The organism is Oleomonas cavernae, from assembly GCF_003590945.1.
GTDB lineage: Bacteria > Pseudomonadota > Alphaproteobacteria > Zavarziniales > Zavarziniaceae > Zavarzinia > Zavarzinia cavernae.
The window spans coordinates 2,684,507-2,795,389 of sequence record NZ_QYUK01000011.1 but is presented as its reverse complement, the minus strand read 5'-3'; the positions used below and the strand labels follow the sequence as shown (position 1 = coordinate 2,795,389).

The 110,883-nt window shown below is 67.6% G+C and carries 107 protein-coding genes, 1 tRNA gene and 10 pseudogenes (2 of these 118 only partly in view); 58 read left to right on the top strand and 60 right to left on the bottom strand.

Features of this window, described 5'->3' with window-relative positions:
- The 3 genes from D3874_RS17270 to D3874_RS17265 form a co-directional block, all read right to left on the bottom strand.
- On the bottom strand, nt 1-1,085 hold the 5' portion of the coding sequence (locus D3874_RS17270) for an ABC transporter permease (RefSeq protein ID WP_233559983.1). 718 nt of this gene lie to the left of the window's left edge; only the first 1,085 of its 1,803 coding nucleotides appear in the window; its start codon is at nt 1,083-1,085; the stop codon falls past the left edge of the window.
- Nucleotides 1,085-1,657 carry an ABC transporter permease gene (locus tag D3874_RS30515; protein ID WP_233559982.1) on the bottom strand — a complete coding sequence of 191 codons (573 nt, stop codon included), beginning with the start codon at nt 1,655-1,657 and terminating at the stop codon, nt 1,085-1,087. The genes D3874_RS17270 and D3874_RS30515 overlap by 1 nt, the downstream gene beginning before the upstream one ends.
- A gap of 151 nt (nt 1,658-1,808) precedes the next feature.
- Nucleotides 1,809-2,495, bottom strand: coding sequence for an ABC transporter ATP-binding protein (locus D3874_RS17265; RefSeq protein WP_456306421.1), 687 nt, complete (start codon nt 2,493-2,495; stop codon nt 1,809-1,811).
- A gap of 14 nt (nt 2,496-2,509) precedes the next feature.
- Here D3874_RS17265 and D3874_RS17260 point away from each other — a divergent pair, with 14 nt between their 5' ends.
- Nucleotides 2,510-3,157 carry an arylesterase gene (locus D3874_RS17260; protein WP_233559981.1) on the top strand — a complete coding sequence of 216 codons (648 nt, stop codon included), beginning with the start codon at nt 2,510-2,512 and terminating at the stop codon, nt 3,155-3,157.
- A 36-nt stretch (nt 3,158-3,193) separates the two neighbouring features.
- Nucleotides 3,194-4,234, top strand: a complete 1,041-nt coding sequence (locus D3874_RS17255; protein WP_119779174.1) for an NADP(H)-dependent aldo-keto reductase — start codon at nt 3,194-3,196, stop codon at nt 4,232-4,234.
- A gap of 59 nt (nt 4,235-4,293) precedes the next feature.
- Here the strand turns inward: D3874_RS17255 and D3874_RS17250 are convergent, their stop codons facing one another.
- On the bottom strand, nt 4,294-5,439 hold the full coding sequence (locus D3874_RS17250) for an IS4 family transposase (protein WP_119775687.1): 1,146 nt from the start codon (nt 5,437-5,439) through the stop codon (nt 4,294-4,296).
- 150 nt (nt 5,440-5,589) lie between these two features.
- Between D3874_RS17250 and D3874_RS30510 the strand changes: the two genes are divergently transcribed.
- Together D3874_RS30510 and thpR are read left to right on the top strand one after the other, a co-directional pair.
- Complete coding sequence (locus D3874_RS30510) at nt 5,590-5,874, top strand: 2'-5' RNA ligase family protein (RefSeq protein WP_233560321.1); 285 nt, start codon at nt 5,590-5,592, stop codon at nt 5,872-5,874.
- Nucleotides 5,769-6,131 (top strand): RNA 2',3'-cyclic phosphodiesterase, encoded by a 363-nt coding sequence (gene thpR / locus D3874_RS17245; protein WP_233560238.1) that lies wholly within the window; start codon nt 5,769-5,771, stop codon nt 6,129-6,131. Before D3874_RS30510 ends, thpR begins: the two co-directional genes overlap by 106 nt.
- Here the strand turns inward: thpR and D3874_RS17240 are convergent.
- Nucleotides 6,128-7,372: an NADH:flavin oxidoreductase/NADH oxidase family protein gene (locus tag D3874_RS17240; protein ID WP_119779172.1), complete on the bottom strand. Its 1,245-nt coding sequence runs from the start codon at nt 7,370-7,372 to the stop codon at nt 6,128-6,130. The genes thpR and D3874_RS17240 overlap by 4 nt on opposite strands.
- A 117-nt stretch (nt 7,373-7,489) precedes the next feature.
- On the opposite strand from D3874_RS17240, the gene D3874_RS17235 reads away from it, so the two are divergent.
- Nucleotides 7,490-8,089, top strand: a complete 600-nt coding sequence (locus tag D3874_RS17235) for a TetR/AcrR family transcriptional regulator (protein ID WP_119779171.1) — start codon at nt 7,490-7,492, stop codon at nt 8,087-8,089.
- Here D3874_RS17235 and D3874_RS17230 read toward each other — a convergent pair whose 3' ends face one another.
- Nucleotides 8,090-9,406, bottom strand: coding sequence for a PQQ-dependent sugar dehydrogenase (locus tag D3874_RS17230; RefSeq protein WP_119779170.1), 1,317 nt, complete (start codon nt 9,404-9,406; stop codon nt 8,090-8,092).
- 112 nt (nt 9,407-9,518) lie between these two features.
- On the opposite strand from D3874_RS17230, the gene D3874_RS17225 reads away from it, so the two are divergent.
- Both D3874_RS17225 and D3874_RS17220 read left to right on the top strand, forming a co-directional pair.
- Nucleotides 9,519-10,223 (top strand): NAD-dependent deacylase, encoded by a 705-nt coding sequence (locus D3874_RS17225; protein WP_233559980.1) that lies wholly within the window; start codon nt 9,519-9,521, stop codon nt 10,221-10,223.
- Entirely contained in the window at nt 10,220-11,170 is a 951-nt protein-coding gene (locus D3874_RS17220) for a 2-hydroxyacid dehydrogenase (protein ID WP_119779169.1), read from the top strand. Before D3874_RS17225 ends, D3874_RS17220 begins: the two co-directional genes overlap by 4 nt.
- Here the strand turns inward: D3874_RS17220 and D3874_RS17215 are convergent.
- Nucleotides 11,164-11,577 (bottom strand): metallopeptidase family protein, encoded by a 414-nt coding sequence (locus D3874_RS17215; RefSeq protein ID WP_119779168.1) that lies wholly within the window; start codon nt 11,575-11,577, stop codon nt 11,164-11,166. The two genes, D3874_RS17220 and D3874_RS17215, sit on opposite strands and share 7 nt — an antisense overlap.
- A 79-nt stretch (nt 11,578-11,656) precedes the next feature.
- Between D3874_RS17215 and D3874_RS17210 the strand changes: the two genes are divergently transcribed.
- On the top strand, nt 11,657-11,977 hold the full coding sequence (locus D3874_RS17210) for a 4a-hydroxytetrahydrobiopterin dehydratase (RefSeq protein WP_274380624.1): 321 nt from the start codon (nt 11,657-11,659) through the stop codon (nt 11,975-11,977).
- A 108-nt stretch (nt 11,978-12,085) separates the two neighbouring features.
- Nucleotides 12,086-12,844, top strand: a complete 759-nt coding sequence (locus tag D3874_RS17205) for a class I SAM-dependent methyltransferase (protein ID WP_233560235.1) — start codon at nt 12,086-12,088, stop codon at nt 12,842-12,844.
- Here the strand turns inward: D3874_RS17205 and D3874_RS17200 are convergent.
- Nucleotides 12,819-13,415 (bottom strand): TetR/AcrR family transcriptional regulator, encoded by a 597-nt coding sequence (locus D3874_RS17200; RefSeq protein WP_119779165.1) that lies wholly within the window; start codon nt 13,413-13,415, stop codon nt 12,819-12,821. The genes D3874_RS17205 and D3874_RS17200 overlap by 26 nt on opposite strands.
- A 128-nt stretch (nt 13,416-13,543) precedes the next feature.
- Here D3874_RS17200 and D3874_RS17195 point away from each other — a divergent pair, with 128 nt between their 5' ends.
- On the top strand, nt 13,544-14,875 hold the full coding sequence (locus D3874_RS17195; RefSeq protein ID WP_119779164.1) for an oxygenase MpaB family protein: 1,332 nt from the start codon (nt 13,544-13,546) through the stop codon (nt 14,873-14,875).
- Here the strand turns inward: D3874_RS17195 and D3874_RS17190 are convergent.
- On the bottom strand, nt 14,872-16,068 hold the full coding sequence (locus tag D3874_RS17190) for an MFS transporter (RefSeq protein WP_119779163.1): 1,197 nt from the start codon (nt 16,066-16,068) through the stop codon (nt 14,872-14,874). The genes D3874_RS17195 and D3874_RS17190 overlap by 4 nt on opposite strands.
- Before the next feature lie 162 nt (nt 16,069-16,230).
- The gene (locus tag D3874_RS17185) at nt 16,231-17,250 is read right to left on the bottom strand and encodes an AraC family transcriptional regulator (RefSeq protein ID WP_119779162.1); all 1,020 of its coding nucleotides are present in this window, start codon (nt 17,248-17,250) and stop codon (nt 16,231-16,233) included.
- 135 nt (nt 17,251-17,385) lie between these two features.
- On the opposite strand from D3874_RS17185, the gene D3874_RS17180 reads away from it, so the two are divergent.
- Nucleotides 17,386-18,879 carry a flavin-containing monooxygenase gene (locus D3874_RS17180; protein ID WP_119779161.1) on the top strand — a complete coding sequence of 498 codons (1,494 nt, stop codon included), beginning with the start codon at nt 17,386-17,388 and terminating at the stop codon, nt 18,877-18,879.
- A gap of 144 nt (nt 18,880-19,023) precedes the next feature.
- On the opposite strand, the gene D3874_RS17175 is transcribed toward D3874_RS17180, so the two are convergent.
- The 7 genes from D3874_RS17175 to D3874_RS17150 all read right to left on the bottom strand — a co-directional run bounded on the left by D3874_RS17175 (nt 19,024) and on the right by D3874_RS17150 (nt 25,070).
- Nucleotides 19,024-19,971 carry a DMT family transporter gene (locus D3874_RS17175; protein ID WP_119779160.1) on the bottom strand — a complete coding sequence of 316 codons (948 nt, stop codon included), beginning with the start codon at nt 19,969-19,971 and terminating at the stop codon, nt 19,024-19,026.
- A 207-nt stretch (nt 19,972-20,178) separates the two neighbouring features.
- A complete protein-coding gene (locus D3874_RS17170) occupies nt 20,179-21,120 on the bottom strand; it encodes an alpha/beta fold hydrolase (protein ID WP_119779159.1) in 942 nt (313 codons plus the stop codon).
- Nucleotides 21,121-21,169: 49 nt separating this feature from the next.
- Complete coding sequence (locus D3874_RS17165) at nt 21,170-22,312, bottom strand: alpha-hydroxy acid oxidase (protein WP_119779158.1); 1,143 nt, start codon at nt 22,310-22,312, stop codon at nt 21,170-21,172.
- A gap of 162 nt (nt 22,313-22,474) precedes the next feature.
- Nucleotides 22,475-23,452 carry an NADPH:quinone oxidoreductase family protein gene (locus D3874_RS17160; RefSeq protein ID WP_233559979.1) on the bottom strand — a complete coding sequence of 326 codons (978 nt, stop codon included), beginning with the start codon at nt 23,450-23,452 and terminating at the stop codon, nt 22,475-22,477.
- A gap of 61 nt (nt 23,453-23,513) precedes the next feature.
- Nucleotides 23,514-23,843, bottom strand: coding sequence for an asparaginase (locus D3874_RS31255; RefSeq protein ID WP_199699111.1), 330 nt, complete (start codon nt 23,841-23,843; stop codon nt 23,514-23,516).
- Nucleotides 23,789-24,523: an asparaginase gene (locus D3874_RS17155; RefSeq protein WP_199699110.1), complete on the bottom strand. Its 735-nt coding sequence runs from the start codon at nt 24,521-24,523 to the stop codon at nt 23,789-23,791. Before D3874_RS17155 ends, D3874_RS31255 begins: the two co-directional genes overlap by 55 nt.
- 1 nt (nt 24,524) lies before the next feature.
- Nucleotides 24,525-25,070, bottom strand: a complete 546-nt coding sequence (locus D3874_RS17150; RefSeq protein ID WP_119779156.1) for an SH3 domain-containing protein — start codon at nt 25,068-25,070, stop codon at nt 24,525-24,527.
- A 196-nt stretch (nt 25,071-25,266) separates the two neighbouring features.
- Between D3874_RS17150 and D3874_RS17145 the strand changes: the two genes are divergently transcribed.
- The 4 genes from D3874_RS17145 to D3874_RS32055 all read left to right on the top strand — a co-directional run bounded on the left by D3874_RS17145 (nt 25,267) and on the right by D3874_RS32055 (nt 27,397).
- A complete protein-coding gene (locus D3874_RS17145; protein ID WP_119779155.1) occupies nt 25,267-26,253 on the top strand; it encodes a 2-hydroxyacid dehydrogenase in 987 nt (328 codons plus the stop codon).
- A 150-nt stretch (nt 26,254-26,403) separates the two neighbouring features.
- A complete protein-coding gene (locus D3874_RS17140; RefSeq protein ID WP_119779154.1) occupies nt 26,404-26,814 on the top strand; it encodes an SRPBCC family protein in 411 nt (136 codons plus the stop codon).
- Nucleotides 26,815-26,867: 53 nt separating this feature from the next.
- Nucleotides 26,868-27,170: a hypothetical protein gene (locus D3874_RS29405; RefSeq protein ID WP_199699109.1), complete on the top strand. Its 303-nt coding sequence runs from the start codon at nt 26,868-26,870 to the stop codon at nt 27,168-27,170.
- Entirely contained in the window at nt 27,098-27,397 is a 300-nt protein-coding gene (locus tag D3874_RS32055) for a dihydrofolate reductase family protein (RefSeq protein WP_408899991.1), read from the top strand. The genes D3874_RS29405 and D3874_RS32055 overlap by 73 nt, the downstream gene beginning before the upstream one ends.
- A 35-nt stretch (nt 27,398-27,432) precedes the next feature.
- On the opposite strand, the gene D3874_RS17130 is transcribed toward D3874_RS32055, so the two are convergent.
- The 4 genes from D3874_RS17130 to D3874_RS17115 form a co-directional block, all read right to left on the bottom strand.
- On the bottom strand, nt 27,433-27,825 hold the full coding sequence (locus D3874_RS17130) for a c-type cytochrome (RefSeq protein ID WP_233559978.1): 393 nt from the start codon (nt 27,823-27,825) through the stop codon (nt 27,433-27,435).
- A 59-nt stretch (nt 27,826-27,884) separates the two neighbouring features.
- Nucleotides 27,885-28,265 carry a ferritin-like domain-containing protein gene (locus tag D3874_RS30505; RefSeq protein ID WP_274380623.1) on the bottom strand — a complete coding sequence of 127 codons (381 nt, stop codon included), beginning with the start codon at nt 28,263-28,265 and terminating at the stop codon, nt 27,885-27,887.
- A 309-nt stretch (nt 28,266-28,574) separates the two neighbouring features.
- Nucleotides 28,575-29,231, bottom strand: a complete 657-nt coding sequence (locus D3874_RS17120) for a ChrR family anti-sigma-E factor (protein WP_158596080.1) — start codon at nt 29,229-29,231, stop codon at nt 28,575-28,577.
- On the bottom strand, nt 29,228-29,803 hold the full coding sequence (locus D3874_RS17115) for a sigma-70 family RNA polymerase sigma factor (protein ID WP_199699107.1): 576 nt from the start codon (nt 29,801-29,803) through the stop codon (nt 29,228-29,230). Before D3874_RS17115 ends, D3874_RS17120 begins: the two co-directional genes overlap by 4 nt.
- A gap of 214 nt (nt 29,804-30,017) precedes the next feature.
- On the opposite strand from D3874_RS17115, the gene D3874_RS17110 reads away from it, so the two are divergent.
- The 6 genes and pseudogenes from D3874_RS17110 (at nt 30,018) to D3874_RS17085 (ending at nt 33,704) form a co-directional block, all read left to right on the top strand.
- A complete protein-coding gene (locus tag D3874_RS17110; RefSeq protein ID WP_119779150.1) occupies nt 30,018-30,449 on the top strand; it encodes an invasion associated locus B family protein in 432 nt (143 codons plus the stop codon).
- A gap of 27 nt (nt 30,450-30,476) precedes the next feature.
- Nucleotides 30,477-31,642 (top strand): annotated as a pseudogene (gene rlmN, locus D3874_RS17105) (23S rRNA (adenine(2503)-C(2))-methyltransferase RlmN); the annotation flags it as partial.
- Between the two features lie 25 nt (nt 31,643-31,667).
- Nucleotides 31,668-31,898 carry a hypothetical protein gene (locus D3874_RS17100; protein ID WP_119779149.1) on the top strand — a complete coding sequence of 77 codons (231 nt, stop codon included), beginning with the start codon at nt 31,668-31,670 and terminating at the stop codon, nt 31,896-31,898.
- A gap of 74 nt (nt 31,899-31,972) precedes the next feature.
- Nucleotides 31,973-32,359, top strand: coding sequence for a type II toxin-antitoxin system RelE/ParE family toxin (locus tag D3874_RS17095; RefSeq protein ID WP_119782338.1), 387 nt, complete (start codon nt 31,973-31,975; stop codon nt 32,357-32,359).
- Entirely contained in the window at nt 32,337-32,672 is a 336-nt protein-coding gene (locus D3874_RS17090; protein ID WP_119779148.1) for a helix-turn-helix domain-containing protein, read from the top strand. Before D3874_RS17095 ends, D3874_RS17090 begins: the two co-directional genes overlap by 23 nt.
- Nucleotides 32,673-32,987: 315 nt before the next feature.
- A complete protein-coding gene (locus D3874_RS17085) occupies nt 32,988-33,704 on the top strand; it encodes a DUF2726 domain-containing protein (RefSeq protein WP_158596079.1) in 717 nt (238 codons plus the stop codon).
- 97 nt (nt 33,705-33,801) lie between these two features.
- Here D3874_RS17085 and D3874_RS17080 read toward each other — a convergent pair whose 3' ends face one another.
- Nucleotides 33,802-35,298 (bottom strand): amidase, encoded by a 1,497-nt coding sequence (locus D3874_RS17080; protein ID WP_119779146.1) that lies wholly within the window; start codon nt 35,296-35,298, stop codon nt 33,802-33,804.
- 62 nt (nt 35,299-35,360) lie between these two features.
- Entirely contained in the window at nt 35,361-35,864 is a 504-nt protein-coding gene (locus D3874_RS17075) for a winged helix-turn-helix transcriptional regulator (RefSeq protein WP_119779145.1), read from the bottom strand.
- A 150-nt stretch (nt 35,865-36,014) separates the two neighbouring features.
- Here D3874_RS17075 and D3874_RS17070 point away from each other — a divergent pair, with 150 nt between their 5' ends.
- The 3 genes from D3874_RS17070 (at nt 36,015) to D3874_RS17060 (ending at nt 39,068) form a co-directional block, all read left to right on the top strand.
- Nucleotides 36,015-36,932 (top strand): thioesterase family protein, encoded by a 918-nt coding sequence (locus D3874_RS17070; RefSeq protein WP_119779144.1) that lies wholly within the window; start codon nt 36,015-36,017, stop codon nt 36,930-36,932.
- 82 nt (nt 36,933-37,014) lie between these two features.
- Entirely contained in the window at nt 37,015-38,229 is a 1,215-nt protein-coding gene (locus tag D3874_RS17065; RefSeq protein ID WP_119779143.1) for an argininosuccinate synthase, read from the top strand.
- A gap of 26 nt (nt 38,230-38,255) precedes the next feature.
- Entirely contained in the window at nt 38,256-39,068 is an 813-nt protein-coding gene (locus D3874_RS17060) for a class I SAM-dependent methyltransferase (protein ID WP_147385702.1), read from the top strand.
- 6 nt (nt 39,069-39,074) lie between these two features.
- Here the strand turns inward: D3874_RS17060 and vapC are convergent, their stop codons facing one another.
- The 4 genes from vapC to D3874_RS17040 form a co-directional block, all read right to left on the bottom strand.
- Entirely contained in the window at nt 39,075-39,476 is a 402-nt protein-coding gene (vapC, locus tag D3874_RS17055; RefSeq protein ID WP_274380622.1) for a type II toxin-antitoxin system tRNA(fMet)-specific endonuclease VapC, read from the bottom strand.
- A 2-nt stretch (nt 39,477-39,478) separates the two neighbouring features.
- Nucleotides 39,479-39,709 (bottom strand): antitoxin, encoded by a 231-nt coding sequence (locus D3874_RS17050; RefSeq protein WP_119779141.1) that lies wholly within the window; start codon nt 39,707-39,709, stop codon nt 39,479-39,481.
- Nucleotides 39,710-39,769: 60 nt separating this feature from the next.
- Nucleotides 39,770-40,432: a LysE family translocator gene (locus D3874_RS17045; protein ID WP_119779140.1), complete on the bottom strand. Its 663-nt coding sequence runs from the start codon at nt 40,430-40,432 to the stop codon at nt 39,770-39,772.
- Between the two features lie 70 nt (nt 40,433-40,502).
- The gene (locus D3874_RS17040; RefSeq protein ID WP_158596078.1) at nt 40,503-43,274 is read right to left on the bottom strand and encodes a methyl-accepting chemotaxis protein; all 2,772 of its coding nucleotides are present in this window, start codon (nt 43,272-43,274) and stop codon (nt 40,503-40,505) included.
- Nucleotides 43,275-43,436: 162 nt separating this feature from the next.
- Here D3874_RS17040 and D3874_RS17035 point away from each other — a divergent pair, with 162 nt between their 5' ends.
- Nucleotides 43,437-44,021 (top strand): hypothetical protein, encoded by a 585-nt coding sequence (locus D3874_RS17035; protein WP_199699106.1) that lies wholly within the window; start codon nt 43,437-43,439, stop codon nt 44,019-44,021.
- Between the two features lie 8 nt (nt 44,022-44,029).
- Here D3874_RS17035 and folD read toward each other — a convergent pair.
- The 3 genes and pseudogenes from folD to D3874_RS17020 all read right to left on the bottom strand — a co-directional run bounded on the left by folD (nt 44,030) and on the right by D3874_RS17020 (nt 45,543).
- A pseudogene (gene folD, locus D3874_RS17030) lies at nt 44,030-44,907 on the bottom strand (bifunctional methylenetetrahydrofolate dehydrogenase/methenyltetrahydrofolate cyclohydrolase FolD).
- Nucleotides 44,904-45,257, bottom strand: coding sequence for a DUF167 domain-containing protein (locus tag D3874_RS17025; protein ID WP_119779138.1), 354 nt, complete (start codon nt 45,255-45,257; stop codon nt 44,904-44,906). Before D3874_RS17025 ends, folD begins: the two are co-directional and overlap by 4 nt.
- 1 nt (nt 45,258) lies before the next feature.
- Nucleotides 45,259-45,543, bottom strand: coding sequence for a YggT family protein (locus D3874_RS17020; RefSeq protein ID WP_119779137.1), 285 nt, complete (start codon nt 45,541-45,543; stop codon nt 45,259-45,261).
- Nucleotides 45,544-45,658: 115 nt separating this feature from the next.
- On the opposite strand from D3874_RS17020, the gene D3874_RS17015 reads away from it, so the two are divergent.
- Nucleotides 45,659-45,734: transfer RNA gene (locus D3874_RS17015), tRNA-Ala, on the top strand.
- Nucleotides 45,735-45,877: 143 nt separating this feature from the next.
- Nucleotides 45,878-46,606, top strand: coding sequence for a fatty acid desaturase CarF family protein (locus D3874_RS17010; protein WP_119779136.1), 729 nt, complete (start codon nt 45,878-45,880; stop codon nt 46,604-46,606).
- Between the two features lie 14 nt (nt 46,607-46,620).
- Here D3874_RS17010 and D3874_RS17005 read toward each other — a convergent pair whose 3' ends face one another.
- Nucleotides 46,621-47,079: an OmpA family protein gene (locus tag D3874_RS17005; protein ID WP_147385701.1), complete on the bottom strand. Its 459-nt coding sequence runs from the start codon at nt 47,077-47,079 to the stop codon at nt 46,621-46,623.
- A gap of 101 nt (nt 47,080-47,180) precedes the next feature.
- Here D3874_RS17005 and D3874_RS17000 point away from each other — a divergent pair, with 101 nt between their 5' ends.
- The 7 genes from D3874_RS17000 to D3874_RS16970 all read left to right on the top strand — a co-directional run bounded on the left by D3874_RS17000 (nt 47,181) and on the right by D3874_RS16970 (nt 54,882).
- Nucleotides 47,181-47,606 (top strand): cupin domain-containing protein, encoded by a 426-nt coding sequence (locus tag D3874_RS17000; RefSeq protein WP_119779134.1) that lies wholly within the window; start codon nt 47,181-47,183, stop codon nt 47,604-47,606.
- A 137-nt stretch (nt 47,607-47,743) separates the two neighbouring features.
- The gene (locus D3874_RS16995) at nt 47,744-48,805 is read left to right on the top strand and encodes a hypothetical protein (protein WP_119779133.1); all 1,062 of its coding nucleotides are present in this window, start codon (nt 47,744-47,746) and stop codon (nt 48,803-48,805) included.
- Nucleotides 48,700-49,875 carry a 4Fe-4S binding protein gene (locus D3874_RS16990; protein WP_119779132.1) on the top strand — a complete coding sequence of 392 codons (1,176 nt, stop codon included), beginning with the start codon at nt 48,700-48,702 and terminating at the stop codon, nt 49,873-49,875. Before D3874_RS16995 ends, D3874_RS16990 begins: the two co-directional genes overlap by 106 nt.
- The gene (locus D3874_RS16985; RefSeq protein ID WP_119779131.1) at nt 49,872-50,891 is read left to right on the top strand and encodes an FAD:protein FMN transferase; all 1,020 of its coding nucleotides are present in this window, start codon (nt 49,872-49,874) and stop codon (nt 50,889-50,891) included. Before D3874_RS16990 ends, D3874_RS16985 begins: the two co-directional genes overlap by 4 nt.
- A 98-nt stretch (nt 50,892-50,989) precedes the next feature.
- Nucleotides 50,990-52,369 (top strand): tetratricopeptide repeat protein, encoded by a 1,380-nt coding sequence (locus D3874_RS16980; protein ID WP_119779130.1) that lies wholly within the window; start codon nt 50,990-50,992, stop codon nt 52,367-52,369.
- Between the two features lie 84 nt (nt 52,370-52,453).
- Nucleotides 52,454-54,259, top strand: coding sequence for an N-acyl-D-amino-acid deacylase family protein (locus D3874_RS16975; RefSeq protein ID WP_119779129.1), 1,806 nt, complete (start codon nt 52,454-52,456; stop codon nt 54,257-54,259).
- Nucleotides 54,256-54,882 (top strand): TetR/AcrR family transcriptional regulator, encoded by a 627-nt coding sequence (locus tag D3874_RS16970; RefSeq protein ID WP_158596077.1) that lies wholly within the window; start codon nt 54,256-54,258, stop codon nt 54,880-54,882. Before D3874_RS16975 ends, D3874_RS16970 begins: the two co-directional genes overlap by 4 nt.
- Nucleotides 54,883-54,994: 112 nt before the next feature.
- Here the strand turns inward: D3874_RS16970 and D3874_RS16965 are convergent, their stop codons facing one another.
- The 7 genes from D3874_RS16965 to D3874_RS30500 all read right to left on the bottom strand — a co-directional run bounded on the left by D3874_RS16965 (nt 54,995) and on the right by D3874_RS30500 (nt 58,818).
- A complete protein-coding gene (locus D3874_RS16965; protein WP_158596076.1) occupies nt 54,995-55,462 on the bottom strand; it encodes a PRC-barrel domain-containing protein in 468 nt (155 codons plus the stop codon).
- A gap of 340 nt (nt 55,463-55,802) precedes the next feature.
- Nucleotides 55,803-56,231, bottom strand: coding sequence for a hypothetical protein (locus D3874_RS16960; RefSeq protein WP_119779126.1), 429 nt, complete (start codon nt 56,229-56,231; stop codon nt 55,803-55,805).
- Nucleotides 56,232-56,414: 183 nt separating this feature from the next.
- Nucleotides 56,415-56,870, bottom strand: a complete 456-nt coding sequence (locus tag D3874_RS16955) for a hypothetical protein (protein ID WP_119779125.1) — start codon at nt 56,868-56,870, stop codon at nt 56,415-56,417.
- 141 nt (nt 56,871-57,011) lie between these two features.
- Nucleotides 57,012-57,644 carry a hypothetical protein gene (locus D3874_RS16950; RefSeq protein ID WP_119779124.1) on the bottom strand — a complete coding sequence of 211 codons (633 nt, stop codon included), beginning with the start codon at nt 57,642-57,644 and terminating at the stop codon, nt 57,012-57,014.
- A 10-nt stretch (nt 57,645-57,654) separates the two neighbouring features.
- Nucleotides 57,655-58,290, bottom strand: coding sequence for a hypothetical protein (locus D3874_RS16945; RefSeq protein ID WP_119779123.1), 636 nt, complete (start codon nt 58,288-58,290; stop codon nt 57,655-57,657).
- A 103-nt stretch (nt 58,291-58,393) separates the two neighbouring features.
- Complete coding sequence (locus D3874_RS16940) at nt 58,394-58,681, bottom strand: HigA family addiction module antitoxin (protein ID WP_119779122.1); 288 nt, start codon at nt 58,679-58,681, stop codon at nt 58,394-58,396.
- 14 nt (nt 58,682-58,695) lie between these two features.
- Entirely contained in the window at nt 58,696-58,818 is a 123-nt protein-coding gene (locus tag D3874_RS30500) for a type II toxin-antitoxin system RelE/ParE family toxin (protein ID WP_274380621.1), read from the bottom strand.
- Nucleotides 58,819-59,030: 212 nt separating this feature from the next.
- Between D3874_RS30500 and ffh the strand changes: the two genes are divergently transcribed.
- The 8 genes and pseudogenes from ffh (at nt 59,031) to leuB (ending at nt 65,979) form a co-directional block, all read left to right on the top strand.
- Entirely contained in the window at nt 59,031-60,452 is a 1,422-nt protein-coding gene (gene ffh / locus D3874_RS16930; RefSeq protein ID WP_119779120.1) for a signal recognition particle protein, read from the top strand.
- A gap of 51 nt (nt 60,453-60,503) precedes the next feature.
- Nucleotides 60,504-60,859 (top strand): annotated as a pseudogene (gene rpsP / locus D3874_RS16925) (30S ribosomal protein S16).
- Nucleotides 60,860-60,892: 33 nt separating this feature from the next.
- A complete protein-coding gene (gene rimM / locus D3874_RS16920; RefSeq protein ID WP_119779119.1) occupies nt 60,893-61,492 on the top strand; it encodes a ribosome maturation factor RimM in 600 nt (199 codons plus the stop codon).
- A pseudogene (trmD, locus tag D3874_RS16915) lies at nt 61,489-62,207 on the top strand (tRNA (guanosine(37)-N1)-methyltransferase TrmD). Before rimM ends, trmD begins: the two are co-directional and overlap by 4 nt.
- 22 nt (nt 62,208-62,229) lie before the next feature.
- Nucleotides 62,230-62,612 (top strand): annotated as a pseudogene (gene rplS, locus D3874_RS16910) (50S ribosomal protein L19).
- A gap of 95 nt (nt 62,613-62,707) precedes the next feature.
- Nucleotides 62,708-64,116: pseudogene (leuC, locus tag D3874_RS16905) on the top strand (3-isopropylmalate dehydratase large subunit).
- Between the two features lie 12 nt (nt 64,117-64,128).
- Nucleotides 64,129-64,739 (top strand): annotated as a pseudogene (leuD, locus tag D3874_RS16900) (3-isopropylmalate dehydratase small subunit).
- Nucleotides 64,740-64,866: 127 nt separating this feature from the next.
- Nucleotides 64,867-65,979 (top strand): 3-isopropylmalate dehydrogenase, encoded by a 1,113-nt coding sequence (gene leuB, locus D3874_RS16895; protein WP_119779118.1) that lies wholly within the window; start codon nt 64,867-64,869, stop codon nt 65,977-65,979.
- A gap of 51 nt (nt 65,980-66,030) precedes the next feature.
- On the opposite strand, the gene D3874_RS16890 is transcribed toward leuB, so the two are convergent.
- Nucleotides 66,031-67,797: a methyl-accepting chemotaxis protein gene (locus D3874_RS16890; RefSeq protein ID WP_119779117.1), complete on the bottom strand. Its 1,767-nt coding sequence runs from the start codon at nt 67,795-67,797 to the stop codon at nt 66,031-66,033.
- Between the two features lie 362 nt (nt 67,798-68,159).
- Between D3874_RS16890 and D3874_RS16885 the strand changes: the two genes are divergently transcribed.
- From D3874_RS16885 to D3874_RS16855, 7 genes are all read left to right on the top strand, one after another.
- Nucleotides 68,160-69,077 carry an ABC transporter permease subunit gene (locus D3874_RS16885; RefSeq protein WP_119779116.1) on the top strand — a complete coding sequence of 306 codons (918 nt, stop codon included), beginning with the start codon at nt 68,160-68,162 and terminating at the stop codon, nt 69,075-69,077.
- A 2-nt stretch (nt 69,078-69,079) separates the two neighbouring features.
- The gene (gene livM, locus D3874_RS16880; RefSeq protein ID WP_119779115.1) at nt 69,080-70,546 is read left to right on the top strand and encodes a high-affinity branched-chain amino acid ABC transporter permease LivM; all 1,467 of its coding nucleotides are present in this window, start codon (nt 69,080-69,082) and stop codon (nt 70,544-70,546) included.
- Nucleotides 70,543-71,364, top strand: coding sequence for an ABC transporter ATP-binding protein (locus tag D3874_RS16875; RefSeq protein ID WP_119779114.1), 822 nt, complete (start codon nt 70,543-70,545; stop codon nt 71,362-71,364). The genes livM and D3874_RS16875 overlap by 4 nt, the downstream gene beginning before the upstream one ends.
- The gene (locus D3874_RS16870; RefSeq protein WP_456306420.1) at nt 71,361-72,089 is read left to right on the top strand and encodes an ABC transporter ATP-binding protein; all 729 of its coding nucleotides are present in this window, start codon (nt 71,361-71,363) and stop codon (nt 72,087-72,089) included. The genes D3874_RS16875 and D3874_RS16870 overlap by 4 nt, the downstream gene beginning before the upstream one ends.
- On the top strand, nt 72,089-72,436 hold the full coding sequence (locus D3874_RS16865) for a DUF6867 family protein (protein WP_119779113.1): 348 nt from the start codon (nt 72,089-72,091) through the stop codon (nt 72,434-72,436). The genes D3874_RS16870 and D3874_RS16865 overlap by 1 nt, the downstream gene beginning before the upstream one ends.
- A 136-nt stretch (nt 72,437-72,572) precedes the next feature.
- Complete coding sequence (locus D3874_RS16860) at nt 72,573-73,691, top strand: branched-chain amino acid ABC transporter substrate-binding protein (protein WP_119779112.1); 1,119 nt, start codon at nt 72,573-72,575, stop codon at nt 73,689-73,691.
- Nucleotides 73,692-73,850: 159 nt separating this feature from the next.
- The gene (locus D3874_RS16855) at nt 73,851-75,059 is read left to right on the top strand and encodes a branched-chain amino acid ABC transporter substrate-binding protein (RefSeq protein WP_119779111.1); all 1,209 of its coding nucleotides are present in this window, start codon (nt 73,851-73,853) and stop codon (nt 75,057-75,059) included.
- On the opposite strand, the gene D3874_RS31640 is transcribed toward D3874_RS16855, so the two are convergent.
- Together D3874_RS31640 and pyrD are read right to left on the bottom strand one after the other, a co-directional pair.
- The gene (locus D3874_RS31640) at nt 75,046-75,237 is read right to left on the bottom strand and encodes a hypothetical protein (protein ID WP_338016728.1); all 192 of its coding nucleotides are present in this window, start codon (nt 75,235-75,237) and stop codon (nt 75,046-75,048) included. The genes D3874_RS16855 and D3874_RS31640 overlap by 14 nt on opposite strands.
- 89 nt (nt 75,238-75,326) lie before the next feature.
- Nucleotides 75,327-76,124, bottom strand: a pseudogene (gene pyrD, locus D3874_RS16850) (dihydroorotate dehydrogenase (quinone)); the annotation flags it as partial.
- Nucleotides 76,125-76,156: 32 nt separating this feature from the next.
- Between pyrD and D3874_RS16845 the strand changes: the two are divergent.
- Together D3874_RS16845 and D3874_RS16840 are read left to right on the top strand one after the other, a co-directional pair.
- Nucleotides 76,157-77,953, top strand: coding sequence for an autotransporter assembly complex protein TamA (locus tag D3874_RS16845; protein WP_158596075.1), 1,797 nt, complete (start codon nt 76,157-76,159; stop codon nt 77,951-77,953).
- A gap of 16 nt (nt 77,954-77,969) precedes the next feature.
- Entirely contained in the window at nt 77,970-82,127 is a 4,158-nt protein-coding gene (locus D3874_RS16840) for a translocation/assembly module TamB domain-containing protein (RefSeq protein WP_119779109.1), read from the top strand.
- Here the strand turns inward: D3874_RS16840 and D3874_RS16835 are convergent.
- The 9 genes and pseudogenes from D3874_RS16835 to D3874_RS16795 form a co-directional block, all read right to left on the bottom strand.
- The gene (locus D3874_RS16835) at nt 82,124-82,543 is read right to left on the bottom strand and encodes a nitrile hydratase accessory protein (protein ID WP_199699105.1); all 420 of its coding nucleotides are present in this window, start codon (nt 82,541-82,543) and stop codon (nt 82,124-82,126) included. The genes D3874_RS16840 and D3874_RS16835 overlap by 4 nt on opposite strands.
- Complete coding sequence (nthB, locus tag D3874_RS16830) at nt 82,530-83,192, bottom strand: nitrile hydratase subunit beta (RefSeq protein ID WP_119779107.1); 663 nt, start codon at nt 83,190-83,192, stop codon at nt 82,530-82,532. The genes D3874_RS16835 and nthB overlap by 14 nt, the downstream gene beginning before the upstream one ends.
- Nucleotides 83,189-83,827 (bottom strand): nitrile hydratase subunit alpha, encoded by a 639-nt coding sequence (nthA, locus tag D3874_RS16825; protein WP_119782334.1) that lies wholly within the window; start codon nt 83,825-83,827, stop codon nt 83,189-83,191. Before nthA ends, nthB begins: the two co-directional genes overlap by 4 nt.
- A 173-nt stretch (nt 83,828-84,000) precedes the next feature.
- The gene (locus tag D3874_RS16820) at nt 84,001-84,513 is read right to left on the bottom strand and encodes an invasion associated locus B family protein (RefSeq protein ID WP_119779106.1); all 513 of its coding nucleotides are present in this window, start codon (nt 84,511-84,513) and stop codon (nt 84,001-84,003) included.
- Between the two features lie 62 nt (nt 84,514-84,575).
- Nucleotides 84,576-85,556, bottom strand: coding sequence for an alpha-E domain-containing protein (locus D3874_RS16815; RefSeq protein ID WP_119779105.1), 981 nt, complete (start codon nt 85,554-85,556; stop codon nt 84,576-84,578).
- On the bottom strand, nt 85,549-86,988 hold the full coding sequence (locus tag D3874_RS16810) for a circularly permuted type 2 ATP-grasp protein (protein WP_119779104.1): 1,440 nt from the start codon (nt 86,986-86,988) through the stop codon (nt 85,549-85,551). The genes D3874_RS16815 and D3874_RS16810 overlap by 8 nt, the downstream gene beginning before the upstream one ends.
- 107 nt (nt 86,989-87,095) lie before the next feature.
- A complete protein-coding gene (locus tag D3874_RS16805) occupies nt 87,096-87,971 on the bottom strand; it encodes a transglutaminase family protein (RefSeq protein ID WP_119779103.1) in 876 nt (291 codons plus the stop codon).
- Nucleotides 87,968-90,481 carry a circularly permuted type 2 ATP-grasp protein gene (locus D3874_RS16800; protein ID WP_158596074.1) on the bottom strand — a complete coding sequence of 838 codons (2,514 nt, stop codon included), beginning with the start codon at nt 90,479-90,481 and terminating at the stop codon, nt 87,968-87,970. Before D3874_RS16800 ends, D3874_RS16805 begins: the two co-directional genes overlap by 4 nt.
- A 334-nt stretch (nt 90,482-90,815) precedes the next feature.
- Nucleotides 90,816-94,144 (bottom strand): annotated as a pseudogene (locus tag D3874_RS16795) (transglutaminase family protein).
- A gap of 196 nt (nt 94,145-94,340) precedes the next feature.
- On the opposite strand from D3874_RS16795, the gene D3874_RS16790 reads away from it, so the two are divergent.
- Nucleotides 94,341-95,621: a nucleotide disphospho-sugar-binding domain-containing protein gene (locus tag D3874_RS16790; RefSeq protein ID WP_119779101.1), complete on the top strand. Its 1,281-nt coding sequence runs from the start codon at nt 94,341-94,343 to the stop codon at nt 95,619-95,621.
- 218 nt (nt 95,622-95,839) lie between these two features.
- Nucleotides 95,840-96,127 (top strand): cupin domain-containing protein, encoded by a 288-nt coding sequence (locus D3874_RS16785; RefSeq protein WP_199699104.1) that lies wholly within the window; start codon nt 95,840-95,842, stop codon nt 96,125-96,127.
- A 550-nt stretch (nt 96,128-96,677) separates the two neighbouring features.
- On the opposite strand, the gene D3874_RS16775 is transcribed toward D3874_RS16785, so the two are convergent.
- Nucleotides 96,678-97,376, bottom strand: a complete 699-nt coding sequence (locus D3874_RS16775; RefSeq protein WP_158596073.1) for a DAPG hydrolase family protein — start codon at nt 97,374-97,376, stop codon at nt 96,678-96,680.
- A gap of 95 nt (nt 97,377-97,471) precedes the next feature.
- Here D3874_RS16775 and D3874_RS16770 point away from each other — a divergent pair, with 95 nt between their 5' ends.
- Nucleotides 97,472-98,056 (top strand): TetR/AcrR family transcriptional regulator, encoded by a 585-nt coding sequence (locus D3874_RS16770; RefSeq protein ID WP_158596072.1) that lies wholly within the window; start codon nt 97,472-97,474, stop codon nt 98,054-98,056.
- 9 nt (nt 98,057-98,065) lie between these two features.
- Here the strand turns inward: D3874_RS16770 and D3874_RS16765 are convergent, their stop codons facing one another.
- The 4 genes from D3874_RS16765 to ppa all read right to left on the bottom strand — a co-directional run bounded on the left by D3874_RS16765 (nt 98,066) and on the right by ppa (nt 102,506).
- On the bottom strand, nt 98,066-99,688 hold the full coding sequence (locus tag D3874_RS16765) for an APC family permease (protein ID WP_199699103.1): 1,623 nt from the start codon (nt 99,686-99,688) through the stop codon (nt 98,066-98,068).
- Nucleotides 99,688-99,978: a hypothetical protein gene (locus D3874_RS29395; RefSeq protein WP_199699102.1), complete on the bottom strand. Its 291-nt coding sequence runs from the start codon at nt 99,976-99,978 to the stop codon at nt 99,688-99,690. Before D3874_RS29395 ends, D3874_RS16765 begins: the two co-directional genes overlap by 1 nt.
- A 144-nt stretch (nt 99,979-100,122) precedes the next feature.
- The gene (locus tag D3874_RS16760) at nt 100,123-101,769 is read right to left on the bottom strand and encodes an NAD-dependent malic enzyme (RefSeq protein ID WP_119779097.1); all 1,647 of its coding nucleotides are present in this window, start codon (nt 101,767-101,769) and stop codon (nt 100,123-100,125) included.
- Between the two features lie 203 nt (nt 101,770-101,972).
- Nucleotides 101,973-102,506 carry an inorganic diphosphatase gene (gene ppa, locus D3874_RS16755; RefSeq protein ID WP_119779096.1) on the bottom strand — a complete coding sequence of 178 codons (534 nt, stop codon included), beginning with the start codon at nt 102,504-102,506 and terminating at the stop codon, nt 101,973-101,975.
- A gap of 220 nt (nt 102,507-102,726) precedes the next feature.
- On the opposite strand from ppa, the gene D3874_RS16750 reads away from it, so the two are divergent.
- A complete protein-coding gene (locus D3874_RS16750) occupies nt 102,727-103,203 on the top strand; it encodes a nucleotidyl cyclase domain-containing protein (protein WP_119779095.1) in 477 nt (158 codons plus the stop codon).
- Here D3874_RS16750 and D3874_RS16745 read toward each other — a convergent pair.
- Nucleotides 103,193-104,113, bottom strand: coding sequence for a DMT family transporter (locus tag D3874_RS16745; RefSeq protein ID WP_158596071.1), 921 nt, complete (start codon nt 104,111-104,113; stop codon nt 103,193-103,195). The genes D3874_RS16750 and D3874_RS16745 overlap by 11 nt on opposite strands.
- A 97-nt stretch (nt 104,114-104,210) precedes the next feature.
- On the opposite strand from D3874_RS16745, the gene D3874_RS16740 reads away from it, so the two are divergent.
- Entirely contained in the window at nt 104,211-105,104 is an 894-nt protein-coding gene (locus D3874_RS16740; RefSeq protein ID WP_119779093.1) for a LysR substrate-binding domain-containing protein, read from the top strand.
- Nucleotides 105,105-105,246: 142 nt separating this feature from the next.
- Here the strand turns inward: D3874_RS16740 and D3874_RS16735 are convergent, their stop codons facing one another.
- Genes D3874_RS16735 through D3874_RS16730 form a run of 3 tightly spaced genes read right to left on the bottom strand, consistent with a single transcriptional unit; the run spans nt 105,247 to nt 108,358 of the window.
- Nucleotides 105,247-106,203 carry a sigma-54 interaction domain-containing protein gene (locus tag D3874_RS16735; protein WP_338016758.1) on the bottom strand — a complete coding sequence of 319 codons (957 nt, stop codon included), beginning with the start codon at nt 106,201-106,203 and terminating at the stop codon, nt 105,247-105,249.
- 41 nt (nt 106,204-106,244) lie between these two features.
- Complete coding sequence (locus D3874_RS31635; RefSeq protein ID WP_338016727.1) at nt 106,245-106,586, bottom strand: response regulator; 342 nt, start codon at nt 106,584-106,586, stop codon at nt 106,245-106,247.
- Nucleotides 106,583-108,358 (bottom strand): sensor histidine kinase, encoded by a 1,776-nt coding sequence (locus D3874_RS16730; protein ID WP_119779092.1) that lies wholly within the window; start codon nt 108,356-108,358, stop codon nt 106,583-106,585. Before D3874_RS16730 ends, D3874_RS31635 begins: the two co-directional genes overlap by 4 nt.
- A 209-nt stretch (nt 108,359-108,567) precedes the next feature.
- On the opposite strand from D3874_RS16730, the gene D3874_RS16725 reads away from it, so the two are divergent.
- Nucleotides 108,568-109,911 (top strand): dicarboxylate/amino acid:cation symporter, encoded by a 1,344-nt coding sequence (locus D3874_RS16725; RefSeq protein WP_119779091.1) that lies wholly within the window; start codon nt 108,568-108,570, stop codon nt 109,909-109,911.
- Between the two features lie 85 nt (nt 109,912-109,996).
- Here the strand turns inward: D3874_RS16725 and soxR are convergent.
- Nucleotides 109,997-110,445 (bottom strand): annotated as a pseudogene (soxR, locus tag D3874_RS16720) (redox-sensitive transcriptional activator SoxR).
- A gap of 87 nt (nt 110,446-110,532) precedes the next feature.
- On the opposite strand from soxR, the gene D3874_RS16715 reads away from it, so the two are divergent.
- Nucleotides 110,533-110,883 carry the 5' portion of an antibiotic biosynthesis monooxygenase gene (locus tag D3874_RS16715; RefSeq protein ID WP_199699101.1) on the top strand. It continues 12 nt past the right edge of the window, so 351 of the gene's 363 nt are visible here — the first part of the coding sequence; it begins with the start codon at nt 110,533-110,535; its stop codon lies off the right edge, out of view.

The following is a 110,883-nucleotide window of genomic DNA, read 5'->3' as shown; positions in this document are numbered from 1 at the left end:
ATGCGTCCGCGCATGGAAGGCACGGTGCGCAGGTCGGCGCTGCCGGGCACGGCCTGGATCAGGCTGGTGAATTGCGCCAGTTGGTCGGGCTGGATGTCGACGAAGAAGAACGCCGGCGCCTCGTCGGGCAGGCGCTGGGTGATCTGGGCTTCCAGGTTGCGCTCGACCAGGGCGATGGCGACCAGCAGGGTCAACCCTAAGCCCAGCGACAGCACCACGCTGCCGGTGGCGGCCCCCGGGCGATGCAGATTGCCCAGCGCCAGGCGTGGACCGGGGCGTCGAGGCCGGGGCAGGGCGGCGGCGATCCAGGCGACCAGGATGCCGGCACCGCGCATCACGCCGAACACGGCCAGGGTGCCCAGGACGAAATAGAGGCCGAACGAAATCTCGTTGGCCGTGAACAGGGCCAGGGCCACCAGCAAGGCGACCAGCACGGCCAGGGCCACGATATAGGTCGGCCGCGGCCAGATCCGGTCGGGCGCCACCAGGTCGCGGAACAGATGGGCGGCGGGTACTTCGCGCGCCCGCGCCAGCGGCCACAGGGCAAAGACCAGGGCCGTGACCAGGCCGAAGGCGGCGGCCGACAGCAGCGGCGTGGGATAGATCGAGATGCTGGCGGGCAGGGGCAGTTGGTCGCCCAGCACGTCGGCCAGCAGGAACGGCAGGCCGGTGCCGATGACCAGGCCCATCACGACGCCCAAGGCCGCCAACAACAGCACCTGAATCAGGAAGGTGGCGAAGACCAGGCCGGCGGGGGCGCCCATGGATTTGAGGATGGCGATGGTGCGGGTCTTGGTCGCCATGTGGGCGCGCACGGCGCTGCCCACGCCGACGCCGCCGACGACCAGCGCGGTCAGGCCGACCAGGGTCAGGAACTGGCCCAGGCGGTCGACGAACTGGCGGATGCCCGTTGCCGCGTTGTCGCGGTGGCGGACGCGCCAGCCGGCGTCGGGGAAGGCCCTCTCGGTTGCGCGGATGAAGGCGCGGGGCAGCATCCCCTGATTCAGGATCAGCCGGTAGGCGGTGTTGACCTGGGCGCCCGGCTGCAACAGGCCGGTGGCCGGCAGGTCGGCCAGGGCGATCATCACCCGGGGCCCAGGGCGAAGGCATCCGAACCCTTGTCCGGCTCGGCCGTGATGATGGTGCGGATGGTGAAGCTGGCGTCGCCGATCCTCACCCGGTCGCCCAGCCTGGCCCCGATGCGGGCCAGCAGGATTTCGTCGACCGCGGCGCCCGGCACGCCGTCGGCGGCCGCGAAGATCGCCGGCGGTGCCATGGCCGGGGAGGTCTCGACGGTGCCCACCAGCGGGTAGGCACCGTCGACCGCCTTGAGTTCCACCAGGGTGCGCCCCTCGGCCCCGCCCTCCAGGCGGGCCATGGCGCGCATCTGGCGTACCGTGGAAAGCTCACCCTGCTTGTTCAGATAGGCGAGCTGTTCGGCCGTCGCCTCGCGCTGGACCAGCCGCACCTCGACATCGCCGCCCAGCAGCGACTGGCCGTTCTCGGCCAGGCCCGCATTGACCGCCTCGCCCAGGTTGCCGATGCCGGCAATGGCCGCGACGCCCAGGGTCAGGCAGGCCAGGAAGATGCGGAAACCCTTGAGGCCCGAACGCAGCTCCCGCCTTGCAAAGGTGAAGGCCAGCGCCAGATTTCTCACTTCTCCCTCTCCTCTCGAGAGGAGAGGGCCGGGGTGAGGAGGGGGGCGGTGGGTCGCATCGCTTCGAGATGCCGGTACTTTGCCCCCACGACCTCCTCACCCAACCCTCTCCTCCCGTGGAAGAGAGGGCTTTGTGGGGCGGAGGGGGCCATCACGCCACCGCCTCGTCCACCACGACGCTGCCGTCGGCCAGGCGCACCCGGCGGTCACAGCGGGCGGCGAGGCTGGCGTCGTGGGTGACCAGGACCAGGGTGGCGCCGCGGGTTCGGCGCAGGTCGAACAGCAGGTCGATGATGGTCTCGCCGGTCTTGCCGTCCAGGTTGCCCGTGGGCTCGTCGGCAAAGAGGATCTTCGGGGATGCCACCACGGCGCGGGCCAGGGCCACGCGCTGCTGCTCGCCGCCCGACAGTTGCGCCGGGTAATGATCGGTCCGGTGGCCCAGGCCGACGAGTTCCAACTCGGCCCGCGCCTTGTCCCAGGCATCGCGGTCACCGGCCAACTCCAGCGGGATGGCGACATTTTCGATCGCCGACATGGTCGGGATGAGGTGGAAGGATTGGAAGACGATCCCCACATTGTCACGGCGGAAGCGGGCCAGGCGGTCCTCGTCCAGGGTGTCCAACTGCGCGCCGGCCACCGTGACGGTGCCGCTGGTGGGCTTCTCCAGGCCCGCCATGACCGACAGCAGGGTCGACTTGCCCGAACCCGACGGGCCCACGAGGCCTAGGGTTTCGCCGGGCTCGACGGCAAGATCGATGCCGCGCAGGATGTCCACCGGGCCGGCGGCGCTCATCAAGGTGAGGCGCACGGCGTCGAGTTGAATGAGGGGAACGGCCAAGGATGGGGTCTCGATTGCGTGAAGTCGCTCCAGCGTCATATGGCCTGAAGCACTGGCTTTTCAACCTGATGCTACTGGCCGGGCTTGTCTTTTCGATGCAGGCCCAGGCGAAAGATTATGTCGTCGTTGCCTTCGGCACCTCGCTCAGCCACGGCTTCGGCCTGCCCGAGGCCGAGATCTTCCCGGTGCAATTGCAGAAGGCGCTGGCCGCCAAGGGGCTTGCGGTGACAGTGCAGAACGCCGGCGTCTCGGGCGATACCACGGCCGGCGGCCTGGCCCGGCTGGACTGGGCGCTGGGCGATCCGGCGACCCCGCCCGATCTCGTCATCGTCGAATTCGGCGGCAACGATGCCCTGCGCGCGCTCTCGCCCCAGGAAGCCGAGGCCAACCTCGACCAGATCCTGACCAGGCTGCAGGCCCGCCACATCAAGGTGCTGTTCACCGGCATGAAGGCGCCGCCCAACTTAGGGTCGGACTACGTCGCGGCCTTTGACGCCATCTATCCCCGTCTTGCGCAAAAGCACGGCGTGCCGTTTTATCCCTTCTTCCTCGACGGTGTCGCCGCCGACCCCGCGTTGAACCAGGCCGATGGCATTCATCCCAATGCCAAGGGGGTTGCGATCATCGTCGGGCATCTGGCCCCCTCGTCGTCGATATCCTGACCAAACCCTGATTTTTCGCTTCAAGGAACTCTGCTGATGAAATACCGCCGGCTTGGCCGCACGGATCTGGATGTGAGCGTCATTTGCCTGGGCACCATGACCTGGGGCGAGCAGAACACAGAAGCCCAGGCCCACGAGCAGCTCGACTATGCGCTGGACCAGGGCATCAACTTCATCGACACCGCCGAGATGTATCCGGTCCCGCCCCAGCCCTCGACCCAAGGGCGGACCGAGGCCTATATCGGCACCTGGCTGAAGGCCCGGGGCAGCCGTGACAAGGTGATCCTGGCGACCAAGGTGGCCGGTCGGGACGGCCCTGGCACCCATTTGCGCAAGCCCACCACGATCCTGAACAAGGCCCAGATCACGGAAGCGATCGACGGCAGCCTGAAGCGCCTGAACACCGATTACATCGATCTCTACCAGGTCCATTGGCCCGAACGCATCACCAACCACTTCGGCCGCCTGGGCTATACCCATGTCGAGCAGCAGGACCTGACCCCGATCGAGGAGACGCTGGACGCGCTGGCCGGCCTGGTGAAGGCGGGCAAGGTGCGGCACCTGGGCGTTTCCAACGAAAGCCCCTGGGGTGTCATGCGTTACCTCGAGGCGGCAGACCGGCTGGGCCTGCCCCACATCGTCTCGATCCAGAATTCCTACAACCTGCTCAATCGTATCTTCGAGGTCGGCCTGGCCGAGATCGCGCATCGCGAGAGCGTCGAGCTGCTGGCCTATTCGCCGCTGGCCATGGGCCTGCTGTCGGGCAAGTATTTCGGCGGCGCCAAGCCCGAAGGCGCGCGCCTCACCCTCTATTCTCGCTTCATCCGCTATTCGACGCCCGGCGCCCAGGCGGCGGCCGACGCCTATGTGACGCTCGCCCGCCAGCATGGGCTGGACCCGGCGCAGATGGCACTCGCCTATGTCAACAGCCGCAGTTTCCTGGGCGCCAACATCATCGGCGCCACCACCCTGGAACAGCTCAAGGCCGATATCGGCTCGATCGATGTGGAACTGTCGGACGAGGTGATCGCCGAGATCGAGAAGATCCACCGCAGCAACCCCAACCCGTGCCCTTGATTCTAATCCCTATTCGTCATGCCCCGCACAAGGCCACGGCTGTCCGGTTAAGATTACGCTCATAGCCAGCTCATCTGGTTGGGGTCGATGCGTTGTCTTGGCTCGGCCCCGATTAGCCGGTCGAGCCGTCGGCGGTGCATGAGGTTTGCGCGCACCAGGCGGGCGAAGGCGAGCGGGCTTTGAACCGTTTGCTGGGCGGCCTGGGCCAGGCGCAACAGCAGGAAGGCGATCAAGGCGACGGCAACCTGAATGCGGACCGCGTTCTCGCTGGTGCCGAGAAAGCGGCGGATCTTCAGGGTCTGCTTGACCCAGCGGAAGAACAGCTCGATGGCCCAGCGCCGCTTGTAGAGGTCGGCGATTTCCTGGGCGCTGGCATCGAGATCGTTGCTCAGGAGGCGCAGCACCTTGCCGGTTTCGATCGTGATGCAGACCTCGCGGACGGGGGCGGAGAACGGGTTCTTGCGGTTCGTGGCCTGGCGCCGCGGCAGCAGGCCGACGCGGTCGGACAGGATGTTGGCAGCGCCCTCGGGCAGCGGCCGTTCGGCGGTCACCGTCAAGGGCGTGTTGGACTTGAAGCGCGTGACGATGCGGCACCCGGCGGCGTCCAGCCCGGCCCACCAGGCGTAGTCGTAGTAGCCCAGGTCGAAGACATAGGTCGCCCCCGCTTCGATGGGCATGGCCTGGGCCGCGGTGATGTCGTTGACCTTGGCCGGGGTGACCGCCGCATAGATCGGCCGGTCGGCATCGGGGTCGTAGATGACATGGGCCTTGGCGCCGCAGGCATTGGCTGAGAAGCGCGCCCACTCTGCCGCCACGCCGGTCAGGCGGATGCTGGTCGAGTCGATGAGATAGGTGGCTTCACCCACGGCCCGGCGCAGGCCGCGCCCGGCACCGGCGACCATGGCGGCGAACAACGCGCTGAACACTTCACTGGGGCGCCCGGCATTGGCGTCGGCCAGGGTCGAACGCGACACCGTACGCCCGCCGACGTGATAGAGCCGCGCGGCATGGCTCTCCAGGCCCGCGACGATCTCCCGCAGGCTGCTCGCGCCGGACAATTGCCCGTACAGCAGGGCGATGAACTGGCTCTTGGTCGGCAGCCGCCGGACCCGGCGATCGGCCTGATGCGCCGCGGTCAGTTGCTCGAACCGATCCCAAGGAACCCACTTCAGCAGATCGTGGAAAACGCTATTGTGGTGTCGCACGGTGTTGCTCCGATTTCATGTCCAGGAGACGCGCCAACGTCTGAACATGAGTAGAATCAACACCGTGCAACCAGTCCACTAAAACTAAACCGGACAGCCGTGGGACAAGCCCGGCCATGACGAATGAGAGATGGGCCCTAAGATACTGTCATGATCCGCCTGTTCGTCGCCCTGCCCCTGCCGCAAAGCGTGCGTAATCTGCTGAGTTTCGTCGGCGGCGGCATCCCCGGTGCCCGTTGGACCTTGCCGGAGAATTTTCACATCACGCTGAAATTCATCGGCAATGTCGACGAGCGGGTGGCCGACGACATCGTCACGGCCTCGACCGGATCCATGCCCCGGCCTTCGAGGTCGCGATCCGCGGCGTCGGCGCCTTCGACGACGGGCGCCGGGCGCGCCTGCTCTATGCCGCCATCGAACCCAGCCCGGCGCTGAGCGACCTGGAGGCCAGGGTCGGCGCGGCCCTGGCCCGGGTGCCGGGCGTGGAACTGGAGACGCGGCGCTTCGTCCCCCACGTCACCCTGGCCCGGCTGAAGGACCCCGACCGCAACCGCCTGGGTGCCTTCCTGGAGGGCAACGGCACCCTGGGCACGCCGCCCTGGACGGCGGATTGCTTCGCCCTCTATTCCAGCGCCACCGGCAACGAGCAGCCGGTGTACACGCTGGAGGAGCGCTTCGAACTGGGGCTCTAGGCGGCCGGCATCTCCCAGCGCAGGGCGGCGGCCGTCGCGGCTTCCGCCGCCGCGTGGGGCCCGGCCGTTTCGAGGCCCGCGGGGCTCAGGTCGGGATCGAGGCCGTCGCCCAGGCGCCGAAGCTGCATGTAGAACCAGGGCATCGCCGCCACATTGTGGATCCGGTCTTCCATGGCATAGGCACTCTGTGCCGTGCCGGCCAGCAGCCGTCCGGCGATCGAGGGATCGACGACCAGCGGCCGGCCGATGCCGACGACGTCCAACTCGCCCGCCTCGATCACCGCATTCATCACCGCCAGGGTGCGGAAACCGCCCGTAACCATCAGCGGCATGCGCGCCACCGGCCGCACCTGCGCCGCATATTCGAGGAAGTAGGCTTCGCGCTTCAAGGTGCTTTCCTTGACCGGCGGCGCCTCTTCCTCCTGGAAGGTCAGGCCGACCATCTTGGGCTGCTCGTGGCTGCCGCCCGAAATCTCCAGCAGGTCGATGCCGGTCTCGTTCAGCCAGCCGACGAGTTCCAGGCATTCCGCCGTGGTGAAGCCACCCTTCTGGAAGTCGGACGAATTGAGTTTCACCGCGACGGGGAAATCGGCCCCTACCGCCTGGCGCACGGCGGTGATCACCTCCAGCAGCAGGCGGGCGCGGTTGCGCAGCGAGCCGCCCCAGGCGTCCTGGCGCTGGTTGGCCAGCGGGTTCAGGAACGAGGAAATCAGATAGCCATGGGCGGCGTGGATCTGCACGCCGGTGAAGCCCGCGTCCCGCGCCACCATCGCAGCGCGGGCAAAGCGCGCGACGACGTCCAGGATCTGCGCCTCGGTCATCGCCACCGGCTGGCCATAGCCGAAGCCGGGAATCTCCGGGATGCGCAGCCTTATCGCCGAAGGCGCCAGCGGCCGCTCGTTCACCAACTGGGGCGTCTGCCGGCCCCCGTGGGTCAACTGAATCCAGATATGGTTGCCCGCCGCCTTGCCCGCCCGGGCATAGGCCGCGAGCTGTTCCAGCCCGCCATTGCCATCGATCGCGACATTGCCCGGCCGTTCCGGGTGGCGGCGGTCGACAGTGACATTGCCGGTCAGCAGCAGGCCGGCACCGCCTTCCGACCAGCGCCGGTAAAGGATCTCGTGGCGGCGATTGGCGCGGTTCCATTCATCCGCCAGGCCTTCGGTCATCGCCGCCTTGCACAGGCGGTTCGGCAGGACCGTGCCGCAGGGCAGGGTCAGGGGTGTTGTGATCGTGGTCATGGGGGCTCCTTTGCAATATATAATTACGTTACGTAATGTAATAGAATATGTCAAGCGAGTGGAACGGCGCGGCGGCGGCGGTGCATACTGGCGCCTTGCGGGCGGTTGGAGACGGGCATGACAGTGGCGAAGCGTGGGGCAGGCAGGCCGCGGAGCGAGGAGGCACGCCATGCTGTGCTCGGCGCCACGCAGCAACTGCTGCTCGACGGCATCTGCGTGCGCGACCTGACCATCGAACAGATCGCCCAGACCTCAGGTGTCAGCCGGCCGACGATCTACCGCTGGTGGCCGAACAAGGTCGTGCTGGTGATCGACGCCTTCCTGGAGGCTGCCGAGCCGCTGATGCAGTACCAGCACAAGGGATCGCCCCGCATCGTGCTGAAGGCCCAGTTGCGCGAGGTCATGAAACTGGCCCGTGGCCGGGGCGGCAAGGTCGTCATCGAGATCCTGGGCGAAGCGCGGCTGGACCCCAGCGTGCTGGAAATCTTCCGCGAGCGCTTCCTGGACGTACGGCGCGCGGCCATGCGTGCCTTCCTGCTCAAGGCACAGGAGACGGGTGACATCGCGCCCGGCATCGATATCGAACTGGTGATCGACCTGATCCTGGGGCCGATCTACCTGCGCTTGCTGCTCAACCACCTGCCGCTGGACGACGGTTTCGCCGACGACCTGGTCGACCGCGTCTTCGACGGCGCCGTGGCGCGATCGCAGGGGTGACTAGGGCGCCACCCGCCAGATCACGTTGCCGACGTCGTCGGCGACCAGCAGGGCGCCGGCCTTGTCCTGGATGACGCCGACCGGCCGGCCGTAGGCCTCGCCGTCGGGGCTGAGGAAGCCGGTCAAGATATCCTCGGGCAGGCCGGCGGGCTTGCCATCGGCGAAGGGCACGAAGATCACCTTGTAGCCGCTGCGCGGGTTGCGGTTCCACGAGCCGTGCTGGCCGACGAAGGCGCCCTTGGCGAAGCGGGCGGGCAGCAGGTTGGCCGTGTAGAAGGTCAGGCCCAGCGAAGCCGTATGAGCGCCCAGGGCATAGTCGGGCACCAGGGCCTTGGCCACCAGGTCGGGGCGTTGCGGTGCCACCCGCGTGTCCACGTGGCTGCCGTAATAGCTGTAGGGCCAGCCGTAGAAGCCGCCGTCCTTCACCGAGGTCATGTAGTCGGGGACCAGGTCGCTGCCCAGCTCGTCGCGCTCGTTGACCGAGGTCCACAAGGCGCCGCTGTCGGGGTTCCACGCCATGCCGACCGGGTTGCGCAGGCCCGACGCGAAGACGCGGTATTTGCCTGTTGTCGGATCGACCTCCAGGATCGCCGCCCGGTCGGTCTCCACCTCCATGCCGTGCTCGGCCACGTTGCTGTTGGAGCCGACCGAGACATAGAGGTGCTTGCCGTCGGCGCTGGCGACGACGTTCTTGGTCCAGTGATGATTGATGCCGGCCGGCAGGTCGATGACCTTGGTGGCCGGCGTGGTGATGGCGGTCTCGCCGCCCTTGTAGGGGAAGCGGACCAGGGCGTCGGCATTGGCCACATACAGGTCCTGGCCGACCAGGGCCATGCCGAAGGGTGAGTGCAGCCCCTCGAGGAAGACGGTCGCCAGTTCGGCCGTGCCGTCGCCGTCGCCGTCGCGCAGCAGGGTGATGCGGTCGGCGCTGGGCACGCCGGCGCCGGCCTCGGCCATCACCATGTCCTGGATCCAGCCCATGATGCCGCCGCTGTCGTCCCCGGGGCTGTTGCTCTCGGCCACCAGTACGTCGCCGTTGGGCAGGACGTAGAGCCACCGGGGATGGGCCAGGCCGCTGGCAAAGGCCTTCACCGTCAGGCCGGCCGCCGCGACCGGCTTGGCGCCCTCGGGCCAGCCGACGGCGGTGGCGACCTTCACGGTCGGGATCGGCGTGGGATTGGGCGCGACGATGGCGGGGGTGGGGCCGAAATCGGCCTGGCCCGACAAGGTCGCCGTGTCGCCGCAGGAGGTGAGGCTGAAGACCACCCCGCCGATGATCAGCACGGCGGCGCCGGCGAGGTAGGTGATTTTCTTCATTTTTGGCCCTCGTCGATCGTGCCTGCGCCTTGCGCTGGCATGCTGTATCAATCAACAAGGGATGCCTATCGATTTATTCACCGGCGATTCATTGACCATGCGGGGGCATGACATGGCGCGTTACCAGCGGATCGTGATCCTGACCGGGGCGGGGATTTCCGCCGAATCGGGCCTTGGCACCTTCCGCGACAAGGACGGCCTGTGGACCAAGGTGAACCTCGAGGACGTGGCGACACCCCAGGGCTTCCGCCGTAACCCCGGGATGGTCCACGATTTCTACAATGCCCGGCGCCAAGGATTGCGGGCGGCAAAGCACAATGCCGCCCACGCCGCCCTGGCGCGCCTGGAAGCCGAGCATCCGGGCCAGGTGCTGGTGGTGACCCAGAATGTCGACAACCTGCATGAACAGGCGGGGACCACCCGGCTGATCCACATGCACGGCGAACTGGCCAAGGCCCGCTGCACCGATTGCACGCAGATCATGGCGCACCTGGACGACCTCGACACCCGCAGCCTGTGCCCGTCCTGCGCCGCGACCGGCACCCTGCGCCCTCATGTGGTCTGGTTCGGCGAAATGCCGCTGGAGATGGAGGCGATCGAGGAAGCGATCGAGGCTTGCGATCTTTTCGTCTCGATCGGCACCTCGGGCACCGTCTATCCTGCCGCCGGCTTCGTTGCCGCCGTCCGGCGCGCGGGGCTGGCCCATACAGTGGAACTGAACCTGGAACCGTCGGACGGCCATTCCCTGTTTGCCGAGCGGCACTACGGCCCGGCGAGCGTCATCGTGCCTGCGTTCGTCGAGACCCTGCTGAAATGACCAGTATCGTTTTCTTGAGCCGCCTGGAGCCGGCGGCGGCCGAGGCCAGCCGCGCCCTGCTGGAAACCGCCCTGGGCGAGGTGATCCTGACCGGCCCGCCGCATCGGGACCTGACCCCGGACGAGGTCGCCGCCATCGAGATCGCGGTGGTGGCCAACCCGCTGCCCGGCATCCTGCACACCTTGCCGAACCTGCGCTTCATCCAGAGCCTGTGGGCCGGCATCGACGGCCTGATGGCGGATGCGACCCTGCCCCGCCGCGTCCCCATCGCCCGCCTGGTCGACCCGGCACTGGCCGATGCCATGGCCGAGGCGGTGGCGGCCCATGTCCTGGCCCTGCACCGGCAGTTGCCGGCCTATCGCCGGCAACAGGCGGCGCGGCAATGGCTGATGCACCAGCAGCCGCTGGCGACAGAGCGGCGCGTGGGCTTCCTGGGCCTTGGCGAGATGGCGCGCCGCGCGATCGCGGTGCTGCGTCCCCTGCGCTTCGATATCGGCGGCTGGAGCCGGCGGCCGGCACGCCTCGACGGGGTTGCGACCTTTCACGGCGACCATGGCTTCGCGGCCCTGCTGGCGCGCAGCGAGATCCTGGTCAACCTGCTGCCCCTGACGGCCCAGACGCGGGGCATCCTCAATGCCGCGACCTTCGCCAAACTGCCCCGCGGCGCCTCGATCATCAATTTCGGCCGCGGCGGTCACCAGGTGCCGGGCGATATCATTGCTGCCCTCAACTCGGGCCAGCTCGACCAGGCGGTGCTGGATGTCTTCGCGACCGAGCCCTTGCCGCCGGACGATCCGCTGTGGACCCATCCACAAGTCACGGTAACGCCGCACGTCGCTGCCGCAACCGATCCGCGCAGCGCGGCCCAGTGCGTGGCCGCCAATGTCGCGGCGCTGCGGGCGGGCGGGGCAATGGTGGGCCTGGTCGACGTCGGCGAGGGCTACTGATCCTCGCCGTCGAGGGCGTCCATGTCGTCGTCGGAGAAGCCGAAATGGTGGCCGATCTCGTGGATCAGCACCTCGCGCACCAGGGCGCCGAGCGAGCCGCCGGTCTCGCACCATTCGTCGAGAATCGGGCGACGGAACAGGAAGATCATGTCCGGCATGGTGCCGCTGTCGGCCAGCGACTTGTCCTTCAGCGGCACGCCGCGATAGAGCCCGGTCAAGGTGAAGGGATCGTCGATGCCCATCTGGCCGAGGGTTTCCTCATCGGCGAATTCCTCGATCCGGATCAGGACGCCAGAGACCTTCTCGCGCAGCACGGGCGGAATATCCGCCAGGGCCTGCGCGGCCAGGGCCTCGATATCTTCGAGGCTGGGGGCGATGAGCCGGTCGAGGAATTTCGCGTGAGTCATCGGGCGAGACGTTAGCGCCTCCTGCCGCGCTGTCCAGTCTCGTGCGGCAGGATTATCCGGGTTAATAACGTCAGGATGGATCGATCGAGGAGGGAGCATGGCCCAGAAACTGACCCCGGACGCCCGCAGGGCCGCCCTGGAAAGCCTGCCCAAATGGCACGACGCCGAGGCGCGGGACGCGATCGAGCGGCGCTTCGTGTTCAAGGATTTCAACCAGGCCTTCGCCTTCATGACCCGCGTCGCCCTGGTCGCCGAGCAGATGGATCACCACCCGGAATGGTTCAATGTCTACAAGACCGTGGACGTGCTGCTGTCGACCCATGACGCCGACGGGCTGACCGAACGCGACGTAACCTTGGCCCGCAAGATGGACGCATTTGCCGCAGCATTCGGTATCTGAAGGCGGCTTGACCGGGTCGGCGGGCCGGATCACAAAGGAGCCGAGGGCCAACACCGTACGCCGCCACAAAGCATGTGCCTTGGGGCGATGGTACGGCGCGTGGTGGACATGTTGCAGCACACCAAATGGAGCCGGGAGCAGGTGGAAAACCTGCTTGCGACCGAGACCTTCGGCTATCAGAAGGTTGCCCTCCCTTACGGCCTCTCGACGGATGGCGACGATCGCAGCGCGACCGCCCGCGAGATTTTCCCCGATGACCTGACCGGCAAGACGGTTCTCGATCTGGGTTGCAACACCGGCTATTTCTGCTTCGAGGCCGTCAAGCGCGGCGCGGCGCGGGTCGTCGGCTACGATCACAGTCCCGCCGCGATCAAGCGGGCGCGGCTCTTGGCCGACTGCCTGGGGGCGACGGTAGAGTTCGAAGTTCGCGACCTGAACACCTTCCCCGTCGTCGAGAAATTCGACTACATCTTGTGCCTCAACGTGCTGCATCACCTGGACAATCCGCTGCTGGTGATCGAGCAGACGATTGCCGCCGCGCGGGAGCGCTTGGCGCTGGAAATGGCGGGCCTCGGCTTCCAGACCGTGCGCCGGCGTCTGTTCACCGCGTCGATCGCGGCGCTGTTCATGGGCAATGCGCCGGTGATCTATGTCGGCCGTCAGCCGCATACGCCGGGGCGGGACGGTATCCCCAAGGTCAAGTACTTCATCACCCCCAGGGCGCTCGCCAATATCCTGCTGCGTCACAGCAAAACCTTCGCCCGGGTGGAGCGGGTCAAGTCCAAGCACAAGGGCCGCTATCTCATCCTGGGCCACAAGGCTTTGCCCGGTCTCGCCGGGCTTAGCTGCCGGCGGGGCGGCGCTTGAACAGTGCCTGGGCCAGCCATTCGGCCTGGGCCAGCAAGCGCTCGACGGTGTAGGCCTGCGGATCCTCAAGGCGCAATCTCACCAGTTCCTCGGACACGGCGTGCAGCACGCCGATGGCCAGCACGCGGTCGGGATTGGTCAGGGAAACCAGGGACGGATCGGCCGCCTGCAAGGCGGCGTCGAGATGGCCGCGCGTCAGGGCACGGCCCTGCTCCAGGCGCTCATAGAGTTCCGGCGGCCCGCCCTGGGTGGGCATCAGGAGCATGCGCCAGGTGGCCGGCGCCGCGTCCACCGCCTCGAGCACACCGGCCACGCCGGCGGCGAAGCGGGACTGACCCTTGGCCGGCTGGCGCGTCCCGGCCTGCAGGAAGCCCTCCGCCGCGCGCTGGAATTCCCGGTCGACCATGGCCAGCAACAAGCCCGACAGATTGCCGAACTGCTGGTAGATCAGTGTCCGGGTGATGCCGCAGGCCTGGGCGATCCGCTCCAGGGTGACCGCGTGAAAACCGTGCCCGTCCACGAGATCGCGCACGGCGTCGAGGATCTGCTCGCGGCGCAGCTCGACGCTCATCCGCCGCCTGGTCGCTGTCGCCCTGCCTGCCAACCTTCGATTCCCGCTTGCCAATGATGCAGGCGCAGCATAACTTACATTTTATAACTTTCTAAATGTAAGTTGCCGCGAGGCGAGGAAACGCACCGATGACCAGCCTGGAAGAATTGAAGGCCAAGGTGGCTGCCCAGAAGACGCGGATCCCCTCGCTGTACGGCAAGGTCGACTTCAGCATCACGCCCGAGCGCTTCGCCGACCAACCCGGGGACGAGAGTTCGCTGCGCGGTGCCGCGGCCATCGCCTACCGGCAAAAATTCCTGGCCGAGCACGAAACGGTGGAGCGGGCCCGCGCCTACACCATGCTGGGCGACACGGTGGCCGATGCCTATGCGGCCCTGATGCCGCAATACGGTTTCAAGCGGCTGATCGGCATGCTGACGCAGGCCTGCGACCTCGGGGTGGAGACGGTGGCCGATGCGCCGGCCGAACTGGTCGCCTTCATCCATGCCATGGAAACCGTGCCCCAGTGGCTGAACATGGACCTGGTGCGCGAAGGCGCGCGGGCCAGCCGCAACGGCGCGGCCAATCTCTCGCCCTTCGTGGCGCGGGGCGCCTTCGTCGCCACCTTCATGAACAAGTATTCGGCCCTGCCCATGGCGCTGACCGGCACGCTGTCCCATGAAAGCGCGGTCCGCCGCATCAAGGAGACGGCGACCTTCTTCTCGACCACGGCGCTGCCCGGCGCGCTCGACCGCCACGGGTCCGGCTTCAAGGCCGCCGCCATGGTGCGCCTGATGCATTCCATGGTGCGCTTCAACATCCTGCGCGCGTCGTCGAAGTGGGATGTCTCGGTCTATGGCATCCCGGTGCCCCAGGTCGACCAGATGCCGGCCGGCACGATTTCCGTCTTCCTGCTGGCGTTCAAGATGATGCGCCAGGGCCGCACGAACTTCACGGCCGAGGAACGGGCGGTGGTGGAGTTCAACCGTTACCGCTGCTACCTCTTGGGGCTCCCCGAGGAACTGCTGCCCGACACGCCCCAGGGCATCTACAATGCCATGATGGTCTACAGCGGCACCTTGCGTGCGGGCTACGACAACGAGACCTGCGGCGCCCTGGTGCGGGCCACCATGGCCGCCTATTTCCCGGCCGACCGCTCGCTGAAAAGCCGGATCTTCAACCGGCTGGAGAAAAGCTTCGCCAAGGTCTTCTTCCACCGCGCCTTCCTGTCGGGCGACGACGGCAGCAAGGCGCAGCAGATGGGCGTGGTGCTCAGGCCGGTCGACAAGTTGGTCTTCGTGGCGCTCAGCCTCTTCGTGTTCTCGCGCCTGGGCCTTTATGCGCTGGCCATGCAGCTGCCGGGCCTCGCTGCGGTGACCGACAGGATCCTCATCGCCAAGCTCAATCGGCAATTGGCCGGCTATGGCCACGCCGAATACACGACCGATTCCTCCAAGTACAAGGAGGCCCGGGCCGCCTAAGCCCGGTGCAGCCGGATGGCGATCGCCAGCACCACGGCGAATTGGGCGCCGACGAAGCCGACCACCGCCGGCCAGTGGCCCCAGGCCCAGAACCAGCCGCCCAGGGTCCCCATCAGGCTGGAGCCCAGGTAATAGGCCAGCAGGTAGAGGGCGGCGGCATGACCTCGCGCCTCGTCCGCCAGGGGGCCGACCCAACTGCTGGCAACCGCATGGGTGGCAAAGTAGCCCAATGTCATCAGGGCGATGCCGGCGATGACAAGCGCCAGCGGCCCGGCCAGGGTGAGCAGCAGGCCGACGAGGGCGAGGCTGATGCTGCCGGTCATGACCGGGCCCCGGCCGATGCGATCGGCCAGGCCGCCGGCGCCCGACGAGCCGGCCATGCCGAACAGATAGACGGTGAAGATCAGCCCCGCCGCCGCCTGGCTGAGGCCATAGGGCGCCGCCGCCAGGTGGAAACCGACGTAATTGTAGCTGGTGACGAAGCCGCCCATGGCGAAAAAGCCGACCGCGAACAGCCAGGGCAGGCCGGGGCGCCCCAGGTGCCGCCCCCAGGCCCGCAGATGAAAGCCCAGGCCCAGGCCCGCCCCAGCCGGCGGCCGCCGGGCCGCCGGCATCAACAGGGCAAAGGCACCGGCGGAGAGCAGGCCGAAGGCGCCGACCACGCCCACCGCCCAGTGCCACGACGCGTAATCCGCCAGCAGGCCGCTGCCCACGCGGCCGACCATGCCGCCAAAGGCGGTGCCGCCGACATAGACGCCCACGGCCAGGCCCAGGCCCCCGGGCTCGATCTCGTCGGCGAGATAGGCCATGGCGACGGCCGGCACGCCGCCCAGGGCAATGCCTTCGAGCGCGCGCAGGGCCAGCAGGCTGCCCCAGTCGGGGGCGAAAGCCGTGGCGAGGTTGAGGCTCGCCGAGGCGAACAGCGAGACCAGCATCAAGGGCTTGCGCCCCAGCGTTTCGGACAGGGCGCCGGCGCACAGGATGGCCAGCGCCAGCAGCACGGTGCTGAGCGACAGCGCCAGCGAACTGGCCGCCGGGCTGACCCCGAAGGTGGTGGCGAACAGCGGCAGCAGCGGCTGCACGCAATAGAGCAGCGACAGGGTCGAGAACCCGGCCAGGAACAGCGCCAGGGTGACCCGGCGATAGGCCGGCGTGCCCCGCACGATCCAGCGGGGGGTGTCGGCGGTGTTCATCGCAGGAACATCGTGCGTCCTTCGAGACGGATGCTGCGCATCCTCCTCAGGATGAGGACGATCTTCCTGGCACAAAAATTCTCCTCATCCTGAGGAGCCACTCGCAGAGTGGCGTCTCGAAGGACGCACGACGCCAGTCCCAAGTTCAAAGCCATCACGCCCCTACCGGCCCTGGCGAGCGTAGCTGCTGGGGGGACGGCCGGTCCACCGGCGGAATGCGTGGGTGAAGCTTGCGGTTTCGGCATAGCCCAGGCGTTCGGCCACCGCCTCGACCTTCAGGCCGGTCGCGGTCAGCATCTCGATCGCCAGGTCCTGGCGCAGCCGGGCCACCAGGTCGCGGTAGCCCAGCCCCGCCTCGGCGAGGCGCCGGCGCAGGGTGCGCGGCGCCATCTCCAGGCCCTCCGCCACATCCTCCAGCGGCGGGAAATGGCCCGGCCGGGCCAGGATCGCTCCTGTAACCTTCTCGATTATGCCGTCGTCGCGCAATACCTGGCGCAGCCGTTCCTGGCAGGCGCGGACATGCAGGGCCGCGACCAGCGGGTTGGCCTGGGGCAGGGGCCGGTCCAGCATGCCGGGGTCGTAGATGACGGCGTTATGCGTGGCCTCGAAGTGGACCGGGCCGTGGAACACCGCCTCGTAAGGGGCGGTGTCGGCGGGCCAGGGCAGGGCCAGCGTGACGGCCCGGCAGGGCGAGGGGGTGCCCCACAGGTCGGTCATGATCTGGCGCGAGGCCGAGAGGTCGCGCTCGATCATGAAGCGGCGCAGGGCAGGCGGCAGGCCGGCATCGTCGAACACCACCGCCTCGCCGCCGTCGAGCGCGGCCAGGGTGATGGGCATCACGCTGTAGGTCAGGTCCTGATATTCCAGGCCCAGGGTCAGGGCGTCGCGCACGGTCGAGGAGGCCAGCATGGCAAAGCCCCAGACGCCATAGGCGGCGAGGCGGTAGCGCACCCCGACCTCGAGGCCGAAGCCGGGCGGGTCGCCCAGCACCGCCAACACCCGCTCGATCACGGCCAGTTCGGTCGTCGCTTCCACCTGGGCACGGGGATCGTCGAGCAGGGCAGGCGGCAGGCCCGCCTGCACCAGAAAGGGCGCGATGACGATGCCGCGCGCCGCGAGCGTATCGCGCAACACCTGCAAGCTGGACACCGACCAGTGCCGCTGGGCCAATCCGGACTTCATGGCGTATTTTTGATCGTTTGGCCCAAACTATCAAGTCGGTGGCCCAACCGAACGTGGTTTTTGGCCAGGAGGCGGCTATCCTTGCTTCAACACGGCAGAGACGAGAGCTCGCCGCCCCCAAGGAGGAAACGCCCAATGAAGCCCGTGAAAGTCTGTGTGATCGGTACCGGTTTTGCCGGCCTGTGCATGGCGATCCAGCTCAAGCGCTCGGGCATCGACGATTTCGTGATCCTGGACAAGGCCGCGGCAGTGGGTGGCACCTGGCGCGAGAACACCTATCCCGGTGCCGGCTGCGACGTTCCCTGCCACCTCTATTCCTTCTCGTTCGAGCTCAACCCCAACTGGACGCGCCGCTTTGCCAAGCAGAGCGAGATCATCGCCTATATCGAACATTGCGTCGCCAAATATGACCTGGCCCGTCACATCCGCTTCAACACCGAGGTGACCGAGGCGCGGTTCGATGAAGGCCGCGGCCTGTGGACCGTCGTCACCAAAGGCGGCGAGGCGATCGAGGCGCAGTTCGTGGTCTCAGGGCTCGGCCAACTCAGCCGGCCGCAATTCCCCAGGATCGCCGGCCTCGACCGCTTCCAGGGCAAGGCCTTCCATTCTGCCTACTGGGACCATGGCTACGATCTGGCGGGCAAGCGCGTCGCCGTGATCGGCACCGGCGCCAGCGCCATCCAGTTCGTGCCCGAGATCCAGCCCAAGGTGGCCAGGCTCAGCGTGTTCCAGCGCAGCCCGACCTGGATGGTCCCCAAGGACGATTACGTTTTCTCGGCCTGGGCCCAATGGGCCTTCCACCACCTGCCGGGGGTGCAGCGGGCCTATCGCCACTGGACCTACCTGCTGCTGGAATCGCGCTTCCTGTCGTTCCGGCGCAAGGGCAATTTCTTCGCCCGCCTGGCGCAGAAGCAATGCCAGGCCTATCTCGACGCCCAGGTGACGGACCCGGCGCTGAAGGCCAAGCTGCAGCCCGATTTCCCCGTCGGCTGCAAGCGCATCCTGATCACCAACGACTGGTACAAGGCGCTGGCCCAGCCCAACGCCGACGTGGTCACCGAGGCGATTGCCGAGGTTACCGAAACCGGCGTGCGCACCAGGGATGGCCAATTGCACGAGGTCGATTGCCTGATCTACGGCACCGGCTTCGAGACGCAGAGCTTCATCGCGCCGATGAAGGTCTGGGGCCGCCAGGGCGCGGAACTCAACGAGCGCTGGCGCAACGGGGCGGAGGCGCACAAGGGCGTCGCCATCGCCGGCTTCCCGAATTTCTTCGTGCTCTACGGCCCCAACACCAACCTGGGCCACAACTCGATCATCTTCATGATCGAACAGCAGGTCGGCTACATCATGAAGTGCCTGGGCGAAGTGGCCCGCCGCGGCGTGCGCTCGCTGGATGTCACACCGCCCGCGATGCAGGCCTATAACGACACTGTCCAGGCCTCGTTCGAGACCACGGTCTGGAATGCCGACTGCCATAGCTGGTACAAGAACGCCCAGGGTCGCATCACCAACAACTGGCCGGGTTTCACCGTCAGCTATTGGTGGATGATGCGCCAGCCCGACTTCGCCGAATTCAGCTTCGACGGCCAGACCGCGCCGCAGCCGATCCCGGCGGCGGCGGAGTAGCCCGTCGCACCACCGTCGTGCGTCCTTCGAGACGGCCCTGCGGGCCTCCTCAGGATGAGGAGAATCTTTGTGGCAAAAAGACTCTCCTCATCCTGAGGAGCCGCCATCGGCGGCGTCTCGAAGGACGCACGTTGTCGATCCAGATCACCCCGGCGGCAGGGCGCCGGGCGGGTCGATCTTGGCCGGCGCGCGCGGGGCGTGGCGGCCCAGTTGGGCCTCGCGCCGGGCGATGTAGAGGGTCGACGCGACGATGATCGCGGCGCCCAGGATGGTCCAGCCGTCGGGCACCTCCAGGAAGAAGACGAAGCCGAACAGGCCGGCGAAGATCAGCTTGGTATATTCGAAGGGCGCGACCAGGCTGGCATCGGCGGCGGCGAAGGCTCGGATGTAGCACGACTGCGCCGCCGTCCCGCAGGCCCCGGTCACGACCAGGAAGGCGGTCTCCTCCCAGGTCGGGTCCTGCCACACCAGGGCGGCGGGAATGGCCGAGATGGCGGTCGAGAAGATCCCGAAATAGAGCAGCAGGGTCATCGGGTTGTCGTTCTTGGCCATGGTCTTGATCAAGATCACGGAAATGGCGACCAAGGCGGTGCCGCCCAGGGCGATCAGCATGGCCGGATTCATGTCCAGGCCGGGCCGCACCATGATCAGCACGCCGATGAAGCCGACCGCGGTGGCGCTCCAGCGCCGGGCGCGGACCTTTTCCCCCAGGAACAGCACCGCCAAGACCAGCAGGAACAGCGGGTTGGCAAAGCTGACCGCCGTCACCTCGGCCAGGGGCAGATGCACGATCGACCAGAAGCCGATCAGCATGGCGGTCGAGCCGGTGAAGCCGCGGAAGAACTGCAGCATCGGCCGGCTGGTCTTCAGCGCCGCCCAGCCAGCGGCATAGGCGAAGGGCAGCATCGCGAGCAGGCCGAACAGGGCGCGGGCAAAGCCGATCTGCATGGGATCGAGCCGGTGGCCGGCGAATTTCACGGCAACGCCCATGACGGTGTAGAAGAACACCGAGGCGATCATCCAGGAAATGCCGCGAAGCGAGCCCGGCAGGCGGGCGAAGCGATGGCGTAACGCAGAGACGGCGAGGGACATGGTCCGGCTATTTTGCCGGGCCGGCGCGTACTATGCCAGCTTGATGGCGTTGTCCTACCTGAGCCCTCTCCGCCCTTCAAGGGGGGAGAGGGTTGGGTGAGGTGGGTAGCCGACACAAAGCGCGCTCTGGCCCGTCCACCACCTCACCCTCCCCACCGCTTCGCGGCGGGTCCCCTCCCTCTCCCCGCAAGCGGCGGCGAGGGAACTCTATTTCGACAGGAACGCCGCGGCGTCCGCTGCCGTCTCGTCGGGGGCTTCCTCCATCGGCACATGGCCCAGGCCGGGATAGAGCTTCAGCGTCGCGCCGGGAATGTCGGCGGCGAAGTGATGGGCCCATTCCAGGGGGATCCAGGCATCCTGCTCGCCCCAAATGATCAGGGTCGGCGCCTTGATCGCCCCCAGTACTTGCGGCGAGGCGATCACGTCCGGCGGGGTCGTGATGCGTTTGCCCGTGGCCTCGCGATTGCCCTCGCGCAGCAGCAGTGTGTGATAGCGCTCGACCATGGCGTCGGTCACCTTGCTGTCATCGGCGAAAACCTGGGTCAGCTGGGCGCGGATCGTGAAGGCGGGCGTTACCCGCTGCATGATCCAGCCGGCCAGGGGCAGGGAGGCGATGCGGTAGATCATGGGCCGATCCTTGCGCGGATAGCCGCCGGCATCGACCAATACCAGGTGATCGACCTTGTCGGGATGGGCCAGGGTGTAACGCCAGGCGACATAGCCGCCCATGGAATTGCCGACCAGCGAGAATTTGGCGACACCCAGTTTGGTGACCACCGCGTCGACGACCTCCGCCATCGCGCCGATATCATAGCGGCCCGACGGCACCGGGCCGGTCAGGCCGTGGCCCGGCAGATCCATCGAGACGACGCGGAAACGGTCCTTCAGGCGGAAGGTCCAGCCTTCCCAGGTATGCAGCGAAGCATTGGAGCCGTGGAGCAGGACGATCGCCGGCGCCGCCGGGTCGCCGTCCAGCCGGACATGGACGCGGGCGCCGTCGGCCAGGGTGACGAAGCGCGAGGTCGGCGTCAGGTACTGCGCCTCGACCCGCGCCGCCGGCAGGTCCGGCTCGGCCAGCCAGGCCATGGCACCGGCGATGACGAGCACGATCAGGCCCAGGGCAAGGCCCAGCCACTTCAACAGGCGCATGCCGCTCTCCTTGCGAGCCGTTTCCTCCCGGCGGCGCGATTGTCCCCTATTACGCCCGCATGTCGAGGACTTGAGGCCCGATGTCGGCGATTGTCCGCGTGCCGGTCAGGGCCATGGAGACGTCCAGTTCCTTGGCGATGATCTCCAGCGCCTTGGTCACGCCCGCCTCGCCCATGGCGGCAAGGCTGTAGAGGAAGGCCTTGCCGATCAGGCAGCCCTTGGCCCCCAGGGCCATGGCCTTCAGCACGTCCTGGCCCGACTGCACGCCGCCGTCGAACAGCACTTCGGTCGCATCGCCAACGGCGGCGACGATCTCGGGCAGGGCGGAGATCGAGGAGACGGCATAGTCGAGCTGCCGGCCGCCGTGGTTGGAAACGACCATGGCATCGGCCCCGGTGGCCGCGGCCGCCCGGGCATCCTCGACGTTCAGCACGCCCTTGAGGATCAGCTTGCCCGGCCAGATGCTGCGCACCCAGGCGACATCGTTCCAGTTCAGCGACGGGTCGAACTGGCTGGCGGTCCATTGCGACAGGGTCTTGAGGTTCCCGGCCTTGGCCAATTGTTCGGTCAGGTTGCCGAATTCGCGCCGCTTGCCCAGCAGCACGCGCAGGGCCCAGGCCGGCTTGGTCGCGATGTCCAGCGCATTGGCCAGCGTCAGGCGCGGCGGCACGGCCAGGCCGTTCTTCAGGTCGCGGTGGCGCTGGCCCTGGATCTGCAAATCGAGGGTGAGAACCAGGGCCGAGCATTTGGCCGCGATCGCCCGCTCGATCAGCGACCTGGAGAAGCCGCGGTCGCGCATGACGTAGAGCTGGAACCAGAACGGCTTGTCGACCGCGCCCGCGACATCCTCGATCGAGCAGATCGACATGGTCGACAGGCAGAAGGGAATGCCGAAGGCCTGCGCGGCACGCGCGCCGTGGATCTCGCCGTTGCCGTGGAACAGGCCGGTCAGTCCGGTGGGGGCGATGGCGACCGGCATGGCGACGGGCTGGCCCAACATGGTCGAGGCGGTGGAGCGGTCGGAGACATCCACCATCACCCGCTGGCGCAGGTTCAGCGCCTTGAGGTCGCGCCGGTTGGCATTGATGGTGGCCTCGTCATAGGAACCGCGGTCGGCATAGTCGAAGATCGCCTTGGGGATGCGCTTCTTGGCCAGCGCCCGCAGATCCTGAATATTGGTAATGGTCGGCATGTGATTGGCCTCGACGTCTTGCGTCCTTCGAGACGGCCCTGCGGGCCTCCTCAGGATGAGGAAAATCTTTATGGCAAAAAGACTTACCTCATCCTGAGGAGCCACGGCACGTGGCGTCTCGAAGGACGCACGCTGTGCGCTCCAGGGCAATCCCGACCTTGGTCACCCCATGGTCACCACGACCTTGCCCAGGACCCGGCGCTCCATCATGTCGCGGATCGCCTCGCCGCCCTGCGCCAGGGGATAGGTCTTGGAGACCAGGGGCTTGAGCTTGCCGGCCTCGTAGAGCGAGATCAGTTCGGCGACGTTTTCCTGGTGCAGGGCGGGTTCGCGCGCGGTGAAGGCGCCCCAGAACACGCCGACGATCTGGCAGCCCTTCAGCAGGGCCAGGTTCAGCGGGATCGACGGGATCGGCCCGGCGGCAAAGCCCACCACCAGGAAGCGGCCCTTCCAGGCGATCGAGCGCAGGGCCTGTTCCGAGAATTCGCCCCCCACCGGGTCGTAGACGACATCGACGCCGTTGGGCGCCAGTTCCTTCAGGCCGTCGCGCAGGGACTGCCTGGTGTAGTTGATGCCGCCATCGGCGCCGTGGGCCTTGGCCGTCTCCAGCTTCTCGTCGGTCGAGGCGGCGGCGATGACGCGGGCGCCCATGGCCTTGCCCAGTTCGACCGCGGCCAGGCCGACGCCGCCGGCGGCGCCCAGCACCAGCAGGGTCTCGCCCGGTTTCAGCTCGCCGCGCTGCTTCAGCGCATGGTGCGAGGTGCCATAGGTGAACAGAAAGGCAGCACCTTCCTCGAACGACATGGAGGGCGGCATGGGGGCGACGCGGTCGGCACCGGTCACCAGTTCCTCGGTGAAGGCGCCCCAGCCCGACATGACGATGACGCGGTCGCCCACCTTGTAGCCGGCAACCTTGTCGCCCACCTGGGTGATCACGCCGGCGGCCTCGCCGCCCGGGGCGAAGGGCATCTCGGGCTTGAACTGGTACTTGCCCTGGATGATCAGCGTATCGGGGAAATTGACCCCGGCGGCATGCAGGCGGATCCGCACCTCGCCGGCCCCGCAGGCGACGGGCGGCACATCGGCCAGCACCAGCGATTCCGGCGGGCCCCAAGCCTGGCACTGCAACACCTTGACCACGTGATCTCTCCCTCGATCGTTTGTTTTTCTGGGGTGACCCGTTCGCAAAGGCCGGTCAAGCCTAAACCCCGAACACGCCTTCCGCCAGACGCACCCGGCCGACCAGGTCGCCGCCCCAATTGGTGATCGGCGGTGCCAGCAGGTCGGCGATCCCGGCGCGGTGGGCATCCTCGATCAGGCCCAGCCGGTCCAGCAGGTTGGCGGCCAGGGTCTCGGCCCCGCGGGTGCCGCCGTCGTCGATCTTCAGGGCAAAGCCCAGGCCCTTGGCCGGGGCGATGCCGATGAAGGCGGCTTCCGCCCCGGTCTTCACCACCGTGCCGGGCAGGGTCGCCTGCATCAGGCGGGTGCAGGCGCGCCCGGCACCGGCGACCAGGTAAGGGTGCGCCCGCATCGCCTCGCGCAGCCGGGTGACCGTGCGGGCACGGGTCGGCGCCAGGCCATCGGGGCAGCAATGCGCGCCATCGCCAGGCCCAGGGACTTCAGCGGCAGGGCCGGGTTGGGGGCAGCGCAGCCGTCGATGCCGAAGGGCATTTCCACCGGCCGGTCGGCCAGGCTGGCAGTCGCCTCGAAGGCGGCCTCCTGCACCGCATGGCGGCGATGTTCATAGCCGCGCGTGGCCACGCCCAGATGCTTGGCCAGGGCCAGGAAACCGGTGTGCTTGCCCGAACAATTGTTGTGCAGCCGGCATGGTTTCTCGCCGGCGCGGATCAGGGCCTCGGCACTGGGACCGTAGTAGGGTGTGTGCGCCGCGCAGGCGAGGTCGTCCTGGGTCAGGCCCAGCCGGTCGAGCCAAGCGGCGACCGCCTTGGTGTGGATTTCCTCGCCGTTGTGGCTGGCGCAGGCCAGGGCCAGTTCCGCCGGCGTGCAGGCGAAGGCGTCGGCCGCCCCGCTTTCGACCAGCGGCACCGCCTGGAGGATCTTCATCGACGAGCGCGGGAAGACCGGCCGGTCGATATCGCCGGCCGACAGCACCGTTCGGCCGGCGGCATCGACCACGACGAAGGCGCCGCGATGACGGCTTTCCACCACGTCGCCGCGCAGCACTTCGATCAGGATGGGATTCGCCGTCATCTCAATTGACCGTCTCGTCGGGATAGATGCCCCACAGCCAAGCCCGTTTCAGCCAGCCGCGATAGCCCTCGATATCGACCCGGCACCAGTCGCCGCGGCAGCGGTTCAGCCGCGCGACGACCCCCGCCTCGAGCCGGACGATGGGGCGCGAGGTTTCCGCCGCCTCGTCGAAGACCACGCGCGCGGCCCCCACCACCACGACGAAACGCTTGCCCGACAGCAGGCTCTTGTGCACCCAGCCGACCGAGCCGTCCTGATCGCGGATTTTGCGCCAGTATTCGAACTCGGCCACGATTTCCACCGGCAGGCCGGCGCGGACGTATTTCCAGGCGATCGGGTATTGCGAGCCCGGCCCCGTGCGCACGTTGATCTCGCTCGACCCCAGCGAGACGAAGCGCGGGGTCTTCGGGCCCGACTCGTCCTCGTTGCCGGCCTGGGGCGCCTCGGCCGCCGGGGCGTCGGCGCTCTGTGCCAGGGCCGGGGCGAGACCGCTTGCCGGGAGCAAAAGCAAGGCGCAGACAACGGCGAGCGGGCGAAGGCGTGTCATCAAATCTCGAGGCCAGAACACATGCCGAATCGGCAGGCGCCAACTGTCGTGCGCCGGCGCGTCGCGGTCAAGGCGGCCCCGTCCGCCGATTGGGCGAGCACGCGAGAACGGCGGCTTTGAACCGGCGGGCAAGTCTGCTAGGTAAGGGCCTGCCGCGCCGCGGAAGCCTTGAAATCCGCCGCCCAGGGAGAGGACGATGTCGACCAAAAAGCCGCTCGTGATCGTGACGAGAAAACTGCCCGAAGCGATCGAGACGCGGATGATGGAGTTGTTCAATACCAAGCTCAATCCCGACGATCATCCGATGTCCCAGGCCGAATTGATCGAGGCGGTGAAGACGGCCGAGATCCTGGTGCCGACCGTGACCGACCGTATCGACGGCCGCATCCTCGCCCATGCCAACCCCAATCTGCGCCTGATCGCCAATTTCGGCACCGGCGTCGACCACATCGACCTGGCTGCCGCCCGCCAGCGCGGCATCACCGTCACCAACACCCCCGGCGTGCTGACCGAAGACACCGCCGACATGACCATCGCCCTGATTCTGTCCACCTCGCGCCGCCTGGCCGAGGGCGAGCGGGTGGTCCGCTCGGGCGAGTGGAGCGGCTGGTCGCCCACCTGGATGCTGGGCCGCCGCATCTGGGGCAAGCGCTTGGGGATCGTCGGCATGGGCCGCATCGGCACGGCGGTCGCGCGCCGGGCGCGCGCTTTCGGCATGTCGATCCACTATCACAATCGCAACAGGGTGGCCGACGAGGTCGAGCAGGAGCTCGAGGCGACCTATTGGGAAAGCCTCGACCAGATGATGGCCCGGATGGACATCATCTCGGTCAATTGCCCGCACACGCCGGCGACCTATCACCTGCTTTCGGCGCGGCGGCTCAAGCTGTTGCAGAAGCACGCGATCCTGGTGAACACCGCGCGTGGCGAAGTGGTCGACGAAAATGCCCTGACCCGCATGCTGGTCGCCGGCGAGCTGGCCGGTGCCGGCCTCGACGTGTTCGAGCACGAGCCGGCGGTGAACCCCAAGCTGGTCGCCCTCGACAATGTCGTGCTGCTGCCGCACATGGGCTCGGCCACCATCGAGGGCCGCCTCGACATGGGCGAGAAGGTGATCATCAACATCAAGACCTTCGTCGACGGCCACCGCCCGCCCGACCGCGTGCTGGAAGGGTTGCTGTAACCGTCCAGACTCACAAGCGTCATCCCGGCCTTCGCCGGGATGACGGCGGGTCTGGAAGGCGGAAATTAGCCCCTCTACTCCATCCGGACATGGACGGCCCCCGGGGTTTGCCCGATCCTCGCGCCCCAAGGGATCAAGGAAACGAGGGGCATGATGGCCAGCCGGAACATTCACCTGACCAAGACCGTGAAGGCGCCGCGCGAGGTGGTTTTCGCCTGGCTCGGCGATCACGACAAGTTCGGCTCGCTGCTGCCCGGCAAGACCCGGCGCATCATCGACGGCAGCGGCCCCGGCGGGGTCAACGGCACGGGCTCGGTCCGCCGGGTATCCTTCGGGGTCAGCTATACCGACGAGAAGGTCACCGGCTACATCCCCGGCGAATATGTCGAATACACGGTGATCGAGGGCAGCCCGATCAAGAACCACCTGGGGCGGATCCGCCTGACCGATGCCGCCGGCGGCGGCACCGAGATCGACTACCGCATCGAATTCGACCCGCGCATCCCCTTCACCGGGGCGGCCACCGAACTGCTGGTGCGCTCGGTCATCGGGGCGGCCTGAAGAAGCTGAAGGCACGGCTTGAAGCCGCCTAGTGGCGGTGGAGGTTTTGCGGCATGGCGACGCTCGTCTTTGGCATGAACCAGTCCCTGGACGGCTACGTCGACTACATGGAAATGGCGACCGGCCCCACGCTCTTTCGTCACTGGACGGATCACGTGCGCGACCTGGCGGGCAGCGTATACGGTCGCCGCATGTACGAGATCATGCGCTATTGGGACGAAGACCGTCCTGAGTGGAATGCGGCGCAACGCGAGTTCGCGGTGGCGTGGCGGCGCCAACCGAAATGGGTCGTGTCGCGCTCACTGAAGTCAGTCGGCCCAACGCCACCCTTGTCGAGGATGACATCGAGGCGGTGATACGTGGCCTGAAGGCTCGGCTCGTCGGGGAGATGGCCGTTTCCGGGCCAGACTTGGCGCGAAGCCTGACCGACCTTGGCCTGATTGATGAGTATCGGCTCTACTTCCACCCCGTCGTGCTTGGTCGCGGCAAGCCATTCTTCGCCGGCCCGCGGCCACCGCTCCGCCTGGTTGCCACCGATCACGTTGGCGAGGGCGTGATCAGGCTGACATATGTTCCTGCTTGATCGCGCGACTCGCCGGTCGGTACCAATCCACGCGGTCATTTCAGGCTTTCCAGATAGGCGATGATGTCGGCCCGGTCGGCCGGGTCGGCGACGCGAAAAACCATCCTTGTGCCGGGCACCAGCGCAGCCGGTTTGGTCAGCCAGCGGTCCAGCAGGTCGGGCGTCCAGGTCAGGCCGGCGGCCTTCAGCGCCGGCGAATAGGCAAAGCCCTCCACCGTGCCGGCGACGCGCCCCACGACGCCGCGATGGTGCGGGCCGACGCGGTCCGCATCGGGCGAATGGCAGGCGCCGCAGCGGGCGTTGTAAAGCACCTCGCCATGGGCGAGGTCGGCGGCCAGGGCCGGCCGGGCAAGGCCCAGCGCGGCGATGATCAACAGGAGATGGCGCATGGCAAGGTGCGGGATGCCCGGCCCGGCCGGGCATCCCATGCTCCCTCAGGCGCCGAAGCTCAGGGGCTGGGCCGGCAGCGGCCCGCCCGCGACCCCCATCAGGGCGGTCCAGTGCATGGTCTCGTCGGCGGCGAGGCGGCCGGCGATCTGGGCCAGGGCCTTGTCTTCGAAGGACGGGATGACGCCCAGATAGGCGTTGGCGGCCCCAGCTCCAGCTTGATGGCGAGGCCGACCACGCCCGCCTGGTCCTTCAGGGCGCCGGCGTTGAGCGCCTTGGCATAGTCGGCGATCGCCTTGGCCTCGACCGGCGTGCCGCCCAGTTTCTTGACCGTGGCGGCCAGCGCGTCGCGGTGGCCCTTGTGATGGCCCTGGAAGGCGACCGCGACCTTGAGCACCTCGGGCTTCAGCAGCTTCGATTCGGCGCCGATCTGGTAGGCGGCGATCGCTTCGTGCTCCAGGCCCAGGGCGACGTTGAGAATATCGACGTCACCCGCCGTGGCGCCCTGCGCCCGGGCGACGTTCTCGGCCCGCCGAGCAGGGCCACGGCGGCGGCACTGAGGCCGACGGTGCGCACGCCCCGCAGCAGGCCGCGGCGATCGAGCAACAGGGGGGAATTGGCCGGCACGGCGGCGAGAGAAAGGTCTTGCATGGTGTCTCGTCCGATCAGTTGGGCCGACGTTCTTGCGTCGACGGCTGATCTACGAGCGCTGCGGCGTGATCGGATTTCGTGAACCGAAGGTTTCGCGCCGCGCCAATCCCAAGGCTTGAACTTCGGCGCGAGGCTGCACTCAGTAGCCCAGGCTGCGCTGGATCACGCCCAGCATGCCGGTCAGGCGCAGCGGCGCATCGGTGACCGCCAGGACCACGCACATCTCGCCGGGTTCGGCGAGGGGGCGGTGGGTCACGGTCGGATCGGTGATCTGCAGGTCGCCCTTGGCGAAGTGGCCGTTTTCGTCGTTGAAGACGCCGTTCAGCACCAGGGTGAACTCGTTGCCGGCGTGGGTGTGGCGCGGCACGCCGCGGCCGGCGCCCACCTTGATCAATTGGACGGTGCCCTTGGGGGCGGTCGGCAAGGGCAGGTCCAGCACCCGCACGCCCGGCACCAGGGTGCGCCATTTCGTCGTCGCCAGCGCCTGCGCGCCGATCCGCTGGATGGCCTTGGGCAGCACCGCCAGGATCGGGTCGTCGGTCTCGACCGGCGCAGGGTTCGCCTCGACGGGCACGTCGAGCCGGCGCAGCAATTGGTCGAAGGCGTCGGCCGCCATGGCCACCGGCCCGATCGCCTCAAGCAATTCGCCGCCGGCGCTCTCGAAGGTGGCGACCTCGTCCCGGCAGTGCGGGCACAGGGCCAGGTGCATCTCGATCACCAACGCCGTCGCCGGGCCCAGGGTCCCGGCGGCATAGTCGAACAGCAGTTCGAGCGGCGGATGATGCGACGGGGTCAACGCAACGGCTCCATGGTCTTGCGCAGGCGATTGAAGGCCAGCCTGAGGCGCGATTTTACCGTACCCAGGGGCAAATCCCGTTCTGCGGCAATCTCGGCATGCGACTTTCCTTCATAAAATGCGAGCTTGAGCAAGTCGGCCTGTTCATCCGGCAGGTCGAGAATCGCCTGGCGCAGGACCCGGTCGCGCCGCTCCTCGTCGACCGCCACGTCCGCGGCGGCCGGCTGGCTCGGCGCCAGGGCGGGATCGTCGGGGTCGAGTTCGGGGTGCTTCTCGCGGCGAATCAGGTCGATGCGGCGGTTGCGCGCGATCGTGTAGATCCAGGTCGAGACCGAGGACTGGCGCCGGTCGAAGCTGGCCGACTTGCGCCAGATGGTCAGCATGACCTCCTGCACCAGTTCCTCGGCAACCGTGCCGCCGGCGCCCAGGCGCATCAGATAGGCTTTCAGTCTTGGCGCAAAGTGGCCGAAAAGCTGGGCGAAAGCGGCCTTGTCGGCGCGCTGCGCCACGGCTTCGACGAGGTCGGCCAGGATCTCCCGATCGATCGGCGCTGCGGCGCTCATCCTGGTCATCGGCCGTCGTTTCTCATGCCAGACAAGTCTGATCCTGCGGTCGGCAAGGGCAGGGGTGGAAATGCGGGGCCTGCCCGGCTATCTTGGCGCCTCTCGTTGAAGGTCAATGATCAGGCGCCATGAAACGCTCCCTATTCGCCCTGTTCGGCATGTTTCTGTCAATGACGGTCGCCGTCGCGATCGTCCCCTTTCGGCCCAGGCCGAAGACAATCCGTTGCTGGGCAATTTCGGCGACTGGCAGGCGTTCAAGACGAAGCAGGGCGGCAAGGATGTCTGCCTGGTCTCGTCCAAGCCGACCAAGACCGAACCCGCCGACGCCAAGCGTGGCGACATCTTCATCCTGATCTCGCATTTTCAGGATGGCGGTATCCGCAACCAGGTGCAGGTGCTGGTCGGCTATCCGTTCAAGGCCGGCTCGACGGCCTCCGTCACCATCGGCACCAAGAAGTTCGACCTCTTCACCGACGGCGAGAATGCCTGGGCCCGCAAGAGCGAGACCGACAACGACATCGTCGCCGCCCTGCGCAAGGGTTCGAGCGCGGTGGTGCGCGGCGAATCGCAGCGCGGTACCAAGACCACCGACACCTACAGCCTCAAGGGCATCTCGGCCGCGCTGGACGCGATCGGGAAGGCCTGCGGCCTCTGATCGACCACTGACATGACCGACACGCTGCCGCCCCTCCTGCCGACCGACGGTTCCAAGCTCAACCTGATCGGGCTCGACCGCGAGGCGCTCGGCCGCGTGCTGGACGAGATCGAGCAGGGCGGCAAGTCGCGGCGCATGCGCGTCCAGCAGCTCTGGCACTGGATGTACAACCGCGGCGCCACGCGGATCGAGGACATGTCCTCGCTCTCCAAGGACCTGCGGGCGGCCTTGGGCGCGGTCGCCGACGTGCATCGGCCGGTGATCAGCCGGGCGCTCGAATCGGTCGACGGCACCCGGAAGTGGCTGGTGAAGTGGGACGACGGCCAGGAGGTCGAGACCGTCTTCATTCCCGACGACGACCGCGGCACCCTGTGCGTCTCGTCCCAGGTCGGCTGCACCCTGACCTGCCGCTTCTGCCACACCGGCACCCAGACCCTGGTGCGCAATCTCTCGGCGGCCGAGATCGTCGGCCAGATCATGATCGCCCGCGACGCGTTGGGCGAATGGCCCTCGCCCATCGAAGGCCGGCTGGTCTCGAACATCGTCATGATGGGCATGGGCGAGCCGCTCTATAATTTCGACAATGTCGCGGCCGCTTTGCGCATCGCCATGGACAACGAGGGCCTGTCGCTGTCGCGCCGGCGCATCACCCTGTCGACCGCCGGCGTGGTGCCCTTGATGAAGCGCTGCGGCGAGGAATTGGGGTGAACCTGGCGGTCTCGCTCCACGCCGTGACCGACGAGGTGCGCGATGCGATCGTGCCGCTCAACAAGAAGTACCCGATCGCCGAACTGATGCAGGCCTGCCGCGACTATCCCGGCCTCAACAATGCCCGCCGCATCACCTTCGAATATGTGATGCTCAGCGGCGTCAACGACAGCCCGGCCGATGCCCGTGCCCTGGTGCGCCTGATCCAGGGCATCCCGGCCAAGGTCAACCTGATCCCGTTCAACCCCTGGCCCGGCGCGCCCTTCGAGCGCTCGACCCCGCAGGCGATCAAGACCTTCTCGCAGATCGTCTTTGATGCGGGCTATGCCAGCCCCGTGCGCACCCCGCGCGGCGAGGACATCATGGCCGCCTGCGGCCAGCTCAAGTCGGATTCGGTGCGCCAGCGCAAGGCGGATATTCTGCGCCAGCAGGTCGCCGCCGCCTTTGCCGCCAAGGACGCCGCCGCGATCCCGCCGGCCGCCTGAGCAGCCATTCCGAGAGGGCCGGGCCATGCGTGTGACGGGCATCGTACTGCTGGTATTGGGCGGCCTGTGGCTGCTTTCGGCGCTGGCCGGCCTGCGCGAGGCCGGTGTCTTCGAGAACGGCGGCGTGGGCGCGGTGGTGGCCCTGCAAGCCCTCGCTTCGGGCCCCGGCCTGGTCCTCCTGATCGGCTCGATCTTCCTGGCCGCCGGCAACATCACCGCCGAACTCCGCCGGCTACGCCCGCCGCGCGAGGGTTGATTGGCCGCAGGCGCGGAATACCTATTTAAAATTATAATTCCTCGTACTATAGTTCTGTGAACTAGGCATTGCTGGTGAAAGTCTACAAGACCCGGTGGATGGCGAGATTCCTGCGGCGCGAGCGGCTTGGCGATGGCCGCTTGCGGGAGGCGATCAACCAGGCAGAACGAGGCCTTGTGGACGCCGACCTCGGCGGCGGCTTGGTCAAGCTGCGGGTCGCCCGCACCGGGAAAGGCAAGTCTGGCGGATATCGAATGCTGGTGGCCTATCGCCGGGGCGATCGGGCCGTGTTCCTTTACGGCTTTGCCAAGAACGAGCGCGAGAACATCGAGCCTCACGAATTGCTGACGCTGCGGGAGATCGGGGCGGTTTGGCTGGCGGCATCGCCTGAAAGCATTGCGCAAGCGGTCAAGGACAAGGCATTGGAGGAGGTGGCGGATGACGAAAACGGGCCAAGCTAGCCGACTGACCAAGGCTCTGCTCGAAACGGCCGACGACATGCGTCGTACCGGCGTCATGGATGCAGCGATGCACGAGAAGATCACCCTGCGCCACCTGGGGGCAGCCGGTGTACCGGCGGAGGCGCCGATCGGTCCGGAAGACATTCGCGCCATTCGTCAGGCCGCGCGCCTCAGCCAGGCCGTGTTCGCGCGCTATCTCAATATGACGCCCGGATATGTGTCGCAGTTGGAGCGCGGCGTGAAACGGCCGACCGGCCCGGCGCTTGCCCTGCTCAACATCATCCGCCGCAAGGGCATCGACGTGGTCTTTTAGCCACTGTTCGGCCTTGATGCCGTGACCATTCCAGGTGCGCAACTTGTAGCCGGTTCATACTCATTCGCCGTCATTCCGGCGCAGGCCGGAATCCATTGAGACGTCGCGCGCAGCCCCGGAATGAATCCCGGTCTTCGTCGGGATGGCGACCTCAGGGTTGCACCGCCCGAGAGTAACGAATGGCTAACCATTTCCGCGGAATACTGCGGTCGCAGGTGCATTGCGCCCGGGGAAGCGCGCGCCCGATCAATCCGTACTGAAAATCCCGATCCGCGACCGAAAGTTCCTCAACCTATCCAAGTCGGTGAATTTGCCATGGCGGACATCCATTTCATTGAGGGGCAAATCGGTGAAATCGCCTCGGTAGACATCCATCTCATCGCGCTGATCGTCGGCGGCGTTATCATTGGCATGGTATTGGAGCATTGGCGCGCCGAGTTCATGAAACGTCGCTGGCGCGCCAGGAGAGAGGCGCGTGGGCGAAAGCCGGCCGACAACATTTTCTGGGTTCGCAATACTGCGGTTCCGCCAATTGCCGATGCTCCCGAGCAGCTTCGTGTCGTCATGAAGGCTGTCTTCAGCAAGCGCCCCCTCCTCTCCAAGTCGGAGGCGCTCGTCTTCTACGCAGCGGAGAATGCGGTGAAAGAAACGGGCCTGTCCTGGCGGGTGATGGCGCAGGTCAGCCTCGGCGAAATCCTGTCGTCTCCCAGTGCAGATGCCTATGCGGCGATCAACAGCAAGCGCGCCGATGTGCTGATCGTGACGCAGGCCGGCGACCCCATCGTCGCGATCGAATATCAGGGGCATGGTCATTACCAGGGCTCGGCGCCGGCTCGCGACGCCGTTAAGAAAGAAGCCTTGCGGAAAGCCGGTGTTCGCTACATCGAGATGACGCCCGAACACGGCCCTGATGACCTCGTTCGGGAGATCATGCGCATAGCCCGCGTTATCAATCCGGTCTCCCCGAATCGCGGTGTGCCGTCACCAAAAACGCCAGACCAGGCAATACCGGACGCCGGCCCCTCAGCGTAAGATTCATCAGTCATTCCGGCGAAGGCCGGAATCCATTGAGACGTCGCGCGCTGCCCCCGAATGGATCCCGGCCTGCGCCGGGATGACGACCTTGAGGTTACGCCGCGAATATCGGCGGGCGCTGGTCGGCCCAGGGCTTGGCTTGTTCCAGTTGAGACGCCACGCGGAATAGCAGGCCTTCGCCGCCGACGCCGGCGCCGATCTGCACGCCGATGGGCAGGCCGGTCGCGGCCCAATGCAGGGGCAGGCTCATGGACGGGGTGCCGGTCAGGTTGGCCAATTGGGTGAACGGCGTCCATTGCAGGAGGCGGCGCGCCATCTTGTGGACGTAGCCGGTCTTCAGCAGCACCCAGGACAGGCGCAGGGCCAGGATCACGCGCAAGGCCGCCCGGTCGCCGGCCGGCGTGTCCTGTTCGCCGACACGGGGCGGGGGCAGGGCGTTGGTCGGGGTCAGGTACAAGTCGTAGCGCCCATGGAAATCGGCCAGGGCGCGATTGTAGGTGTTCCAGCGATCGTGAATGGCGATGTAGTCGGGCGCGCTGATCGCCCGGCCGATGCCGGCGATGCCCAGCGTATCGAGCTCGAAGCCCTCGTTGCCGCAACCGGCCTGCTGCTTCACCGCGGCCACCGCCGCCCCCGCCATAGCGAAATAGACCGAGAGGAAATCATCGGCCAGGGCATCGCCGTCGATGGCGGGCTCGGCCTCCTCGATCGTGTGGCCCAGGCTCTCCAGCAGGCGGGCGGTGTCGGTCACCGCGCGGACGCACTCGGGATCGACCGGCGTGCCGATGGGCGAGCGGGTGCAGAAGCCGATCTTCAGGCTGCCCGGATCGCGGCCCAGCTCTTGCGCATAGGGCCGCTCGGGCGGGGCAATGGCGAAGGGGCCGCCCAGTTCAGGGCCCTGGATCGCATCGAGCATGCGGGCGCTGTCGCGCACGCTGCGCGAGACCACGTGCGAGACCGCGCCGCCGTGCATCATCTCGGCATAGTCGGGGCCCGAGGGCGTGCGCCCGCGCCCGGGCTTGAAGCCGAACAAGCCGCAGGCCGAGGCGGGCAGGCGGATCGAGCCGCCGCCGTCGCTGGCCCCGGCCATGGGCACGATGCCGGCCGCCACCGCCGAGGCCGAGCCGCCGCTGGAGCCGTAGGGCAGGTAGTCCAGGTTCCAAGGATTGCGGGTGGGGCCGTGGGCCTCGGGCTCGGTCACGCCCTTGAAGCCGAATTCGGGCGAATTGGTATGGCCGAAGGGCACCACGCCCGCGGCCAGGAAGCGGTCGACCAGCGTCGCATTGCGGTCCGGGCGATAGTCGGCCCGCTTCAGGCCCTTGTTGCCGTAGGTGGAGCGCTCGCCGGCATAGTCCTGCAGGAAATCCTTGAGCAGGAAGGGCACGCCGGCGAAGGGGCCGTTCAGCGGCTCGTGCTCGACCCGCCGACGCGCCCGGGCATCGAAGCGCGAGATGATGGCATTCAGCCTGGGGTTTATCGCGTCGGCCCGCTCGATGGCGGCGTCCAGCAACTCGCCCGGCGTCACCTCGCGCCGGGCTACCAGGTCGGCCAGGCCGGTGGCATCAAAGCTGGTGTAGTCGAAGTTCTTCATGCCCGGCCCCGTTGCGTCCCCCTGCCACTATCGGGGGGCCGGCGAAATCCGCAAGGGCCGTGTCAAACCGCCTTCATCAGGGCGGCGACCCGGGGGCGGCCCAGGCGCTGGTGCAATGCCTCGTCGGCGCCGGGACCGGGCAGGGCGCGCAGGTCGTGGATCCCCAGGGCCCGGCCATCGGCGGCGCGCACCTCGACCTTGGGCAGGGGCTGGCCCGCCACCCGGTCGACCAGGATGATCGGCGGGGCATGTCCGGTGCAATGGGCGTCGCCCCACTGCAGCAGGGTGACCAGGACCGGGAACAGCGCCTCGCCCTTGGGCGTCAGGCGGTACTCGACCTCGCGGCTGCCGTCCTTGGTCAGGCGGGCCATCAGCCCTTCCGCCACCAGGCGCTTGAGCCGGGCCGAGAGGATGTTGCGGGCAACGCCCAGCCGCTCGGCAAAATCCTGGAACCGGCGGGTGCCGAAGGCGGCCTCGCGGATGATCAGCAGGGTCCACCATTCGCCGACCAGATCGAGGGTGCGGGCCAGCGAGCAATTGAGCGGGGCAAGCGAGTTCCGAGTCATGCCGGAAGGCTAGCGCGATAGGTTTTGATTTGCAACTGTAGTCCTGTTGGACGGTATACGAGATCACACACCTGCTATGATCGCAGAGGTAATTGCCCGTTGCCGCGCGTTTTGGCCTAATGGCCGTGGTTGCATGAAAGGACCAGCTTTATGGCTCCGTCGTCACGCCAACAACCCGAGCCCGCCGGCGACACGCCGCGCCCCACCTCGCCGCCCCAGCTCGACTTCAAGATCGAGAGCCTTTTTCCGCACGCGCCGGCAGAGCCGGTGGAACCGTTCCTCGTCCCGGCGCCGCCGGTGGTTCTGGCCGCGAACGGGATCTTCGTCGAAACCGCTGAGGGTTTTGATACGCAACCGATGGCCAACGGCCCTTTCGGCACCCTGCACGGCGGCGCCATCGGCGGGCTGCTGGCCAACCGGGCCGAGGCGCTGGCGCTCGACCAGGGCCTGGGTACGCCGATCGGCGCCCATATCCAGTTCCTGCGGCCGCTGAAGCAGGGCCGGTTGACCGCCTTCGCCGAGGTGGCCCAGCCGGGCCGGCGCCTGAACCTGGTCGATGCGTTCATCGAGGTCGACGGGGCGCTGCGGGCCGAAGGCCGCTTCACCTTCGCCAGGGACCTGGCGATCGCCGGCCTGCCCTCGCTGCCGACTGAAGATGTCTTCGATCCGCAGGGCCAGCCGGAAATCGCGCCGGTTCACCGGCCGAACCAGCCGTGGTTCAAGGATGCCCTGACCTGGCGCGCGGGCCCGGACGGCATCGTCTGGATGCGGCCGACCGTCTCGATCGGCGATCCCGCCCACATCCTGCCCCACGTCATCGCCGTGGCCGACTGGGCCAGCGGCATCGCCCGGCCCGACGGCTGGCACAGCCCCAAAGCGGCAGCCTTCCCCAACCCGTCCCTGACCATCCAGTTGTGGCGCCGGCCGGCGGGCGACTGGATCGGCATGAAGCCGGTCAGCCGCTGGAACCCGGCGGGCTTCGGCATGTCGGAAGGCACGCTCTATGACGTCAAGGGCGAGATCGGCACGACCAGCCAGCCGGTGATCCTGCTGCCGCTGCCGGAATAAGCTTGGCCGCGACTTGAGCGCCCGAGGCTTTTCCCTATACTGCGCCCGCCCACGATAGGGGCACTATCCAAGGACGGATGTTATGGCGCGCGACGTTGGCAAGGTCGTGCTCGCCTATTCAGGCGGGCTCGATACCTCGGTAATTCTGAAATGGCTGCAGGAAGCCTACGGCTGCGAGGTGGTGACCTTCACTGCCGACCTGGGCCAGGGCGAGGAGCTGGAGCCGGCGCGCCGCAAGGCCGAGATGGCCGGGGTGAAAGAAATCTTCATCGAGGACCTGCGCGAGGAATTCACCCGCGATTTCGTCTTCCCGATGTTCCGTGCCAATGCGCTCTACGAGGGTGTCTACCTGCTGGGCACCTCGATCGCCCGGCCGCTGATCGCCAAGCGCCAGATCGAGATCGCCCGCAAGGTCGGCGCCGACGCCGTGGCCCATGGCGCCACCGGCAAGGGCAATGACCAGGTCCGCTTCGAGCTGTCCTACTACGCGCTGGAGCCCGGCATCCGCGTCATCGCGCCGTGGCGCGAATGGGACCTGACCTCGCGCACCAAGCTGATCGACTTCGCCGAGAAGCACCAGATTCCGATCGCCAAGGACAAGCGCGGCGAGGCCCCGTTCTCGGTCGACGCCAACCTGCTGCACACCTCGTCCGAGGGCAAGGTGCTGGAAGACCCCTGGGAGGAGCCCGGGGAATTCGTCTACAGCCGCACCGTCTCGCCCGAAGCCGCCCCCGACAAGCCGACCTATATCGAGGTCGAGTTCGAGAGGGGCGACGCGGTTGCCATCGACGGCGAGCGCCTGTCGCCGGCGACCCTGCTCGCCCGCCTGAACGACCTGGGCGGCGCCAACGGCATCGGCCGCCTGGACCTGGTCGAGAACCGCTTCGTCGGCATGAAGTCGCGCGGCGTCTACGAGACGCCGGGCGGCACCGTCCTGCACGCCGCCCACCGCGGCATCGAATCGATCACGCTCGACCGCGGCGCCGGCCACCTCAAGGACGAGCTGATGCCCCGCTATGCCGAGCTGATCTACAACGGCTTCTGGTTCAGCCCGGAACGCGAAATGCTCCAGGCCCTGATCGACAAGAGCCAGGAACATGTTTCGGGTACGGTGCGGCTGAAGCTCTACAAGGGTTCGGTCCGCGTGGTCGGGCGCAAGAGCCCCAATACGCTCTACTCGCTCAGCCACGTCACCTTCGAGGAAGATGCGGTCTACGACCAGCATGACGCCGAAGGTTTCATCAAGCTGAACGCCCTGCGCCTGAAGCTGCTGCGCCGCCGTGGCATGAACCAGTGAAGGACCAGGTTCCAGAGGCGCCGGCCATGCGCAGCGAGCACGCGCCCAACCGGCGCCACTGGGACGAGGTCACCGACCTGCACCGGGAATCGCCCTTCTACGACGTGGAAGGGTTCCTGGGCGGGCGCTGTACCGTGGGGCCGATCGAGCGCGAGGCGCTGAACCCGCTGCTGCGCAAGAACCTGCTGCACCTGCAATGTCACTTCGGGCTCGACACCTTGAGCCTGCTGCGCCTGGGCGCCACCAAGGTGGTGGGCGTCGATTTCTCGGCCAAGGCGGTCGAGGCGGCCCGCGCCCTGGCCGAGAAGCTGCGCCTGTCGGCCTGGGCCGAGTTTGTCGAGGCCGATGTCCTGGATCTCGATCTGGGGCAGAAGTTCGACCGCGTCTTCACCTCGCATGGCGCGATCAACTGGCTGTCGGACATCGCGGCCTGGGGCCGGACCGTGGCCCGGCACCTGGCGCCGGACGGCTTCTTCTACATCCTCGAAGCCCACCCTACCGGCCTGGTCTTCGATCTGGCCGAGGACGGCCGGCTGTTCCAGAAGTTCGACTATTTCAGCAAGCCCGAGCCCCTGGTGCTGGAAGGCGTGCCCGACTACGCCGAGCCGGACTATATCCCCAGGGAGCCGGGCATCGGCTGGATCTGGTCGCTGGCCGACATCATGGGCGCACTCGAAGCCGCCGGCCTCCAGGTCAGCGACTTGCGCGAATATCCTTTTGCCGCCTGGGCCGCCCTGCCGGACATGGTCCCGGACGAAAGCCGCTACTACTGGCGCCGTCCCAAGGGCAGCGGCCCCGACACGCCCCTGCTGTTCAGCCTGAAGGCAAGGCACCGCTGAAGCTGACTAGATCCAGTTTTCGATCGCCAGGCCGGGAATGCGCTGGAACTCCCGGACATTGTTGGTAACCAGGGTGAATTGTTCCGACAAGGCGTGGGCCGCGATCCACAAATCGTTGCCGCCGATCATTTCTCCCCGCCGCTCGAGCTCGGCTCGAAGGAGGCCATAGGTCTCTGCGGCGCTGTCGGGCAAGGCCAGCACGGGAAGCAGCGACACCAGCGCAGCCAGCCTTTCCAGGCTGCTGTCTCGGCTGGTGCTCTTCTCCGCGCCGTATCGCAACTCTCCGTAGGTGATCACCGATATGGCCGCGGCACCGGCCTCCAGTTGGTGAAAGCGTTTCTGTACCTGCGGCGGCCGGTTTCGGCGAATGTAGATGATCATGTTCGTGTCGAGCAGAAAGCGCGGCACAGTCACAGACCTTTTCGGCTCTGGGGCGGAGGGTCGACACGCTCGTCGGCGAACATATCTTCGGGAAGTTCGGCAATCAGGTCGAAGACATGCGCCATGTCACTGGGAAGCGCGCGCAGGACGATTTCGTCGCCCCGCCTGAAAATCTCGACCTCGCTGGCCTCGAGCCGGAATTGCTTGGGCAGCCTTACCGCTTGGCTATTGCCGGACTGGAAGACCTTGGCCACCGCCATCGCTCAATCTCCTCGTATATACCAAAAGTATATACGAGGAGTGCTGGCTTTCAACCCTCTTTACACGAACTTGCGTTCGACCAGGACCAGGCGCAGGGCGAAGCCGATGAAGATCACGCCACTTGAGGCCTCGATCGCCGTGCGGAACCAGCGGTTGGCGGCGATGCGGTTGGCGGCGCGGGCGGCAAAGGCGGCGACGACGCCCAGGTAGATGCCGCCGCCGACCGCCAGCGTCAGGCCCAGGATGAAGGTCTGCAAGGCGACCGAGCCCAGGGCGGGCGAGACGAACTGGGGCACGAAGGCGAGGTAGAACAGGATCACCTTGGCGTTCAGCATGTTGGTGCCCAGCGCCTGGAGAAATATCTGCCGCGTGCGCCCGTTGCCGGTCACCGGCGCGGCCGGGGCGGCGCCCGTCCGCCAGTGGTGGTAGGCGGCGACCAGGGCGCGTGCGCCCAGCCAGGCGAGGTAGCCGGCGCCGAGCAGCTTGAGAACCTGGAACAGCGTGGGCGAGGCCGCGACCAGGGCCGAGATGCCGGCCGCGGCCAGGGTCGAATGGATGGTGTTGCCCACGGTGATGCCGCCGATCGCGGTCCAGCCGGCCTGGCGGCCCTCGAACAGGCTGCGCCCCAGGACCAACAGGAAGTCCGGCCCGGGAATGAGGATCAGCACGGTAGCGGCGACGAGGTAGAGTTTGAACAGGTGGGGGTCGAGCGGCAGAGTCACGGTCAGCGCCTTCGTATCGGGCCTTGCGGGCCCAATCGAACGCGCCGCCGGGACGCTGTCAAGATTGCCGTCAAGCAGCCCTGACCTGCGTGAGGAAGCCGTCGACCCGCGCCCGCAGGCCGGCAGTCTCGGCCGAGATGGCGGTTGCCGCCGCCAGCACCTGGTGCGCCGCTTCGCCGGTCGCGCCGGCTGTCGACAGCACGACCTCGATGGCCTGGTCGGCCGTCGCGGCACCATCGGCGACCTGCATGATGCTGCTGGCGATTTCCTTGGTCGAGGCACCCTGCTGCTCGGTGGCGGCGGCGATGGCCGCGGCAATGGCATTCAACTCGCTGATCGCTGCCGCGACCCCGGAGATCGCGGCGACCGATTCCTGGGTGGCGCCCTGGATCCTGTCGATCTGCTGGGTAATCTGCTCGGTTGCACGCGCGGTCTGGTTGGCGAGATCCTTCACCTCGGCTGCCACCACGGCAAAACCTTTGCCGGCCTCGCCGGCGCGCGCCGCCTCGATCGTCGCGTTCAACGCCAGCAGGTTGGTCTTGCCCGCCACCGCCGAGATCAGCCCCGCGATTTCGCCGATCTGGGCCACCGCGTCGGCGAGGCTGCCCACCGTGCGCCGGCTGCGTTCGGCCTGGGCGGCGGCCTCGCTGGTGCGATGGCTCGAATCGGAAATGCGGCGGCCGATTTCGGCGACCGATGCCGATAGCTGCTCGGCCCCGGCGGAGACCGACTGGGCACCCGAAAGCGCCGATCCGGTGGCGGCGCGCCCGCCCTCGGCCTCGATGCTCACCTGTTGCGCCGAGCCGGTCATCATGCGAGCGTTGCCTTCCAGCTCCTGCGCGGCCGTGGCCAGCGCCTGGACGATGGTGCTGATCTCGGCATCGAACCGATCGGCCAGCGCACGGGTCTCCTGGCGCCGTTCCTGTTCGGCCTTGCGGCGCTGCTGCTCTGCCTCTTCCTGGCGCGCGATCTCGGCCTGGCGTTCGGCTTCCCGCCGGGCGCGGCGTTCGGCCTCGCCGCCCTGGCGCAGGGTTTCGGCCTCGGCCGCCAGGACGGCCGCTTCCCGCCCGCGGTCGCGCAGGATCGATACCGCCCGGGCGATCTCGCCGACCTCGTCGCGGCGCTCGCCGCCCTCGACGGCGATGTCGAGATTGCCGTCGGCGATGCGCCGGATGATGCCGGTGACCCCGACCAGCGGCCGGGCGATGCTGCGGCTGATCAGGAGTGCCGCGGCAATGCCCAGCAGCACCGCGACGGCCGCCCCGATCAGCACGAAAGTCTCGGCGCCGCCGCGGCCGTCGCGCGCCATGGCGTCCTGCCGGCCGACCACCTCGGCGACATTCCGCGCCACCTGCGCGGCCGCGTCGCTCATGCCGGTGCGGGCCGCCTGCAAGGTCGCCGTCGCCTGTTTCAAGCGGGCGAAGCCGGCCGCGAGATCGGTCACCTGGGCACGCGCCGTGTCGAAGCCGTTGCCGCTGCCCAGGGCGTCGAGGGCCTGGCCCAGTGCCAGGATCACGGCGTCGGCCTGGGCGTCCTCGCCTTGCAGGAAACGGTTCACCTGGACCTCGATATCGCGGGCCCCGGCGGCGAGGCTGGCCGCCTGGGCAGCGGTCGCGCGCGCCTGGGTCAGCGCGGCCAGGGCCTGGGCCGCGTCCTCGTCCGATCGGGCCGCCTCGCTGCTCTCGCCTTGCGCCAGTTCTTCCGCCAGCCCGGCGATCTGCCTGGCCGAGGCTTGGGTCGCCAGGCGCTGGGTTGCGAGTTCGGCTTGTGCCGCGTCGAGCTGGGCCTTGGCCTCGATCAGGGCGGCCAGCGCCGTGCGGTAGCTTTGCGCCTCGTTCGCCAGGCCGGCGGCGACCTCCTCCATGGCGCCGCGCGGCACCGAACGCCGCAGGGCGGTCACCTTGGTGTAGACGTCTCGAATGGCCGTCTTGGCCGCCTGCGCATCGGCCTCGTCGCCATCGGCGCGGAAGGCCTCGGCGGCGAAACTGGCTTCAAAGCCCAGGCGCTCGATCTCGCGTGCCGTGTCGCGCCAGGTTCCGTCCCCGCCGCTGCCATCGCCGTCCGAGACCTGCAGCAGCGAGCCGGCGAGGCCGGCAAAGCGTTTGGCGGCGTTGCTGGCGCTCGTGCTGGCCTCACGCATCTGTGCGCTCGCCAGTACCGTCGCGGCCTGGGCCTCGACGATCGCGGCAAAGCCCTGGCGCAACTGGGCGGCATATTGCCCGACCACGAGGGCGGTGGCGGCGTGCTCTTCGTCGCCCAGGCGCCGTTTCAGATCGACCGCGAGCGAAAAGGTGGCGCGCAGGGAGTCGGCGACCCGGTCCTTGGCCGTCTCGTCGCCCAGCAGGAAATCCTGCACGGCGCGGCCTGCCGCGTCGGCGGCCCGTGCGAGCCCGCGTGCGCGCTCGGCCGTCTCGCGCCCGGCCGCGGCCACCGCTCGCGCCGTATTGAAGGTGTTTTCACGGGCGCCGGCCGCCTGTGCCGCGTCGCGCTCGATGGCTGCCGCCGCGGTCCGCAACGATTGCGTGATCGTGTAGATTTCCGCGGCCGCCAGGTCGCCGGCGCTCTGCGCCTGGGCCGCGGCGCGGATGGCGCCGGCATAGGCTGAAAGATCATCGGCGATCGCCGCCGCGCTGCTGCCCAGCGCCGGCACCAGGCCGCGGGCCTGATCGGCCAGCGCATCGACCTGGCCGGCTGCCGCCGCGTCGACCTGGCCGGCGCCGCGAACGAGCGCCAGCCCGCGTTCGATCGCGGTTACATCGTGGCTGATGCCGATATGGCCGGCGAATTCCTCGAGGCTGACGTAGCCGATGGCGGCCACGCCAACGGTGAGCGCGATCGCCAAGGCGAATCCCGTCGCTATGCGTCCCCTGATCGACATGCCCGTGTTGCCTGCCCGCTTGTTCGTTCGGGCATGATCAAACCGCGCGCCTGCTTAACCTCGAGTTAAGCGCCACGGCCTAGTTTTTCCTTTGGCACGAGAGAACTCGCAGGCCGGGAGGAAGAAATGATCCGTAGAATGCTGGGCGCGACTATTCTGGTCGCCACGATGGGGCTGGGTTTTGGCGCGCAGGCTGCCAACGATTTCGAACCGGGCCTCAACAAGGTCCTCGACGAGAACATCGGGGCTTGGGCGGCCGATCCCGCGGTGATCGCGGCGGTGAAGGCGCAGAACGCCAAGAACGCGGCCCTGGATCAGGCGGCGATCGACACGCTGGACAAACAGTGGCGCGCCGAGGCCAAGGCCGGCGGCGGCCCCATGATCACCGAGGTTACCTCGAACGCCCTGTCGCAATTCCTCGCCGGCAAGGCCAAGGCCAGCGACGGCCTGTTCCTGGAAATCTTCGTGATGGACGACAAGGGTCTCAACGTCGGCCAGAGCAGCGTCACCAGCGACTATTGGCAGGGTGACGAGGCCAAGTGGCAGAAGAGCTTCGGCGCCGGCCCCGGCGGGCGCCTGATCGACGAGGTCGACTTCGACGATTCGGCCAAGGCCTTCGTCTCCCAGGTCAGCCGGACCATCGTCGATCCCGCCGACGGCCACGCCATCGGCGCCGTCACCGTCGGCGTGAACGTCGAAAAACTGCCCTGAGAGCCAGGCTATAGCGCGGGCGGCGGCAGCCCGGCCTGGGCACAGGCCGCCGTCAGCGTATTGGCCAGCAGGCAGGCGATGGTCATGGGGCCGACACCACCCGGCACCGGCGTGATGTGGCCGGCGACCTCGGCTACCGCCGGATAGTCGACATCGCCGACCAGGCGGGTGCCGCTCCCGTCCGGCTTGGCCACGCGGTTCATGCCGACGTCGATGACCACGGCGCCGGGCTTCACCCAGTCGCCCTTGACCATTTGGGCGACCCCCACCGCGGCGATCAGGATGTCGGCCTTGCGCGCCAGCGAGGCGAGGTCGCGGGTCTTCGAGTGGGCGATGGTGATGGTGCAGCTCTCGCGCAGCAGGAGCTGGGCCATCGGCTTGCCGACGATGTTGGAACGGCCGATGACCAGGGCGTCGAGCCCGGCCAGATTGTCGCCCAGCCGGTCCTTGATCAGCATCAGGCAGCCCAGCGGCGTGCAGGGCACGGTACCGGCGGCGCCCACGGCCAGGCGGCCGGCGTTGACCACGTGGAAGCCGTCGACGTCCTTGTCCGGGTTGATCAGGTCGATGACCTTGGCACTGTCCATGTGCTTGGGCAGGGGCAGTTGCACCAGGATGCCGTGGACCGCCGGATCGGCATTGAGGGCGGCGACGCGGGCCAGCAGCTCGGCCTCGCTGGCCGTGGCGGGCAGGCGGTATTCGAAGGAATTCATGCCGGCGGCGCGGGTCTGCTCGCCCTTGTTGCGGACATAGACCTGGGAGGCCGGATCGTCGCCCACCAGCACCACGGCGAGGCCGGGGTGAAGCCCAGCCCGGCCACCGCCTGGGCGATGCGCCCGCGCAGGCCCGCTGCGAAAGCCTTGCCGTCGATCACTGCTGCCGTCATGGGGCGCCCTGTCGCGATTTTGAAAGTGCCGCCTTAAGCCATTCCTCGATGCGCTGCAACAACGCCGGTGCCGCACCCTCGATCACCAGCAGCTTCTGCCGCGACGTGTGGCCCGACTTGATGACCACGGCGGATTTGGGCAGGTGCAGGCCGTCGGCCACGAAGCGAATCAGGGCCTCGTTGGCGGCCCCGTCGACCGGCGGCGCGTTCAGCCTGATCACCAGCGCGGCCCGCCCGTCGGCCCCGGCCACGATGCTGTCCAGGGCATTGCGCGAGGCCCTGGGCGTCAGCTTGACGGCGAGGCGCACCGCCTTGCCGCCGGCCTCGGCACTATAGGGCAGGCCGGTCATATCACAGGCCGAGCAGTATCTCGGGGATGAAGCGGCGCAGGAAGAAGATGGCGATCAGCAGGACGATGGGCGAGAAGTCGACCCCGCCGGTGGCCGGCAGGATGCGCCGGATCGGGCGCAGCAAAGGCTCGGTCAGGACATAGAGCACCTGGCCGATCGAGCGCACGGCGGGGCTGTAGGCGTTGACCACGTTGAAGGCGATCAGCCAGGACATGACCGCGGAAATGATCAGCACCCAGGTATAGAGGCCCAGGATCAAATCAATGGTTTGGATAAGCGCGATCATGACATCCTTCCGGGGAGAGGCCCCCGGGATGTAGGGCCTGGCAGGGCTTCGCGCAACCCGCTTGACAGCGCCACCCCGCTTGAGGATAGTGCGCGCCTTCGCCAGCGGCGGGTATGGGGCTGTAGCTCAGTTGGGAGAGCGCCTCGTTCGCAATGAGGAGGCCAGCGGTTCGATTCCGCTCAGCTCCACCACCGTCCCCCGCGGCGCGAATTTCTCGAAAAGCAGTCGTTTTCAGCCGTCCCGCCCGGCGCCGGTTGGCTGACTTGCCCGGTCATGCTAGGAGTCGGGCTGGCCCCCTGGCTTGCGGGCCGGCACCTCCGGTCGAGGGAACGGCATGTGGAAACGCGCGGCGGCTCTTGGGTTCTGCGCTTCGATCGCCCTGAATACCGTGCCGGTGCTGGCCCAGCCGGACTGGCGCATCGTGCCCGCCATGCTGGCCGCCTGGTACATTGCCGACTTCGCCTCGGGCCTCATCCACATGTACATGGACTATCGGCCCTGCGCCGAAGGCTCGAGGCTGGATGAGCTGTTCTTCTATGAGGGCCACCGCGGCAGCCCGGCCTACAAGGCGCTGCACCGCGAGATCATGTCGAAGCTGAATCTCTTCGAGCAGTTGGTCTTCGATTTCAAGGCCCATCATCCCCGCCCCCTGACCTTGGGGCGGCGGGATCTCCTGGCCCAGGTCTGGGCGACCGTTGCCGTCCTCACCCTGCCGGTCTCGCTGCTGCTCAACCTCGCCTGGCTGACCCTGCCGGTGCCGCCGTGGTTCATGGCCGGCGCCGTCACCGCGCTGATCGCCGGCACCCTGTCGCAATATTTCCACGGCACGCTCCACCGCCGGGCGAACCCGTGGATCATCCCCGTCATGCGGCGGTTGCACCTGCTCATCACGGTGGAAGCCCACGATCTGCACCACGCCACGCTGGACCGCGATTTCGCGACCATCAGCGGCTGGTCCAACCCGGTGCTGAACCGCGTCTTCAACTGGCTCAAGGCCCGCGGCAGCTTCAACCCGGCGGGGCTGGAGCCCGCCCGGGACAAGACCGCGACCACTGCCGGATAGCGGCTCTGGTCGGATCACTCGAACACGAACTCCACGCGCCGATTCTGTGGGTCGCGAACGCCGTCTTGCGTTGGCACCTGAGGCCAGCGCTCACCCTTGCCGATCGTCACGACGCGGCCGGCGGCGATGCCGAGTGCGGTGACAAGGGCTTTGACCGCCTCTGCCCGCTTCCTTGACAAAACCAAGTTGTAACCGGCTGGCCCCGATCTGTCGGCGTGCCCGCTCAGGACGATGGTCGAGGCCCCGATCGCCCGAAACATGGTGACAGCGTCAGCAATGATTCCGCGGCTCTCATCGTTGATGGCCGTCGAATTCCAGTCGAAGAACACCATGTAGGAATAGTCTGCCGGGCAGCAGGATTGATCGCCGTTTTCGGCCCCAGCCGGAGGTATGTCGGCGGTCTGAGCGCAGCCGCCCAGCAGCTGCCCGATCAGGGCAAGGGAACAGATCCCCCGTGCGGCTGACATTGTCATCGTCCTCTCCACTCGCCTGCCGGTTGATGATTCATTAACACCGGGCGGGCATCCTGCGATCGCCGTCAATTTTCAATCGACAACGGGGATCGGGGAAGAGAATGCGCCGCCTGTGCCTGAGTTTGGCTGCTGTTTGCCTGCTGCCCGGCATCGCCTGGGGCGACGGTGCCCGCAAGCCGGTCACGGTCACCCCGATTCTGTCGACCGCCACCACCGCCTCGGGCCAGCCGATCGCCCTGCCGGCGGGGCCTGTCACCGTGGGCGTGTCGCGCTATGTCATCGAGCCGGGCGCCAAGCTGCCGGTCCACAAGCACCCCAGCCAGCGCTATGCCTATGTCCAGGCCGGCAATCTCACCGTCTACGACGTCGATACCGGCCAGCGCTTCGATTACAAGCCGGGCGATTTCATCGTCGAGGTACTCGACCAATGGCACTACGGCGAAAATACCGGTGCCGTGCCGGTCGAACTGCTGGTCATCGACCAGACGCCGGCGGGCACCACCGTCAATACCGTGACCAAGCCTTGAGGCCGAAACGCCCAGGCTCGTTTGCCCAAGTGTGCAGGCGATATGATACGAAAAGACGAGGCGGGGCCCGCCCGTTTGCAGCGACGCCGCCATGGCCGCGATGCTAGCTTTCGCAAGAAGGCTTCCTCGGGGGCGAGATGGGAACCGCATATTCCTGGCGACAGGCGATCGCCGGGATCGTCGCAGGCCTGCTTGCGTTACTTCTGGTGTTTGGCCTTGCCGGGACCGCCGTGCCCGCCCGGGCGGGCGAGCTGACACGGGATGCCCTGGCCACACAATTCTCCCCGCCCTTCAGCCTGGGCCAGAAGGACCCCGACCTGCCGGTCTATCCCTTTTTCCGCAGCGAGGGCGGGGCGGACAAGCTCGCCGGCTATGTCTTCGAAAGTGTCGATTTCGCACCGATCCCCGGATTTTCCGGGACGCCGCCCGACCTGCTGGTCGTGCTCGGGGTCGACGGCAGTTTCCAGAGCGTCTCGGTGGTCTCCCAGCACGAGCCGGTGTTCCTGCACGGCCTGGGGCCGGAGCCGCTGAATGCCTTCGTCGCCCAATATGCCGGCAAGACGCTGGCCCAGAACGTCAAGGTCGGCATCCCGCGCGAGCGCCAGTCGGCCCAGGGCGAGAGCGGCACCAACGAGGTGATCGACGGCGTCGCCAAGGCGACCGCCTCGGTCCGCATCATCAATGAAAGCGTGCTGGGCGCGGCACTGGCCGTCGCCCGTGCAAAGCTCGGGATAAGCGGGCCGCCGCGGGCGCCGGCGCATCCAAGGCCCGAGGTCGAGGCGATGGATTTCGCCGGTCTGGAACGCGCCGGCCTCGCCGTCCATCTGGTGCTCCGCGAACGAGATGTCGAGAAGGCCTTCGCCGGCACCGCGGGCGAGCGTACCGATCCCCTCGCCCTCCGCGATCCGGACGGCGTCTTCGCCGATCTCTGGGTCGCCTATCTCAACATCCCGACGGTCGGCGCCAACCTGCTCGGCGCCGCCGACTGGGCCGACATGGCGGAGGGGCTGGATGGCGCCCATGCCCTGTTCGTCGCGGTCGGGGGCGCTACCGCCCGTTCGACGAGCCCTATGTCCACGGCGCCACGCCGGACATGCTGGCGCTGTCGCAGGGCGGCTTGCCGCTGGACATCAAGGATTACGTCTATGAGAAGCCCCTGGCCCTCGCCGACGCGCCGCAAGGTCCGCATGTCGTCCTGAAAGTGTTCGGTCTCGCCGGCTTCGATCCGGCCAGCCCCTGGCGCCTGACGCTTCGCCTGATCCGCGAGAAGGGCCAGTTCCGGCCGGAGCGGGCGACGGCCGATTTTCCCATCGACGTCACCTTGCCGGCGGAATGGTTCCAGTCGCCAGCCGGTGCCTCACCCGAGGATACCGGCTGGCGCTCCATGTGGCACGACCGCGCGGGCGACCTCGCCGTGCTGGGGGCGGCCCTCGCCCTGCTCGCGGCGGTCCTGGCCTGGCAGCCGGCGACCATGCGCCGGCCGACCCTGGTGCTCGGCTTCCGGTTGGGTTTCATGGTCTTCACCCTGGTGGTGGTGGGCTGGCTCTTTCAGGCGCAACTCTCGATCGTGACGCTGGCGGGTGTCGTGAAGGCGGTGCTGGTGACCGGCGATCTCGGCTTCCTGCTGTGGGATCCGCCCAGTCTCGTGCTCTGGGGCGTGGTGCTGGTCAGCGCGGTGGTCTGGGGTCGGGGCACTTTCTGCGGCTGGCTCTGCCCCTTCGGGGCGATGCAGGAATTGCTGGCGGAAATCCCGCGGCGCCTTCGCCTTCGCCAGTGGCGGGTGCCGCCCGGGCTGGACCGGCGGCTGCGCGGCCTGAAATATCTCGTCCTTCTGGCCTTCCTGGCGATCGTTGTCCTCTGGCCCGCGGCGGCTGAAGTCGCAGCCGAGGTGGAGCCGTTCAAAACCGCGATCACCGTCGTCTTCCTGCGGGAGTGGCCGGCGGTCGCCTGGGCGGTCGTACTGCTGGCCGTCAACCTCGTGGTCTACAAGGGCTTCTGCCGCTATCTCTGCCCGCTCGGCGCCTTCGTGGCGATCCTGGGCCTGGCCCGCCGCTTCGACTGGATCGCACGCCGCGTCGAATGCGGCTCGCCCTGCCGGCTGTGCGAGCGCCGCTGTCGCTACGGCGCGATCTCGGCCAGCGGCAGGATCGATTACGTCGAATGTTTCCAGTGCATGGACTGCGTGGTGATCCACGAAGACCGCAGGACCTGCGTGCCGCTGGTGCTCGACGACCGGCGGATGGCGCGGGCGAAGGAGCAGACGCCATGACAGCGGATGGCAAGGGGCCCGACCGGCGCTTCGTCCTGGGCTTGGCGGCGGCGGGCTGTGCCGGCCTGGCGCTCGGCGCCGACATCGTCTTGGCCCGCCGTCCCGAGGCGAGCATGGTCCGGCGTTCGGGCCTTGCCTTCGGCACGACCGTCTCGGTTACGCTGGTCGACGATGGCGCGGCGGCAATCGAACCGGCCTTCGAGGCTGCCTTCGCCGCCATCCGCGCGATCGAGCGGGCGGCCAACCTGTTCGATCCGGGCTCGGAGATCGCCCGCCTCAACCGCGACGGGCGGCTGGACCACCCCTCGGCCGATTTCCTGGCCATGGTCCGCTTCGCGCTGCACCTGGCGGAAGCAACCGATGGCGCCTTCGACCCGACCGTCCAGCCGATCTGGTGCGCCTGGCGGGACGCCCACCTGCAGGGCCGCATGCCCGATGCGGCCACCCTGGCGGCCGCGGTCACCCGGGTCGGCTACCGCGCGGTCAGGGTGGCGGAGGCGGCGGTCGCCTTCGCCGGCAACGGCATGGGGCTGACCCTGAATGCGCTGGCCCAGGGCCTGGCGACCGATCGGGTGATGGCCGCCGTTGCCGCCTGCGGAATCCGCAACGCCTTCATCGACACCGGCGAACTGGGAGCCCGTGGCGGCCGGCCGAATCGCGGGCCGTGGCGGGTCGGGATCGCCGACCCGCGCGCCGTGGGCCGTCTGCTGACCGAATTTTCCCTGGCCGACCGCCGTTTCGTCGCCACCTCGGCCGACAACCAGACCTTCTGGACCCCGGACTTCGCCGAACACCATATCGTCGAACCCTGGTCGGGCCACAGCCCGCGTGCGCTCGCCGAATGTGCCATCGTCGCCTCCAGCGGGCTGATGGCGGACGGCCTGTCGACGGCGGCCATGGTGGTCGGCCCCGCCCGGGTCGGTGACCTGCTCGCGCTCGATCCGGGGGCGATCGCTTATCTCGTCGACAAGGCCGGCCGGACCGCCGCCCTAGGCCCCGGCATCGGGGCAGTCTGAAGCGACTTGCCGGGAGACCGGGCGCGGGCGAGATCGCCTGTTGCATCCCCACCCCGCCCGTCCTCAAATTGTCATGGGAACGAGCGGGGAGGGGACCCATGCTGAAGGACGCGCGCGGCAGTGACGTGACCACGGACAATCCCGTAGCGGTCGCCGCGATCGATCGCATGGTCGATCACTGGCTGGGCTATGGCCAGGGCGCCACGGCGATCTTCGAGGGGATCGCCGCCGACCCGCGCTGCGTCCTGGCCCAGACCCAGGGCGCGGTGCTGAACCTGTTCATGGAATCGGCGGCCGGCCGACGGGCGGCGCAGCCCTACCTGGCCAAGGCGCGGCTCCATGCCGACAAGGCCAGCCGGCGCGAGCAGCTCTATCTCTTCGCGGTCGAGGCCTGGGCCAAGGGCGATGCCGACCTGGCGATCCGCCTGCATACCGAGATCGCCGCGCAATGGCCGCGCGACCTGGGCAATGTGAAACTCGCCCAGTATCATCAGTTCAACCGCGGCGATGCCGCGGGCATGCTGGCCCTGATCGAGGCGGTGATGGCGCAGAACCGCGATGATCCTCATGCCCACGGCATGCGTGCCTTCGCGCTCGAGGAATGCCACCGCCTGCGCGATGCCGAGATCGCCGGCCGTTTCGCCGTCGAACTGCGCCGGCGCGAACCTTGGGCCCATCATGCCGTCGCCCATGTCATGGAAACCGAAGGCCGCATCGACGAAGGCATCGACTGGCTGGAGGCCCATGCCGAGACCTGGGACGACTGCAATTCCTTCATGCTCACCCATAATTGGTGGCACCTGGCGCTGTTCCATCTCGACCGCGACGATACCGCCCACGTCCTGGGCCTTTACGATCAGCGCATCTGGGGCGTGTGGAAGGAATATTCCCAGGATCAGGTGAATGCGGTCGCGACCCTGTGGCGCCTGGAAATGCGCGGCGTCGATGTCGGCGCGCGCTGGCACGATGTCGCCCATCACATCGCCGGCCGCGAAAGCGACCATGTCGAGCCGTTCCTCGACCTGCACTATCTCTATGCCCTGGCGCGGGCCGGGCTGGAGACGCAGGCGGCGCGGTTCCTGGCCAGTCTCGAGGATCACGCGGCGCAGGCGAGGCGGCACTGCCGGCGCGCTTGGGGCGATGTCGCCCTGCCGCTGGCGCGCGGCATCCTCGACCATGCGCGCGGCCGGTTCGAGGCCGCGGCGGAGGCGATCGGGCCGCTGCTGCCGCGGCTGGCTCAGATCGGCGGCAGCCACGCCCAGCGCGATCTCTTCGTCCAGACCTTCATCGATTCCGGTCTGCGTGCCCGCCGGGGCACGGCACTGAGCCCCTTGCTGGCCGATCGCGCCCGCCGCCGCCCGACCGTGGCCCAGCATTTCCGCGATCTCGGCCGGCTGGCGCGGATCGAAGGCGCGATGGCGCGCGCCGCCGATGCGGACCATCGAGCCGAAGCCCTGGCCCGTTCCTACGCCGCCTGAAGCACCAGGGGCTCAAACTTAGATTGCGATCAGTCTCTATCTTATGTAAGGTGGGTCATCTGCCCTTGCACCGGGAACCTGCCCATGGCCGCCTATGACGTGATCATCCAGAACGGCCTTTGGTTTGATGGCACGGGCGCAGCCCCGGCCCAGCGCCACCTGGGCATCCGTGACGGGCGGGTGGCCACGGTCTCGCCCGAGCCGCTGTCCCTGATCGGTTGCCCCGAGGTGATCGACGCCAAGGGCAAATGGGTGCTGCCCGGCTTCGTCGACATTCATACCCACTACGATGCCGAGATCCTGGTCGCGCCGGGGCTCAACGAGTCGGTGCGCCATGGTGTCACCAGCGTCTTCCTGGGCAGTTGCTCGCTCTCGACCATCCATGCCGACGCGCTCGACTGCGCCGACCTGTTTAGCCGGGTCGAGGCCATTCCGCGCGAACATGTGCTCTCGTCGCTGGAACGCATCAAGACCTGGGACACCGCGGCGGGCTATGTCCGTCATCTGGAATCCCTGCCGCTAGGCCCCAATGTTGCCGCCTTCCTGGGTCATTCCGACCTGCGCGCCCATGTCATGGGCCTGGGCCGCGCGGTCGACGACCGAGTCCGCCCCGACAAGACCGAGATGCGGCAGATGGAGTCCTTGCTGGAGGATGCGATCGACGCGGGCTTCCTGGGGCTCTCCTCGATGACCACGCCGTGGGACAAGCTGGACGGCGACCGCTACCGCTCGAAATCCCTGCCCTCGACCTTCGCCACCTGGCGTGAGTACCGGGCGCTCAACAAGGTGCTGCGGCGCAAGGGGCGGGTGCTGCAGAGCGCGCCCAACACCACCAATCCCCTGAACGGCCTGCTCTTCGTCATGGAAAGCTGCGGCTTCTTCGTGCGCAAGCCCCTGCGCACCTCGCTGCTGGTCGCGGTCGACAGCAAGTCGGCGCCGTCTGGAACCTTGGCGGTTCAACTGGGCAGCACGCGGCTGTCCAATACGCTGTTGCGCAGCGATCTGGTCTGGCAGCACGTGCCCGTGCCGTTCCAGGTCTATGCCGACGGCATCGATTTCGTGATCTTCGAGGAATTCGGCAGCGGCCGCGCCGCCCTGCACCTGAAGGACGAGGTCGAGCGCAACAAGCTGCTGCAGAACGAAGGCTATCGCCGCGCCTTCCGCCGCCAGTACGAGCAACGCTTCGACCTGCGCATGTGGAAACGCGATTTCCACGATACCGAGATCGTCGACTGCCCCGATGCCAGCGTCATCGGCAAATCGTTCGGCCAGGTGGCCGACGAGCGCGGCGCACACCCGGTGGACGGCTTCCTCGATCTGGTCGTCGCCCATGGCCAGAAGGTGCGTTGGCGCATGACCGTGGCCAACCATCGGCCGGCGGTGCTGGACCAGGTCGCATCCCACCCTGCTCTCCAAATGGGCTTTGCCGATTCCGGCGCCCATCTGCGCAACATGGCCTTCTACAATGCCCCGATCCGCTTCCTCAAAAGGGTCCACGACGCGGTGCAGGCGGGCCGGCCCTTCATGTCGCTGGAGCAGGCGGTGCATCGCCTCACCGGCGAACTGGCCGGCTTCTATGGCGTCGACGCGGGAACCCTGCGCGAGGGTGATCGCGCCGATGTCGCAGTGATCGATCCCCGGGGCCTCGATGCCGCCGTCGATGTCAGCCATGAGGCCGAGATGCCGGCCTTCGGCGGGTTGCGGCGCATGGTGAACGACAGTGATGCCGCGGTCGCCGCCACCCTGGTCGGTGGCCGGGTGGTGTTCCGCGACGCCAAATTCGCCCCGTCCTTCGGCAAGAGCGAGCGCACCGGTCGCTTCCTGCGGGCAGGCGAGCCGCGCGGCAGCGTTGATGCCCCCGCCCCGGTACGATCCAGCGAGGCCGCGTGAGCGATATCGCCACGGCTTTGCCGCGCCGGACCCAGCGCGACCGTCGCGAGGCGACGGTGGCCAGGCTGGTGGATGCGACGATCGACTCATTGCTCGCGGTGGGCTACGCCCGTACCTCGGTCAAGGAGGTATGCCTGCGCGCAGGCGTGTCGCACGGCGGGCTGTTCCGGCATTTCGACACGATGCTGGACCTGATCATGGCGGCGGCCGAGGAGGTCGCGCGTCGCCAGATCGAGAATGCCGAGAGGGGGCTGGCCCAGGCGGTCGATGGCGAGGACCCGCTGGTCACGGCCCTGTACCGGATCCGCGACGCCTGCCGCGCGCCCATCAACGCAGTATTCTACGAACTGGTGGTGGCGGCCCGCACCGATCCGCTGCTGCACCGGGCACTGGTCGGGTTCAGCACGCGCTATGCCGATGCCATCGCGGCGGCCACCGCGCGCATGCCGGGGGTGGGCAAGCTGCCGCCCGATCTCCTGGGCGTGATCGTCTCCTCGGCCCTGCACCTGTTTGATGGCGAGGCCCTGACCCGTTCGGTGCTGCAATTTCCCGAACTGGAGGAACGCCGCATGGGACTCCTGGTCAATCTGGTCAAGTCGCTCGTCCGCTCCTATGCGGCCTGAACACAGACAAGCGCCGCCGGATTGCTCCGGCGGCGCTTGCAGGACACCTTGGTTTTGCCGTGACGCTCCTGGATACGGCCCACCAGTTGGTCCTGGCGGCCCTCGGCCGCGGTCAGTTTGCTTCGACCGCCGGCAGGGCCTTCAGCTCATCCTTGGACGCGCTGACCATGACCTGGTACTCGCCGTCTTTCGTCGGGGTCACCTGGATATCGCTCAGCGCGATCGAGATGAGCTTGTCGCCCACGCCCAGGAAGCCGCCGACCGAGACGATCGCACCGGTCACCTTCTGGTCGGGACCGATCACCAGGTCCTCGATTTCGCCGACGGCTTCGCCGGTCGAATTGGTCACTTCGGCGCCGATCAGATCGCCTGCGCGCATGTCAGTGCCCTTGGGCGTGGCCGCTGCCGTCGTGTCCGGGGTCGGCACGGTCGTCGCGGCGCCCGGGGTCGGCGCGGTTATCGTCGGCGCTGATTCAGAGGTGCCGGCGCTGGGGGCGCTCGGCGACGACTGGGCAAACACCGGTACGGCGGCGCCGGCAACCACGGCCGACAGGGCGATGGCAGACAGTGTCTTGTTCATGAAAGTTCTCCTCATGACGGTCATCGACCGCGGGAGTGCGGCCGTGTTCGGCCGCAACCCATGCGACCTGCACGTCACCGGCCGCGGTATCGATAGTTGATTCCGCGCCGATGGATGACGAGTGATAGTCCAAGCCGGACCATGCCTAGACAACGAGGGGAACAGTGATTGGTTCCGGCCGCCACTATCCTCCAAGGGGGCGCCTGGCGGGCGGCATATTTCTATCGCTCATGGTCCGGGCATGAGGCTCCAGGTCCGAAATCCATTGATTTGGACCTGAATGCGATTCACGGCCTGTTGTGAGGAACGGCAGCGCAATAGGCTGGCGCGGCTACTGCATTCAGTCGCCGCCGCCCCCGCCGCCACCACCGCCGCCACCCCCACCACCATCGCCGCCACCCTCGCGGGCGGGCGGCGGCACGAAGCCCAGGCGCTGGCGGTCGTAGTCGTCCTTTTCCTTCTGGCCGCCGGGCGTCAGTTTGAAGCTGGCGATGGAGCCGTCGGCGTTATAGACCGGCTCGGCGTTGTAGAGCGTTTCGGTCGTGGGATCGCGCATGGCATAGCCGCGATTCATCGTCTTGTCGCGCCCGGCGGCCCGGTCGGCGGCCGTCGGCTCGCGGTACTCGGGATTTTCGTACGCGTATTCGACGACGTAGACATCCTTGAAACTGAAGAATGTCTGTGGCGTCCCGAAGTAGCGGATCGGCGCGCAGCCGGCCAGCCCGGCGCCCAGCAGCGCCAACACGAGGCCGGCACGGGCCAGCCCCATTGGAATTTTCCTGTCAGCCCCCACGGCGCCCTCCCGGCGGGCGCCCGTCGTTCCGGGATCGCCCCATGTTGACGGCTCAAGACCGTCCCCCCGGACAGCCCCCCTTGAACCGTGATGGCTCAAGGTAACACGAAAAGTCTCGCAGGGCAAAGAGGCGGGCGGGGGCGGCGCCCGGCGGCCGGGTCAGGCAAATTTGTGGGCGCTGCCCTTGTCGATCACCTCGAAGGCGGCGCCGAAATGCGTCCAGACCTCGGGGATGTAGAGCTGGTAGATTTCGGGCTTTTGCAGCGGGATGAACTTGGCGCCGCCGTCACGCTCGTCGCGCCGGGCCGGATCGTCGGAGAGCAGGGCGGTCCCGCCCCAACCCTTCCAGGCATCGATCCGCTGCACCAGGCGCGCCATCACCAGGCAGCCGCAATCACCCCATTCATAAGGCACGGCAAAGTGAAGCTGGGTCGAATAGCTCAGCCCCGACTGGCCGTGCTGGGCGGCGAAGCTGCGGATATGGGCATGGGCGCGGGCAAAGCGCTGGATCTCGAAGAAACTCTCGGCCTCCATCCACCAGGGCCCCTTGGCCTGCCGTTCCCAGTCGGCGGCGAAGCGCTTGGCATCGCAGAAGCGGTAATAGATCTGGCCCATTTGAAGATGAACCCGATTCATCCGGGTCATGCCGCCGTTGCGCGAGGCCTGCAGCCAGTCGTCGGGGATCGCCGGGTCGAAGCTCTTGACCCCGTAGCCGCGGGCCGCTGCCGCGCGATTGTGGTCGAGGCGTGGCAGGCCTCAGGGCGGGGACCGGTAGTCGAGCAAGGTCAGGGGCAGCCAGCCCGTCACCACGCGATCGGTGGGGGTGGGGGCGGCATCTCCGCTATCGCCGATCGTCACGTCGGCATCGCGATGGAAATCCGCACCCAGGGGCAAGTGCAGGGCCCGCTTCCTGATTTTCGCATCGAGCCCGCCCTCATGGCTGGACTCGGCGGTTGTCCATTCGATGTGGTTGCCGTGATGGGTCTCGTCGAGGAAGACGAAGATGTGCGACCGCCGCCGGGAGCCGCCGGGCTGGTTGAGGACGACGATGTCGCCGGTCCTGGGGCGGACGCCGCAGAGCAGGGCATTGGTGCCGAGGCTGTTGCAGCTCCAGAACGGCCGCCGGCCCTGGTGATAGATCCGCCGGATATTGGCGCCGGGAACGAATGCCAGGCCGCGGCTCGGATCGGTCCAGTTCACGATGTGGGGATTGACCGCCCCCAGCCGGTAGAGCAGCCAATGGCACAGGCTGCTGCTGGCGCCCGTGCCGATCTCAGGGAATTTGCAGACTTCGTGGTAGCCGGGCTCGCCGGGTCCGAACGGCACCACGGACCTGATCAGGCTTCGCGCCCTGTTGCGCAGGGCCTGTTCGGACAGGGGGCCGGACATCTGGCGGCCGTCAGGGCGTGCCGACGTAGTCGAGCTTCGACAGGTCGAGCCAGCCCATCACCGTGCGGTCGCCGTCGGCGGGGCCGGTATTGTCCATGTCGCTGATCTTGACCTCCCCGCCCAGCTTCAGGTCCTTGGTGGGCAGGTGGAGCACCCGGGTCTTGAACTTGGAATCGGTGCCGCCTTCCTGGCCGGATTCCGCCGTCTTCCATTTGGTGCGCTCGCCCTGGCGCACCTCGTCGAGGAAGACAAAGACATGTTCCTTGTTCTGCGGCCCGCCCGGCTGGTGGATGAAGACGATGTCGCCGGTCGAGGGGCGCAGCCCCAGCATCAGCGGGTTGATGCCGCGCCCGGCGCAGGCCACGAAGGGCGAGGTGTTCTTGTGATAGATGCGGCTGATGTTGGCCCCGGCGACGAAGGACAGGCCGCGGGCCGCGTCGGTCCAGTTGACGATGTCGGGGTTGGCGGCGCCCAGCTTGTACATCATCCAGTGGCACAGGCAGCCGCAACTGGTGCCGAAGCCTTTCTGGAAGAATTTGCAGACTTCCTGGTAGTTGGTGTCGCCGTACTTGAACGGCACCACCGATTCCACGAGCTTTCGCGCCTTCTCGCGCAATTTCCCCTCTTGGTCGGAATCGAGCAGCATGGGCAGGCCTTTCCAGCTTCTTGTCTGGTAGTTGGCCTCGACGCTACCGAGCCCGGGTTCGGCTGTCGATCTCGACCAGCTCGGGGCGTGATGGTGATCACGCTCAAGCCGCTGCTGGCGCCTGCTGGACCTCCGCCGCGACGCGTTCGCCGATCTCACGCTCGGCCATGGCAAGCTCGTAGGCCGTCTGGAGGTTGAGCCAGAAACGCGGGCTGTTGCCGAAAAAGCGCCCCAGCCGCAGTGCCGTCTCAGGGGAAATGCCGCGCTTGCCGTTCAGGATATCGGTGACCCGGCCTGACGGCACATGGAGCGCCAGCGCGAGGCGGTTGGCCGACAGATCCCGTGCGGCAAGCTCACGCTTCAAGACCCGACCGGGGTGGATGGGCAGCATGTTTCCACGTCCTTTCAATGATAGTCCACGATCTCGACATCCCAGGCGTCGCCGTCTTCAAACCTGAAGCAGAGCCTCCAGGGGCCGTTCACGGTCATTGCCCACTGCCCTTTTCGGTTTCCGGCGAGCTTATGCAGACCGACGGATACTCTGGCCAGTGTAGTACGGAATGTGTTCTTCTCGATGTCGCTAGCGATTTGACAAAGCCGGGGCTTTCGATCATTGTCCGGCCTCTTCGACGGATTTTTGTATCCGCCGCGCCCAAGGGCGTCCGCCGGTCAGCGAGTTTTCGCCCGCCGGCGCACTTGGCGTTGAGCGGGGCAAACCGAAACAGGATCAACCGGTTAGCATGTTCGAAAGCCTTTCCGACCGTCTTTCAGACGTATTCGGGCGCCTGACGAAAAAGGGCGCGCTGACCGATTCCGACGTTTCGGAAGCGCTGCGCGAGGTCCGCCTTGCCCTGCTCGAGGCCGATGTTTCCCTGCCCGTGGTCAAGGAATTCGTCGCCTCGGTGAAGGAAAAGGCGATCGGCCAGGACGTGGTCCGCTCGGTCACGCCGGGTCAGATGGTCATCAAGATCGTCCATGACCACCTGGTCGAGATGCTGGGCGGGGCCCAGGATACCGAGATCGACCTGAACGCGCCCGCCCCCGTGCCGATCATGATGGTCGGCCTGCAGGGCTCGGGCAAGACCACCACCACGGCCAAGATCGCCCTGCGCCTGACCAACCGGGACAAGAAGAAAGTCCTGATGGCCTCGCTCGACACCCGCCGGCCGGCGGCGCAGGAGCAGTTGAAGGTTCTGGGCGAGCAGGCCGGCGTGGCCACCCTGCCGATCATTGCCGGGCAGAACCCGGTCGACATCGCCAAGCGGGCGATGACCGCGGCCCGCCTCCAGGGCTATGACGTCGTCCTGCTGGACAGCGCCGGCCGCCTGCACATCGACGAGGCCCTGATGGCCGAAATCGAGGCGGTGAAGCGCGAGACCAACCCGCACGAGATCATGCTGGTGGCCGACAGCCTGACCGGCCAGGACGCGGTCACCACCGCCAAGCAGTTCCATGATCGCTTGGGCCTGACCTCGATCGCGCTGACTCGTATCGACGGCGACGGCCGCGGCGGTGCGGCCCTGTCCATGCGCTCGGTCACCGGCGTGCCGATCAAGCTGATGGGCGTGGGCGAGAAGCTCGAGGCGCTCGAGACCTTCCACGCCGACCGCATCGCCGGCCGTATCTTAGGCATGGGCGACATCGTCTCCCTGGTCGAGAAGGCCAGCGAGACGATCGACCAGCGCGAAGCCGAGAAGATGGCGGCGAAGCTGGCCAAGGGCCAGTTCGACCTGGACGACCTGGCGGGCCAGCTCAAGCAGATGCGCAAGATGGGCGGCATGCAGGGCATGCTGGCCATGCTGCCGGGCATCGCCAAGGTCAAGGACCAGATGGCCAAGGCCAATATCGACGACAAGGCGATCAAGCGCCAGGAGGCGATCATCTCCTCGATGACGCCCAAGGAGCGCAAGAACCCCCACATCATCCAGGCCAAGCGCAAGGTGCGCATCGCCAAGGGTTCCGGCACCTCGGTGCAGGATGTGAACAAGCTGCTGAAGCAGCACCAGCAGATGGCCGACATGATGAAGCGCATGGCCAAGCTGGGGAAGAAGGGAATGATGCGCGGCGGTTTGGGCGCGCTCTTCGGCGGTGGCGGCGGCATGCCCCCCGGCGGGTTCGGCGGCCCTGGCGGCACCGGCGGTTTTGGCGGCTTAGGCCAATAGTTTCAACGCAATCAACCAGTTCAACAGATCAGACCAGAAGAGGAACCTCATATGTCGCTCACCATTCGCCTGTCGCGCGGCGGCGCCAAGAAGCGTCCGTACTACCGTATCGTCGTTGCCGACAGCCGTTCGCCCCGTGATGGCCGCTTCATCGAGCGCCTGGGCACCTACAACCCGTTGCTGGCGGCCGATCATGCCGACCGCGTGACCCTGAACGCCGAGCGCCTGACCTATTGGATCTCGCAGGGCGCCCAGCCGTCCGAGCGCGTGACCAAGTTCCTGGGCAAGGCCGGCCTGGTGCAGGTCCCCGCCTACACCGAGCGTCCGAAGAAGTCGGCCCCAAGGCCAAGGCGCAGGAGCGTGCCAAGGCCGCCGAAGCGGCCGCCGCGGCGGCTGCCGAGGCCTGAGCCTAGAGACAGCAGGACCCAAGGCCCGATCCCATGGTTCGCGCAAGCACCAGCCAGCAGACGACCGGCACCACGGCACCCGCCGTGGTCGAAGGGCCGGACTATGTCTGCATCGGTGCGATCGCGGCCGCCCATGGCATCAGGGGCGAGGTGAAGGTGAAATCCTTCACCGCCGAGCCGGTGGACGTCGGGGCCTATGGCCCGGTGACCACTGATCGCGGCCAGGTCCTGACGCTGAAGGTCTTGCGCGAGCAGGGCAAGGCGGTGATCGCCCGGATCGACGGGGTCGGCGATCGCAATGCGGCGGAAGCCCTGCGCGGCCTGAAACTCTTCGTGGCACGCGCGGCCCTGCCGGCGCCGGTGGGCGAGGATGAATTCTATCACGCCGACCTGCTGGGCCTGGCCGTCGAGGACGAGGCGGGTGACAAGCTCGGCCGTGTCCTGTCGATCCAGGACTTCGGCGCGGGCGACATGATCGAGGTTGCCCTGGCGGCCGGCGGTTCCGCCTTCCTGGCCTTCACCCGGCAGGCCGTGCCGGTGGTCGACGTGAAGAACGGCCGCGTGATCGTCGCCCCGCCGGAAGGCTGGCTCGACCAGGGCGAGGCCGACGTGCCGAGGGAGGGCCAGCCATGACCCCCTGGACCGCGCGCGTGCTGACCCTGTTCCCGGAGATGTTCCCTGGGCCGCTGGGCCATTCCCTGGCCGGCCGGGCGCTGGCCGAGGATCTGTGGCGCCTCGCGGCACTGGATATCCGGGGCTTCGCCACTGACCGCCATCACATGGTCGACGATACGCCCGCCGGCGGCGGCCCCGGCATGGTCATGAAGGCCGACGTGGTGGCCCGCGCCATCGATGCGGCCCGCGACGGCCTGGCCGATGCCCCGGCGATCTATCTCTCGCCCCGGGGCAAGCCGCTGACTCAAGCCCGGGCGAGGGAGATTGCCCAGGGGCGGGCGTCATCCTGCTGTGCGGCCGCTTCGAAGGCGTCGACCAGCGGGTGATCGACGGCCGCGGCCTGGAAGAGGTCTCGATCGGCGATTTCGTCCTCTCGGGCGGCGAGCCCGCCGCGCTGTGCCTGATCGATGCCGTGGTGCGGCTGATCCCCGGGGTCATGGGTGCGCCCGAGACCCTGGCGGAAGAGAGCTTCAACGGCGATCTGCTCGAATACCCCCACTACACCAAGCCGCAGGAATGGGAAGGCCGCCGCGTCCCCGACGTGCTGCTGTCTGGCCACCACGGCCGCATTTTGACCTGGCGCCGCGAACAGGCCGAACGCCTGACCCGCGAACGCCGCCCCGATCTTTGGTCGCGCTACCAGGCGCGGTCACCCGAAACAAACCCATCTTGATATCTGGAAAGGACTGACTCTCATGACCAACATCATCGACCAGCTCGAAGCCGAGCAGATCGCCGCGGCGACGGAAGGCAAGACCATCCCCGCCTTCCGCCGGGCGACACGCTGAAGGTCAACGTGAAGGTTATCGAAGGCACCCGCGAGCGCATCCAGGCGTTCGAAGGCGTCTGCATCGCCCGCAACCACAAGGGCGCCAACGCCTCGTTTACCGTGCGCAAGATCTCGTACAACGAGGGCGTCGAGCGCGTGTTCCCGCTCTACAGCCCCCGCATCGACTCGATCGAAGTCGTGCGCCGCGGCAAGGTCCGTCGCTCCAAGCTCTATTACCTGCGTGATCGTCGCGGCAAGTCGGCCCGTATCGCCGAGAAGGTCGATCGCCGCGAAGCCAAGGCAGAGTAATAGCGCTCGTCGTCAAATGGCGGCTGGTTTTGCCGCCGCCGCAGGACGATATAGGTGAGGGGGCCGGGCCTGTCCCGGCCGGAAGGTGAGAAGTCATGTCAGGCCCGCGCACGCTCTACGACAAGATCTGGGACAGCCATCTGGTTGAGATGGGCGAGGATGGCACCGGCCTCCTCTACATCGACCGTCACCTCATTCACGAGGTGACGAGCCCCCAGGCCTTCGAAGGGCTGCGCCTGACCGGGCGCAAGGTGCATCGCCCCAGGCGACCCTGGCCGTGCCCGATCACAACGTGCCGACCACCGACCGCTCCGCCGGTATCGCGGACCCTGAGTCCAGGCTGCAGGTCGAGACGCTGGAGGCCAACTGCCGCGAGTTCGGCGTCGAGCATCTGCCGATGTCCGACATCCGCCAGGGCATCGTGCACATCGTCGGGCCCGAGCAGGGCCTGACCCAGCCGGGCATGACCATCGTCTGCGGCGACAGCCACACCGCGACCCACGGCGCCTTCGGCGCGCTGGCCTTCGGCATCGGCACCTCCGAGGTCGAACACGTGCTGGCGACCCAGACCCTGATCCAGCAGCGCTCCAAGAACATGCGCATCACGGTCGACGGCGAGCTGGGCTTAGGGGTAACCGCCAAGGACATCGTGCTGGCCATCATCGGCAAGATCGGCACCGCCGGCGGCACCGGCTATGTCATCGAGTTCGCCGGTTCGGCGATCCGTGGCCTCACGATGGAAGGCCGCATGACGGTCTGCAACATGACCATCGAGGGCGGCGCCCGCGCCGGCCTGATCGCCGCCGACCAGGTGACCTTCGACTATGTCGCCGGCAAGCCCCGCGCGCCCAAGGCCGGCGGCTTCGAGCAGGCGGTGTCCTATTGGAAGACCCTGGTCTCGGACGAGGGCGCGCATTTCGACAAGGAACTGTTCATCGACGCCGCCACCATCGTGCCGCAGGTGACCTGGGGCACTTCCCCTGAGGACGTGCTGCCGATCACCGGCAAGGTGCCTGACCCGGCCGATGTGGCCGACGAGGGCAAGCGCACCGCGATCACCCGCTCGCTGGCCTATATGGGCTTGGTGCCCGGCACGCCGCTCGAAGAGGTGAAGATCGACCGGGTCTTCATCGGCTCGTGCACCAACGGCCGGATCGAGGATCTGCGCGCGGCGGCCGTCGTCGCCAAGGGCCGCAAGGTCGCGGCCCATGTCGGCGCCATGGTCGTGCCGGGCTCGGGCCTGGTCAAGGAACAGGCGGAAGCCGAGGGCCTGGACAAGATCTTCGTCGAGGCGGGTTTCGAATGGCGCGAGCCGGGCTGTTCCATGTGCCTGGCCATGAACGCCGACCGGCTGGAGCCGGGCGAGCGTTGCGCCTCGACCTCGAACCGTAACTTCGAGGGTCGCCAAGGCCGCGGCGGCCGCACCCACCTGATGAGCCCGGCCATGGCGGTCGCCGCCGCGGTCACCGGCCATCTGGCCGATATCCGCAAGCTCGGCGTGTAAGGGGACAGAACCATGCAGGCTTTCAAGAAGCTGACCGGCGTCGCGGCGCCGCTGCCGCTGATCAATATCGACACCGATATGATCATCCCAAGCAGTTCCTGAAGACGATCAAGCGCACCGGGCTCGGCGTGAACCTGTTCGCCGAGATGCGCTACGACGATGACGGCAAGGAAAAGCCGGATTTCGTGCTGAACCAGCCGGCCTGGCGCAAGGCCGAGATCCTGGTGGCAGGGGCCAATTTCGGCTGCGGCTCCAGCCGCGAGCACGCGCCCTGGGCGATCCTCGATTTCGGCATCCGCTGCGTCATCGCCACCAGCTTCGCCGACATCTTCTATAACAACTGCTTCAAGAACGGCATCCTGCCGATCGTCCTGCCCCAGGAACAGGTCGACTTGCTGATGGACGACGCCAAGCGCGGCGCCAACGCGACTGTGACGATCGACCTGGAGAACCAGGAGATCAGCGGCCCGGACGGCGGCAAGATCAAGTTCGACGTTGATCCCTTCCGCAAGCACTGCCTGATGAACGGCCTCGACGACATCGGCCTGACCCTGGTCAAGAAGCCGGCGATCGATACGTTCGAGGAACGCCAGAAGCTCTCCTCCCCCTGGCTCTACGCTTAACCACCATCAACATCGTCATCCCAGCAAAAGCTGGGATCCATGTTGATCCAGCGCGCCTTGCCCTGCCATGGATTCCGGCTTTCGCCGGAATGACGGTAAAAGTTACAGAACCAAAAGGAAAATCCCCATGGCGACCAAGGGCAAGCTGCTGATCCTGCCGGGTGACGGCATCGGTACCGAGGTGATGCGCGAAGTTCGCCGTGTCATCGACTGGTACGCCAAGAAGCGCGGTGTCGAATTCGCGCTGGAAGACGGTCTGGCCGGCGGCGCCTCGATCGATGCCCATGGCGTGCCCCTGACCGACGCGACCATGGCGCTGGCCCAGGAAGCCGATGCCGTGCTGCTGGGCGCCGTGGGCGGCCCGAAGTGGGACAGCCTGCCCTTCGCCGTGAAGCCCGAGCGCGGCCTGCTGCGCCTGCGCAAGGAACTGGGCCTGTTTGCCAACCTGCGCCCGGCCATGTGTTTCGACGCCCTGGTCGACGCCTCGACCCTGAAGCCCGAGATCGTCCGCGGCCTCGACATCCTGATCGTGCGGGAACTCACCGGCGGCGTCTATTTCGGCACGCCGCGCGGCATCGAGACCCTGCCCGACGGTTCGCGCCGCGGCGTGAACACCCAGGTCTACACGACCGAGGAAATCCGCCGCGTCGCCCGTGTCGCCTTCGACATTGCGGCCAAGCGCGGCAGGAAGGTGACCTCGTCGGAGAAGGCGAATGTCATGGAGTCGGGCATCCTGTGGCGCGAGGAAGTGACCTGGGTCCACGACCACGAATTCAAGGATATCGAGCTCTCGCACATGTACGCCGACAACTGCGCCATGCAGCTCGTGCGTAATCCCAAGCAGTTCGACGTCATCGTCACCGACAACCTGTTCGGCGACATCCTGTCGGACGCCGCGGCGATGCTGACCGGCTCGCTGGGCATGCTGCCCTCGGCCTCGCTGGGGGCGGCCGATGCCAAGGGCAAGCGCAAGGCGATGTACGAGCCGGTGCACGGTTCCGCCCCCGATATCGCGGGCAAGGACATGGCCAATCCCATCGCCACCCTGCTGTCGTTCAGCATGGCGCTGCGCTATTCGTTCGATTTGGGGACGGAAGCCGACCTGCTGGACAAGGCGGTCGAGAATGTCCTGGCCGGGGGCCTGCGCACCGGCGACATCATGCAGCCCGGCATGGCCAAGGTCTCGACCAGCGTCATGGGCGAGTCGATCGTCCGCGCTCTGGACAAGCTGGCGGCGTAACGCTGTAACCCACAAGCGTCATCCCGGCCTTCGCCGGGATGACGAAGGGTCTTAAGCCGCCTTGACGGTCACCAGGAAGCGGTCGACTTCCTGGCGCAGGCGGGCCGCCTGGCGCGACAGGTCGCCGGCCGAGACGAGCACCTGGGACGAGGCGCCGCCGGCCTCGGTCGCCACGGTCTGCACCTCCTGGATCGCCGACGAGACTTCATTGGTGCCCAGCGCCGCCTGCTCGACGTTGCGGGCGATTTCCGAGGTCGCCGCGATCTGCTGCTCGACGGCGCTGGCGATCGTGTTCGAGACCAGGCTCATGTCCGAGATCTGGCGCGAAATGCGGGCAATGGCGTCGACCGCCTTGCCCGTTGCCGTCTGGATCTCGCCGATCTGCCCCGTAATGTCCTCGGTCGCCTTCGCCGTCTGGTTGGCCAGGCTCTTCACTTCCGAGGCGACGACGGCGAAGCCCTTGCCGGCTTCGCCCGCGCGGGCCGCCTCGATCGTCGCGTTGAGGGCCAGGAGATTGGTCTGGCCGGCGATATCCTGGATCAGCTTCACCACATTGCCGATGGCGTCGGAACCGCGTTCCAGCACCTGCATGATGCCGGTGGCGTCTTGCGCGTCGCAAACCGCCTGGTTGGACAGTTCCGCCGACTGCTGCACCTGGCGGCCGATCTCGCGGGAGGACGAGGTCAGTTCCTCGGTCGCGCTGGCGACGGTCTGCACGTTGGTCGAGGCCTGCTCGGCGGCGGCGGCGACCGAGGTCGCGCGTTCGGTGGTGTCGCGGGCGGTCCCGGTCAGCACCCCGGCATTGGCGCTCAACTCGTCGGCGGCGGCGGAAAGGGTGGAGATGACCTCGGCGATCGACGCCTCGAAATTGCTCACCGCCCCGGCCAGTTCCCTGGCGCGCTGGGCCTGTTCCTCGGCCCGGCGCAGGCCGTCGGCCATGCGCTGCTGTTCCGCGGCCTGGGCCTGGCGTTCCGCCTCGCGCCGGGCGCCTTCCGCCGCGTCCTCGCGGCGGCGGTGGTCTTCTTCGCTGGCCCGGGCGGCACGCGCCTCGCGCAGGCGGGCCAGGAAGTGTTCGACCGTCGTCCAGATTTCGCCGATCTCGTCGGCCGATTTGCGCTGGGGCACGGTCACCTCCAGCCGGTCCTCGGCCATGGCCTTCAAGGTCGCGGTGACGTCGCCCAGCGGCCGCGCCAACTGGCGCGTCCCGATGAACACGGCGATGGCGACGCCCAGCAGCAGGCCGACGCTGCCGACGGCGAGGGACAGCAGCCGCATCTCATCGGCATAGTCGCTGGTTTCGACCTCGATGCGCTTCAGATCGGCCAGGATTTTTTCCAGGGCGCCGTTGATCTGTGCCTGGAAGGCCTTGCGGTTGGCCCGGTTGGCTTCGGTATTGCCCTGGGCGTTGGCGGCGGCCGGGCTCACTTCCGTGCCCAGCCGTGCGGTTTCCAGCCGGAAGCTGCGGAATTCGGCCGCCTGGGCCATGAGGGCCTCGAGCACCGGGCGGGTCTTCTCCGGCACGATCGGCGCCCATTCCACGAAGAGCTTATCGATCAGGTCGAGGTCCTGGCGCAGGTTCTGGGCAAAGGGGCGGGCCTGGTCGGTCGTCTCCGAGGCATAGATGCCGCGTGATTCCATCACCACCGCCGTCACCAGCTTGTCCAGCCGTTCGGCGTAGAGCGCGCGCTTGCCCGCTTCTTCGAGCAGCTTGGATTCCTGGCCCAGGCCGTGGATCGCCTGAACACCGATCCCGGCGATGGCAGCAGCGGTCAGGCCAAGCACGGCGACAATGGTATAGATCTTGGCCCTGACCCGCATCGGTGGCGCTGCCCTTCAAAATGATCGATGTGAAACCGCCCTGGTTGGCGTTTGGGAAGACATTGGCCCCGGGGCTTATAAGAATCGGTAAACGGGGGCGGGCTACTTTGGTCGCAGGCGCAGCAGCCACTTTCACCACAGCGGCACCGCTCGTCCCTGCACGCGACATTCCCGGCGATTGTCCCGGGACAAGCCCGAAGCCGCATTGCGGCGGCTGGCAAGGGACGCTAACGTTCTTGCAATGGGCAAGCAGCCTGGGGGTTGGAATTTGCGGATCGAAGCGGCGGCGGGGCGCACCCGTTACTGTTCCCGTTTACTATCGCAGCCGCTCGCGCGGCGCTTGAAAACGGGGGCCTGAGCGCATGGAATATCTGGTTCAGCAGCTCATCAACGGCATCACGCTCGGCTCCGTCTACGCCTTGATCGCCATCGGCTACACGATGGTCTACGGCATCATCGGCATGATCAACTTCGCCCATGGCGAGGTTTACATGGTCGGTGCCTTCGTCTCGATGATCGGGATCATCCTGATGGGCCTGATCGGCATCACCTGGGTGCCGCTGGCCCTGGCTGTCGTACTGCTGGCCGCCATGGCGATCACGGCCTTGTACGGCTGGTCGATCGAGCGCGTCGCCTACCGGCCGTTGCGCGGCTCGTTCCGGCTGGCGCCGCTGATCTCGGCGATCGGCGTTTCGATCTTCCTGCAGAACTATGTCCAGATCGCCCAGGGCGCGCGGCCCAAGCCGATCAAGCCGGTGATCCGCGGCGGTTTCGAGGTGATGACCAGCGCCGACGGCTTTACCGTCACCCTGTCCTACCTGCAGATCTTCATCGTCCTGCTGACCATCGCGCTGATGACCGGCTTTACCTATCTGATTACCAAGACCACCCTGGGGCGGGCCCAGCGGGCCTGCGAGCAGGATCGCACCATGGCCTCGCTGATCGGGGTCGATGTCGACCGCACCATTTCCATGACCTTCGTCATGGGGGCGTCGCTGGCCGCGGTCGCGGGCCTGATGGTGACCCTCTACTACGGCGTCATCGACTTCTACATCGGCTTCCTGGCCGGCATCAAAGCCTTCACCGCGGCGGTGCTGGGCGGCATCGGCTCGCTGCCGGGCGCGGTGCTGGGCGGCCTGCTGATCGGCCTGATCGAGGCGCTCTGGTCGGCCTACTTCTCGGTCGAATACAAGGATGTGGCGGCGTTCACGATCCTGGTCTTCGTGCTGATCTTCAGGCCCAGCGGCCTGCTCGGCCGGCCCGAGATCGAGAAGGTGTGATCATGACGGTTGCCGATCCCGCCATGACCGCCGCCGCCGCGCCCGCCACCCCCTTGCTTGCCGCGCTGAAGGACGCGGCCCTGGTTGCCCTTGTCGGCATGGCGCTGGCCGGCCCCATTGTCGGCCTGCAGACGGTGGACCAAGGGGGTGCCCTGACCCTGAACTTCCGCTTCTCGGATGTGGCGCTGGCCATCGTCCTGCTGTTCTTCGCCAGGCTGGGCCTGGCGCTGGGCGAACGGGGCATGACCGTGCCGTCGCTGGGCCTGGCGGCTGCCCTGCTGGTCGCCGGCTTCGTCGTGCCTTGGCCTGGCGAATTGCTGCGGGTGCTGGCCATCGCCGCCGGGGCGGCCCTGGCCCTGCGCGGGACGCTGGCCATCGTGCGCGCCCAGCGCGGTGCGGTGGTGGTTGCCGCGCGCGACGACGACGACCTGCGGGCCGCGCGCCTGCGCCGCCTGGTGAGCCGGGGCCTGGGCGCCGCCTTGCTGGTCGGCGCGGTGCTGCTGCCGATGATGCCCTTTGCCAACAGCTATATCCTCGACACCGCGATCCGCGTGCTCACCTACATGATGCTGGCCTGGGGCCTGAACATCGTGGTCGGGCTGGCCGGCCTGCTCGACCTGGGTTACGTCGCCTTCTACGCGGTCGGGGCCTATACCTATGCCATCCTGTCCAAGACCTATGGCTTCGACTTCTGGGAGGCGCTGCCGATCTCGGGCCTGCTGGCGGCCAGTTTCGGCGTCCTGCTGGGCTTCCCGGTGCTGCGCCTGCGCGGCGACTATCTGGCCATCGTGACACTCGGCTTTGGCGAGATCATCCGCATCGTGCTGCTGAACTGGTCCAGCTTTTCGGGCGGGCCCAACGGCATCGGCTCGATCCCGCGGCTGAATTTCTTCGGCTATCCCTTCTCCCGCAATGCGCCCGAGGGGGTAACAGCGTTCCATCAACTGTTCGGGCTGGAATTTTCGCCGTTGCACCGCTCGATCTTCTTCTTCTACCTGATCCTGGTGCTGGCCCTCGTGGTGAACCTCTTCACCATCCGCATCCGGCGCCTGCCGGTGGGCCGCGCCTGGGAAGCCCTGCGCGAGGACGAGATCGCCTGCCGGGCGTTAGGGATAAACCCGACCAATACCAAGCTGACCGCCTTTGCCATCGGCGCGATGTTCGCGGGCTTCGCCGGCGCGTTCTTCGCCACGACCCAGAGCTTCGTCTCGCCGGAAAGCTTCACCTTCACCGAATCCGCGATGATCCTGGCGATCGTGGTGCTGGGCGGCATGGGCAGCCAGTTGGGCGTCGCCCTGGCGGCCCTGCTGGTCATCGGCCTGACCGAGGCGTTCCGCGGCCTGGCCGAATACCGCATGCTGGTGTTCGGCTTAGGGATGGTGCTGATCATGGTCTGGCGGCCGCGCGGCCTGCTCTCCCACCGCGACCCGACCATCTTCCTGCACAAGCGGGGAGGGGCGCGGCCATGACCGGTGCGCCCCTGCTGCAGGTCGAACACCTGACCATGCGTTTCGGCGGCCTGGTTGCGATCAACGACGTGTCCTTCGCGGCCCAGTCGGGCCAGATCACCGCGGTGATCGGCCCCAACGGGGCGGGCAAGACCACGGTCTTCAACTGCCTGACCGGCTTCTACAAGCCCACCGTCGGCCGCCTCACCCTGACCCGGCCCGGCGGGCACAAGGCGCTGCTCTTGGAGCGGCTGGACGACTTCCGCATCACCCGCCACGCCGGTGTTGCGCGCACCTTCCAGAACATCCGCCTGTTCGCCGGCATGTCGGTGCTGGAAAACCTGCTGGTGGCCCAGCACAACCGCCTGATGCTGGCCAGCGGCTACAGCCTGCTGGGCCTGGTCGGCTGGCCCGGCTATGGCCATGCCGAGCGCGACGCGGTTGAGAAGGCGCGGTTCTGGCTGGACCGTACCCGGTTGCTCGCGCGGGCCGACGAACCGGCCGGCTCGCTGCCTTACGGCGATCAGCGCCGGCTGGAGATCGCCCGCGCCATGTGCACCGACCCGGCGCTGCTGTGCCTGGACGAGCCGGCGGCCGGCCTCAACCCGCGGGAGTCGGCGGAACTCAATGCCCTGCTGCTTTATATCCGCGACGAATCCAAGGCAGGGATCTTGCTGATCGAACACGACATGAGCGTGGTCATGGGCATTTCGGACCACATCGTCGTGCTGGACTACGGCCGCAAGATCGCCGAAGGCGACCCGGCCGAGATCCGCGCCAACCCGGACGTCATCCGCGCCTATCTGGGCGAGCCCGAGCCCGACGAGGTGGCGTCATGAGTGCCGTCCCGCCGATGCTGAAAATCGAGGGCCTGCGCGCGTCCTATGGCGCGATCGAGGCGCTGAAAGGGGTCGACGTCGAGATCTACGAGGGCGAGATCGTCACCTTGATCGGGGCCAACGGCGCCGGCAAGTCGACCCTGCTCATGTCGATGTGCGGCAAGCCCAAGCCCAGCGCCGGCCGCATCACCTTCGAAGGCCAGGACATCACCGGCCTGCCCACGCACCAGATCATGCGCCTAGGCATCGCGCAAAGCCCCGAGGGGCGTCGCATCTTCGCCCGCATGACCGTGCTGGAGAACCTGAAGATGGGCGCGGTGGTGACCGATCCGCGCTTCTTCGACGAAGACCTGGGCCGTGTCTACAAGATGTTCCCGCGCCTGGAGGAACGCCAGAACCAGCGCGGCGGCACGCTGTCGGGCGGCGAGCAGCAGATGCTGGCGATCGCCCGCGCCCTGATGAGCCGGCCGCGCCTGCTTCTCCTCGACGAGCCGTCGCTGGGCCTGGCGCCGTTGATCGTGCGCCAGATCTTCCAGGTGATCCGCGAGATCAACGCAACCCAGAGGGTCACGGTGTTCCTGGTCGAGCAGAATGCCTATCATGCCTTGAAGCTTGCCCACCGGGGCTACGTGCTGGCCAGCGGCAAGGTGCAACTGGGCGGGACATCCGCCGAATTGCTGGGCAACGAGGAAGTTCGCGCCGCCTATCTCGAGGGGGCCCACTGATGGAAGAGATCTTTGACACCACGCTGGGCCCCTTCATCGGCCTGACCCTGGGCCTGTTCGGCCTGTGCAGCTTCCTGGCCGGGCAGGGCGTGGCCGAGGGCTGGCGCCCCACCTGGATGGCGGTCGCGGCCGGTTTCGGCGTTGCGGTATTCGACCGCTTCCTGCACTGGGGCCTGTTCTCGGGTCATCTGTGGTCGTTGCAGGGCTATCTGCTCGACGGCCTGATCCTGTCGGGCTATGCCGTGCTGGGCCATCGGCTGACGCTGGCGGCCAAGATGGTTCGCCAGTATCCCTGGCTCTACGAGCCGGCGGGGCCGCTGGGCTGGCGCGATCGATCGCCTGAATGATCAGGCCTTGTCATGATTCGAGCATGCGCCCCGTTGCGTGCCCCGTGTTGTTGTGTCTAGGCTCTTGCCTCGCGGCGTGTCACTCGCCAGCCATGTCGGCCCGGGGGCGCGTCGGGGGAGAATATCGGAGGATCGCATGAAGCAGCTCAAAACCGGGCTCGCAGCCGTTGCCCTGTTCGCCAGCCTGACGGTGGCCGGTGCCGCCTATGCTGACATTACCATCGCGACCGCGGGTCCGATGACCGGCCAGTATGCAGCCTTCGGCGAGCAGATGAAGCGCGGTGCCGAACAGGCGGTTGCCGACATCAACGCCGCCGGCGGCGTCAATGGCCAAAAACTGAAGCTCGAAGTCGGCGACGACGCCTGCGACCCGAAGCAGGCCGTGGCGGTCGCCAACGACCTGGTGAACAAGGGCGTGGTCTTCGTGGCCGGCCATTTCTGCTCGTCCTCGTCGATCCCGGCCTCGGCCGTGTACAACGAGAACAACGTGCTGCAGATGTCGCCCGCCTCGACCAACCCGGCGCTGACCGACGAGGCCGCCGTCAAGGGCTGGACCAACATCTTCCGCACCTGCGGCCGTGACGATTACCAGGGCGCCACCGCGTCCAAGTACATCGTGACCAACTTCAAGGGCAAGAAGGTCGCCGTCCTGCACGACAAGTCGGCCTACGGCAAGGGCCTGGCGGACGAGACCAAGAAGGGCCTCGAAGCACTGGGCGCCCCGCCGGCCGTCTACGAAGCCTATACCCAGGGCGACAAGGACTTCTCGGCCCTGGTTTCCAAGCTGAAGGCCGCGGGCGTCGAAGTCGTCTACATCGGCGGCTACCACACCGAGGCGGGCCTGATCATCCGCCAGTCGGCCGAACAGGGCCTGAAGGCGACCTTCATCTCGGGCGATGCGCAGAACACTGCCGAGTTCTGGTCGATCGCCGGCGAGGCAGGCGAGGGCTTCCTCTTCACCTTCGCACCCGACCCGCGCAACAAGGACACCGCCAAGGACGTGGTGGCCAAGTTCAAGGCGGCCGGCTACGACCCTGAAGGTTACACCCTCTACACCTACGCGGCGATCCAGGTCTTCGCCGGTGCCGTGAAGGCTTCGGGCGGCGTCGACACCAAGAAAGTGTCGGAATACATCCGCGCGAACACCTTCCCGACCGTCCTCGGCACCCTGGGCTTCGATGCCAAGGGCGACGTCAAGGATCCGGAATACGTCATGTACATCTGGTCCAAGGGCGCCTACGCCGAGAAGCCGTAAGCGGCCTCTCGACAGCTGAATGCAAGGCCCGGCGGGAAACCGCCGGGCCTTTTGTTTGGCAATAGGGCAGAAGCCGGCGGGTTGGGGCCAGTCGCGGTTGCGTCGAATCGGGGGGCTGACTAGCGTGCCGGAAGTATTCTCCTCGCAGGAGCACGGGTAATGCGGAAGCTGGTGCTGGTTCTTGTTGCCGTGCTCGTGCTGGCCGCCGTGGCGGCGTGGTTCTGGACCCAGAGCGTGATGCGCCAGGCGGCACCGGGCAATACCGCCGGCGCCGGCACGGCCGCCACCACCCCGCCCGCCGCCGACTTGCCCCCTCTCGTCATCGGCCTGGCGGGGCCCTTTACCGGGCCGCAGGCAGCGTTCGGCCAGCAGATGCAGATCGGTGCCCGCTTCGCGGTCGAGGTGATCAATACCAACGGCGGTGTCGAGGGGCGCAAGGTCACCCTGATCGAGAAGGACGACGGCTGCGATCCCGACCGGGCGCGCGCCGCGGCGGCCGACCTGGTGGCCGAGAAGGTCGTGGCCGTGATCGGCCATTTCTGCTCGGCGGCCAGCCAGGCGGCCTATGCCATCTATGCCCCGGCCCAGGTGGTGATGGTGACGCCGGGTTCGACCGATCCGCGCCTGACCGACGGCGCGGCCGGCCAGGGAACCGGCATCTTCCGCAGCGTCTGGCGCGACGACTACCAGGGCCTGATCGCCGCCGCCCTGATCAAGCAGACCCTGCCCGGCAAGAAATTCGGCGTGGTCCGCGACGGCACCCTCTATGGCCAGCAGTTGAGCCTTCTGTTCAAGGCCGGCCTGGCCAAGCTCGAACTGGGCGACGCGGCGGCCGACCTGGTGCTGGGGCCGGCCCTGTCGCCCAAGCAGGCCGCCGCCAAGGCGCGCAGCGCCGGCCTGGGTGTGGTCTTCGTGGCGGCCGAGCCGGCGACGGCGGGCAGCTTCGTCAAGGCCCTGCGCGAGGCGGGCGTGACCGCGACCATCCTAGGCCCGGACGCCCTGGCCAGCCCCGACTATGCCAAGGCGGCTGGCGCCGCTGCCGATGGCACCATCATCACCTTTGCCCGCAACCCGCTGGACTATCCCACCGCCGCCAAGGCGATCGAGCGGCTGACCCAGGCCGGTCACGACCCTTCGGGTTATGTCCTGACCACCTTTGCGGCGGCGCAGGTGCTCTCGGCCGCCCTGGGCCCGCTGCTGAAGCCGGATCCGGCCGCGGCGATCGACGGTGCCGGCCTGGCGACGACGATCCATTCCCACAGCTTCCCCACCGTCATCGGCGATGTCGCCTTCGATGCCAAGGGCGACCTGACCAAGCCGGGCGTGGTCTACTATGTCTGGAAGGGCGGCAAGCTCACGGCGATGTAGCCGCCCCGTCGCCGACCGCGTCGGCAACGCTAGCAAAGCCGTCGCGCTCCAGGCAGGCGGCCAGTTCCTGCTTGATCGCGGCGACCACCGGCGGGCCGCGGAAGACCAGCGCGGTATAGAGCTGGAGCAGGTTGGCCCCGGCCCTGATCTTGGCATAGGCATCCGCGCCGCTGAACACCCCGCCGACCCCGACCAGGACGGGGCCGGGCCGACGCTGCGGCGCACGGCGGCAAGCAGGGCGGTCGAGGCCTCGAAGATCGGCCGGCCGGACAAGCCGCCGCGTTCCGCCTTCTTGGGCGACGTCAGGCTGTCGGGCCGGGCGGCGCTGGTATTGGCGATCACCAGGCCCGCCAGCCCGTGGCGGACGGTGACCTCGGCGATTGCCAGGGCCTCGGCCTGTGACAGGTCCGAGGCGAGCTTGACCAGCATCGGCGTGCGCAGGCTGCCGCGCGCCTCGAGCAGGCGCCGCAGCAGATCGTCCAGCCGCGCCGGATCCTGGAACAGCCTGCCGTTCCTGGTGTTGGGACACGAGACGTCGATCGTCAAATAATCCGCGATGGGGGCGAAGGTGTGGACCAGGCGAACGAAATCCTCGGCCGGCGCCTCCGACTCGGTATTGCTGGCCAGGTTCACCCCCAGGGGCAAGCCCGGCCGGCGCCGCGCCCGCACGCGCGCGGCAATCGCCGCTTCGCCGTCATTGTTGAAGCCCATGCGGTTGATCGCCGCCAGGTCGTCATCCAGGCGAAACAGTCTGGGGCGAGGATTGCCCGCCTGCGGCCTGGGGGTGACGCCGCCCATTTCGGCAAAACCGAATCCCAGGCGAGACACGCGGTCCGCTGCCAGGGCATTCTTGTCGAAGCCGGCGGCCAGGCCGACCGGATTCGCGAAGGCGATGCCCATCGCGGTGACGCGAAGACGAGCCGGGTCGGCACGCCCGCAAGGCGGCAGCAAGCCCCGGCGCAAGGCCCCCAGGGCCAGGCCGTGGGCGGTTTCGGGATCGAGGTGCCTGAGTATCGGCCAAGCCAGGCGATACCAACCCAACGGGGCGGAAGAGGTGTTGCGCATGATGAGGGGACGCTAGCGGAATGCGGTTCCGCGTGAAAGCCTTGGCGGCCACCGGCCGCCGCAGGGGTGGTGTGCTGGCGTTGCTGGTTGCCGCGCTTGCGCTCGCCGTGGCCCCCGCCCGGGCCGACGTCCCCTATAAGCTCGACCTGAGCGGCCTGCCCGACGACACGACAAAGTCCCTGTTCGGCGAAACCAGCGAGTTGATCACCTTGGGCGACAAGCCGCCGCCCAGCGTCACCGCCCTGCGGGCCCGGGTTCGCGGCGATGTCGAGCGGATCCGGCAGATTCTCAACGCCTACGGCTATTACGATGCCGCGGTCGATGTCGAACTGGGCGAGGAGCAGGCCCCGGTGCCGGTGAAGATCCGGGTCGAGGCGGGCAGCCGCTACGAGGTCGGCGCCGTCACCCTGACCGATCCCGGCGGCGTGCCGCTGGGCCCCGCCCTGTCGCCCAATACCCTTTTTATGGCGCTGAAGCCGGGCCAGCCCTACACCGCCCAGGCGGTGCTCGATACCGAGGGGACGATCCTCGCCGACCTGGGCCGCCGCGGCCGTCCCTTTGCCAAGGTGGCCCGGCGCGACGCCGTGCTGGACCGGGCGGCGCGCGTGGTGAACGTCACCTGGGCGATCGACTACGGTCCGCTGGTGACCTATGGCCCGGTGCGGTTCGAGGGGCTGGAGCGGCTGAAGGACAAGCCGGCGCGGATGCTGGTCACCTGGAAGGAAGGCGACACGGTCAACATGGACGAGGTCGAGGAGACCCGCCGCGCCTTCGTCGAGACCGGCCTGTTCCGCACCGTCACGATCGATCTCGACCGCCCGGCGGCGGACGGCGCCGCGCCGATCTCGATCAAGTTGGAGGAAGGCAAGCCGCGGACCATCGGCGGCGGCCTGCGCTATTCGACCAGCGAGGGCGCCGGCGTGCGCGTGTTCTGGGAACACCGCAACCTGCTGGGCGGACGCGAGTCGCTGCGGGTGACGGGCGATTTCGCCCAGAACGGCTACAGCCTGGAAGCCAAGGCGCGCAAGCCCGACTTCGAATGGCACGGCGTCGACCTCGTCGCCCAGGTCAAGGCGCTGTCGCAGCAGCTCGACGCCTACGACATCGACTCCCTGCTGATCGGCGGCGGCCTCGAATGGCGCTATTCGCCGCAATGGTTCTTCTCGGGCGGCCTGACCTTCGAGCAGAGCCATATCGTCGATACCGGCGGCACCGAGGATTACTCGCTGGTCGGCATTCCCATGGTTGCCCGCCAGGATACTTCCAACAATGCCCTGGACCCGACGCGGGGCCATCGCCTGACCTTTTCGGTGACGCCCTATTACGACGTGGCCGGCACTGCCGGTACCTTCGTCATCAGCCGGGCGACGGCCTCGGTCTACCTGCCGTTGGACCGGGAGGAAGACTATGTGCTGGCCCTGCGCGGCTCGGTCGGGGCGACCTTCGGCGGCGCGACCCTGTCCTTGCCGGCGGACAAGCGCTTCTATGCCGGCGGCGGCGATTCCATTCGCGGCTTCGGCTATCAGGTCGCCGGGCCGCTGGGCGACGACGGCAAGGCGACGGGCGGCAAGTCGATCTTCACCGGCGGGATCGAGATGCGCTGGCGCGTGACGCCCGAGATCGGCATCGTCCCGTTCTTCGATTTCGGCAGCGTCTACGAAGAATCGACGCCCGACTTCGGTGCCGACCTGTTCGGCGGCGCCGGCCTCGGCCTGCGCTATCTCTCGCCGATCGGGCCGCTGCGCCTGGACGTCGCGACCCCGGTCATCGGCCAGCGCGACAGCGACGATATCGTGCAGATCTATATCTCGATCGGCCAGGCGTTCTAGGGCGAGGAGAGACATCATGTATCCCATCCTGCGCCGCACCCTGAAATGGCTGGGCATCACGCTGGGGGGCGTGCTGGCCCTGCTGCTCGCCCTGATCGGCGCCCTGCAGATTCCCGCACTGCAGCGCGCCCTGGGTGACTATGTCTCGGCGGCGATCTCCTCGCCCGACATGACCATCAAGCTGGACGGCCTGGCTGGCGGCCTGCCCTTCGGGCCGCGCCTGGCCAAGGTGGAACTGGGCGACGCGCAAGGGATCTGGCTGACCGTCGACGACGCCGTGGTGTCGCTCGACCCCTGGGCCCTGCTGGGCGGCCGCATTCATGTCGAACGGGTGGAAGCCCGGCGCATCGCCCTCGACCGCCTGCCAGCCCCGTCGACCGTGCCGGCGCCCGAACCGCCGGCCGATGAAGCCGGCTTCACCATGCCGCAACTGCCCAAGGGCCTGGCCCTCGACCGCCTGGCGGTGCCCGAGATCATTCTGGGCCCGGCCCTGGCGGGCGAGGCGACCCGGTTTGCCCTGAGCGGCCATATCGGGGTCGAGGGCGACGGCACGGCGGGCGTTGTCCTGGCCCTGGCGCCCATCGACGGCGCGGTCTCGACCAGGCTGGACATCGATGCCCGTCATCGCCCGCAGGACGATCACCTGACCCTGTCGCTGCTGCTGGACGATCCGGCGGGCGGGCCGATTTCGCGCCTGGCCGGGCTGCCGGCCGACCGGCCCATCCACGTCCGCCTCGCGGGCGAAGGCCCCTTGTCGGGCTTTGCCGCCGACCTGGAAGCGGCCGCGGCCGGCGCCGGCCTCAACGGACGCCTCACCCTGGGCCGGGCAGCCGACGGCGCGATCACCCTGGCGCTGACGGCCAAGGCCGATCCTGGCCCGTTCCTGCCGCCCGATCTGGCGCCGCTGGCGGTCGACGGCATCAGCCTGGACCTTGCCGGTGGGATGGCCGGCGAGGTCATCGACCTGCGGCACCTCAATATCGGCGCCAAGGGGTTGAGCCTTGCCCTCAAGGGTCAGTTGGCAGGCGGCAGCGCCGCGACGATCGATGCCACGGTCACCATCGATCCCGCCCTGGACCTGGCGGCCCTGGCGCAGGTACCGCCCGCGTTCCGGCCCGGCCGTGTGATGCTGGTCGGCACAGCCGACCTCGCCGCCGGCAGTGCCACCTTCGGCCGGATCGAGGTGGTGGCGCCCGGCGTTACCCTCAAGGGCACGGCGGCACTGGCCGACGGCTTTACCACCATAGTCGCCGCGATCGACGGTTCGGTGCCCGACCTTTCGCTGCTGCCGCAGGCCGGGCTTGCCGGCGCCGGGCAACTGGCGGTGAAGGTCGATGGGCCGATTACGCCGCTGGACCTGGCCTTCGACCTGACCGTGACCGGCGAGAACATCGCGGGTGACGCCCAACTGCCGCACCTGCTGGGGCCGGTGCCGCGCGTGGCACTGGCCGGCCGTTACAGCGACACCGGCCCGGTGGTGCTCGATCGTCTCTCGGTGGTGACGGCGGCGGCCACGGTCGACGGCAAGGCCGAGTTCGATCTGCTCAGCGGTGCCATCGAGGCGGTGTTGAGCGTCAAGGCCGATGACCTGGCCCGGCTGGGCGTCGCCGGCCTGTCGGGCAGCATCGTGCTCGACGGGACGATCGGCGGGACGGCGACGATCCCCGTGATCGACGTCAAGCTGAACGGGACGGGGGTGGCGGCCGGCGGCACCGCCTTCGGCGATCCGCAACTGGTGCTGGTGGCAAGTCCCAACCCGGCCGGGGCCTCCACCGGTCGCCTGGACCTGACCACCGGCGGCGCCTATCCGACCAGGCTGGGGACCGACCTCGCCTTCGACGGCAAGAAGCTGACCTTGTCCAACCTGCTGGCCGAGGTGCTGGGCGCCAAGCTTGCCGGCGATCTCGCCTATGGCCTGGAGGACGGCTTGGCCACGGGGGCGATCAAGCTGACCGCGGCCGACCTGCGCAGCCTGTCCGCCGTGGCCGGGCAAGCGCTGGCCGGCCGCCTGGCGGTCGACCTGGCGATTGCGCCGCGCAATGGCGGGCAGGGGGCCGATGTGACGCTGGCGGGGAGCGGCATCGCCGCCGCCGGTGTCACGGTGGCCCAGTTGGGCGCCAAGGCGACGCTCGACGATCTGCTGGGGGCGGGCAAGGGCAGGGCCACGGTCGAGGTCGGCAACCTCGTCAGCGGCACGACGGTGGTCGATACGCTGTCGCTCAAGGCGGATCTGGCCAGCTTCAACGATGTCGCCTTCGACATCGCCACGGCGGGCAAGCTGCCGGCCGAGATGCGCCTGGGCCTCGAGGGGCGCTACCAGGGGGGCGACGCGGCAAGGGTTACCCTGGCCAGCCTGGACGGTGCCGTGGGCACCACGCCGCTGCGCCTGGAGAAGCCGCTGGAGGTTTCGCTCAGCGCGGCCACGCGCCTCAAGGGCCTGGCCCTTGCCTTCGGCCAGGCGCGGATAACCGGGGACGTGGCCCTGGGGGCCGCCGCCAGTGGCACGATCAAGGTTGCGGGCTTCAATTTCGCTGATCTCGAGCCCCTGGCCGGCGAGGCCGATTTGCCCACCGGCACGGCCGACATCGACCTGACCATCAAGGGCAACACCGGTGCCCTGATCCTGGCCGCGCGCAAGATCAAGCCGCCGCCCTCCGTCGGCCTCGATATCGCGGCCGCCGATGTGCCCGAAATCGACGTCGACGCCAAGATCGACTGGTCGGGCAACACCGCGCGGCTGGACGTGAAGACCAGCGGCGCGATAGGGGCCACGCTGGTTGTTACCGGCAGCGTGCCGGTGCGGGTCGACGGCGGCATTCCCCTGCCGGCGGAAAAGGGCGAAATGAACGTCGTGGCCAAGGTCGATGCCGACCTGCGGCGGCTGGCGCCGATCCTGCCGATCGGCGAGAACCAGATCCGCGGCAAGCTGGCCTTGGACCTGACCGTCAGCGGCCCGCTCGGCGCCCCGCGCCCGTCCGGCCGCCTGACCTTGGACCAGGGTCTGGTGGTGCACAGCGTCTCGGGCCTGGAACTGCGCAACCTGACCCTTGCCGTCGCTTTCACCAATGACCGCATGACCATCGAGACCTTGAGCGGCGACGACGGCTCGGGCGGCAAGCTGAGCGGTTCGGGCGCGGGCAGCCGGCTGGCCGACGGCGACTTCGCCTTGAACGGTGCCATCAAGGCGCAGGGCTTCCGCTTCACGCGCCTGGATCTTGCCACCACCAGGGGCGACCTGGATGTCGCCCTGGGCGGCACCTTGACGGCGCCCGAGATCAAGGGCGACGTCATCATCCGCAGCGGCGATATCGAGATCGCCTCGAAGATTCCGCCCTCGGTGCCGGTGGTCGAGGTGCGCGATCCGGCCAAGGCCGCGGCCGACGAGCCGAAGGCGTTGAGCCCGACCGCGCAGGAGGGCGAGGCAGCACCCCCCAAGATCGGCCGGATCGAGCTGACGGTCACGGCGCCGGGCCAGTTCTTCGTGCGCGGCCGCGGCCTGGACAGCGAATGGCGCGGAACCCTCAAGGTCCAGGGGCCGATCACCAAGCCTGATGTGCGCGGCGGTTTCGAGGTCGTCCGCGGCACCTATGCCCTGGCCGGCCGCAGCTTCAAGATTTCCGAAGGGTCCCTGACCTTCCCCTCCGGTCTTTCCGCTCCGCCGCAACTGAAGGTCATCTCCTCGGCGCCTGCCGACGACGTCGAGGCGACCATCACCATCAGCGGCCCGGTGACGGCCCTGAAGATCGAGTTGTCGTCCGATCCTGCCCTGCCCAATGACGAGGTGCTCAGCCGCGTCCTGTTCGGCCGTTCGGTCTCCAACCTGTCGGCCAGCCAGGCGGTGCGCCTGGGCCAGACGGCGCTGGAACTCTCGGGCAAGGGCGGCGGCGGCGTGCTGGGCGGCGCCCGCGATGCCTTGGGGCTGGACCGGTTGGATGTCGGCTCCAGCGACACGGAATCAAGCGGCTCGGGCGGCGGCAGTGCCCTGTCGGGCAGTACCTTGTCGGCCGGGCGCTATGTCGCCGAGGGTGTCTACCTGGGCTTCTCGCAGGGCCTGACGCCGGATTCGGGCTCGGTCAATATCGAGGTCGAGGTCTATCCGCGCGTCACGGTCGAAGGCAATATCGGCCAGGCGAACAACACCGGCGTCGGCCTCAACTACAAATTCGACTACTAGGGCCGTCCCGGCCCGCCCGACTCGGGAAGGTGCGCCTCGTAACGGATCGGCGCGCCGTGCGGCGTCGCCTCCGCCGCCCGCTTCCAGGCTTCGGCGACGGTCTTGAGCGTGGCGGCGTCCGCCATGCCATGGCGGGCTATCAGCCGCTCCAGGGCCTCCAGCCAGCAGAGATAATAGGCCCGGGCAGAGGCCTCGGTCCACGCTCCGGCCATGGGCGCATCGGTGGTTGCAAGCGCTGCCGCGAAGACTTCGGTCCATTCGTTCCACGCGAACAGTCCGGCTTGGTTGAGGCTCACCGTGAGCGCGAACGCTTTGGCCTGCCAGGGCTCGAAGAAGGCCTGCCTGTCCGCGTCGACGGGAAGACTAGGCACCGCCTTGGCCGGAGGGGTGGGGACGCTCTGCTCAGACGGGCTCAAGATAGGGCTCCCAGGCGTCGACGGAGACGGTATCCGACGCCACAGCGTCATCGCCCCATAAAGTGCCGGCGTCGAAAACGACGGTGTAGAGCCAATGGGCGACGGTCTTGTCGCCCGCTGCGCTGGCATCGGCGAACACGTGATAGCCCCGCACCGCTTCGATGCAACCGACCTTGCCCCGCACATAGGCGGGAAGGCGGGTATGGCTGTGGGGCTGCAGGTTCCGGGTGCGGACCGCATCGCCCGGGGCGAAGCGGGGCATGACCGGGCCGGGATCGCGGCCCACCGGCGCGCCTCGGGCGAGGACGGCGGCCACATCTCCGGCCCTCAGCACGCGCTTGGGGAGCACGGTTTCGAAGCGCGCCCGGCCCTCCGCCAACTCTTCGGGCAGGACCAGCCCGTGCTCCACGAGCAGGTGTTCGAGGGCAAGGATCCAGAGCTTGTAGTAGCTCGCGGTGTAATATTCGGCCGGCGACCTGTTCTCGCGCACCCAGCGGCTCTGATCGATGCTCCAGTGGCCCATGGCGCCGGCGGCCAAGGTCACCGCCAAGGCGCGCTTCTCCCAGGGAGCATGAAAGAGCGGCTCGTCCGCTTCCGGCGCAACGGGCCCGAAGCCGTGACGCCCGCCGATGTCCTGCGGGCCGTTCATGGCGGCGGCGCCTTCAGCGCGGCGGGAGACAGGGCAAGCTCGGTCCCGATCATGGAATTGCGGGTGACCAGCGGCACCAGCGCCTCCATGTCCCATCCCTCGGCACCTTCCGGGCGCCGGGGCACCACGAGATAGCGCATCTCCGAGGTGGAATCCCACACCCGGAGCTTGGTGCTCTTGGGCAGATGAAGGCCGAACTCCGCCAGGATCCCACGCGGGTCGCTCACCGCACGGGCCCGATAGGCATGGGACTTGTACCAGACTGGCGGCAGTCCCAACACGCTCCAGGGATAGCAGGAACAAAGGGTGCAGACGACGAGATGATGCACCTCATCGGTATTGAAGACCGCATGCAGGTGCTCACCCTGCCGGCCCGTATAGCCCATGGAGCCGATAGCCGCGGTCCCATCGCGGGCCAGCCATTCGGCGAAGGCAGGGTCGATCCAGGCCCGGGCCACGACCCGCGCGCCGTTGCGCGGGCCCACCTTGGTCTCGTAGGTGTCGATGATGGCGTCGAGGGCGGCGGGATCGATCAGGCCCTTCTCGGCCAGCACCGTCTCCAGCGCCATCACCCGCGCGGTCATGTCGTCCAGATGGCTGCCGGCGCCGTGATCGTGGTCATGATCATGTGACATGGTGGGATCGGTCTCCTTCACTTGCCCGACGCCTTGGGATGCCTGGCACCACCTCGTCGAATGCGGCTTCAGCGGTTCCGACATGTCTCAAGCCGCTTCGACAAGACCGGGTAACTACCTCGCCATCACCCGCCCCCGGGTTGGACAACTGTCCGCAGGACCATGGCCGGCCCCTAGTTGAACATGCCCTTGCGGCCCTGCGGCGCATAGAGGTCGTAGCAGACCGACAGGGCCTTGGTGGCCTTGCTGGAACCTTTCAGGTTTACGGTCCAAGCGCTGCCGTCGGCCAGGTCGATGTTCATGCGCAGGCCGGCCTTGAAGGCCAGCCAGAAATCGCTGTCATAGCCCAGGCCCGAGACCATGCCGTTGGGGTCGTCGAAGACGACGCTGGCCACACGCTGATAGCGGCTGTCGATCGTCAACTGCATGCCCGACTCCTGGCCGACGGTGAGCTTCCAGTCGGGATGCCAGAAGGCGATGACGACGCCGCCGTCCGCCAGCAGGATCGACAGGACCATGCCATCGTCGAACTTGGTCTCCATGCCGCAGTGGCCGAAGCTGCCGTTGTCGTTCTGATAGGCGTAGGTGGTCCAGTAGCCCGAGACGAATTCGTCGATCCGCTTGCCGGCATGGGCCGGCGTGGTGGCGATGAACAGTGCCAGGACAAGGGCAATGAAACGCAACATCCTTTTTCCCCCTCACGAGCTTCCCGGCGGGAAAATAGCATCGGGAGGGGGAAAAGGCGATCCTATGCGACCTGTGCCTGCACCTGCGATGCGGGCGGATGGCCGAAGAACGACTTGCCCAGATCGTCTGTGATGGCGATCAACTGCAGCTGGATCCAGTCGAGGAACTCGTGCAGGCCGCCGCCCAGGACCATGTCGATGGAGCGGTTCGCCAGGGTGCCGCGCAGCCCGTCCAGGATCTCCAGCGTCTGGTTGCCGGCACGCAGGCCATAGCGCTGGCGCAGGCGCACGACGATCTCGTCGATGGTCGCGATCGAGACGGCGACCGAACGCGGGAAGGCGTTGTTGAAGATCAGGAAGCCGGCAACCGAGGCCGGGCTCATGCCGCGGGGCTGGACCCGGCGATAGGCGTGATAGCCGGCGGCCGAGCGCAGCAGGGCATTCCATTGGCTGACGTCGAGGGGCGAGCCGACCTCGGCCGCCGAGGGCAGTAGCATGTGGTACTTGATGTCCAGCAGGCGGGTTGCCTGGTCGGCCCGCTCGATCAGCTTGCCGAGCTGATAGAAGTACCAGCCCTCGTCGCGGTAGAGCGTGCCTTCCAGGATGCCCGTGTGGGTCTGGCAGCCTTCCTTGATCTTGCTGCACAGGCGCGACAGGTCGGCGCGGCCGATGTCGGCCGGGGTCAGCGTCCTGATCCAGGCGTGAAACATGTTGGCCTGGGTCCACAGCTCGGTCGAGAGCAGGGGCCGCAGGGTGCGGGCGTTGTCGCGCGCCGCCTTCAGGCAGTAGGCGATCGAACTCGAGTTCTCGGGGTCCAGCAGATAGTAGTTGATCACCGCGTTGGCGGTGGCGGCCTGGTGCTTCTTGAAGAAGCCTTCGGCACCAGCATGAAGCTGGACGATCGAGAGCCAGTTCTGCGAGCCGCGGGCGTCGCGGCTGAAGGTCTCGTTGACGTCGAGTATTCGGGCGAGGTTCTCGGCCCGCTCCATATTGCGGGCGAGCCAGAACATGTCTTCGGCGAAGCGTGCAAGAAGTCTAGCCAAGCACCCACGTGTCTTTCGACCCGCCTCCCTGGCTGGAGTTGACGACAAGCGAGCCGCGGCGCAGGGCGACGCGGGTGAGCCCGCCTGGCAATACCCAGGTGGACTTGCCGGTGATGGCGAAGGGGCGAAGGTCGACGTGACGCGGCTCGACCTCGCCTTCGACCAGGGTCGGACAGACCGACAGTTGGATGGTCGGCTGGCTGATGTAGTTCGCGGGGTCGGCCAGCAGGCTGGCGCGGCACACCTCGAGTTCCTCCTTGCTGGCCTTGGGGCCGACGGTGATGCCGTAACCACCCGATTCCGCCACGGGCTTGACCACCAGCTTGTCGAGATTGTCGAGCGTATAGGCCAGGGCATCGGCCTCGCGGCAGATGTTGGTCTGCACGTTGTCGAGGATCGCCTCCTGCTCCATGTAGTATTTGATCAGGCGCGGCATGTAGGCATAGACCGCCTTGTCGTCGGCGACGCCGGTACCGACCGAATTGGCCAGGGCGACATTGCCGGCGCGGTAGGCGCGCATCAGGCCCGGCACGCCCAGGGTCGAATCCGGGCGGAACGCCTCAGGGTCCAGGAAGTCGTCGTTCAGGCGGCGATAGATGGTATGCACCCGCTCCAGCCCGCCGGTCGTCTTCATGTAGACGCGGTCGTTCTCGACCACCAGGTCGCGGCCTTCGACCAGGGGCACGCCCATCTCGCGGGCGAGGAAGATGTGCTCGAAATAGGCTGAATTGTAGGTGCCCGGCGACAGCAGCACGACCTGCGGATCGGCGACGCCCTCGGGCGCGATCTCGACCATGGCTTCCTGCAGCTTGGGGCCGTAGTTGTCGACCGGGCGGATCGAAATGTCGGTGGTGAGGTCGGGGAACGCCCGCAGCATCATGTTGCGGTTTTCCAGCACGTAGGACACGCCCGACGGGGTGCGGGCATTGTCCTCAAGGACCATGAACCGGCCCTTGTCGTCGCGCACCACGTCGATGCCGCAGATGTTGGTGTAGGCGCCGTGGGCGACCTTCACGCCGATCATCTCAGGGCGATAGTTGCTGTTGCCCAGCACCAGCTCGGCCGGGACGATGCCATCTTTCAGCGCGTGCTGCGGGCCATAGACATCGGCCAGGAACAGGTTGATGGCGGTAACCCGCTGGATTACGCCCGCTTCGAGGTGGGCCCAGTCGTCGCGGCTGAGGATGCGGGGAATGACGTCGAAGGGCAGGATGCGGTCGATCGCATCCTTCTCCGAATAGACCGTGAAGGTTATGCCGAGATTATAGAGTTCTCGCTCGGCATCTTCGCTGCGTCGCTGCAGGGCTGCGAGGTCGAGTTGGGCAAGGCGTTCACGAATGGCAGTCGTGTGCTCGACCGCGGTGGTGCCGGCCTGCCCCATGATCTCGCAGAAGAACGGGCCTTGATCGTACCGGGATAGAATGCCGCTCATTATCCCCCTCGTGTGACCGCCGATTCGAGCCTAGCAAACTAATCTGATGCGCCGCATCAAAAATGTCTCAAAAGGCGGCAGGTATAATGCCTTGCCATTCCTGCTGCTTATTTCAACGGCACCACATCCACGCCGACCTGCAGCTTGTGCGGCCCCCCGCCGACGATAATTCCCCGCAACGGTGCCACGTCGTCGTAGTCGCGGCCATAGGCGAGGGTGATGTGATCGAGCGAGGGAATGCAGTCGTTGGTCGGGTCGAGCTCGAGCCATTCGTCGCCGCCGATCCACACCGCGACCCAGGCATGGGACTGATCGGCGCCCACCAGCCGGGGCCGGCCCGGCGGCGGCGTGGTGCGCAGATAACCGCTGACATAGCGCGCCGGCAGGCCCAGCGAGCGCAGGCAGGCGATCATCAGGTGAGCGAAATCCTGGCACACGCCGCGCTTCTCGCGCAGTACCTCGCGCGGCGGCGTGGTCACGGTGGTGGCCTGGGGATCGAAGGCCAGGTCCTTGTGCATGCGGGCATTGAAGGCCAGCAGCGCCTCGATCAGCGGACGGTCGGGCGGAAAATCCGCGGCGGCATAATCGGCAAAGGCTTGCCCCACTTCGATCAGGGTCGAATCCATGCGGAAGGGATAGACCGCGATGGTCTCGGGCCCGGCTTCGCCCAGGCGGTCGCGCAGCACGTCCCAGGCCGGATAGGCCGCGGCCTTGGGCGGCACCGACGGCTTGATCTCGATCTCGATCATGGACTCGACGATCAGGCGCTGATGCGGCTCCTCGACCGCGAACTGGACGATCGGGTTGTCGAAGCCGTCGAAGCGTTCGTTCCAGGTGGTGGGTTCCGGGATCACGCGCAGTTCGTGGGCGACCACCCGCTGGCGCAGGCCGTCGCGGGGCTTGAGGTGGGCCAGGTGATGGGCCAGCGTGACCGGCTCGCCATAGTCGTAGACCGTGTTGTGACGGGCCTGATAGCGGATCATGGCGTGCGCACCGTCCGGATCGGGCCGCCCGGGCGCACGGCCAGGGCATGGCTGAAATAGGTCTGCGAGATGATGTCCGACAGTTCGGGCAAGGTCTCGCTGACGGCATCGAGCAGGGCTTCGAGCTCGCTGTTGCGGCCGCTGGCGCCGGTGCCGGCCAGGCGCAGGATTTCCGCCCCGCGCAGTTCGGCCAGGGCGGTATGGGCCAGCAGCCTGGCGGCGCCCGAGCCGCTGGCGCCGCGCTCGCGCGGCAGGTTCTCGATATGATCGGCCAGGGCCCGCATCTGGCAGGCCAGCGAGCGCGGGTTGGCCTCGTCCAGCAGCAGCAGGTCGAGCACGGGCGCGAACTGGGCGCCGGTGAAATAGCGGGCGCGATAGGTCATGAAGCTGTCGGCGATTTCGAGCGCCAGGTCGAGGGCGCGGAATTCCCCCTCGTCGTCGCCGATGACAAGGCCGCGGGTCAGCGCGACGGCGGCCTGCGCCCGCTCGACCCGGCGGCCCAGGTCCATGAAGCGCCAGGCCTGGCCCCGGGTCATGTTCTCCATGCCCAGGCCCGACAGGGCGGCCATCGAGCCGACGATGGCATCGAAGCAGTCGAGCAGGCCGATATAATCGCCCGGCGGGGCGAGGCGCACCCGCTCGATCTGGGCGTGCAGGTTGAGCAGGACGCGCGTCATGTCGACCGAGAGGCGGTCGCGCACCATGCTGGTGTTCAGGTTCAGGCGCCGCACGGCGGTGGCAAAGCCGGTGACCCGGGTGTCGTCGACCAGGGTCTCGATCAGCCTGGCGTCGAACTGGGCGCGATCGGTTACCGCCTGCTCGGCGAGCTTGGCCGGGATCTCGCCGATGCTGGCCAGGAAATGGGCGCCGGGGCCGATTTCGGCCTGGGCGCCGGGGCCGCCGCCATCGGTCAGGCGCTGGACCAGGGCGCGCAGGGCACGGATGCCGAATTCCGCCCGCTCGGCATAGCGGCCGACCCAGTAGAGGTCGTCGGCGACGCGGCTGGGCAGGTTGTTGCCCTGGCGGCGGACTTCGACGGCGGTATCGGGCGGGCGCAGCAGGCTGAACTGCTCGACCGGGCTCGAAGACAGGATCCAGGCATCCTTGGCGAGGCCGCCCTGCTGCAGGCGCAGCATCGGCCGGTCCGGTGTCGGTGCGATCCGCACCAGGGCGCCGGGCATGACCGAGAAGCCCTTTTCGGTCGCGGTCAGGAAGGCGCGCATGACCACCGGCTGCGGCCGCACGCCCTCGCCGGTAAAGGTCGGCGCGGTCGACAGCCGCACGGGCGCCTGGCCGACCCCGTCATAGGGTTGCTGCTTGAGATGGCCGGCCCAGGCGGCACGGCTGTCGGGGCCGTCGATGCCGACCTTGGGGAAGGCCGGGCGCAGGGCCAATTCGCCGGCCCGTGCCTCGATCACCTTGCGTCCCGCCGGCGTCCCGGCCCACACCGATTCGAGGTTGGGCAGGGCCAGGTCCTCGTCCAGCAGATGGCGCGACAGGGCGGGCAGGAAGGGGGTCAGCGCCGGGGTCTCGACCAGGCCGCTGCCCAGGGCATTGGCGACGATGACATGGCCGGCCAGGACCGCCTGCACCATGCCGGCGACGCCCAGGGTCGAATCGCCGCGCAGTTCCAGGGGGTCGCAGAAGTCGTCGTCGACCCGGCGCAGGATGACGTCCACCGGTTCCAGGCCGCCCAGGGTCTTCAAGAACACCCGGTCGTCGCGCACCGTCAGGTCGCTGCCCTCGACCAGCGTATAGCCGAGATAGCGCGCGAGATAGGCGTGCTCGAAGTAGGTTTCGTTGTAGGGGCCGGGCGTCAGCAGGACAATGCGCGGATAGCGCGTCCAGGGCGCCAGGGTGCGCAGGGTCTGGCGCAGGCGGTCGAACCAGGCGGCCACCCGCTTGACCTTCATGCTGCGATAGGCCTCGGCCAGCGAGCGCGAGGTGATGATGCGGTTTTCCAGGGCATAGCCGGGGCCGGCCGGCGTGCGCGTGCGGTCGCCCACCACCAGCCAGTTGCCGTCGGGGCCGCGCACCAGGTCGACCGCATAGACGTGCAGCCAGATGTCGCCCGGCGCCTTGAAGCCCGACAGGGGCCGCAGGTAGTCGGGGTTGGTCTGCACGATGGCCGGGTGCAGCACGCCGGATTTCAACGTGGTCTGCGGGCCATAGAGATCGCCCAGCAGGGCCGTCATCAGGCGCGCGCGCTGGATCAGGCCGGCCTCGATCGTGGCCCATTCCGCCTCGCCGATGACCAGCGGGATCAGGTCCAGTTCGATCGCGCGCGCCGCGTTGCGCGGATCGCCATAGACATTGTAGGTGACGCCGTTGTCGTGCAGCAGTTGCCGGGCGCGTGCCGTCCGCTCGGCGAATTCGCCGGGGCCCAGGTTGCCCAGGGAGTCGACCAGTTCCAGCCAATGAGGCCGCAGGTTGCCGTCCGCATCGACGCACTCGTCATAGACGCCGGGCTGCGGCGCATAGGCAGGCGCCAGCGGCCCCGTCTGGGCCATTCCGGCCCCGGGCAGCGGCAAAGGTATCTGCGCCCCGGCATCGGGGGATTGCGGTTCAGCAGCCAGACTCACGCGGCGCATGCTATCAGGCAGGTCAGGCACTGCCATGACTTTTCACGATCAGGCCACTGTTGAATGAGGCGCACGCAGCCGCGCCCGGGCGCCGTCGGCGCCAGCGCCGCCCGGTCGGGCCATGGCATGGGCCCCCGGGTCGGCGGATTCTTGTGCCACTGTGGCGCGGTTGGCACACCGGCCGCGCCGGCTGGCGACAGGGGACGGGCGAGGGCCGGGACCCGGCGGCCTGCCTCGACGAACCGCGCGACGTCGACCAGGCTCATTGCCGCCGCAGGTCGAGCGTCAGCGGAAATTCCCGGGTTACCTCGACCGGGCCCAGGGTCATCGGCCCCGGCGTGTGGCCGAAGCCGAAGAAGCGGGCCAGGCGCCGCCCTTCCGCCTCATAGGCATTGACCGGCGCCGTGGTGTAGTTGCGCCCGCCGGGATGCGAGACGTGATAGGTGCAGCCGCCGACCGACCGCTTCGACCATTCGTCGACGATGTCGAACACCAGGGGCCCGTGGGGCGGGATGGTGGGGTGCAGGGCCGAGGCCGGCTGCCAGGCGCGGAAGCGCACGGCAGCGACATATTCGCCCTCGCGGCCGGTCGAGGTCAGCGGCAGGCGCATGCCGTTCACCGCCACCGCGTGGCGGCCGTCGGTCATGCCGTTGACCTTGACCTGGATGCGTTCGACCGAGCTATCGACGAAGCGCACCGTGCCCGCCGCCATGCCTTCCTCGCCCAGCACATGCCAGGGCTCCAGCGCCTGGCGCAGTTCGAGCGTCAGCCCGCGCTGATGGATGGTGCCGTAGTGGGGGAAGCGGAACTCGAAATGCGGGTCCAGCCAATGGCGATCGAAGGCAACACCCCAGTCGTTCAGATCGGCCACGACGTCGCCCAGATCTTCCTGCACGAAATGCGGCAGCAGGAAGCGGTCGTGCAGCTCGGTGCCCCAGCGCACCAGCCGCGCCGGATAGGGGTTGTCCCAGAAATGCGCGATCAGGGCACGCAGGATCAGTTGCTGCACGCAGGACATGCGGGCATGGGGCGGCATCTCGAAGGAACGCAGCTCCAGCAGGCCCAGCCGGCCGGTGGAGGAGTCGGGCGAATAGAGCTTGTCGATGCAGAATTCCGACCGGTGGGTGTTGCCGGTCACATCGCACAGGAGGTGGCGGAACAGCCGGTCGACCAGCCAGGACGGGACATTGGTGTGGTCCGGCACCTGGCGGAAGGCGATTTCCAGTTCATAGAGCGAGTCGTGCCGCGCCTCGTCGATGCGCGGCGCCTGGCTGGTCGGGCCGATGAACATGCCTGAGAACAGGTAGGACAGGCTGGGATGGTTCTGCCAGTAGGCGACCAGGCTGCGCAGCAAATGCGGTCGCCTGAGGAACGGGCTGTCTTCCGGCCGCATGCCGCCGACCACGATGTGATTGCCGCCGCCGGTGCCGACATGGCGGCCGTCGACCATGAATTTCTCGGAAGCGAGCCGGGTCAGGCGCGCGTCCTCGTAGAGCGAGGTGGTGATGTCGACCAGCTCGTCCCAGCTTTTGGCCGGGTGGATGTTCACCTCGATCACGCCCGGATCGGGGGTCACCATGATGTTCTTCAGGCGCCAGTCCTTGGGCGGACCGTAACCCTCCAGGACCACCGGCATGTCAAGGGCGATGGCGGTCTCCTCGATCTTGCCGATCAGGTCGACCCAGGCCTCGAGATAGGATTGCGGCGGCATGAAGATGTAGAGCTTGCCGTTGCGCACCTCGACCGACAGGGCGGTGCGGATGACGCCGGGCATCGAGACACCCACCGTGTTGCTGCCCTCGCCGCCCGGCGGCCGCGTCGCCTCCGGCGGCGGCAGGGGACGGGGCGGCAAACGGCCGGGGACCTGGGCCATGACCGTGACCACGCCACCGGCAACGGGCCCCAGCGGCGGGCGCGGCGCGAAGGGATCTTCCTCGAAGTGGTAGGGGTAGTCCTCCTTGCGCACCCAGGGCAGGCTTTGCAGCGGCAGGCGGTAGCCGACGGGGCTGTCGCCGGGGTCAGGAACACCCGCTTGGAGCGGAACTTCCACGGTCTCGCCTGCCACAGCGGCCCGTCCACCGTCATCCAGGCTTGCAGGGGCAGGACGAAGCCGGTCGGCGTGTCCAGGCCCTTGTCGAAGACGCGGCTCATCCGCTCGCGCTCTTCGGCGTCCTCGATCTTGTTTTCCAAGGGGTCGACGTTGATCGGCAGGCGCCGCTCTTTCCACATCCAGTACCAGGGGTCCTCGAAGGCGGCGAGGGTGTTGTCCCGGTCGACCTGCAGGCGGTCGGCCAGGGTCTGGAGGAAATCCTCGGCCCGTTCCAGGGTAATGCCGTAGTTCACATTCTCGTCGGCGAGGTACTTCTCGTGCTGCCACAGGGGCTCGCCGTCGGTGCGCCAGAAACAGCCCAGGGCCCAGCGCGGCAGGCTCTCGCCCGGATACCATTTGCCCTGGCCGTAGTGGAGCACACCACCCGGGGCGTATTTCTTCTTCAGCTTGCGCACCAGGGTGTTGGCGAGGCCCCGCTTGGTCGGGCCCAGCGCCTCGGTGTTCCATTCGCCGCCGTCGAAATCGTCGATCGAGACGAAGGTCGGCTCGCCCCCCATGGTCAGGCGCACGTCGCCGGCCTGCAACCGGGTCTCGACCTCGCGGCCGGCCCCGACGATTGCCTGCCACTGCTCCTCGGTATAGGGCTTGGTGACGCGCGAGACTTCCTCGAGGCGCGTGACCGACATCGAGAAGTCGAACTCCACCCCGGCCTCGTCGACGATGCCGCTGATCGGCGCGGCGCTGCTGGGTTCGGGCGAGCAGGCCAGCGGGATGTGGCCTTCGCCCGCGAACAGGCCCGAGGTGGGATCCATGCCGACCCAGCCGGCGCCGGGCAGGTAGACCTCGGTCCAGGCATGCAGGTCGGTGAAATCGACCTCGGTGCCCGAGGGGCCGTCGAGCGACTTCACGTCCGGCGCCAGTTGGATCAGGTAACCGGAGACGAAACGCGCGGCGAGCTTCAGGTGGCGCAGCAGGTGGACCAGCAGCCAGGCGGAATCGCGGCACGAGCCGCGCTTCAGGGTCAGCGTTTCCTCCGGCGTCTGGACGCCGGGTTCCATGCGGATGACATAGCCGACGTGGCGGGTGACCAGGCGATTGAGGTCGACCAGGAAGTCGACCGTGCCGCGTTCCTTGCGGTCGACCTTGGCCAGCAGGGCGGCCAGTTCCTTGCCGGCCGGCTCGACCTCGAGATAGGGCTTCAACTCATGCGCGAGGCTCGCCTCATAGGTGAAGGGCGCGCGCTCGGCATAGGCTTCCAGGAAGAAGTCGAAGGGATTGATGATCGCCAGTTCGGCGACCAGGTCGACCTGGACCTCGAATTCCCGGGTCTTGTCGGGGAAGACCACGCGGGCGAGGTAGTTCGACTGCGGATCCTGCTGCCAGTTCAGGAAATGCGTGGCGGGCTTCAGCGTCAGCGAATAGCTGGGGATCGGGGTCCGGCAGTGCGGCGCCGGGCGAAGCCGGATGGTCTGCGGACCCAGGTTGACGAGGCGATCGTAACGATAAGTCGTCTTGTGATTGAGGGCCACCCGAATGGTCATGCTCACTCCGAGATCGCGGCGGCGCGTAAGCCCCACGCAAAAGCCAATAGCACGTCTGTCTTAGCGTTATTGTTACCCGTGATTGAACCGGAAACTTGTCGCCGCGTCGAGGGGTGATCGCGAAATGGGCAAGGGGTGGCGCCTTGCCTCATCCTTGGTCATCATGTCGCGCCACCCTGTCGGAGCCCGCGTCGAGATGACCCTGCCGAAAACCGTCGCCTTCTTCCCCGAGGCCGCCTTTGGCCCGGCCCTGAATTCCGTCGGCATTGCCCAGGCGGTCGAGGCCCTGGGCCACAAGGCGGTGTTCCTGTCCGATCCAGGCTTCCTCGAGGTCTATCAGGGTTACGGCTTTGCGGCCCATGCGGTAAACCTGTCGGCCCCCATGCCGGCCGACCAGATGGCCAAGTTCTGGGAAGACTTCATCAACGGCCATATCCCCAACTTCAACAAATCGCCCTACGAGCAGATCGACAATTACGTGAAGGATTGCTGGACGGCGATCGTCGATACGGCGCGCTGGGCGCAGAAGGACTTGCCGGGCGTGCTGGCCCGGGTGCAGCCGGACCTGATCTGCGTCGACAACGTGATCCTGTTTCCGGCCATCAAGCAGTTCGGCAAGCCCTGGGTGCGCATCATCTCGTGCTCGGAAAACGAGATCGAGGATCCCGACATCCCGCCGCACCTCTCTGGCTGCGGCGAGGACGACCGCGCCGCCCAGGCTGCCTACCGCGCCCGCTTCGACGAGGTGATCGCGCCCATCCACGCCGATTTCAACGCCTTCCTGGCCGGCTGCGGCGAGGCGGCCTATCCGCTGGGGCAGTTCTTCGAGGCCTCGCCCCACATGAACCTGCTGCTCTATCCCGAGCCGGTGAAATTCAAGCGCCGGCACCCGCTGCCGCCCGAGCGTTTCCAGTATCTGGAAGGCTGCGTGCGCCAGGAGGCGGCCTACGAGATCCCGGCCTTCAAGGCCAACGCCGACGAGCCGCTGCTCTATGTCAGCTTCGGCAGCCTGGGCTCGGGCGATGTCGCGCTCTTGAAGCGGCTGATCGCGGCGGTGGCAAAGCTGCCCTACCGGGCCTTGTTCAACGTCGGCGGCTATCTCGAGCAATATGGCGAGGTGCCCGACAACGTGCATCTGGCCGCCTGGTATCCCCAGCCCTCGGTGATCGCCCAGGTCGACGCGGTGATCCATCACGGCGGCAACAACTCGTTCACCGAATGCCTCTATTTCGGCAAGCCCGCCATCATCATGCCCTATGTCTGGGACGGCCACGACAACGCGACGAGGGTCGAGGAGACCGGCCACGGCTTCAAGCTGCACCGGTCGGATTGGACCGAGGCGGAATTGGCGGCCAAGCTGAAAGCCTGCATCGAAGACCCGGTGATGACGGCGAAGCTGGCCGCGACCAGCGCCTTCATGCAAAGCCGCAACGGGCCGCAGACGGCGGCGCTTGTCCTCGATCGGCTGCTCAAATAAGCCCTCTCCTCCTTGGAGGAGAGGGTTGGGTGAGGAGGGTCGTCGGCATAGAACGAGATCTGTCCCGCCAACCACCTCACCCTCCCGTCGCTCTTCGAGCGCCGGGCCCCTCCCTCTCCGACGCCACGCGGCGGAGAGGGGATAGATGAATGGAGTTGTGAAATGGTCACCCGGTACTGCGCAAGCCCCTGGAACAGCGCGAACTCAAGGATTGGGGTGTGATCCCCACCATGGTCGAGGGTGCCTCGCACACCTCAGGGCTCGTGCTGCACAAGGGGCCGGAGGGGCGGTCGGAATGCGGCATCTGGGTCTGCACCCCGGGCAAGTGGGAGTGCCACGTCACGCGCGACGAGTTCTGTCACTTCCTGGCCGGGCGCTGCACCTACGTTCATGAATCGGGCGAGGTGATCGAGATCGTGCCCGACACCATCGCCTTTTTTCCGGAAGGCTGGCGCGGTGTCTGCACCGTCCACGAGACCGTGCGCAAGGTCTACATGATCCGCTGAGTTCAGCGAAATTTAACGCCCTGCTGCCATAAAACCGGGAGTTGATCTGTTCGCCGCGGGGGAGACGGCCGCCGCGGTCGATGAATGCAGGAGCAGGGCATGCGCTCGTCACAGGGCAGCGAATTCATCGCGGTGGCGCTCGTCGTCGCCGTCGTCATCGGGTTGGCCGGCGGATACTTTCTGATCAGGATGGAAGACCGGGGCGGGAATGCGGCGGTTGCCGTGGCACCGGCACCGGCCGGCGGCCCCGCCACGGGAAGCCTCTCCTTGCCCGATGGGGTTGCGATGGGCGATTTCCGGAGCATGTATCTCCAAGGCTGCGTTGCCGGCGCCCAGCAGAACCCCGACGCCCGGGACTGTTCGACAACGATACCCTCGCGCGCGTCTGCGATTGCCTCTTTCCGTGGATCGAGCGCAAGTTCGCCAGCAACGAGATCACCCTTGCCGATGTCAAGATGATGGCGGACCAGAAGCGCTTTCCCAGCGAGGACCTGAAGCAGGAATTGATCAAGGAGACGCTCGCCTGTTTCAAGACGGCCGGCTAGGCCGATCAGCGCGTCTGCCCGGTTTCCCCGGCATAGAGGCCGGGCAGGAAATTCTCGAACATGCCGACCTCCTCGATATTGTGGCGGATCCAGGCCAGCCCTTGCTCATGGGGGAACTTGAGGCCGCCGATCAGCCGGTTGGGCAGCCGGGCCGGCCGCCCCGCCATGCCGATGATCAGGCAGTTCTCGTAGCAGGTGCCCTGCGGGTGGCTTTCGAAGCCGTATTCCATGCGGGCAAAGCCGGTCCGGCCGAGGACTTCGGGATTGTGGACATAGCCGCCTTCGTCCAGCCGCTCGATATGCGTGATGGTATCCACCAGGTATCGCGGGTTGCGCCCCAGCACCTCGATCAGGCGGATCCTGGCGCCCGGCCCCACGCTCCCGTCGCCCCGTCGCCGGGCATAGCTGGCATGGACGTGATCATAGGGGTGCCAGACCCGGTAGCGGTTCAGGCGCCGCCCGCCGATCTCGATCTCGCCTTCCAGATTGGCGAACCACCAGGCCAGCATGCGCGGCGTCACCCCGCGGATCACCTCGTGGCGGATCCAATAGCGCCGGCGCCCGTCGTCCAGCAGGTCCATCCCATAATCCGCCGAGCCCAAGGGTTTCAGGCCCCACGGCAAGCGCAGCGGGGCCGCCAGCCCGGTGAATACCGGGCCGTGGGTGAGCGTTTCCGGGTCGATCGCGGCGGGCTGAAGCGGCATGGCGGCCATCCCTTATGTATAGTGACTGCTATATAATATTCGCAGGTGATTTTGTAAAGCACCTGCTATACACTGACGATGGAAAGGGAGACCCCATGACCACGGAACCGGGAAAGCGGGGCCGCCCGCCCTCGCCGGAGAAGCGCGAGGCGATCGTCGCGGCGGCGCTGGAGGCTTTCGCCCGGCAGGGCGTGGACGCGGCCACCACCCGCGAGATCGCCGCCGCCGCCGGCACGACCGAGCGCACGCTCTTCAAGCATTTCGGCAGCAAGCAGGGGCTGGTCCAGGCAGCGCTGGCGGCGGCGGTGCGGGTGACGTTCCGGCAGCCGGCCTTCGACGGCCTGCGCGAGGATATGAGCGCCGGCGATTTCGTGGCCTGGCACCGGGATTTCCTGGCCGAGCGGGCGCAGGCCGCGGCCCGGTCGCCTGAAATGATCCGCCTGCTCCTGGCCGAAATCCTGCGCGATGCCGGCTTCCGGGAAAGCCTGAAGGCGGCCTGGATGTCGGATGTCTTCACGCCGCTGGCCCGGCGCATCGGGCGCCTGCGCGCCTCTGCCTTCTTCAGCCTGAACCTGGGCTACATCATCACCAGCGCGGTACTGGCGCCTGAAGGCGCCTGGGCGCCCGAGGCGGACGCGGCGGAGATCGCCGGCCTGTTTGCCACCCTCGGTGTCCCGTAGGGCCCAGGTTCACACCTTCATCGGCAGGATCACCATCGGGATCCCCTTGAGGTGCAGGCGGCGCTGGACCGCCAGGGCGGTCTGGTTGTGGAGCAGGCGGCTGACCAGGTTTTCGGTGCCGAAGATCAGCTTCGAGGCGAAGAACACCGCCTGCGGATAGTCCTCGATCACCTTTTCGGCCAGCTTGGACAATTGCTGGGCGGTGTCGGTGCCGAAGGCGACGCGGCTGGTGGCGGGCATGCCCCGGCGATGGCAATAGCGTTCGAAATCCTTCAAGGTCGCCTGCACGTCCTTGGTCAGCTGGGCGACATGCTCGGCCCCGCGGAAGGACTCGGAATCGACCTCCCCCACCGACAGGAAGATGTAATTCTTGAAGTGGCCGGGAAACAGGCGCTTCACCGCCAGCAGGGTGTGCATGCCGGCGCCGAAGCTGCGCCCGACCATGAACACCGCCGTGGGCTGCTTGGGGTCGATCGGCGGTACCGTATCGACCCCGGCCGTGCGGGTGGTGGTTGAAAACAGCGCGTCGATCTTGGCCAGTTCGCGCAGGGTGTTGTCGTAGTGCCGTCGGATCATCAGGCCGGTGGCGATGACCAGGCTGGTGATGACCACGGTCAGCCAGCCGCCTTCGAAGAATTTCTCGACCAGCGTGACGACCAGGATCGAGCCGGCGACCAGCAGGGCCAGGGCGGCCTGGAACAGGCTGACCGCGCTGGCCTCCCGCGTCCCGCGCTGGCGCCACCAGTGCCGGGTCAGGCCGGCCAGGCACAGGGTGAAGGTCAGGAACACGTTGATCGAGTAGAGCACGACCAGCAGCGAAACCTTGCCGTCGGTGATCAGCAGCAGGGCCAGCGCCGCCAGGCCCATCAGGACGATGCCGTTCTGGGTCACCAGCCGGATCGAGAGATAGGCGAAGGCATGGGGCACCCAGCGGTCGGCCGCCATGTTGGCCAAGACCGACGGCCCGCCCAGGAAGCCGGTATTGGCGGCAACGAACAAAAGCCCCGCGGCCAGCACCATGACCACCAGCAGGAGCCCGTCCTGGGCGATGGATCCCTCGCCGAACAACTCGCCCAGGATCGCGTTGAACGTGGTCGCGTTCAGGGTGCGACCGGGCTCGTGGCCGACGTTCCACAACAGGTAGAGGATGATCAGCCCGGCGGCGGTGACGGCCAGCGAGGTCGCCATCAAGGCCATGGTCAATTGGCCGGTGCGCACCCGGGGCTCGCGCAGGATGTGGACGTTGTTCGAGACCGCCTCGATCCCGGTATAGGTGCCGGCACCCAGTGAATAGGCCCGCAGCATCATCGAGGCGACGGCGAGCCAACCGATCTCGCGGGTCAGGTCGCCGGTTTCCGCCAGGGTCGCCGGGATCAGGCCGGGCAACTGGTCGGCATGGGCGAAGATGCCGGCCAGGATCAGGGCGAGGTGGGTGGCGACGAAGCCCAGAAACACCGGCACCAAGAGGGTCAGCGGCTCCTTCATGCCGCGCAGGTTGAGGCCCATCAGGGTGACGATCACCACGACCTCGACCGGCAGCTTGGCCGCCTGGAAGCCCAGGGGCAGCAAGCTGAACAGGGCATCGACCCCGCTCGCCACGGAAATCGCGATGGTCAGGACATAGTCGACCATCAAGGCCGAGCCCGACACCAGCCCGGCGTGGGGCCGGGCAGGGTGGTCGCCACCTTGTAGCCGCCGCCGCCCGACGGGAACAGCCGGATGACCTGGTTGTAGGCCAGCGAGATGACGAACACGGTCAAGCCCGTCATCGCGGCGATATAGAGCGCCAGGTGGGTGTGGCTGCCCAGGGCCAGGAAGGCTTCCTCGGGCCCGTAATTGGCCGAAGAAAGCCCGTCCGCCCCCAGCCCGACCCAGGCCAGGAAGGCCGCCAGCGCCATGTGCTGGCGCGTTTCCTTGGACAATGGATCCCGGGGAGCCCCGATAATGGCGCGATAGAACCGCTTGATCACGTCGATGCCAACCCCTGCCGACCCTTGGGCGTGAGTCTTGCACGCGCTGCGCTGCGGTGCAAACGCCGCTCCCTATGGAAGGGCGTCATCCCCGGCCTAGATCAACTGGCGGTAATGAGCCTGCCACATGCGGGAGCGGATGAAGGCCTCGAGGTCGGCGGGCTCGTCGACCCGGGCCAGCCCCGCGGCGAAGATGGTGCGGGCGACATCGACCGCGACGTGGATCGAGGCTTCCAGGATGCCCGACAGGGGCGGATAGATCAGGCCGGCGGCCAGGTCGGCCTCGCTGACCTGGGCGGCGACGGCGCGCGCCGCGGTGATGAACATCTGGTCCGTCACCCGGGTCGCCTCGGTCGCGAAGACGGCCAGGCCCACGGCGGGGAAGATGTAGACATTGTTGCCCTGGCCGGGAATCAGCGTCCTGTCGCCCAGGCGCACCGGCGGAAAGGGGCTGCCGCTGGCGAAGATCGCCCGGCCCTCGGACCAGCGATAGGCTTCCTCGGCCGTACACTCGGCATGGCTGGTGGGATTGGAATAGGGGAAGATGATCGGCCGCTCGTTCAGCCGCGCCATCGCCTCGATCACCAATTGATTGAAGGCCCTGGGCACGGCCGAGACGCCGATGATGCCGGTCGGCTTCAAACTCTCGATCGCGGTGACGAAATCGTTGGCCGGCGGCGCCGCGTGGGCGAAGGGCCGCTGGAACGAGGCCAGGTCGTTGCGGCTTTCCACCAGCAGGCCGTTGACATCGAACAGCCAGCAGCGCTGCCGGGCTTCCGCCTCCGACAGCCCGGCCTGCTGCATGACCTGGACGATCAGCGAGGCGATGCCGGTGCCGGCGCTGCCGGCGCCCAGGAACAGGAACTGCTGCTCGGCCAGCGGTTTGCCGGTCATGCGCAGGGCGGCCAGGATGCCGGCGACAGCCACGCCCGCGGTGCCCTGGATGTCGTCGTTGAAGCAGCACACCTTGTCGCGATAGCGCTGCAGCAGGGGCACGGCATTGATATTGGCGAAATCCTCGAACTGGATGCAGCAGCTCGGGAAGACCTCCTGCACCGCGGTCACGAATTCGTCGAGGAAGCTGTCGTATTCCGGCCCGCGCACGCGGGGCTGGCGCAGGCCCAGGTACAGGGGATCGCGCAGCAGGGCCTCGTTGTTGGTGCCGACGTCGATCATCACCGGCAGGGCCATGCGCGGCGGCACGCCGGCGCAGGCGGTATAGAGGTTCAGCTTGCCGATCGGAATGCCCATGCCGTTGGTGCCGAGGTCGCCCAGGCCCAGGATCCGCTCGCCGTCGGTCACGACGATGAAGCGGATATCCTTCTCAGGCCAGTTGCGCAGGATCTCGGCCACCCGGCCGCGGCGGTTGATGCTGAGGTAGATGCCCTTGGGCCGGCGCATGATGTGGCCGTAGGTCCGGCAGGCCTCGCCCACGGTGGGCGTGTAGACGATGGGCATGAAGCGCACCGGGTCGGACATGATCGCCTTGTAGAACAAGGTGCGGTCGTTGTCGGCCAGGGATTGCAGGAAGATGTAACGGCCCATGTCCGTCGACTTCTTGTCCAACTGCAACATGACCCGTCGCAGGCGGTTCTCCTCCGTGTCGACGCCCTCGGGCAGCAGGCCGACAAGGCCCAGCGCCTCGCGCTCTTCCTCGGAGAAGGCGGTGCCCTTGTTCAGGCGGGGTGTGTGGAGCAGATCCATGCCGCGCGGCAGATCGGCCGGCAACGGTCCCTTGGTCATTACTTTAGCCTCGTCCCTTCGGCCAAGTGCCGACGTCGTGCGGACGGTCTCCTCGCCCCCAGCCTGTCGGACCGGCCACAGCCCCTTGGGGCGAAGAGTTAAGCCGCCCGGCCGCCACATGCAACCATGTCATGGTCCCGACATGCAAACGGGCGCCCCGAAGGGCGCCCGTTTGCATACCGACAGTAATGTCGGCAGTCTTGTCAGACTTCGGCGATGGCGCGCTCGATGCCCTTGACGATCAGGGCCTTGGCTTCCTCGGTATCGACCCATTTCACGATCGTCACCCACTTGCCTTTTTCCAGGTCCTTGTAGTGCTGGAAGAAGTGGGCGATCTGCTCGCACAGGATGGTGGGCAGGTCGAGGTAGGACTTCACGTCCTTGTAGAAGGGGTGGAGCTTGTCCACCGGCACGGCGATGATCTTCTCGTCGCCGCCGGCCTCGTCTTCCATCATCAGGGCGCCGATCGGGCGCACCCGGATGATCGAGCCGGGCACCACCGGCGCCTGGCCGACCACGATCACGTCGCAGGGGTCGCCGTCGTCCGACTTGGTGTGGGGGATGAAGCCGTAGTTGCCCGGGTAGTACATGGCGGTGTGCAGGAAACGGTCGACGAACAGGGCGCCCGATTCCTTGTCGAGTTCGTACTTCACGGGCACCCCGCCCTGGGGAATCTCGATCACGACATTGATGTCGTCGGGCGGGTTCTTGCCGATGGAAACCTTCGAGATGTCCATATGATCCTCGGGACTTGGAGCGAACTGGGGAGCGAATTGCGGCGCGGACCATAGCGCTTGTGCCCGGCGAAATCACCTAGCCATTGGGCCAATACCCCGGTTGCGACGATCGGCCCGAAAGTGGCGCCGGGCGCGCCGGGTCTTAAGGCTGCTTTAACGGACCCCGCCCGAGAATACGGAATGAATTGCAAGTATACGATGAACGGCGAGGCGTTTGGCGATGTCCCAGGCTGATCACACAGGGTCGATTATTGCCGGCAGCAGGCAGGATCTCGAAGCCAGGCTTCGCGGCGAGGTCAACCGCGGCTTCCGCTATTTCCGGGAATTTTCCGTGATCTGCCTGCGTCCCGAGGCGGCGGAGGCCGCCGTCGACCTGGTGGAACTGGCCAACCTGCTGCGCCCGTCCGATACCATCGGCGAAGTCGAACCCGGCGAATACTGCATCGTCGCCGTTGAATCGCCGCTCGACCTGGCCCGGCGCATCGCCGAGCGGATCCTGTACCACTATGTCGGCCGCTCGCCGGCCCCCCTCAGCCTCGGCGTCGCCGGCTTCGAGAGTGCCGAGGATACCGCCGAGACCATCCTGGGGCGGGCGCGGACGGCCCAGGCCTTCGCCCTGGCCCACGGCGGCAACCAGGTGGCCGCCCTGTCGCGCAAGGGCACCATCACGGTCAGCGATTTCCGCCTTACCCCGTAAGCCCCGCGGCCAGCAGCAGGATCAGCACGCTGGCGATGACCAGGGCGACGCCGGCGTATTCCACCCGGGTCGGCCGCTCGCGGAAGACAAAGATCGTCATGGCGATGGTGAAGACGATTTCCACCTGGCCCAGGGCCCGGACATGGGCCACGGGTTCCAGGGTCATGGCATAGAACCAGCCGAACGAGCCGATCACCGACATGATGCCCACGCTGGCCGCTGGCCTGGCCGCCCGCAGCAGGGCGCCGGTCAGCGCCGCGCGGTTGCGCAGCAGCAGATAGCCGCCCATCAGCGTGGTCTGCATGGCCGTGATGGTGGCGAGCGTGGTTGCCGCCCGCATCAGGCTGGTGCCATCGTCGAAACTCAGTGAGGCGGCGCGGATGGCGATGCTGGACAGGGCGAAAAAGCCGCCCGAGGCCAGGCCGTAGAGCGTGACCGGTTCACGCCAGGCCCGGCCCAGGCCGGCGATGCCCTGAGCCTGCTTGCCCGCGGTCAGCAGCACCAGGCCGGCAAAGCCGATGGCGATCGCGACCCAGCCGCTGATCTCCAGCCCTTCGCCCAGCAGGATCATCGACAAAAGCGCGGCCTGGATGATCTCGGTCTTGGAGAAGGTGGTGGCCACGGTGAAATTGCGCAGGGTGTAGGCGTGGATCAGGCAGCCGGTGGCGATGATCTGCGCCACGCCGCCGCCCAGCCCATAGAGGAAGAAATGCCAATCGGGCGTCGGCACGATCTGCCCCGACCGGTCGAGCAGGAACAGCAGCAGGGCGGCCAGCGGCGCACCATAGAAATAGCGGGCGAAATGGGCCCCGTTCTGGCCGATCACCCCGGTCAGGCGCTTCTGCTGGGCGGTGCGCAGGGTTTGCAGGCCGGCCGCCACCACGGTCATCGGCACCCATAAGCCAAACATGATCCAAACCTCTTCAAGGGGACCACGATGGCAAGCTAGGGCGGGCTTGTCCAATCGGCCCTTGTGCATCTCACATAAGAAAAACTAAAGTGATGCGATGTCGCGCCGCCTGCCGCCCCTCAATGCCCTGCGGGCCGCCGAGGCTGTCCATCGCCTGGGCGGGGTGGCCGCGGCGGCGCGGGCGCTGCACGTCAGCCAGCCCGCGGTCAGCCAGCATCTGCGCAGCCTGGAGGCCGATCTGGGCCAGCCCCTGTTCGCCCGTATCGCCGGCCGCCTGGTGCCGACCGCGGCGGGCGCGGTCCTGCTGCCGCGCCTCACCCAGGCTTTTGCCCAGATCGAGGACGGCATCCGCCTGATCGACACGGCCCGCAACGACGGGCCGCTGACCGTGGCGGTGCTGGCGACCTTCGCCATGCGCTGGCTGATCCCGCGCCTGGGCCAGTTCCAGGATCGCTGGCCGGCCATCGACCTGCGCCTGGCCACCGCCACCGAGCCGGTCGACAAGCTGGTCGAAGGGGTCGCGGACATCGCGGTCGGCTTCGGCCGCGGGCCGGACGATTGGCCGGGCCTGACCGCACTGCCCCTGATGCCCGAGGTGATGTTTCCCGTGGCGGCACCGGCGATTGCGGCGGGGCTGGCGCGGCCGGCCGACCTGGCGGGCGTCACCTGGCTCGAGGTGGTGGCGCCACTGCGCGCCCGCGACTGGGCGATCTGGCTCGAGGCGGCGGGGCTCGCGGGGCTGGAGCCGCGGGCGATCCGGCGCTTTGAATCCTCGTCCCAGGCGATCGCCGCCGCGGTGGCGGGCCTGGGCGTGCTGCTCACCCACGGCCCCTTCGTCACCGACGACCTGGCGGCGGGCCGCCTGGTCCAGCCCTTCGGCCTGACCGCGCAGGGCCCCGAGTCCTACTGGCTGGTGCATCGCCCCGGGCGTGAGCGGCGCGACGACCTGCGTCACTTCCGCGACTGGCTGCGGGCGGCGGGTGCACTTTGAGCCCTCTCCGCCCTTCAGGGGGAGAGGGTGGGGTGAGGTGGGTTGGTGGCGTAGGGCGTAATTTGTGGCGACCCACCACCTCACCCTCCCGCCGCTTGCGCGTCGGGCCCCTCCCTCTCCCCGCAAGCGGCGGAGAGGGAAACTACCCGCGCCGGTAGTCGGCGGGCTTGATGTCGTATTTCGCCAGCTTGTCGTAGAAGGTCTTGCGCGGCAGGCCCAGGGTCTCGATGCAGGCGGCGACATTGCCCTGGTGGGCGGTCAGGGACTCGTGCAGCAGGCGGGCCTCGAAGGCGGCGACCTGGTCGGGCAGGTTCTGCGGCGGCGTGGCCGGGCCCGGGGCGTCGGCGATCAGGCCCAGGGCGGCGCGCTCGGCATAATGGGCCAGTTCGCGGACATTGCCGGGCCAGTCATGCCCCATCAGGTGCGTGCGGATCGTGGCGCCGATCGCGGGCCGTTCGCGGCCGTGGCGGCGGGCGGCGCGGTCGAGGAAATGCTCGAACAGCAGGGGCACGTCCTCGCGCCGTTCGCGCAGGGGCGGGATGACCAGGGTTACCACATCCAGGCGATAGGCGAGGTCGGCGCGGAATTCGCCGCGTTTCGCCGCCTCGTTCAAGGAGACCTTGGTGGCGGCGATCACGCGCATGTCGATGCGGCGGGCCTCGTTGCTGCCCAGCGGCACCACCTTGCGGTCCTCCAGCACGCGCAGCAGCTTGGTCTGCAAGGCCATGGGCATGCTCTCGATCTCGTCGAGGAACAGGGTGCCGCCGTCGGCATGTTCGATCTGGCCGACACGCTTCTTGGCCGCCCCGGTGAAGGCGCCGGCCTCGTGGCCGAACAACTCGCTGTCGATCACGCTCTCGGGCAGGGCGCCGCAGTTCAGCGCGACCAGCCGGCGCTGGCGCCGCTTGCCCCATTGGTGCAGGGCCTGGGCCACCAGTTCCTTGCCCGAGCCGGTCTCGCCCAGCACCAGCACGTCGACGTCGAGATCGGCCAGGCTGCGGATCTGTGCCCGCAGGCGTTCCATGGCGGGGGCAGCACCCAGCAGGGGCAGGTCGCCGGTGGCACCGTCCAGGGCGGCCCGCAGGCGGCGGTTTTCCATCACCAGGCGGCGCTTCTCGGCGGCGCGGGTGACGCTCTCGATCAGGCGCGCGGCGGGATAGGGCTTGGAGATGAAGTCATAGGCGCCATCGCGCAGGGCCCCACCGCCATCTCGATGTCGCCGTGGCCGGTGGCCAGGATCACCGGCAGGTCGGCATCCAGGGCATGCAGGCGACGGAACAGCTCGATCCCGTCCATGCGCGGCATGCGGACGTCGCTGACCACGGCGCCGGGGAAACGGGCATCCAGGTGCTCGAGCGCGGACAGGGCCGAGTCATAGGTCTCGACCTCGAAGCCGGCCAGGGCCAGGCTCTGCGCGCCGGCCCGGCGGACATCTTCCTCGTCGTCGATGAAGGCGACGCGCATCGGCTCGTTCTCGCTCATGCTCGCGGCAGCCTCACCGTAAAGACCGCGCCGCCGCCCTCGCTGTTGGCGACGCTCATGGTGCCCCCGAAATCATTGACGATATCGCTCGAGATGACGAGGCCCAGGCCCAGCCCCGCCGGCTTGGAGGTAACGAAGGGCGTGAACAATTGCTCCAGGATCTCCGGGGCGATGCCGCCGCCGTTGTCCTCGACCTCGATCTGCACGGTTTCCCGGTCGGCGCAAACCGTGATCGTGATTGCCGGCACCGCCTGGTCGGCCACGGCGTCGAGGGCATTTTGCAGCAGGTTGACCAGGACCTGCTCCAGGCGCACCGGATCGCCCGAGACCGCCGGTTCACCCTCCGGGCCGCGGCGGATGATCTCGGCGCCCTGGCGCCGGATGCGATGCCCGGTCAGCAGCAGGGCGCCGTCGATCGCGGCATTGACCGAGACCAGGCCCTGCTTGTGCGTGGCCCGGCGCGAGAAGTTGCGCAACTGCCCGGTGATCGAGCCCACCCGTTCGGTCAGGGCGGCAATCAGCCCCAGGTTTTCGCGCGCGGCACGGCTGTCGCCCCGGTCGATGAAGACGCCGGCATTGTCGGCATAGGCGCGGATCGCGGCCACCGGCTGGTTGATCTCGTGGGCGACGCTGGCCGAGATCTGGCCCAGGATCGCCAGGCGGTTGGCCTGGGCCAGTTCGTCTTGTAACTGCTGGCGTTTCTGATCGGCCCGGCGCCGCTCGTCCATCTCGGTCGAGAGCCGGTCGTTGACGGTGGTCAGGTCCTGCGTGCGGGCCGCCACCTGGCGCTCCAATTCGGCGCGGGTGGCCTCGTCGAAGGCCCGGCGTTCCAGGGCGCGGCGGCGCCGGCGCAGGAAGATCCCCGCGGGCACCATGGCGACCAGCACGGCAAGGCCGGCAATCAGCGAGGCGCCGGCCTCCGCCCGGCCCAGGGCGGGCTGCACCGCCGCATAGAGGTGCAGTGTCCAGTCCGTGGTCGGCACGGGCAGGGCCGCTTCGGCATAGACCGCATTGTCGAGGCGGACCAGGTCGTTGTCCAGCCGCTGCAAGGGCAGGGGATCGAGCGGGGCATCGCCGAACTGCAGGCTGGCGCGCAGGCCGATGCGCGCCGCCTCGGGGATCGGGGCCAGGGTGCGGAAGCGCCAGTGGGCATGATCGGACAGCATCACGATGCCTTGCGGGTCGGTGACCAGCACCGGCGTGTGGTCGCCCACCCAATCGGCCTCGACCGCGTCGAATTCCACCTTGATGACGATGACGCCCAGGCCCGCGCCGACGCGCCGGGCCAGGTACAGGCCGGGGCGGTGGCTGACCGTGCCCATGGCGAAATACTCGGCCGCGCCGGTCTGCGTGGTCTGGCTGTAATAGGGGCGGAAACTGTAGTCGAGGCCGACGAAGCTGGTCGAGGTGCGCCAGTTGCTGGCGGCGATCGCCCGGCCGCCGGCGTCGATCAGATAGATCACGCCGACCCTTGTGCCGGTGCTCAGGCCCTCGAATTTTTCGTTCATCGCCCGCACCAGGGCGGCATCGCCGGGGCGTGCCAGGGCGGCCGCCACGTCGGGATCCTGGGACAGGACCAGGGGCAGGGAGCGGTGCCGTTCGATCTCGCTGCGCAGCACAGCGACCTTCAGCCGGGCCGCGGTGCCGGCCTGGGCACGCAGGGTCGCCAACGCGGCCTCGCCGGCGCGCGAGCCGGCCACCACCGCGGCGCCGGCGACCAGCAGGGCGCCTAAGATGAAGAACACCAGCCATTCGCGCCGCGCCCGTGCCACCAGGGCGGGGGCCTGTGCCGAATTCCGCCCAATGCTGGCGCGGGTTGTGTGGAATGCCGCACAGCCGACCTTTCGCCGCCCCGGTAGAGATCCATGAGATCAAGCAATTTCAACAGCTTGGCCACTGTCGTAACGCGAATTGCGGCTTGGCACAACGCTTGCGAACAGGGGGCCTAGCCGGTCAACCAAGGCCGGGCAGGGAGGATACCATGGCGAGCTTTGCCACGGCCCAAGGGCCAAAAACCAAGCGCGGTCTGCACCGCAGCCTTTATTTCCAGGTTCTGGTGGCAGTCGCCATCGGCATCCTGCTGGGCCATTTCGAGCCCGAGCTGGGCGCCTCGCTGAAGCCGCTGGGCGACGGCTTCATCAAGCTGGTGAAGATGATCATCGCGCCGGTGATCTTCCTGACCGTGGTGACCGGCATCGCCGGTTCGGGCGACCTGCGGAAGGTCGGCCGGGTGGGCGCCAAGGCCTTCATCTATTTCCTGATCTTCTCCACCCTGGCGCTGATCGTCGGCCTGGTCGTCGGCAATGTGGTGCAGCCCGGCTATGGCCTGCACATCGACCCCGCCACCCTGGACGGCAAGGCGGTCGCCGACTATGCCCAGAAGGCGCACGACCAGTCGATCGTCGGCTTCCTCCTGAACATCATCCCGACCACGCCGTTCAGCGCGCTGGCCTCGGGCGAGATCCTCCAGGTGCTGTTCTTCTCGGTCCTGTTCGGCGTCGGCCTGGCCTTGACCGGCGACAAGGGCAAGCCCGTGACCGACCTCTTGAAGTCGGTGTCGCACGCGGTCTTCGCGGTGGTGAACATCCTGATGAAGGCCGCCCCGATCGGTGCCTTCGGCGCCATGGCCTTCACCATCGGCAAGTACGGCATCGGCTCGGTCGTCAACCTCGCCATGCTGGTCGGCACCTTCTATGTCACGGCGATCATCTTCGTGCTGGGCATCCTGGGCGCCGTGGCGCGGGCCAACGGCTTCTCGATCCTGCGCCTGATCCGCTACATCAAGGGCGAGCTGCTGCTGGTGCTGGGCACCTCGTCGTCCGAATCCGCGCTGCCCGCGGTGATGGACAAGCTGGAGCGGGCGGGCTGCTCGCGCTCGGTGGTCGGCCTGGTGGTGCCCACCGGCTATTCCTTCAACCTGGACGGCACCAACATCTACATGACCATGGCGGCCCTGTTCATCGCCCAGGCGACGGACATCCACCTGTCGCTGGGCGACCAGCTCCTGCTGCTGCTGGTGGCCATGCTCTCGTCCAAGGGGGCCGCCGGCGTCACCGGCTCGGGCTTCATCACCCTGGCTGCCACCCTGTCGGTCATCCCTTCGGTGCCGGTGGCCGGCATGGCCCTGATCCTCGGCGTCGACCGCTTCATGTCGGAGTGCCGGGCCCTGACCAACTTCATCGGCAATGCGGTGGCCGCGATCGTGGTCGCCCGCATGGAAGGCGAGTTGGACAAGGACCAGCTCGACCGCGCCCTGTCGGGCCAGCCGATCCCCGAACTCGACGACGAGCTGGTGCCGGCCTACAGCAAGGCGGCCGCCGAGTAGCAACCCCTTCGCGTCGCCTGCCGGCCTCAAGCCGATAATCCGGCCCCCCTTCGGCCGGCCGGCAGGTGGCGCGATACCCGACGAGTCAGGCCGGGTCGAGCAATCTCGGTCCCGGCCCTTCGCCTGCCAGCTCGTCCCACGGGTTGCGCAGGCGGCAGACCTCGATCGAGAGGCAGCCGCAGCCGATGCAATCGTCGAGCTGGTCGCGCAACCGGGTCAGGGTGGCGATCCGGTCGTCCAGTTCCGCCCGCCAACGCCCAGACAATCGATGCCAGTCCGCCGCGGTGGGGCGTGCCCCGCGGGCAGGGCCGCCAGCGCCTCGCCGATCGCGGCCAGTGAAATCCCCAGGCGCTGCGCCACCTTGATGACCGCGACCCGGCGCAGCACCTCGCGGCGATAGCGGCGCTGGTTGCCCTGGCTGCGGTTGCTGTGGATCAGGCCCTTGGCCTCGTAGAAATGCAGGGTGGAGACGGCGACGCCGCTGCGGGCCGCGACCTCGCCCACCGTCAATTCCTTGCCGAAGGGATGGGTCATGCGCTTGGCCCCATTTTCCGTTTGACCTCAAGTTAACTTGAGGTTTTAGGGTCTCAAGGCTCGGATTGCAACGGTCGGGAGGCCATCGTGTCGGATGTCGTGTGGCTCAAGCAGCTTAAAGAGGCGGATCAATCGCGGCGAGTTTACCGCGTCGATAAATTCGTGGTGCCCCAGGCCGCGCGGCCGGAGTTCCTGGCCAAGATCCGCGAGACCCACGCGATGCTGGCGACCCTGCCCGGCTTCGTCCGCGATGTCGTGCTGGAGCAGTGCGGCGGCCCGGGCGAGTTCAACCTGGTGACGCTGGTCGAATGGGAAAGCGCCGAGGCCTTCGAGGAGGCCAAGGCCGCGGTCTGGTCGCGCCACGCCCGGATGAAGTTCGATCCCCATGCCATGTTCGCCAGGCTCGGCATCCGCGCCGATCTCGGCAACTACGCGGCC

Excerpts from the sequence above, each read along its gene's own strand:
- D3874_RS17255 (WP_119779174.1), top strand. The coding sequence starts at position 3,194 with ATGAAATACCGCCGGCTTGGCCGCACGGATCTGGATGTGAGCGTCATT.
- D3874_RS30510 (WP_233560321.1), top strand. The coding sequence starts at position 5,590 with ATGATCCGCCTGTTCGTCGCCCTGCCCCTGCCGCAAAGCGTGCGTAAT.
- D3874_RS17240 (WP_119779172.1), bottom strand. The coding sequence starts at position 7,372 with ATGACCACGATCACAACACCCCTGACCCTGCCCTGCGGCACGGTCCTG.
- D3874_RS17235 (WP_119779171.1), top strand. The coding sequence starts at position 7,490 with ATGACAGTGGCGAAGCGTGGGGCAGGCAGGCCGCGGAGCGAGGAGGCA.
- D3874_RS17230 (WP_119779170.1), bottom strand. The coding sequence starts at position 9,406 with ATGAAGAAAATCACCTACCTCGCCGGCGCCGCCGTGCTGATCATCGGC.
- D3874_RS17225 (WP_233559980.1), top strand. The coding sequence starts at position 9,519 with ATGGCGCGTTACCAGCGGATCGTGATCCTGACCGGGGCGGGGATTTCC.
- D3874_RS17220 (WP_119779169.1), top strand. The coding sequence starts at position 10,220 with ATGACCAGTATCGTTTTCTTGAGCCGCCTGGAGCCGGCGGCGGCCGAG.
- D3874_RS17215 (WP_119779168.1), bottom strand. The coding sequence starts at position 11,577 with ATGACTCACGCGAAATTCCTCGACCGGCTCATCGCCCCCAGCCTCGAA.
- D3874_RS17205 (WP_233560235.1), top strand. The coding sequence starts at position 12,086 with ATGTTGCAGCACACCAAATGGAGCCGGGAGCAGGTGGAAAACCTGCTT.
- D3874_RS17200 (WP_119779165.1), bottom strand. The coding sequence starts at position 13,415 with ATGAGCGTCGAGCTGCGCCGCGAGCAGATCCTCGACGCCGTGCGCGAT.
- D3874_RS17195 (WP_119779164.1), top strand. The coding sequence starts at position 13,544 with ATGACCAGCCTGGAAGAATTGAAGGCCAAGGTGGCTGCCCAGAAGACG.
- D3874_RS17190 (WP_119779163.1), bottom strand. The coding sequence starts at position 16,068 with ATGAACACCGCCGACACCCCCCGCTGGATCGTGCGGGGCACGCCGGCC.
- D3874_RS17185 (WP_119779162.1), bottom strand. The coding sequence starts at position 17,250 with ATGAAGTCCGGATTGGCCCAGCGGCACTGGTCGGTGTCCAGCTTGCAG.
- D3874_RS17180 (WP_119779161.1), top strand. The coding sequence starts at position 17,386 with ATGAAGCCCGTGAAAGTCTGTGTGATCGGTACCGGTTTTGCCGGCCTG.
- D3874_RS17175 (WP_119779160.1), bottom strand. The coding sequence starts at position 19,971 with ATGTCCCTCGCCGTCTCTGCGTTACGCCATCGCTTCGCCCGCCTGCCG.
- D3874_RS17170 (WP_119779159.1), bottom strand. The coding sequence starts at position 21,120 with ATGCGCCTGTTGAAGTGGCTGGGCCTTGCCCTGGGCCTGATCGTGCTC.
- D3874_RS17165 (WP_119779158.1), bottom strand. The coding sequence starts at position 22,312 with ATGCCGACCATTACCAATATTCAGGATCTGCGGGCGCTGGCCAAGAAG.
- D3874_RS31255 (WP_199699111.1), bottom strand. The coding sequence starts at position 23,843 with ATGCGGGCGCACCCTTACCTGGTCGCCGGTGCCGGGCGCGCCTGCACC.
- D3874_RS17155 (WP_199699110.1), bottom strand. The coding sequence starts at position 24,523 with ATGACGGCGAATCCCATCCTGATCGAAGTGCTGCGCGGCGACGTGGTG.
- D3874_RS17150 (WP_119779156.1), bottom strand. The coding sequence starts at position 25,070 with ATGACACGCCTTCGCCCGCTCGCCGTTGTCTGCGCCTTGCTTTTGCTC.
- D3874_RS17145 (WP_119779155.1), top strand. The coding sequence starts at position 25,267 with ATGTCGACCAAAAAGCCGCTCGTGATCGTGACGAGAAAACTGCCCGAA.
- D3874_RS17140 (WP_119779154.1), top strand. The coding sequence starts at position 26,404 with ATGATGGCCAGCCGGAACATTCACCTGACCAAGACCGTGAAGGCGCCG.
- D3874_RS29405 (WP_199699109.1), top strand. The coding sequence starts at position 26,868 with ATGGCGACGCTCGTCTTTGGCATGAACCAGTCCCTGGACGGCTACGTC.
- D3874_RS32055 (WP_408899991.1), top strand. The coding sequence starts at position 27,098 with ATGGGTCGTGTCGCGCTCACTGAAGTCAGTCGGCCCAACGCCACCCTT.
- D3874_RS17130 (WP_233559978.1), bottom strand. The coding sequence starts at position 27,825 with ATGGGATGCCCGGCCGGGCCGGGCATCCCGCACCTTGCCATGCGCCAT.
- D3874_RS17115 (WP_199699107.1), bottom strand. The coding sequence starts at position 29,803 with ATGACCAGGATGAGCGCCGCAGCGCCGATCGATCGGGAGATCCTGGCC.
- D3874_RS17100 (WP_119779149.1), top strand. The coding sequence starts at position 31,668 with ATGCGTGTGACGGGCATCGTACTGCTGGTATTGGGCGGCCTGTGGCTG.
- D3874_RS17090 (WP_119779148.1), top strand. The coding sequence starts at position 32,337 with ATGACGAAAACGGGCCAAGCTAGCCGACTGACCAAGGCTCTGCTCGAA.
- D3874_RS17085 (WP_158596079.1), top strand. The coding sequence starts at position 32,988 with ATGGCGGACATCCATTTCATTGAGGGGCAAATCGGTGAAATCGCCTCG.
- D3874_RS17080 (WP_119779146.1), bottom strand. The coding sequence starts at position 35,298 with ATGAAGAACTTCGACTACACCAGCTTTGATGCCACCGGCCTGGCCGAC.
- D3874_RS17075 (WP_119779145.1), bottom strand. The coding sequence starts at position 35,864 with ATGACTCGGAACTCGCTTGCCCCGCTCAATTGCTCGCTGGCCCGCACC.
- D3874_RS17070 (WP_119779144.1), top strand. The coding sequence starts at position 36,015 with ATGGCTCCGTCGTCACGCCAACAACCCGAGCCCGCCGGCGACACGCCG.
- D3874_RS17065 (WP_119779143.1), top strand. The coding sequence starts at position 37,015 with ATGGCGCGCGACGTTGGCAAGGTCGTGCTCGCCTATTCAGGCGGGCTC.
- D3874_RS17060 (WP_147385702.1), top strand. The coding sequence starts at position 38,256 with ATGCGCAGCGAGCACGCGCCCAACCGGCGCCACTGGGACGAGGTCACC.
- D3874_RS17050 (WP_119779141.1), bottom strand. The coding sequence starts at position 39,709 with ATGGCGGTGGCCAAGGTCTTCCAGTCCGGCAATAGCCAAGCGGTAAGG.
- D3874_RS17035 (WP_199699106.1), top strand. The coding sequence starts at position 43,437 with ATGATCCGTAGAATGCTGGGCGCGACTATTCTGGTCGCCACGATGGGG.
- D3874_RS17025 (WP_119779138.1), bottom strand. The coding sequence starts at position 45,257 with ATGACCGGCCTGCCCTATAGTGCCGAGGCCGGCGGCAAGGCGGTGCGC.
- D3874_RS17020 (WP_119779137.1), bottom strand. The coding sequence starts at position 45,543 with ATGATCGCGCTTATCCAAACCATTGATTTGATCCTGGGCCTCTATACC.
- D3874_RS17010 (WP_119779136.1), top strand. The coding sequence starts at position 45,878 with ATGTGGAAACGCGCGGCGGCTCTTGGGTTCTGCGCTTCGATCGCCCTG.
- D3874_RS17005 (WP_147385701.1), bottom strand. The coding sequence starts at position 47,079 with ATGACAATGTCAGCCGCACGGGGGATCTGTTCCCTTGCCCTGATCGGG.
- D3874_RS17000 (WP_119779134.1), top strand. The coding sequence starts at position 47,181 with ATGCGCCGCCTGTGCCTGAGTTTGGCTGCTGTTTGCCTGCTGCCCGGC.
- D3874_RS16995 (WP_119779133.1), top strand. The coding sequence starts at position 47,744 with ATGGGAACCGCATATTCCTGGCGACAGGCGATCGCCGGGATCGTCGCA.
- D3874_RS16990 (WP_119779132.1), top strand. The coding sequence starts at position 48,700 with ATGCTGGCGCTGTCGCAGGGCGGCTTGCCGCTGGACATCAAGGATTAC.
- D3874_RS16985 (WP_119779131.1), top strand. The coding sequence starts at position 49,872 with ATGACAGCGGATGGCAAGGGGCCCGACCGGCGCTTCGTCCTGGGCTTG.
- D3874_RS16980 (WP_119779130.1), top strand. The coding sequence starts at position 50,990 with ATGCTGAAGGACGCGCGCGGCAGTGACGTGACCACGGACAATCCCGTA.
- D3874_RS16975 (WP_119779129.1), top strand. The coding sequence starts at position 52,454 with ATGGCCGCCTATGACGTGATCATCCAGAACGGCCTTTGGTTTGATGGC.
- D3874_RS16965 (WP_158596076.1), bottom strand. The coding sequence starts at position 55,462 with ATGAACAAGACACTGTCTGCCATCGCCCTGTCGGCCGTGGTTGCCGGC.
- D3874_RS16960 (WP_119779126.1), bottom strand. The coding sequence starts at position 56,231 with ATGGGGCTGGCCCGTGCCGGCCTCGTGTTGGCGCTGCTGGGCGCCGGG.
- D3874_RS16955 (WP_119779125.1), bottom strand. The coding sequence starts at position 56,870 with ATGGGCCAGATCTATTACCGCTTCTGCGATGCCAAGCGCTTCGCCGCC.
- D3874_RS16950 (WP_119779124.1), bottom strand. The coding sequence starts at position 57,644 with ATGTCCGGCCCCCTGTCCGAACAGGCCCTGCGCAACAGGGCGCGAAGC.
- D3874_RS16945 (WP_119779123.1), bottom strand. The coding sequence starts at position 58,290 with ATGCTGCTCGATTCCGACCAAGAGGGGAAATTGCGCGAGAAGGCGCGA.
- D3874_RS16940 (WP_119779122.1), bottom strand. The coding sequence starts at position 58,681 with ATGCTGCCCATCCACCCCGGTCGGGTCTTGAAGCGTGAGCTTGCCGCA.
- ffh (WP_119779120.1), top strand. The coding sequence starts at position 59,031 with ATGTTCGAAAGCCTTTCCGACCGTCTTTCAGACGTATTCGGGCGCCTG.
- rimM (WP_119779119.1), top strand. The coding sequence starts at position 60,893 with ATGGTTCGCGCAAGCACCAGCCAGCAGACGACCGGCACCACGGCACCC.
- leuB (WP_119779118.1), top strand. The coding sequence starts at position 64,867 with ATGGCGACCAAGGGCAAGCTGCTGATCCTGCCGGGTGACGGCATCGGT.
- D3874_RS16890 (WP_119779117.1), bottom strand. The coding sequence starts at position 67,797 with ATGCGGGTCAGGGCCAAGATCTATACCATTGTCGCCGTGCTTGGCCTG.
- D3874_RS16885 (WP_119779116.1), top strand. The coding sequence starts at position 68,160 with ATGGAATATCTGGTTCAGCAGCTCATCAACGGCATCACGCTCGGCTCC.
- livM (WP_119779115.1), top strand. The coding sequence starts at position 69,080 with ATGACGGTTGCCGATCCCGCCATGACCGCCGCCGCCGCGCCCGCCACC.
- D3874_RS16875 (WP_119779114.1), top strand. The coding sequence starts at position 70,543 with ATGACCGGTGCGCCCCTGCTGCAGGTCGAACACCTGACCATGCGTTTC.
- D3874_RS16870 (WP_456306420.1), top strand. The coding sequence starts at position 71,361 with ATGAGTGCCGTCCCGCCGATGCTGAAAATCGAGGGCCTGCGCGCGTCC.
- D3874_RS16865 (WP_119779113.1), top strand. The coding sequence starts at position 72,089 with ATGGAAGAGATCTTTGACACCACGCTGGGCCCCTTCATCGGCCTGACC.
- D3874_RS16860 (WP_119779112.1), top strand. The coding sequence starts at position 72,573 with ATGAAGCAGCTCAAAACCGGGCTCGCAGCCGTTGCCCTGTTCGCCAGC.
- D3874_RS16855 (WP_119779111.1), top strand. The coding sequence starts at position 73,851 with ATGCGGAAGCTGGTGCTGGTTCTTGTTGCCGTGCTCGTGCTGGCCGCC.
- D3874_RS16840 (WP_119779109.1), top strand. The coding sequence starts at position 77,970 with ATGTATCCCATCCTGCGCCGCACCCTGAAATGGCTGGGCATCACGCTG.
- nthB (WP_119779107.1), bottom strand. The coding sequence starts at position 83,192 with ATGAACGGCCCGCAGGACATCGGCGGGCGTCACGGCTTCGGGCCCGTT.
- nthA (WP_119782334.1), bottom strand. The coding sequence starts at position 83,827 with ATGTCACATGATCATGACCACGATCACGGCGCCGGCAGCCATCTGGAC.
- D3874_RS16820 (WP_119779106.1), bottom strand. The coding sequence starts at position 84,513 with ATGTTGCGTTTCATTGCCCTTGTCCTGGCACTGTTCATCGCCACCACG.
- D3874_RS16810 (WP_119779104.1), bottom strand. The coding sequence starts at position 86,988 with ATGAGCGGCATTCTATCCCGGTACGATCAAGGCCCGTTCTTCTGCGAG.
- D3874_RS16805 (WP_119779103.1), bottom strand. The coding sequence starts at position 87,971 with ATGATCCGCTATCAGGCCCGTCACAACACGGTCTACGACTATGGCGAG.
- D3874_RS16800 (WP_158596074.1), bottom strand. The coding sequence starts at position 90,481 with ATGGCCCAGACGGGGCCGCTGGCGCCTGCCTATGCGCCGCAGCCCGGC.
- D3874_RS16790 (WP_119779101.1), top strand. The coding sequence starts at position 94,341 with ATGACCCTGCCGAAAACCGTCGCCTTCTTCCCCGAGGCCGCCTTTGGC.
- D3874_RS16775 (WP_158596073.1), bottom strand. The coding sequence starts at position 97,376 with ATGCCGCTTCAGCCCGCCGCGATCGACCCGGAAACGCTCACCCACGGC.
- D3874_RS16770 (WP_158596072.1), top strand. The coding sequence starts at position 97,472 with ATGACCACGGAACCGGGAAAGCGGGGCCGCCCGCCCTCGCCGGAGAAG.
- D3874_RS16765 (WP_199699103.1), bottom strand. The coding sequence starts at position 99,688 with ATGGTCGACTATGTCCTGACCATCGCGATTTCCGTGGCGAGCGGGGTC.
- D3874_RS16760 (WP_119779097.1), bottom strand. The coding sequence starts at position 101,769 with ATGACCAAGGGACCGTTGCCGGCCGATCTGCCGCGCGGCATGGATCTG.
- ppa (WP_119779096.1), bottom strand. The coding sequence starts at position 102,506 with ATGGACATCTCGAAGGTTTCCATCGGCAAGAACCCGCCCGACGACATC.
- D3874_RS16750 (WP_119779095.1), top strand. The coding sequence starts at position 102,727 with ATGTCCCAGGCTGATCACACAGGGTCGATTATTGCCGGCAGCAGGCAG.
- D3874_RS16745 (WP_158596071.1), bottom strand. The coding sequence starts at position 104,113 with ATGTTTGGCTTATGGGTGCCGATGACCGTGGTGGCGGCCGGCCTGCAA.
- D3874_RS16740 (WP_119779093.1), top strand. The coding sequence starts at position 104,211 with ATGTCGCGCCGCCTGCCGCCCCTCAATGCCCTGCGGGCCGCCGAGGCT.
- D3874_RS16735 (WP_338016758.1), bottom strand. The coding sequence starts at position 106,203 with ATGGAAAACCGCCGCCTGCGGGCCGCCCTGGACGGTGCCACCGGCGAC.
- D3874_RS31635 (WP_338016727.1), bottom strand. The coding sequence starts at position 106,586 with ATGAGCGAGAACGAGCCGATGCGCGTCGCCTTCATCGACGACGAGGAA.
- D3874_RS16725 (WP_119779091.1), top strand. The coding sequence starts at position 108,568 with ATGGCGAGCTTTGCCACGGCCCAAGGGCCAAAAACCAAGCGCGGTCTG.